At 66.7% G+C, this 94374-nt stretch carries 91 protein-coding genes and 3 tRNA genes (1 of these 94 only partly in view); 58 read left to right on the top strand and 36 right to left on the bottom strand.

Features of this window, described 5'->3' with window-relative positions:
* The first annotated feature begins 85 nt into the window (after positions 1-85).
* A complete protein-coding gene (locus QNO00_RS06290; RefSeq protein WP_284023959.1) occupies positions 86-487 on the top strand; it encodes a VOC family protein in 402 nt (133 codons plus the stop codon).
* Between the two features lie 42 nt (positions 488-529).
* On the opposite strand, the gene fmdA is transcribed toward QNO00_RS06290, so the two are convergent.
* On the bottom strand, positions 530-1786 hold the full coding sequence (fmdA, locus tag QNO00_RS06285; RefSeq protein WP_284023958.1) for a formamidase: 1257 nt from the start codon (positions 1784-1786) through the stop codon (positions 530-532).
* A gap of 34 nt (positions 1787-1820) precedes the next feature.
* Positions 1821-2150, bottom strand: coding sequence for an FmdB family zinc ribbon protein (locus QNO00_RS06280; protein ID WP_284023957.1), 330 nt, complete (start codon positions 2148-2150; stop codon positions 1821-1823).
* A gap of 645 nt (positions 2151-2795) precedes the next feature.
* Here QNO00_RS06280 and QNO00_RS06275 point away from each other — a divergent pair.
* From QNO00_RS06275 to QNO00_RS06265, 3 genes are all read left to right on the top strand, one after another.
* The gene (locus QNO00_RS06275) at positions 2796-4625 is read left to right on the top strand and encodes a BCCT family transporter (protein ID WP_229964764.1); all 1830 of its coding nucleotides are present in this window, start codon (positions 2796-2798) and stop codon (positions 4623-4625) included.
* Positions 4626-4738: 113 nt separating this feature from the next.
* On the top strand, positions 4739-5110 hold the full coding sequence (locus tag QNO00_RS06270) for a DUF4259 domain-containing protein (protein ID WP_284023956.1): 372 nt from the start codon (positions 4739-4741) through the stop codon (positions 5108-5110).
* A 67-nt stretch (positions 5111-5177) separates the two neighbouring features.
* Positions 5178-5921 (top strand): VOC family protein, encoded by a 744-nt coding sequence (locus QNO00_RS06265; protein WP_284023955.1) that lies wholly within the window; start codon positions 5178-5180, stop codon positions 5919-5921.
* 123 nt (positions 5922-6044) lie between these two features.
* Here QNO00_RS06265 and QNO00_RS06260 read toward each other — a convergent pair whose 3' ends face one another.
* Both QNO00_RS06260 and QNO00_RS06255 read right to left on the bottom strand, forming a co-directional pair.
* Positions 6045-7058, bottom strand: coding sequence for an EcsC family protein (locus QNO00_RS06260; RefSeq protein WP_284023954.1), 1014 nt, complete (start codon positions 7056-7058; stop codon positions 6045-6047).
* Positions 7059-7201: 143 nt separating this feature from the next.
* Complete coding sequence (locus tag QNO00_RS06255; protein ID WP_229964768.1) at positions 7202-7726, bottom strand: hypothetical protein; 525 nt, start codon at positions 7724-7726, stop codon at positions 7202-7204.
* Between the two features lie 40 nt (positions 7727-7766).
* On the opposite strand from QNO00_RS06255, the gene QNO00_RS06250 reads away from it, so the two are divergent.
* The 3 genes from QNO00_RS06250 (at position 7767) to QNO00_RS06240 (ending at position 11359) form a co-directional block, all read left to right on the top strand.
* On the top strand, positions 7767-7970 hold the full coding sequence (locus tag QNO00_RS06250; protein WP_229964769.1) for an SDR family oxidoreductase: 204 nt from the start codon (positions 7767-7769) through the stop codon (positions 7968-7970).
* Between the two features lie 93 nt (positions 7971-8063).
* Positions 8064-9494, top strand: coding sequence for a DUF2252 domain-containing protein (locus QNO00_RS06245; protein WP_284023953.1), 1431 nt, complete (start codon positions 8064-8066; stop codon positions 9492-9494).
* Between the two features lie 149 nt (positions 9495-9643).
* On the top strand, positions 9644-11359 hold the full coding sequence (locus QNO00_RS06240) for a thiamine pyrophosphate-dependent enzyme (protein ID WP_284023952.1): 1716 nt from the start codon (positions 9644-9646) through the stop codon (positions 11357-11359).
* Between the two features lie 64 nt (positions 11360-11423).
* Here QNO00_RS06240 and QNO00_RS06235 read toward each other — a convergent pair whose 3' ends face one another.
* The gene (locus tag QNO00_RS06235; RefSeq protein ID WP_284023951.1) at positions 11424-12182 is read right to left on the bottom strand and encodes an SDR family oxidoreductase; all 759 of its coding nucleotides are present in this window, start codon (positions 12180-12182) and stop codon (positions 11424-11426) included.
* 214 nt (positions 12183-12396) lie between these two features.
* Between QNO00_RS06235 and menD the strand changes: the two genes are divergently transcribed.
* Together menD and QNO00_RS06225 are read left to right on the top strand one after the other, a co-directional pair.
* On the top strand, positions 12397-14136 hold the full coding sequence (gene menD / locus QNO00_RS06230) for a 2-succinyl-5-enolpyruvyl-6-hydroxy-3-cyclohexene-1-carboxylic-acid synthase (RefSeq protein WP_284023950.1): 1740 nt from the start codon (positions 12397-12399) through the stop codon (positions 14134-14136).
* Between the two features lie 139 nt (positions 14137-14275).
* Positions 14276-15904, top strand: a complete 1629-nt coding sequence (locus tag QNO00_RS06225) for an HNH endonuclease signature motif containing protein (protein ID WP_284023949.1) — start codon at positions 14276-14278, stop codon at positions 15902-15904.
* A gap of 101 nt (positions 15905-16005) precedes the next feature.
* On the opposite strand, the gene QNO00_RS06220 is transcribed toward QNO00_RS06225, so the two are convergent.
* The 5 genes from QNO00_RS06220 to QNO00_RS06200 all read right to left on the bottom strand — a co-directional run bounded on the left by QNO00_RS06220 (position 16006) and on the right by QNO00_RS06200 (position 20862).
* Positions 16006-16779, bottom strand: a complete 774-nt coding sequence (locus QNO00_RS06220; protein ID WP_284023948.1) for an amino acid ABC transporter ATP-binding protein — start codon at positions 16777-16779, stop codon at positions 16006-16008.
* 5 nt (positions 16780-16784) lie between these two features.
* Positions 16785-17570 (bottom strand): amino acid ABC transporter permease, encoded by a 786-nt coding sequence (locus QNO00_RS06215; protein ID WP_284023947.1) that lies wholly within the window; start codon positions 17568-17570, stop codon positions 16785-16787.
* An 88-nt stretch (positions 17571-17658) separates the two neighbouring features.
* Positions 17659-18447 (bottom strand): transporter substrate-binding domain-containing protein, encoded by a 789-nt coding sequence (locus QNO00_RS06210; RefSeq protein ID WP_284023946.1) that lies wholly within the window; start codon positions 18445-18447, stop codon positions 17659-17661.
* A gap of 153 nt (positions 18448-18600) precedes the next feature.
* The gene (locus tag QNO00_RS06205; RefSeq protein ID WP_229964785.1) at positions 18601-19389 is read right to left on the bottom strand and encodes a basic amino acid ABC transporter substrate-binding protein; all 789 of its coding nucleotides are present in this window, start codon (positions 19387-19389) and stop codon (positions 18601-18603) included.
* Positions 19390-19542: 153 nt separating this feature from the next.
* Positions 19543-20862 carry an isochorismate synthase gene (locus tag QNO00_RS06200; protein ID WP_502863147.1) on the bottom strand — a complete coding sequence of 440 codons (1320 nt, stop codon included), beginning with the start codon at positions 20860-20862 and terminating at the stop codon, positions 19543-19545.
* Between the two features lie 142 nt (positions 20863-21004).
* Here QNO00_RS06200 and QNO00_RS06195 point away from each other — a divergent pair, with 142 nt between their 5' ends.
* From QNO00_RS06195 to QNO00_RS06185, 3 genes are read left to right on the top strand one after another with little or no spacing between them, the layout of a single operon-like run.
* Positions 21005-21712, top strand: coding sequence for a demethylmenaquinone methyltransferase (locus QNO00_RS06195; RefSeq protein ID WP_229964786.1), 708 nt, complete (start codon positions 21005-21007; stop codon positions 21710-21712).
* Complete coding sequence (locus QNO00_RS06190; protein WP_284023945.1) at positions 21713-23059, top strand: geranylgeranyl reductase family protein; 1347 nt, start codon at positions 21713-21715, stop codon at positions 23057-23059.
* Positions 23056-24117 carry a polyprenyl synthetase family protein gene (locus tag QNO00_RS06185; protein ID WP_229964788.1) on the top strand — a complete coding sequence of 354 codons (1062 nt, stop codon included), beginning with the start codon at positions 23056-23058 and terminating at the stop codon, positions 24115-24117. Before QNO00_RS06190 ends, QNO00_RS06185 begins: the two co-directional genes overlap by 4 nt.
* Here the strand turns inward: QNO00_RS06185 and QNO00_RS06180 are convergent.
* The 4 genes from QNO00_RS06180 to QNO00_RS06165 all read right to left on the bottom strand — a co-directional run bounded on the left by QNO00_RS06180 (position 24114) and on the right by QNO00_RS06165 (position 27851).
* Positions 24114-24641 (bottom strand): HIT family protein, encoded by a 528-nt coding sequence (locus QNO00_RS06180; protein WP_284023944.1) that lies wholly within the window; start codon positions 24639-24641, stop codon positions 24114-24116. The genes QNO00_RS06185 and QNO00_RS06180 overlap by 4 nt on opposite strands.
* Before the next feature lie 10 nt (positions 24642-24651).
* Positions 24652-25077 (bottom strand): hypothetical protein, encoded by a 426-nt coding sequence (locus QNO00_RS06175; RefSeq protein WP_229964790.1) that lies wholly within the window; start codon positions 25075-25077, stop codon positions 24652-24654.
* A gap of 58 nt (positions 25078-25135) precedes the next feature.
* A complete protein-coding gene (locus tag QNO00_RS06170) occupies positions 25136-25768 on the bottom strand; it encodes a putative glycolipid-binding domain-containing protein (protein ID WP_284023943.1) in 633 nt (210 codons plus the stop codon).
* A 646-nt stretch (positions 25769-26414) separates the two neighbouring features.
* On the bottom strand, positions 26415-27851 hold the full coding sequence (locus QNO00_RS06165) for a PucR family transcriptional regulator (RefSeq protein WP_284023942.1): 1437 nt from the start codon (positions 27849-27851) through the stop codon (positions 26415-26417).
* Between the two features lie 153 nt (positions 27852-28004).
* On the opposite strand from QNO00_RS06165, the gene QNO00_RS06160 reads away from it, so the two are divergent.
* The 3 genes from QNO00_RS06160 (at position 28005) to QNO00_RS06150 (ending at position 33069) form a co-directional block, all read left to right on the top strand.
* A complete protein-coding gene (locus QNO00_RS06160) occupies positions 28005-29435 on the top strand; it encodes a gamma-aminobutyraldehyde dehydrogenase (protein ID WP_284023941.1) in 1431 nt (476 codons plus the stop codon).
* 95 nt (positions 29436-29530) lie between these two features.
* Positions 29531-30886, top strand: a complete 1356-nt coding sequence (gene gabT / locus QNO00_RS06155; protein ID WP_284023940.1) for a 4-aminobutyrate--2-oxoglutarate transaminase — start codon at positions 29531-29533, stop codon at positions 30884-30886.
* 362 nt (positions 30887-31248) lie between these two features.
* Complete coding sequence (locus QNO00_RS06150; protein ID WP_284023939.1) at positions 31249-33069, top strand: CAP domain-containing protein; 1821 nt, start codon at positions 31249-31251, stop codon at positions 33067-33069.
* A 103-nt stretch (positions 33070-33172) separates the two neighbouring features.
* On the opposite strand, the gene rarD is transcribed toward QNO00_RS06150, so the two are convergent.
* Positions 33173-34222, bottom strand: coding sequence for an EamA family transporter RarD (gene rarD, locus QNO00_RS06145; RefSeq protein WP_284023938.1), 1050 nt, complete (start codon positions 34220-34222; stop codon positions 33173-33175).
* 177 nt (positions 34223-34399) lie between these two features.
* On the opposite strand from rarD, the gene QNO00_RS06140 reads away from it, so the two are divergent.
* Together QNO00_RS06140 and QNO00_RS06135 are read left to right on the top strand one after the other, a co-directional pair.
* Positions 34400-35821, top strand: a complete 1422-nt coding sequence (locus QNO00_RS06140; protein ID WP_229964797.1) for an FAD-dependent oxidoreductase — start codon at positions 34400-34402, stop codon at positions 35819-35821.
* 145 nt (positions 35822-35966) lie between these two features.
* A complete protein-coding gene (locus QNO00_RS06135) occupies positions 35967-37334 on the top strand; it encodes a GAF domain-containing protein (RefSeq protein WP_284023937.1) in 1368 nt (455 codons plus the stop codon).
* 34 nt (positions 37335-37368) lie between these two features.
* Here the strand turns inward: QNO00_RS06135 and QNO00_RS06130 are convergent, their stop codons facing one another.
* Positions 37369-38982 carry a DHA2 family efflux MFS transporter permease subunit gene (locus QNO00_RS06130; RefSeq protein ID WP_284023936.1) on the bottom strand — a complete coding sequence of 538 codons (1614 nt, stop codon included), beginning with the start codon at positions 38980-38982 and terminating at the stop codon, positions 37369-37371.
* 124 nt (positions 38983-39106) lie between these two features.
* On the opposite strand from QNO00_RS06130, the gene exaC reads away from it, so the two are divergent.
* The 7 genes from exaC (at position 39107) to QNO00_RS06095 (ending at position 45488) form a co-directional block, all read left to right on the top strand.
* Positions 39107-40630: an acetaldehyde dehydrogenase ExaC gene (exaC, locus tag QNO00_RS06125; RefSeq protein ID WP_284023935.1), complete on the top strand. Its 1524-nt coding sequence runs from the start codon at positions 39107-39109 to the stop codon at positions 40628-40630.
* 60 nt (positions 40631-40690) lie between these two features.
* On the top strand, positions 40691-41710 hold the full coding sequence (gene adhP, locus QNO00_RS06120) for an alcohol dehydrogenase AdhP (RefSeq protein ID WP_229964801.1): 1020 nt from the start codon (positions 40691-40693) through the stop codon (positions 41708-41710).
* Positions 41710-42111: a DUF779 domain-containing protein gene (locus tag QNO00_RS06115; protein ID WP_442860461.1), complete on the top strand. Its 402-nt coding sequence runs from the start codon at positions 41710-41712 to the stop codon at positions 42109-42111. Before adhP ends, QNO00_RS06115 begins: the two co-directional genes overlap by 1 nt.
* A 177-nt stretch (positions 42112-42288) precedes the next feature.
* A complete protein-coding gene (locus QNO00_RS06110) occupies positions 42289-42666 on the top strand; it encodes a hypothetical protein (protein WP_229964802.1) in 378 nt (125 codons plus the stop codon).
* Between the two features lie 514 nt (positions 42667-43180).
* Positions 43181-43486: a DUF4193 domain-containing protein gene (locus tag QNO00_RS06105; RefSeq protein WP_229964803.1), complete on the top strand. Its 306-nt coding sequence runs from the start codon at positions 43181-43183 to the stop codon at positions 43484-43486.
* A 5-nt stretch (positions 43487-43491) separates the two neighbouring features.
* Positions 43492-44154, top strand: coding sequence for a nucleotidyltransferase family protein (locus QNO00_RS06100; RefSeq protein ID WP_284023933.1), 663 nt, complete (start codon positions 43492-43494; stop codon positions 44152-44154).
* Positions 44155-44303: 149 nt separating this feature from the next.
* Positions 44304-45488, top strand: a complete 1185-nt coding sequence (locus QNO00_RS06095; RefSeq protein ID WP_284023932.1) for a TerC family protein — start codon at positions 44304-44306, stop codon at positions 45486-45488.
* Positions 45489-45624: 136 nt separating this feature from the next.
* Here QNO00_RS06095 and QNO00_RS06090 read toward each other — a convergent pair whose 3' ends face one another.
* Positions 45625-46254: a DUF2238 domain-containing protein gene (locus tag QNO00_RS06090; protein ID WP_284023931.1), complete on the bottom strand. Its 630-nt coding sequence runs from the start codon at positions 46252-46254 to the stop codon at positions 45625-45627.
* Between the two features lie 101 nt (positions 46255-46355).
* On the opposite strand from QNO00_RS06090, the gene QNO00_RS06085 reads away from it, so the two are divergent.
* Entirely contained in the window at positions 46356-47096 is a 741-nt protein-coding gene (locus QNO00_RS06085; RefSeq protein WP_284023930.1) for a glycosyltransferase family A protein, read from the top strand.
* A 7-nt stretch (positions 47097-47103) separates the two neighbouring features.
* Here the strand turns inward: QNO00_RS06085 and idi are convergent, their stop codons facing one another.
* A complete protein-coding gene (idi, locus tag QNO00_RS06080; protein WP_229964808.1) occupies positions 47104-47637 on the bottom strand; it encodes an isopentenyl-diphosphate Delta-isomerase in 534 nt (177 codons plus the stop codon).
* 35 nt (positions 47638-47672) lie between these two features.
* Here idi and QNO00_RS06075 point away from each other — a divergent pair, with 35 nt between their 5' ends.
* From QNO00_RS06075 to QNO00_RS06050, 6 genes are read left to right on the top strand one after another with little or no spacing between them, the layout of a single operon-like run.
* Positions 47673-48740: a polyprenyl synthetase family protein gene (locus QNO00_RS06075; RefSeq protein ID WP_284023929.1), complete on the top strand. Its 1068-nt coding sequence runs from the start codon at positions 47673-47675 to the stop codon at positions 48738-48740.
* 2 nt (positions 48741-48742) lie between these two features.
* The gene (locus QNO00_RS06070) at positions 48743-49654 is read left to right on the top strand and encodes a phytoene/squalene synthase family protein (protein ID WP_284023928.1); all 912 of its coding nucleotides are present in this window, start codon (positions 48743-48745) and stop codon (positions 49652-49654) included.
* Entirely contained in the window at positions 49651-51282 is a 1632-nt protein-coding gene (gene crtI / locus QNO00_RS06065) for a phytoene desaturase family protein (protein WP_284023927.1), read from the top strand. Before QNO00_RS06070 ends, crtI begins: the two co-directional genes overlap by 4 nt.
* Entirely contained in the window at positions 51282-51632 is a 351-nt protein-coding gene (locus tag QNO00_RS06060; RefSeq protein WP_284023926.1) for a lycopene cyclase domain-containing protein, read from the top strand. The genes crtI and QNO00_RS06060 overlap by 1 nt, the downstream gene beginning before the upstream one ends.
* Positions 51629-52009, top strand: a complete 381-nt coding sequence (locus QNO00_RS06055; RefSeq protein ID WP_284023925.1) for a lycopene cyclase domain-containing protein — start codon at positions 51629-51631, stop codon at positions 52007-52009. The genes QNO00_RS06060 and QNO00_RS06055 overlap by 4 nt, the downstream gene beginning before the upstream one ends.
* 35 nt (positions 52010-52044) lie before the next feature.
* The gene (locus QNO00_RS06050) at positions 52045-52893 is read left to right on the top strand and encodes a prenyltransferase (RefSeq protein WP_284023968.1); all 849 of its coding nucleotides are present in this window, start codon (positions 52045-52047) and stop codon (positions 52891-52893) included.
* Between the two features lie 185 nt (positions 52894-53078).
* On the opposite strand, the gene QNO00_RS06045 is transcribed toward QNO00_RS06050, so the two are convergent.
* Both QNO00_RS06045 and QNO00_RS06040 read right to left on the bottom strand, forming a co-directional pair.
* A complete protein-coding gene (locus tag QNO00_RS06045; RefSeq protein WP_284023924.1) occupies positions 53079-54569 on the bottom strand; it encodes a catalase in 1491 nt (496 codons plus the stop codon).
* 35 nt (positions 54570-54604) lie between these two features.
* Positions 54605-55054: a Fur family transcriptional regulator gene (locus tag QNO00_RS06040; protein ID WP_284023923.1), complete on the bottom strand. Its 450-nt coding sequence runs from the start codon at positions 55052-55054 to the stop codon at positions 54605-54607.
* Between the two features lie 91 nt (positions 55055-55145).
* Here QNO00_RS06040 and QNO00_RS06035 point away from each other — a divergent pair, with 91 nt between their 5' ends.
* A complete protein-coding gene (locus tag QNO00_RS06035) occupies positions 55146-55901 on the top strand; it encodes an alpha/beta fold hydrolase (RefSeq protein WP_284023922.1) in 756 nt (251 codons plus the stop codon).
* The gene (locus tag QNO00_RS06030; protein ID WP_284023920.1) at positions 55898-56671 is read left to right on the top strand and encodes an esterase/lipase family protein; all 774 of its coding nucleotides are present in this window, start codon (positions 55898-55900) and stop codon (positions 56669-56671) included. The genes QNO00_RS06035 and QNO00_RS06030 overlap by 4 nt, the downstream gene beginning before the upstream one ends.
* 15 nt (positions 56672-56686) lie before the next feature.
* Here the strand turns inward: QNO00_RS06030 and QNO00_RS06025 are convergent, their stop codons facing one another.
* Entirely contained in the window at positions 56687-57430 is a 744-nt protein-coding gene (locus QNO00_RS06025) for an MBL fold metallo-hydrolase (RefSeq protein WP_284023919.1), read from the bottom strand.
* 122 nt (positions 57431-57552) lie between these two features.
* On the opposite strand from QNO00_RS06025, the gene QNO00_RS06020 reads away from it, so the two are divergent.
* The 3 genes from QNO00_RS06020 (at position 57553) to QNO00_RS06010 (ending at position 60587) form a co-directional block, all read left to right on the top strand.
* On the top strand, positions 57553-58824 hold the full coding sequence (locus tag QNO00_RS06020; protein ID WP_229964819.1) for an MFS transporter: 1272 nt from the start codon (positions 57553-57555) through the stop codon (positions 58822-58824).
* A gap of 167 nt (positions 58825-58991) precedes the next feature.
* Positions 58992-59864, top strand: a complete 873-nt coding sequence (gene htpX / locus QNO00_RS06015) for a zinc metalloprotease HtpX (protein ID WP_229964820.1) — start codon at positions 58992-58994, stop codon at positions 59862-59864.
* Between the two features lie 45 nt (positions 59865-59909).
* On the top strand, positions 59910-60587 hold the full coding sequence (locus tag QNO00_RS06010; protein WP_229964821.1) for a histidine phosphatase family protein: 678 nt from the start codon (positions 59910-59912) through the stop codon (positions 60585-60587).
* Positions 60588-60705: 118 nt separating this feature from the next.
* Here QNO00_RS06010 and QNO00_RS06005 read toward each other — a convergent pair whose 3' ends face one another.
* Together QNO00_RS06005 and QNO00_RS06000 are read right to left on the bottom strand one after the other, a co-directional pair.
* Entirely contained in the window at positions 60706-60861 is a 156-nt protein-coding gene (locus tag QNO00_RS06005; RefSeq protein WP_229964822.1) for a hypothetical protein, read from the bottom strand.
* A gap of 346 nt (positions 60862-61207) precedes the next feature.
* The gene (locus QNO00_RS06000; protein ID WP_229964823.1) at positions 61208-61699 is read right to left on the bottom strand and encodes a YajQ family cyclic di-GMP-binding protein; all 492 of its coding nucleotides are present in this window, start codon (positions 61697-61699) and stop codon (positions 61208-61210) included.
* Positions 61700-61827: 128 nt separating this feature from the next.
* Between QNO00_RS06000 and QNO00_RS05995 the strand changes: the two genes are divergently transcribed.
* The 5 genes from QNO00_RS05995 (at position 61828) to QNO00_RS05975 (ending at position 66377) form a co-directional block, all read left to right on the top strand.
* Positions 61828-62196 carry a hypothetical protein gene (locus QNO00_RS05995; RefSeq protein WP_284023918.1) on the top strand — a complete coding sequence of 123 codons (369 nt, stop codon included), beginning with the start codon at positions 61828-61830 and terminating at the stop codon, positions 62194-62196.
* Positions 62197-62321: 125 nt separating this feature from the next.
* Positions 62322-62403: transfer RNA gene (locus QNO00_RS05990), tRNA-Tyr, on the top strand.
* 182 nt (positions 62404-62585) lie between these two features.
* Positions 62586-62984 carry a thioredoxin gene (gene trxA, locus QNO00_RS05985; protein ID WP_229964825.1) on the top strand — a complete coding sequence of 133 codons (399 nt, stop codon included), beginning with the start codon at positions 62586-62588 and terminating at the stop codon, positions 62982-62984.
* Between the two features lie 273 nt (positions 62985-63257).
* Positions 63258-64475: a formaldehyde dehydrogenase, glutathione-independent gene (fdhA, locus tag QNO00_RS05980; protein ID WP_229964826.1), complete on the top strand. Its 1218-nt coding sequence runs from the start codon at positions 63258-63260 to the stop codon at positions 64473-64475.
* A 303-nt stretch (positions 64476-64778) separates the two neighbouring features.
* On the top strand, positions 64779-66377 hold the full coding sequence (locus tag QNO00_RS05975) for an ammonium transporter (protein ID WP_284023917.1): 1599 nt from the start codon (positions 64779-64781) through the stop codon (positions 66375-66377).
* 17 nt (positions 66378-66394) lie between these two features.
* On the opposite strand, the gene QNO00_RS05970 is transcribed toward QNO00_RS05975, so the two are convergent.
* Positions 66395-67384, bottom strand: a complete 990-nt coding sequence (locus tag QNO00_RS05970) for a DNA-3-methyladenine glycosylase family protein (protein ID WP_284023916.1) — start codon at positions 67382-67384, stop codon at positions 66395-66397.
* A 125-nt stretch (positions 67385-67509) separates the two neighbouring features.
* Between QNO00_RS05970 and QNO00_RS05965 the strand changes: the two genes are divergently transcribed.
* Positions 67510-68889, top strand: a complete 1380-nt coding sequence (locus QNO00_RS05965) for a cystathionine beta-synthase (protein WP_284023915.1) — start codon at positions 67510-67512, stop codon at positions 68887-68889.
* A 13-nt stretch (positions 68890-68902) separates the two neighbouring features.
* Entirely contained in the window at positions 68903-70051 is a 1149-nt protein-coding gene (locus tag QNO00_RS05960) for a cystathionine gamma-synthase (protein ID WP_229964830.1), read from the top strand.
* 27 nt (positions 70052-70078) lie between these two features.
* Here QNO00_RS05960 and QNO00_RS05955 read toward each other — a convergent pair whose 3' ends face one another.
* Both QNO00_RS05955 and QNO00_RS05950 read right to left on the bottom strand, forming a co-directional pair.
* Positions 70079-70522, bottom strand: a complete 444-nt coding sequence (locus QNO00_RS05955; protein WP_284023914.1) for a hypothetical protein — start codon at positions 70520-70522, stop codon at positions 70079-70081.
* Complete coding sequence (locus QNO00_RS05950) at positions 70519-71703, bottom strand: amidohydrolase (RefSeq protein WP_284023913.1); 1185 nt, start codon at positions 71701-71703, stop codon at positions 70519-70521. Before QNO00_RS05950 ends, QNO00_RS05955 begins: the two co-directional genes overlap by 4 nt.
* 128 nt (positions 71704-71831) lie before the next feature.
* On the opposite strand from QNO00_RS05950, the gene QNO00_RS05945 reads away from it, so the two are divergent.
* From QNO00_RS05945 to QNO00_RS05930, 4 genes are all read left to right on the top strand, one after another.
* Positions 71832-73130: a glycosyltransferase 87 family protein gene (locus tag QNO00_RS05945; protein ID WP_284023912.1), complete on the top strand. Its 1299-nt coding sequence runs from the start codon at positions 71832-71834 to the stop codon at positions 73128-73130.
* Positions 73131-73180: 50 nt separating this feature from the next.
* Positions 73181-73678 (top strand): NfeD family protein, encoded by a 498-nt coding sequence (locus QNO00_RS05940; RefSeq protein WP_284023911.1) that lies wholly within the window; start codon positions 73181-73183, stop codon positions 73676-73678.
* Positions 73679-73704: 26 nt separating this feature from the next.
* Positions 73705-74367, top strand: coding sequence for an MOSC domain-containing protein (locus QNO00_RS05935; RefSeq protein ID WP_284023910.1), 663 nt, complete (start codon positions 73705-73707; stop codon positions 74365-74367).
* Positions 74368-74722: 355 nt separating this feature from the next.
* Positions 74723-76636, top strand: coding sequence for a DEAD/DEAH box helicase (locus QNO00_RS05930; RefSeq protein ID WP_229964836.1), 1914 nt, complete (start codon positions 74723-74725; stop codon positions 76634-76636).
* A 160-nt stretch (positions 76637-76796) separates the two neighbouring features.
* Here the strand turns inward: QNO00_RS05930 and QNO00_RS05925 are convergent, their stop codons facing one another.
* Positions 76797-78170 (bottom strand): protein kinase domain-containing protein, encoded by a 1374-nt coding sequence (locus tag QNO00_RS05925; RefSeq protein ID WP_284023909.1) that lies wholly within the window; start codon positions 78168-78170, stop codon positions 76797-76799.
* Positions 78171-78634: 464 nt separating this feature from the next.
* Between QNO00_RS05925 and QNO00_RS05920 the strand changes: the two genes are divergently transcribed.
* From QNO00_RS05920 to QNO00_RS05880, 9 genes are all read left to right on the top strand, one after another.
* A tRNA-Thr gene (locus tag QNO00_RS05920) sits at positions 78635-78706 on the top strand.
* A 79-nt stretch (positions 78707-78785) separates the two neighbouring features.
* Positions 78786-78859: transfer RNA gene (locus tag QNO00_RS05915), tRNA-Met, on the top strand.
* Between the two features lie 224 nt (positions 78860-79083).
* A complete protein-coding gene (locus QNO00_RS05910; protein WP_284023908.1) occupies positions 79084-80538 on the top strand; it encodes a MinD/ParA family ATP-binding protein in 1455 nt (484 codons plus the stop codon).
* A gap of 142 nt (positions 80539-80680) precedes the next feature.
* The gene (locus QNO00_RS05905) at positions 80681-81247 is read left to right on the top strand and encodes a type 1 glutamine amidotransferase domain-containing protein (RefSeq protein ID WP_229964839.1); all 567 of its coding nucleotides are present in this window, start codon (positions 80681-80683) and stop codon (positions 81245-81247) included.
* Between the two features lie 204 nt (positions 81248-81451).
* Positions 81452-82378 (top strand): DUF2797 domain-containing protein, encoded by a 927-nt coding sequence (locus tag QNO00_RS05900; protein ID WP_284023907.1) that lies wholly within the window; start codon positions 81452-81454, stop codon positions 82376-82378.
* 61 nt (positions 82379-82439) lie between these two features.
* Positions 82440-82670, top strand: coding sequence for a hypothetical protein (locus QNO00_RS05895; RefSeq protein ID WP_229964841.1), 231 nt, complete (start codon positions 82440-82442; stop codon positions 82668-82670).
* A complete protein-coding gene (locus QNO00_RS05890) occupies positions 82667-83116 on the top strand; it encodes an FAS1-like dehydratase domain-containing protein (RefSeq protein ID WP_229964842.1) in 450 nt (149 codons plus the stop codon). The genes QNO00_RS05895 and QNO00_RS05890 overlap by 4 nt, the downstream gene beginning before the upstream one ends.
* Positions 83117-83120: 4 nt before the next feature.
* Positions 83121-83552 carry a MaoC family dehydratase gene (locus tag QNO00_RS05885; protein WP_229964843.1) on the top strand — a complete coding sequence of 144 codons (432 nt, stop codon included), beginning with the start codon at positions 83121-83123 and terminating at the stop codon, positions 83550-83552.
* Between the two features lie 5 nt (positions 83553-83557).
* Complete coding sequence (locus QNO00_RS05880; RefSeq protein ID WP_284023967.1) at positions 83558-84634, top strand: UDP-N-acetylmuramate dehydrogenase; 1077 nt, start codon at positions 83558-83560, stop codon at positions 84632-84634.
* Between the two features lie 4 nt (positions 84635-84638).
* Here QNO00_RS05880 and QNO00_RS05875 read toward each other — a convergent pair whose 3' ends face one another.
* On the bottom strand, positions 84639-85103 hold the full coding sequence (locus tag QNO00_RS05875; protein WP_284023906.1) for a hypothetical protein: 465 nt from the start codon (positions 85101-85103) through the stop codon (positions 84639-84641).
* Between the two features lie 103 nt (positions 85104-85206).
* Here QNO00_RS05875 and QNO00_RS05870 point away from each other — a divergent pair, with 103 nt between their 5' ends.
* Entirely contained in the window at positions 85207-85398 is a 192-nt protein-coding gene (locus QNO00_RS05870) for a hypothetical protein (RefSeq protein ID WP_284023905.1), read from the top strand.
* An 18-nt stretch (positions 85399-85416) separates the two neighbouring features.
* Here QNO00_RS05870 and asd read toward each other — a convergent pair whose 3' ends face one another.
* The 8 genes from asd to QNO00_RS05830 all read right to left on the bottom strand — a co-directional run bounded on the left by asd (position 85417) and on the right by QNO00_RS05830 (position 93950).
* Positions 85417-86556: an aspartate-semialdehyde dehydrogenase gene (asd, locus tag QNO00_RS05865; RefSeq protein WP_284023904.1), complete on the bottom strand. Its 1140-nt coding sequence runs from the start codon at positions 86554-86556 to the stop codon at positions 85417-85419.
* Between the two features lie 10 nt (positions 86557-86566).
* A complete protein-coding gene (locus QNO00_RS05860; protein WP_502863134.1) occupies positions 86567-87250 on the bottom strand; it encodes a dihydrofolate reductase in 684 nt (227 codons plus the stop codon).
* A gap of 31 nt (positions 87251-87281) precedes the next feature.
* Entirely contained in the window at positions 87282-88085 is an 804-nt protein-coding gene (locus tag QNO00_RS05855) for a thymidylate synthase (RefSeq protein WP_284015512.1), read from the bottom strand.
* A 64-nt stretch (positions 88086-88149) separates the two neighbouring features.
* Positions 88150-88677 (bottom strand): ferritin, encoded by a 528-nt coding sequence (locus QNO00_RS05850; protein WP_284023903.1) that lies wholly within the window; start codon positions 88675-88677, stop codon positions 88150-88152.
* A gap of 91 nt (positions 88678-88768) precedes the next feature.
* Positions 88769-89818, bottom strand: coding sequence for an NUDIX hydrolase (locus QNO00_RS05845; protein WP_229964848.1), 1050 nt, complete (start codon positions 89816-89818; stop codon positions 88769-88771).
* Positions 89819-89823: 5 nt separating this feature from the next.
* Positions 89824-92049 carry an RNA degradosome polyphosphate kinase gene (locus tag QNO00_RS05840; protein WP_284023902.1) on the bottom strand — a complete coding sequence of 742 codons (2226 nt, stop codon included), beginning with the start codon at positions 92047-92049 and terminating at the stop codon, positions 89824-89826.
* A gap of 95 nt (positions 92050-92144) precedes the next feature.
* Positions 92145-93128 (bottom strand): mycothiol synthase, encoded by a 984-nt coding sequence (mshD, locus tag QNO00_RS05835; protein ID WP_284023901.1) that lies wholly within the window; start codon positions 93126-93128, stop codon positions 92145-92147.
* A 111-nt stretch (positions 93129-93239) separates the two neighbouring features.
* Positions 93240-93950 carry a winged helix-turn-helix transcriptional regulator gene (locus tag QNO00_RS05830; RefSeq protein ID WP_229964851.1) on the bottom strand — a complete coding sequence of 237 codons (711 nt, stop codon included), beginning with the start codon at positions 93948-93950 and terminating at the stop codon, positions 93240-93242.
* 143 nt (positions 93951-94093) lie between these two features.
* Between QNO00_RS05830 and QNO00_RS05825 the strand changes: the two genes are divergently transcribed.
* Positions 94094-94374, top strand: the 5' end (the start) of a protein-coding gene (locus QNO00_RS05825) for a hypothetical protein (protein WP_229964852.1). The gene runs 466 nt beyond the window's last position; only the first 281 of its 747 coding nucleotides appear in the window; it begins with the start codon at positions 94094-94096; its stop codon lies beyond the right edge, outside the window.

The raw sequence follows: 94374 nt of genomic DNA, 5'->3' as shown, positions 1-94374 counted from the left end.
CCGCCCCGTTGGCCGGCCGCGGGGGGCGGGGCCCGCCGCCGTCGGGGGGGCCCCGGGCCCCCCGCGGCACCCTAGGCTGAGCGCCATGACAGCCTTGATCTCCCACACGTCATTCGACAGCCTCGATGCCTTCGCCCAGTCAGAGTTCTGGGCCAACGTGCTCGGTTTCCACGACGACCCTGAGGATCCGAACGCGCCCGACGACGACGAGTGCATGATCTCCTCCCCGGACGGCACCCAGCGGCTGCTGTTTATTAACGTTCCGGACACCAAGCAGATCAAAAACCGTGTGCACCTGGACCTGCAGCCCGCCGAGGGCACCCGGGACCAGGAACTTCAGCGGCTGCTGCGGCTGGGCGCCCGTGAGGTTGACGACAGGCGCCTCCCGGACGGAACGGGCTGGGTGGTGCTCGCCGATCCTGAGGGCAACGAATTCTGCATCCTGCGCAGCGACGCCGAGCGCCGGGCCTCAGCGGCAGAGGGTTAGAACGTTGATCGCCCCCCCCGGATCGTGGCGGCCGGGACCGTTTCACCGGTTGCTGGCCCGCGGCGCCCCGATGCCGGGATCGATCTGGAACGGCCCGGACGCGGAGGGCCGCACGTCGAAATCGAAGATCGCCGTCGGAAGATAGACCGTGGAGCAGGAGTTCGGTATGTCCACCACCCCGGAGAGCCGGCCCTCGATCGGTGCGGCGCCGAGCAGCAGGTAGGCCTGCTCCGGGCTGTAGCCGAACTTCGTGAGGTAGTCGATGGCGTGCAGGCAGGCCCGCTGATAGGACAGGTGCGAGTCAAGGTAGCGCTGCTCGCCGTCGAGCGTCACGGAGGTGCCGGAGAACGCAATCCACTCGCTGAACTGCGGATCCGTGGTTCCGGGCATGAAGACCGCGTTTTCCTGCACCCCGTAGGTGTCCATGCCGCCCTTGATGATGTCCACCCGCAGGTCGATGAAGCCGCCCATCTCGATGGCGCCGCAAAAGGTGATTTCGCCGTCGCCCTGGGAAAAGTGCAGGTCGCCGACGGAGAGGTTCGCGCCGTCCACAAACACCGGATAGAAAATCCGGCTGCCCTTGGAGAGGTTTTTGATGTCCTGGTTGCCGCCGTTTTCCCGCGGGGGAGCGGTGCGGGCGGCTTCGGCGCCGACCCGTCCCCACTCGTCGGGCGGCAGGCCGCCAAGCACTGCGTGTTCCGCCTCGGGCGGCAGCGCCAGCGGGGGCACCCGGTGCGGGTCGGTGGCGATCAGGTCGCCCTCGCGCTTGTTCCACTTCGCGAGCAGAGCGGCCGACGGCGCGGTCCCCATCAGGCCTGGATGGATCAGCCCGGTGAAGGAGACACCCGGTACGTGCCGGGAGGTGGCTCTCTGGCCCGTGAAATCCCAGATGGCCTTGTATGCGTCGGGGAACTGCTCGGTCAGGAAACCGCCGCCGTTCTCGCGCGCAAAGATCCCGGTGTAGCCCCAGCCCTGGCCCGCCAGCGGGCCGGTGTCCTCCTGTGGAATGGGCCCGACGTCGAGGATGTCCACCACCAGCAGGTCGCCGGGCCGGGCGCCCTCCACCGCGAACGGGCCGCTGAGCTTATGCACGGTCAGCAGCGGAGCGTTGAGGATGTCCTCGGCCGAGTCGTCGTTGACGATGGCGCCGTCGAACCATTCCCTGCAGTCCACCCGGAAGGACTCACCGGGCTTGAGCACCGCCACCGGCGGAATCTCCGGATGCCACCGGTTGTGGCCCAGCTGTTCCTGGTCTTCGAACTTCTTCGACGAATCAAGGGGAAAGACGACCTTGGGCATGGCAACTCCTTAGCTGGGGGCGGATTCTGGCGGGTTAGTCGGGGCGGGGCAGCTTCCGGTGGAGCGGGTTGGTGGTGATATTGCCGCGGCGGCCGCCGGGGCGCGGTCCTGCTGGACGGGGCCCGTCGGCGGGGGAACGGACGACGGCGGGCTCTGCCGCCGAGCGCTGCGTGCTCTCGATCAGCCGGTAGGCGCTGGAATAGGCGCGGGAAAGATGAGGTGCCGTGAACCGCCGCGGCGCTGGTGCTCCGCAGACGGGGCAGGGGAGGGAGCCGGGTGCTTCGCCCATGGCCAGGGAGGCCTCGAAGTCTGAACCGGCTGGGTGGTCGGAGCAGTCCGGGCAGCGGTACGCGTAGAGCGGCATGGCGTTCCCTTTCGGCAGCGGCGGGAGAGCGCGAATCGGAATCTGCGGTGCTGCTCCGGCTTGCCGTCAGCCTAGGGAGGGGTTTGTTGCGAGTCAACGGTGGGCTTCAGGATGACAGGAAGGACGATAAGTCACAGTGCCGCGGTCGCCATAAGCCGCTGCAGAAGTTCATCACCTTGCCGGTGCGGTTATTTCGACATCCAGAGGGCATGCCTTTCGGGAAGTCCAAATTGTCGAAGAATGGTGACTGAAAGCACATCAAGAATGCCCTGGGGTAAAGTCAGCTGCATTGTCGAGTGGAATCTCCGTCGTGATATTTGCCGGCCGGCACGCGGGGTTGCAGCGCCGGCGGGATTGGGGGGATCCGGGCTGGAAGCATGGGCTGCTGCGCTGCATGACGGTTCGGTGTGGAGTGCGGCCGGTGCCAAGAAACAGATAAAAGCCACGAATTATATCATGGTAATAGAGGCAGAAAGCAGGGTGCACATCCCATTGTCGTGATAGCAGCCGTTTATGTCTTTTGGGCTAAGGTTGGACGTTATGAATTCTGACCCTTTACGTCCCAGCCAAGCGGCAGGCAGCACCGACGGGGCAACCGTTTCCGGCTCTCCGGAGAGCAGACACCCCGGGCGCCCCGTTGAACGTGTGAAAAAAGCGCTGCGCACTGCTGCTTCCGCCCCAGCGCTCAGCCTCCATCCCGGGCTGGTCCCGGGCATCAGCGTTGAGGACACTGGGGTCAACTATCCGACCCGGCGCGGTGTGTTCATTTTTGCCATGGCCATCTCTCTCGCCGTTCTGGCGTGGGCGATTTTTGCGCCCAGCAACCTCAGTTCCGTGGGCACCGGCATACAGGGCTGGGTGGTTGTGCATTTCGGCTGGCTGTTTAACGCCACCATGGTTGCCGCCGCGATCTTCATGCTGGTGGTAGGCTTCGGGCCGACCGGCAAGATCCGGCTGGGGGCCGACGACAGCACGCCGGAGTACTCCACCACGTCCTGGGTCTCCATGCTGTTCGCAGCTGGTCTGGGCATCGCGCTGATCTTCTACGGGCCGATGGAACCGCTCAGCCATTTCCTTTCCCCGCCGCCCTCGACCGATGCCGAGGCTGGCAGCTCCGCCGCCATCCTGCCGGCTATGTCGACCACCTTCCTGCACCAGGCCAGTCTCGCCTGGATCATCTACGCCCTGGTGGGCGGCGCCCTGGCCTACGCCTCTTTCCGGCGCGGCCGGCTGCCGCTGATTTCGTCGCTGTTCGAACCGGTCTTCCCCGACGGCAACAACCGGGTGCTGGGAAAGATCATTGACGTTTCCGCCGTGCTGGTGACACTTTTCGGCACCGCGACCTCGCTGGGCATCGGCGCGCTCCAGATCCGCACCGGAGTCTCGATCATCACGGGCCAGGAGCTGGGCAACGGCTTCGTCGTCGTCGCCATCAGCCTCCTGACGGTTGTCTTCACGATCTCCGCCGTCGCCGGCATCAAGAAGGGCATCCGGCTGCTCTCCAACCTCAACATGACCCTGGTCATTCTGCTGACGCTCTTTGTCCTTCTGACCGGGCCGACGTTCTTCCTGCTCGATCTGCTGCCGGCCTCGCTCATCGCGTTTGTCGGCAACATGCCGGACATGCTGACCGTCTTCGCCGGCCAGGGTGCCGAGCAGGAGGACTTCCTGACCGGCTGGACCACCCTGTACTGGGCCTGGTGGATCTCCTGGTCGCCGTTTGTGGGAATGTTCATCGCCAAGATCTCCAAGGGCCGCACCCTGCGCCAGTTCGTCACCGTCGTCGTCTTCGTTCCCTCGGCAATCTCCATCGCCTGGTACACGGTCTTCGGCGGCACCGCCATCTGGATGAACCAGAACGGGGTGGACCTGACCGTGAAGGACAACGGCGAGAACGTCATGTTCGATCTGCTGGCCAACCTGCCGCTCAGCTCCCTGACGCCCATCGTGTGCATGCTCGCGATTATGGTCTTCTTCGTCACCGCCGCGGACTCGGCCGCCAACGTCATGGGCTCGATGTCCCAGTCGGGCCGGCCCGTGCCCTCGAAATCGGTGACCATCATCTGGTCGGTGGCACTCGGGCTGATCGCCATGTTCCTGCTGCTGGCGGGGGGCCACAACGCCCTCTCGGGACTCCAGGCCATCATGGTGACCTGTGCCCTGCCGTTCACCATCATCCTCGTCGGCGTGATGGTGTCCTGGGCCAAGGACCTGCGCAACGACCCACTGATGATCCGCCGCCGGTACGCGATGGAGGCCATCAGCGGCGGCGTGCGCCGCGGCATCGACGAGCACGGTGACGACTTCGTGTTCGGTACCTCGCACGTGCCGGAGGCCGAAGGCGCCGGCGCCGACTTTGAGAGCGACGACCCCGCCCTCACCGACTGGTACACGGACAACGTCCAGGACCCGGACGTCGTGGAGGGTCCGGAGGAGGAGCACTCGGACAAGGCGAAGGTCGGCGCCGTCGACTAGCGCTCTTTTCTAACTGAAAGCGGAAGCGGGAACCCTCGGGTTCCCGCTTCCGCTGTTTAAGCAGCCGTGCGCCGGTCAGGGAATAACTCTCCTGCGTCTGAAATACTCGCCGGATGGGTGCATGGGGACACGGAATTTTTGCCAACGATACTGCTGCTGACATTCGCGGGGAATACCGCGAACTTCTTGAGGACCAGGTTCCGGATGCGGAAGCGACCCGTCGTGTCATCGAGTCGTTTGCCTACCTCCGGGAGGACAGTCCGGCGGAGCTGTGGATAGCGCTGGCCGCGGCGCAGTGCCAGGTGGGCCGGCTGGACGACGCGGTGAAGGCTTCAGCGCTTGCTGTGATCGACCAACGAGCCGGGCTCGAGGAGTGGGTGGAGGCGGGACCGGCCGACCTCGCCCTACGCGTCGCGGCGCTCCAGGAACTGCGTGATCAGCTCACCGGTCCGCAACCCGCGCGGAAAACGCTCCGCCGGCCGTGACAGGACGCCCCGGGGTACCCGTCGGTGGCTGCCGCTACTAGCCTGTAGCGGTGGAAGGGAGCCACCGATGCAGAGGACCTATCCCGAGGGCGTGCCGAGTTGGATCGACACCGAGCAGCCCGACGTCGACGCAGCCGCTGACTTCTACGGCGAACTCTTCGGCTGGGAATTCGAGGACGCCATGCCGCCGGATGCGCAGGGCCGTTACCTGATAGCCAAGCTCGATGGCGCGGATGTCGGCGGGCTGGCCGGCAGCGATGAACCTGCCGCCGTGTGGAACACCTATGTTGCCGTCGACGACGCCGATGCCGCAGCGGGGCGGCTGGAGTCCGCGGGCGCCACGGTGACATCCGGGCCGGCCGATGCGGGGGAGGGCGGCCGTGCCGCCGTGCTGGCGGATCCGGAGGGCGCCGAGTTCCGCCTCTGGCAGGCCCGACGCCGGTTGGGGGCCCAAGCGGTGAACGTGCCCGGGGCGTGGAATTTCAGCGATCTGCATACTGCCGACATCGGTGCGGCCAGTGGGTTTTACCGGGAAGCGTTCGACTGGCAGGCCGACGACCTCGGTTACGGGTGGCTGATCCGCCGGCCCGGCTACGGCGACCATCTTGAGGCGACGGTCGATCCCGGCATCCGGGCGCGGCAAGCGGAGATCTTTGTCCCTCCCGGATTTGAGGACGCGATCGCCTGGTACGTGGATGCCGCCCCCAACGACCAGCCGCACTGGCATGTCACCTTCGCCGTAGCGGACCGCGACCAGACGGCTGCTCTCGCGGAGCGGATCGGCGCCAGCGTCCTGAGCCAGACCGGATAACAAAATGTTGGCACCAGGTCTCTTCGTCAGCTGATCGCAGGTCGCGGTTTCGGGCGCATATGTTCGCCGGAGGGCAGGTCGCGTGCAAGTGGAGAAGCTCAGAGGCTGATCGAAAGCCGTTACTTACAAAGCATCAGTTTGGATTTCGTCCTCCGGATCGATCGCCAGCGCCGCCGGCAACGGCAACCCATATTTGTCGCACAGGAATCTGGTCTGGCAATACCGTTGGGCGTCGGAAGCCACGTTGCCGAGGATCGCAGAATTCATACCAGCGCCGATGAGGACGCCGACGAGCGGGACAACTTTGGCGACGTTCTGAACTGGCACTCTGGCACCGGCCGGCCCCAGCTGCTGTATTAATTTCTCGAGGGCGGCCAAAAGACGGTGGTCCTGGCGGAGTTTCTGCGACCATTTGACGCGTCCCTTGACCGCGTCCGCAGCCCGTGCAGCATGACGCAGCGGCTCGGCTTTAGCCGCCTGCGCCATGAAGGATCGGTTTACCAGGCGCTGAATGAAGATCTGCTCAGCAGGGTCCTTCGCGTCGTAGCCGTAGGAGTACGCGATGCGCGATGCGATCGACGAGCTCAGAACCTGGATGACGAGGATGTCCGCCGTCATCGCCACGGGTATCCCGGCGACTGGGACCATAGCGAGCAGGCCCATGATGCCGCCCTCGAACGCGCCAGCGGTTCGCCACCTAAGGGCGTTCAAGGTCAGCAGTCGATCGCAAACCTTGAGGTCTTGCTGTTGCAGTTCGCTGAATATCCCGATGTTGAGGCCCCGCTTGCGAGCGAGCTTCTCGACGCTCTTCGGGTCGTTAAGCTCAAGGGCCCAGTCGTTCACCAGTTCCAGAAGCGCTGTAGCCCCTTCAACCGCCGGTCGCACGGACTTGATGGCGACGGCTTCGCCTGCGCGACGGATAGGGTTCATGACTGCCTCTGGCACGGCGTCCGAAACTCGGTTCGCGGCGTTGCCCGCTATCTCACCGCTGCGGTTGAGAGCGGTGCTCGCCCAGTTTGGCAGGCCGCGGCGGTTGTTGCGACGCTGCCAGTGCTTGTTGAGTGCCTCCCACACCTGTCCCTCGTACGTGCTCATCAGGGTTGGCCCGTCGAGAAGCGGGGCGGTGTAAGTGCTCATTCAAGCTCCGTTTTCACTTTTTGGCTGGTGAACCATGACGCTACCAGCCCGTCTACTGGATAACGCCAAGGCTGTTAGCAGGGTGTTCTAGTGCCGACGCCTACGACGTGGGAAGGACCGTGTTTCCCATTCTGCAAACATGGCTAGGGGGTGGCAGCCGGCAGACTCAGTCCCGTTTGCTCCTCACACCGCATCTTCGCAGTGAGATAGGTCGTCAGGTCCTCCTGGGTTTTGCCTTTGGCGAGGGAAATCTTCGTTGTCAATAATTCAATTTCTGTAACGTTGCGCATTACTGCCGCTTGGAGAGCCTCCTGGGTTATAGGTCCTTCCGCGTCGTAGCTAAGGAATGCCTCTTCGGCAGCGAGGTAAGCGTTCTGGCAGGGTGCGGGCATCGCCTGAACGGTTTCGGTAACTGTGCGCGTCACAATCTCAGGTTCAGGCGTGCCACCGTAGCCGATTGCCGCGCCTGCCACCAACGCAACAAGTGCGACGGCTCCGAATTTAGCGGCAGCTGTCCTTTTACCGGATTTGCGCGGAACCTCCGGCTGAGTCATCGTCAATTCCTGCGGGGGCGCTGGAGGGGAGTTGTCCGTGTAATTCAATGAAGCTTCCTTGCGGTCAAGTCGGAACGGGCTGAGAAGGCTGCTGCCCGTTTGTTGCTTAATCATTATCCGCTGAGAGTTTGCCAACTTAATTCGGTATGTTTCCGTGAGAGGCGCCCTGACCGAGGCATTTCACCGCAGCTTTGCGATCAACCGGATGGGTGAACCGTCCGACATCGCCAAGGCGGTGGTCTTTCAGGCCTCCGATTACGCCGGCTGGATTACCTGCACCGATCTCCTGGTCGACGGCGGGACCCACCTGCGGGGGATGCCGGACTATGCCGGCCATCTCCGCGGCGGGACGGGCTAATTCCGGGCGGGACGTTGACCGCTGGCCGTGGCGAGACCACAATCGCACTGTCCAATCGGACGGGTTCCTGACAATAAGGGGAGATCGCCGATCATGGCCGAGAAGAAAATCGAGCACCCCACCGTGGAGGAACGGGTTGCAAAGGGCAGGGGAAGCCGGGAAAAGACTCCCCGCTCCAGCCACGCCGGTTGGAAGCCCGCCCCCGACCGGCCCGATCCGGTCGCGCTCCTGGAGGAACAGAACCTCACCCGGGATCAGGATCTCGTACCGGTGCGGCACGGCCGGATGCTGGCCTCCCCGTTCACGTTCTACCGGGGCGCGGCCAAGATCATGGCCGCAGACCTGAAGGACACACCCCGGGCCGGCCTGCGCGTCCAGTTGTGCGGAGACGCCCACCTGTCCAACTTCGGACTGTTTGCCTCGCCGGAGCGAAACCTGCTGTTCGGCCTGAACGATTTCGACGAAACCCTTCCGGGGCCGTTCGAGTATGACGTCAAGCGGATGTCGGCAAGCTTCACGATCGCGGCCCGGAACAACGAGTTCACCGAAAAGGAAACGCGGGAGGCGACTCTCACGGCGGTTAGGGCCTACCGCGAAGCGATGACCGAATTCTCGCAGATGCGCACCCTGGACATCTGGTACGCCCGGCTGTCCGAGGAGTTGCTGGAAACTCTGCAGACGGGCATGTCCTCCCAGAAGGGCAAGGACTCGAAGAAATCCCGGAGCATTGAAAAGGCGGTGCGGAAGGCTGCCGCTAAGGCCCGCACCCGGGACAGCCTGCAGGCACTCTCCAAGCTCGCCGAGCGGGTGGACGGGAAATACCGGATCGTCAGCCAGCCGCCTATCGTCATTCCCCTCCGGGATCTGGAAGACGCGTACGGCATGTCCGGTGATGAGGTTCAGCAAGCGCTTCGTGAACAGTTCCGGTCCTACCGGACCACATTGCAGGCTGATCGGCGTGACCTGCTCGAGCGCTTCGAAGTCATCGACGCCGCCCGCAAGGTCGTGGGTGTCGGCAGCGTCGGAACCCGGGCGTTCATCGTGTTGCTCCAGGGCCGCGATCAACAAGATCCCCTGTTCCTCCAGATCAAGGAGGCCAGGAGATCAGTGCTCGAGGATCACTTACCCAAGAGCAGGTACAGGCAGCCAGGCGAGCGCGTTGTGCAGGGGCAGCGGATGATGCAGGCGGCCAGCGACATCTTCCTGGGATGGACCAAGGGCGTGCAGGACAACCGGTTCCTGTACTGGCGTCAGCTGCGGGACATGAAGGGGTCCGCCGTTGTGGAAGCGATGCGTCCGGCCGGCCTGACCTTTTATGCCCAGGCCTGCGGCTGGACCCTGGCGCGGGCGCACGCCCGATCGGGCGACCCGGTTGCGATTGCCGCCTACCTCGGCAAGAGCGACAAGTTCGACCTTTCAATCACCGATTTCTCCGAGCGCTACGCCGATCAGAACGACCGGGACTACCAGGATTTCGCCGCTGCCGTCGGATCGGGCCGCTTGGAAGCAACCGAGGGCGTATAGCGCGCGGACTCGGCCGTCGTAACACTTCCCAAGTGCGGGTATTATGATCCCACCTCAGGACCAAGCAAGCGCTTCGCTGGGGGATTCAGACCAGTCGTTGACAGCATGACGGCTAAAAACCGATGTATCCGAGCAACGAAAGTGAATTGATGACAACGACGTCAGGGCTGCCTCAGGCATCCTCCATTTCCCGCGTGCCAGCTCCCTCCACGGCGGGAGCAACCGATGCCCCGGCAACAAAGTCGGCGGGCCACGTGATTGTCGATTCGCTGGCCGCCCATGGGGTGGAGCGGACCTATGTGGTGCCCGGCGAGAGCTTCTTGGACGTGCTGGACGGCCTGGCCGACTCGCCGATTGAAACCATCGTGTGCCGGCACGAGGGCGGGGCCGCCTACATGGCAGAGGCCGCCGGCAAGATGCAGCAGCTGCCGGGGATCGCCATGGTCACCCGTGGACCGGGCGCCGCCAATGCGCACGTTGGCCTGCACACGGCCTGGCAGGACTCCACACCGATGGTGCTCTTTGTCGGACTGATTCCGTTTGAGCACCGGGACCGCGAGGCGTTCCAGGAGTTCGACATCAAGGCCTGGTTCGATACCGGAGCCAAGCGCGTCATGGTGCTGGACCACCCCGAGCGGGCGTCCGAAATTGTGGCCGAAGCGATCTTCGCCGCGATGAGCGGCCGGCCGGGCCCCGTCGTCGTCGGCCTTCCCGAGGACATCATCCGGCAGGAAATCAGCGCCGTCCTGCATCCGCCGATTCCCGTCGCCCCCGGCGGCATGACCGTGACGGACTGGAAGGCGCTGAAGGCAGCGCTGAAGGACGCGGAGAAGCCGCTGTTCGTGACCGGCGGCAATGACTGGACGCAGGAAGGGGCGGATGCCCTGACCGGGTGGCTGGAGGAACACCACCTGCCCGCCGCCGCGGAGTGGCGCTGCGAGGGCACCGTGTCCTTCGACTCGCCCTCCTACGTGGGGCCGATCGGCTACGGCCGGCCGAAGCCCACCTACGACCTGCTCGAGGAGACCGACCTGCTGATCTTCGTCGGCACCGTGCCCGGCGACGTGCTCACCGACGGTTTTGTGGTCCGGCAGGACTGGGCGAAGAAGAACTTCCTGGTCTCGATCGATCCCTCGCTGCGCGGCCGGTCCGGCCCCGTCTCCTATCAGATCGTCGCCAAGCCGGACGTCTTTATCCGTGACCTGGTGCTGATGGACCTGCCGGTCAAGGAGGAGTGGAAGGCCTGGACCGCCCGCATGCGCGGCGAACAGGAGGCCTTCGCCGCCCTGCCGCCGGCAGCCCCCGGCACCGGGCGGGCGCGGATGGACACGCTGATGGCGCACCTGGTGCCCACCCTGCCCGACGACGCCGTGGTCACCCTGGGTGCGGGCGAGCACACCAACTGGGCCCACCGCTACTTCCCGACCAAGCGGTACGCCTCCATGCTCAGCGCCCGCAACGGGTCCATGGGCTACTCCGTGCCGTCGGCGGTCGCGGCCTCCCTGACCTATCCGGGCCGGCGCGTGGTGACGATTGCCGGCGACGGCGAGTTCCTGATGAACGGCCAGGAGCTGGCGACCGCCGCCCAGTACGGGGCCACCCCGCTGGTGATCGTGATGGACAACCAGGAATACGGCACCATCCGCACCCACCAGGAACGCCACTATCCGGACCGGGTCTCCGGCACCCAGCTGAAAAACCCCGAGTTCGCACTGATGGCCCAGGCCTTTGGCGGCTTCGGCATCAAGGTGGAGCGCGACGCGGACGTGCCCGCCGCTGTTGAAGCTGCGCTCCGGGCCATCGATGAGGACAAGACCTTCGCGCTCATCCACCTTGTTGTGGAGCAGCGGGTTCGGGCCTACTGAGGAAGGGGCGACGACGGCGCCGGCCGCCGTCGTTAGCCCCCGGGCACGGGAGGTGGCGCGTTCTTTACGGCGGCCAGATCTTGATGAAACACCTCGGGCTCACGGTCAAGCGGAAGCGCCGCGGTGTCTGCAGCCCCGTCGAGGGCCGCGGGAGGGTCCGCCGCAAGGGGCGCGAATAGGGCGGCAAGGTCCTCCTGTTCGGCCCCTGGTCGGCAACAAGTTCGCAGGTTTTGCGGACGGCCGCATCAAGTTCGAGGCTGCCGATGAGCACGCGGGCGATTTCGTCCCGGGCGATGACGCCGTCGGCCGGTGTTCCCGACTGCCGCTTGTCGCCCTGGAGCAGAACGATCTTCCGCTGGTCCGGTTCGTTGTAGTCGAACCATCCGGGCCGCACGATGGTGTAGGGATTGCCGCTGGCGTGGACGAGCCGCTCGCTCCGCAGCTTCCATTCGCCGTAGGCGACGCCGGGGCGGGTGACGCCGATGGCAGTCATGAGCGCGATGCGGACCCGCCTGCCGTCGAGCGTCTTGAGGACGTTGGCGACGCCGGCGTAGTCGTTGTCCCGGACATCGCGCTCACTCGTGGTGGATCCGTGGGTGAACACAATCGCGTCGACGCCGGCAACGGCCGGGCCGAGGGAATCGGGCCGGGTGAGGTCCCCGACCACGACGTCCACCTCGCCGGGGAGGATGCGGACGGCCCGGGCGTGGTCGCGCACGAGCGCGCGGACGCTGTGGCCCTGGCGCAAGGCCTCGGCGACGGCGTGGCGGCCGACGCTTCCGGTGGCACCGATGATCAGCACTGTGAAGGAATGGTGGTTCATTGCTGCTCCTTATCAGGGCGCCCCCGAGGGCTTCGTGCACGCTGGGAGGTCAGCAACTTCCGCCCGTCGTCGCTGGGGGTTATCGCTTCCACGCTACGCGAGGCGCTCCGGGGGAGGGAGGATCAGGGGCCTGCTGAGTGCCCGTGAGGCTCGTGCCGACGCCCAAACGAGGCCGGCAGCTTCACCCGTCGCCCTCGAACCCTAGGATGGAGAGGTGACCGGAACCTCGAAATCTCCCAGCCCGTCCGCCTCCGCCGCATCCTCCGAGCCGAAGGCGGGAAGCAACCTCAGTTCGCTGCAGGCCGCCCGCTCCGCGGTGGCCGCACTGACCGCGGCAGGGGTGACCGACGTCGTCATTGCCCCGGGATCGCGCAGCGCCCCGCTGGCCTACGCGCTGGCGGAGGCCGAGGTACAGGGACGGGTGAAGGTGCACGTGCGGATCGACGAACGCGTCGCCGGGTTCACCGCGCTGGGCCTGGCCCGCGGCGGACACCGGCCGGCCGCCGTCGTCACCACCTCCGGCACCGCGGTGGGCGAATTGATGCCCGCGGTAATGGAAGCCCACCACGCCGGTGTGCCGCTGGTGGTGCTCTCCGCCGACCGGCCCGCGGAGCTGCACGGGACCGGCGCCAACCAGACCACCGTCCAGCCCGGGATCTTCGCCGAGTTTCCCGCCTCCACCGCGAACGTGCGCGCCGGAGATGACCCCGCCGGAGCCATCGGTGCAGCCTTCGACGCGGTAAGCGCCGGCAGCCCGGTGGGGCCGATCCACATCAACCTGCAGTTCCGTGACCCGCTGATTCCGCAGGACGGCGACACCGCCGAACTGGCAGTCCCCGACGCCGAAACAACGGACGCGAAACTGCCGGCAGAACCCGTCGCCACCGCCCGGGACGCCGCTGTACTGGCCAACCAGCCCGGAACGCACCGGGCCGTGGTCATCGCCGGCGACGGCGCCGGCGAGATCGCGGCCCTGTTTGCCCGCCGCGCCGGACTGCCGCTGCTGGCCGAACCGTCCTCGAACGCCCGCTTTGGCCCCAATGCGATCGGCGCCTACCGGCTGCTGCTCGAGGAGCTGGGCCCGGAGATCGAGCGGGTGGTGGTCTTTGGCCGGCCCACACTGTCCCGTCCGGTCGCCGCGTTGCTGGCCCGCCGCGACGTGGAGAAGGCGATCTATGTGCCGCGCCCGGTCAACTGGTTCACCGCCGGCCGCCGGCCCGAAACCATCATCACCGACCTGGCCGGACTCTTCGACTTCGCCGGCGAAGGCACCCCCGGCTGGCTGGAACGCTGGCAGGCCGCCTCCGCCGCGGCGTCGGCGGCGCTGTCCTCCCTGCTCGAGGGCCGGAGCGAGCTGAACGGCCTGCACGTCGCCGACCTCGTCTGGGACCACACCGACGGCAACTTGGTACTCGGCTCCTCCAACCCGATCCGCGACCTGGACCTGATGGCCGCCCCGGACTGGCATCCGCTGGACGTCTACGCCAACCGCGGGCTGGCCGGCATTGACGGCACCATCGCCACGGCGTCGGGTATCGCGCTGGCCAACGGCATCCCCACCCGGCTGCTGCTGGGCGACCTGACTTTCCTGCACGACGCCGGGGCCCTCCTGCTCGGCACCGGGGAACCGGAGCCGGACCTGCAGATTGTGGTGCTGAACGACGGCGGCGGCGGCATCTTCGCCACCCTGGAGCACGGCGCGCTGGGGGAGGAGCAGACGGAGTACACCGCCGTCGTCGAGCGCTTCTTCGGCACCCCGCACACCGTGGATGTGTCAGCGCTGGCCGCCGCCTACGGCGTGCCGCACCGGCTGGTTCGCAGCGTCGACGAGCTCGACGCCGCCCTGGACGCCCCGGTCTCCGGCCGCTCCATCCTGGAGGTGCCGGTGCAGCGGGCCTCGCTGCGGGAGCTGCACGCGAAGGTCAAGCGTGCGGTGCAGGAAGTGCTCGCCTAGCCAAATGAGTATGAGGGCAATCCAACCAGGTGATGCCACTCAAAAGACGGGTATTTGGAGGGGTCGAAAAGGGTCCAGTTTGGCCGGTTTTGGGCTTTTTCGAAGCGGAAATGTCAGAGGCGGGTGAAAGCCTGAAGGCATGGATCAGCACAGGAGAAATCCCGGCACGGATGCCGGACCCGAACAGGCTGCGGAACCCCGCAGTCTGGCGGTCTATGAGGCTGAGCTGGTCCCTGGCACTGTCTCCGCCGACGGTTCGTTTCCCTTCGCCGACGGCCCCACGGATGCCGAATCAGCCTCCGCACCGGGATACCGGGACGGGTTCACCGGGTCGCTGGCCCTGCAGGGTGTCGAGGTTCTGGACGATGAAGAAGCCAGCGCCGTCCTCACACGGCTGGATCATGTGATCCGGTGGGCGCAGGCGCAGCAGGCCAAGGTCCTGCACCGCATCGAAACTGTTTACCGGGAGGACATTCGGTCCGCGACCGGAACCATCGACCCCCAGCTGGCCTTCAGCCTCGCCGCCTCGGAAGCGGCGACCATCCTGCAGCTGCCGTACAACACCGGGAAACGGCTCATGGTCCAAGCTGGAACCCTATGCCAGACCCATACCGCTACCCTGACGAAGCTGCAGGACGGCGGCATCAGCTACGGACATGTCCAGACAGTGCTGGAACAATCGGTCGGTGTGCCGCGCCCGGCACTGCCGGACTTCGAGGCGAAGCTGCTGGAACTGGCGGCCGGACAGACTCAGCCCCAGTTTGGTGTCCGGGCCCGGCGGTTGCGGGAAAAGGAGTACCCCGAGACCATCGTGGAGCGGCAACTCACTGCGTTTGAGCAGCGGAAAGTGTGTCTGGAACCGGCTCAGGACGGCATGTCATGGCTCTCAGCGTTGCTGCCTGCGGAGAAGGCGCAAGTAATCTTCACCCAGCTGTGTCAGGCCGCCCGGGGTGAGCAGGCCGCCGGGGACCCACGGACGGTGGATCAGCTGCGCGCGGACATTCTGCAGGATCTGCTGCTCAACCGCGGCGGCCACACCTGCGGCACTGTGAGCGCAGGGAAAGCCGATAAAGCAGCCGGGTCGAACATTGCCAGCGCCAAGGGCTCCCGCGCCACGAAGGATTCCAGCGCCAACGATTCCAGCACCACCTGCACCGGCGGCGGAGCCAAGGCCCGGGCCGAAATCCTGGTGCTGATCACCGCCGAAACCCTCTGCGGTGCCGACGACCAGCCCGCCGAACTGCACGGGTACGGCCCGATCAGTCCGCAGACCGCACGTCGGATGGCCCGCGAGGCCGCGAAATGGACCCCGGTGGAGCGGGATCCGGACACCGAGGAAATCCTGAGGGTGGGTCGAAGACGGAAAGTCCCCTCCGGGTTGAAGCGTTGGCTGCGGGCGCGGGATGGGACCTGCCGGTTTCCGGGGTGCCGATCGAACGCGGTGATTTCCGAGATCGACCACACCAAACCCTGGGCGCAGGGTGGGGCAACGGATCACGACAACCTCGAGCATCTCTGCCGGCGGCACCACATGTTCAAAACCGAGGGCTTCTGGAAGGCCCGACAACCCGAGCCCGGCATCATCGAGTGGACGTCACCAGCCGGCCGGACCTACCGGACCGAACCGCACTTCTCCCTTGCATCCGATGCCTCCGACGCCGAGAAACCTCCCGGACCTCCACATCGGGCCCAGCCGTATTTCCCGATCCCGAACGTGCCGGAGAGCGATGTCCCGGATGACTACGGCGGAAACCCACCGCCGTTCTAGGTGCCTTTCCCTCGTACATCTCCGCCGCCGTCCCGGCCAAAACAAAAGCAGCCCTCCCGCACGCCATGTGCGGGAGGGCTGCTGCGTCCAGGCGTGAAGTCCTAGAGCACCTTGGAGAGGAACTCGCGGGTGCGGGGGTGCTGCGGGTTGTCCAGCACGTCGCTCGGACGCCCCTGCTCGACGACGACGCCGCCGTCCATGAAGACCACGCGGTCACCGACCTCGCGGGCAAAGCCGATCTCGTGGGTCACCACCATCATGGTCATGCCTTCCTCGGCCAGATTGCGCATGACCGCGAGCACGTCGCCCACCAGTTCGGGGTCCAGGGCGGAGGTGGGCTCATCGAAGAGCATCATGTCCGGATCCATGGACAGCGCCCGGGCAATGGCCACGCGCTGCTGCTGGCCGCCGGAAAGCTGGGCGGGGAACGCGTCGCCACGGTCGCCCAGGCCAACCTTGGCCAGGTTCTTCCGGGCAACCTCCTCGGCCTCGGCCTTGCCGCGCTTCTTGGCGCGGCGCTGGGCCAGCGTGAGGTTCTTCAGCACGTTCAGGTGCGGGAAGAGGTTGAACTGCTGGAAAACGATACCGATTCGGGTGCGGACCTTGTCCAAATCCGTCTCGGGATCGGTGATGTCGACGCCCTCCACCAAGATGGTGCCGCTGGTGGGCTCCTCCAAGCGGTTGACGCAGCGCAGCAGGGTGGACTTGCCGGAACCGGACGGGCCGATCACGCAGACCACTTCACCCTGGTCCACGTGGAAGTCGATGCCCTTGAGGACCTCGTTGGAGCCGAAGCTCTTGTGCAGGTCCCGCACCTGGATGGCGGGTACGGCGGTGTTGGCGGCGGCGGGGGAGCTGGATGCTGCAGTGCTCATGGCAGTCACCGGCCTCTCTGGTTGTGACGTTCAAGCTTGGCCACCAGCTGCGTCAGCGGCAGGGTGATGATGAGGTACATCAGGGCAGCCAGCACCAGCGGAGTGGGGTTGGCGTTCTGTGAGACGGCGTCGCGGGCAAACGTGGTGAGTTCGCGGTCCGCCAGCGCCATGCCCGCAATGAACAGCAGCGAGGTGTCCTTGATCAGGATGACCAGCTCGTTGGTCAGCGGCGGGGTGATGATGCGGAAGGCCTGCGGCAGGGTCACGGAAATCATGGTCCAGGCCGGGCCCATGCCCAGGGAACGGGCCGCTTCAATCTGGCCGGCCGGAACCGCCTGGATCCCGGCGCGGATGGTCTCGGCAATGTAGGCGGCGGACACCACGATCAGGGCGATCAGACCGCCGCCGGCGTTCCCACCGGGCCATTGCCAGGAGAAAGCGATCGGAACGGCAAAGGCAAAGGCAAAGATGACCAGCAGGGCCGGCAGACCGCGGAAGGTCTCAATGTAGGCAGTGGCGGCCCAGCGGTAGGGTGCAACCGGGGAGAGCTTCATCAGGGCCAGGATGAGGCCCAGGATCAGGCCGCCGGTGAAGGCGATCGCCGTGTAGATGATGGTGTTCTTCGCGGCCACTGTGATGATGGTCGGGAAAGCTTCCTTCGCCACTTCGACGTCAAAGAAGTTCACCCCGATGGCTTTCCAGTCAGCAAGCAGGACTATGGCCACGACGACCAGAATAAAGATGGCATACAGGCTGCCCCGGAAGAGGCGTCTGCGGGTGGAGGGTTTCAAGGTGGAGCCTTCCGCGGAAGATATGTGTGGCGCCGTCCCGGATTGGATCACAACCCGGGACGGCGGAACGTTCAGTGCTTGTCAGTGCTTATTCAGCAAAGTATTTGTCGTAAATTTCGGTGTACTTGCCATTGTTCCGAAGTTCGGCCAGCTGGGTGTTGACCTCTTCGATCAGGGCGGTGTTGTCCTTCTTGGTGGCGAAGCCGTAGGACTCGTCCGTCTCGTACTCTTCGACAATGTCGAAGTCGCCGTCCTTTGTGTGGGACGTATTTACTGCGATGTCCTGCAGGATGGCGTCGATGCTTCCGCCCTGAATGGCCTGGAACAGCTCGCCGTCACCGGGGTATTCAACAATCTCGGCGTCCTGGGCGTTCTCCTGCGCGTAGGCGGCACCGGTGGTGGACTGCTGCACGCCAACCCGCTTGCCGGCGAGATCCTCAATGCCCTGGATATCCGATCCCTTAGGAACCATCAGGGTCTGCAGGGAGTCGTAGTACGGGTCGCTGAACAGCAGCTTGTCGGCACGCTCGGGCGTGATGGTGACGGCGCTGGCGCTCAGGTCGCACATCCCCGCGGTGACGGCAGTCCCGCCCTGGATGGCTTCAAAGCCCTGCTGCTGGATTTCCATTTCCAGGCCCATCCCGGTGGCGACCTCCCGGATCAGGTCGATATCAAAACCGGTGTATTCCCCGTCCTCCACATACTCGAACGGTACGTAGGGGATCTCGGAGCAAACGGTCAGGGTGCCCTCGGAAACCAGTCCGAGTCCGGAGTTGGCACCGGACTCGCTGGAGGAATCATCTCCACCGCAGGCGGTCAGCGCCAGGGCGCCCAGAGTCACTGCGGCAAGGGCGGTTCTGCGTGCTTTTGTCAGCATGGATCTATAACCTTTTCGTGGACGGAGCCAGTGGCGATTGCCCCTTCAAAAACAGATGAAAGCAATCTAGATTCTACGCAGGTCTGATTTCAGCGGACGCATTGACGGCGGAAATCCGTCCGTCCGTCGGGCAGGCGGTTGGCGCAGATGCGCCTATTCCGTGAAGTACTTGTCGTAAAGCTCGGTGTACTTTCCATTTTCACGCATGGCGGCGAGCTGCTTGTTGACCTCTTCAACCAGCTTCTCACTGCCTTCCTTCTTCATGGCCAGGCCGTACGCCTCACCGGTGGGGTAAGTGGCAACGATCCTGAAGGAATCACCGTCCGTGTGGGCAAGGTTTACGGGCAGATCCTGCAGGACGCCCGCAATGTTGCCTGCCTGCAGCGCCTGGAAGAGTTCGGCGTCAGTCTGGTAGGAGATGATTTCGGTGTCGGAGGGCGCGTTGTCGCGGGCGTAGCTTTCACCGGTGGTGCCCTGCTGGATGCCGATCTTCTTGCCGGCCATGTCCGCCAGGGACTTGGCCGTGGAATCAGCCGGCACCAGCAGCGACTGCAGCGAGTCGTAGTAGGGGTCGGAGAACGCCAGGTTCTTCTCGCGTTCCGGGGTGATGGAGACTGCCGCGGCAATCAGGTCGCACTGGTTGGCGGCGAGGACGGTGCCGCTCTGCAGGCCGTCAAAGCTGGCGTTCTGCACTTCCAGCTCGAGGCCCATGCCGGCGGCGATTTCCCGGGTCAGGTCCATGTCGAAGCCGGTGTATTCGCCGTCGTCGCCCACGTATTCAAAGGGCTGAAACGGAACGTTGGAGCAGACGGTCAGCGCACCCTCGTTGACCAGAGGGATTCCGGACTCCGTTTCCGCCGTATCGCCGCCGCTGCAGGCAGTTGCGGTCAGGGCGCCGAGAGCCAGGACGGCTGCAAGTGCGGTGCGTGCTTTGTTCAGCATGGGAAAACAACCTCAGATCGGAAAAAGACGGGACCAGTTCCGGCGAACCGGAGCACATCAGGCCTGCATAAATATGCAGGCTCCCTCAATTGTACGCACTCCCGGGAGGTCCTTCTACACGTCGTTGGTCACACCGTCAAGGGGCGGATTCCGCTAGGACCCCTGCACCGCACCCACGGCCCGGTCCAGGTCCAGCGCTTCGAGCATGGGCCGAAACTTGCTCCAGGTCTCCGCCAGTTCCGCCGCCGGGTTCGACCCGGCCACAATGCCGCAGCCGGCATACAGGCGCACGGCGCGGGGACCCTCGATGACGGCACCGCGCAGGGCGATGCCCCATTCGCCGTTGCCTTCGGCATCCATCCAGCCGACCGGCCCGGCATACGGCCCGCGGTCCATGTGCTCAAGTTCGCTGATCAGCTCGCCGGCAACGCTGGTCGGAAAACCGCAGACGGCAGCCGTGGGATGCAGTGCCTCCACCAGTGCCAGCGAGGTGGGAATCCCGCCGTCGGCGCCGGGAGCCAGATCCGCGGCGACGTCGGACGCCAGATGCCACACATTGGGCAGTTCCAGCACGAAGGGCTCGGTGTGCGAAGTCATCGACGAGGTGAACGGTTCCAGCTGGCGGGTCAGCGAATCGATGGCGATCTGGTGCTCGTGCCGCTGCTTGTCCGAGCCGGCCAGCATCCGCTGCGCATATTCCGGATCATCCGCCGGCGCGGTGGCCCGGTCCAGGGTTCCGGCCAGGACGCGGGCGCGGGCGACGCCGTTTTCCACCTTGATCAGCATCTCCGGCGTGGAGCCGATCAGCCCGTCCACCGAGTAGGTCCAGCAGCTGCGGTAGCGCAGGGCCAGCTCGCGCAGCACCTGCGCCGCGGAAACCGGGGATCCCAGCGAGGCCACGATGTCGCGGGCCAGGACGATCTTGCTCAGGTCTCCGGCGTTGATGTGCGCCACCGAGCGGGCGACGGCGTTCTTCCACTCGGCCTCGCTGAGGTTGCCGGGCAGAATTTTGTCTTCGGGATCCGGTTCCCGGGCCACCGGCACCTCGTCCAGGTAATGGGCCAGGGCCGCCTGCGCGGTGGCCAGGCTCAGCTCGGCGTCGGGGTCCGCCGTCGTCTGGGTGATCCAGGCGACGCCGTCGCGGCTGCCGACAATGATCTCCGGAACCACCAGCCGGGATTCAAAGGGGGAGCGCTTCGAAAAGCCGAAGGAGCCGAAAGCGGCCAGTCCGCTGCCGGGAACGACCAGCGGATTCTCGACGTCGGCGTCGGAGGCGAGCTTCAGCCACCACTGCTGAGCGTCGGCGAACCGCTCCGGGCCGCTGGCGGTGAACCGTGCGCTTTCACCGAAGCCCACCAGCCCCTCACCGCTGCGGATCCAAGCAAGCTGGTCATTGAGGACCAGGTACTCCAGGAGCCCGATTGTGGCGGACAGCTCACCAATGGGCACGGTCAGGGAACGCAGGGTGGTCATAATGACTCCAGCCTACTCCCCGCACGGATGTGCAATGGATTACCTGCCTCACCGCCGCGGCTGCCCGCCGCCCCGCCGGTGAGGAACCAGACACAGCCGCCCGGCGTTCGGTCCCGTGCACATTCTTTGAGACAATGATCGAGTGAATCGCGCATCGTTGGATAAACGCCCGGATGAAGTCGCTGCCATGTTTGATGACGTGGCGCCGAACTACGACATTGTGAACGACGTGCTGTCCCTGGGACAGACGCGCCGTTGGCGCCGCATCGTGGTGGACGCCGTGGGCGCCGCTCCCGGCCAGCGGGTCCTGGACCTGGCCGCCGGAACGGGCACCTCCAGCGAGCCCTACGCCGACGCCGGCATCAACGTGGTGGCCTGCGACTTCTCCCTCGGCATGCTCAAGGTCGGCAAGCGCCGCCGCCCGGACATCGACTTTGTGGCCGGCGACGCCACCAACCTGCCGTTCGAGGACAACTCCTTTGACGCATCCACCATCTCCTTCGGCCTGCGCAACGTGAACGAACCGAAAAAGGCGCTCGCCGAGATGCTGCGCGTCACCAAGCCCGGCGGCCGTCTGGTCATCGCCGAGTTCTCCTCGCCCACCCAGCCGGCATGGCGGACCATTTACACCGAATACCTGATGCGTGCGCTGCCGCCCATCGCCCGCGTGGTTGCTTCCAACCCCGACGCCTACGTCTACTTGGCCGAATCCATCCGTGCCTGGCCGAACCAGGACCAGCTGGCCGGCTGGATCACCGAATCCGGCTGGGAAAACGTGGCCTACCGAAACCTCACCGGCGGCATCGTGGCTGTGCACCGCGCTGTAAAGCCGGGGAGGACAGCCATCTAAGTGAACGTCCTCATCGTTGGAGCCGGCCCCGCCGGTTCCACTGCCGCTTACTACCTTGCCCGGGCGGGAGTGGAAGTCACCGTCCTGGAAAAGACCTCCTTCCCGCGGGAGAAGGTCTGCGGCGACGGGCTCACCCCGCGTGCCGTCCGGGAGATCCAACTCCTGGACCTGCCGCATGACGAAGCCGACGGCTGGCGGCGGAACAAGGGACTGCGCCTGATCGCGGCGGGCCGCACCGTGGAACTGCCCTGGCCGGTGCTCTCGGACTTCCCGAACTACGGGCTGATCCGCACCCGGCTGGGCTTTGACGAGGCGCTGGCCCGGCACGCGCAGGCGGCGGGCGCCCGCATCCTGGAACGCCACTCGGTCACCTCGGCACTGCGCGACGATGCCGGCCGGGTCACCGGCGTGGCGGCCAACGTGCTCGACGACGACGGCAGGCGCACCGGGGAAACCCGCGAGTTCTTCGCCGACGTCGTGCTGGCCGCCGACGGCAACTCCAGCCGCACCGCGCTGAGCCTGGGCATTGAAAAGCGCGACGACCGGCCGCTCGGCGTGGCCGTGCGCACCTACTTTGAAAGCCCGCGCACCAACGACGACTGGATGGAAGGCTGGCTGGAGCTTCCCGACGCCGCCGGAAAACCCCTGCCCGGCTACGGCTGGATTTTCGGGGTGGGCGACGGCACCTCGAACGTGGGCCTCGGCATCCTGAACACCTCCAAGGAATTCGGCAAGCTGGACTACCGCAAGGTCCTGCGCGACTGGACCGCCGGGATGCCCGCCGAATGGGGTTTCACCGCGGAGAACCAGGTGGGGGAGATCCGCGGTGCGGCCCTGCCGATGGGCTTCAACCGGACCCCGCACTACTCGCCGGGGCTGCTCCTGCTCGGCGACGCCGGCGGCATGGTCTCACCGTTCAACGGCGAGGGCATCTCCTACGCCATGGAGTCCGCCCGGTTCGCCGCAGACTTCATCGTGGCCGCGCAGGCCGAGGCACGCACTCCGGGCCTGCTGTCCGCCTCGGCGGCCTTCGACTCCCGGCTCGCCGGCTATGCCGACCACATCCGGTCCGAATGGGGCAGCCACTTCACGCTTGGCCGGATCTTCGCCGGCCTGATCGGCAAACCAGCCATCATGAAGCTGGCCCTGCGCACCGGCATGCCGATCCCGGTGCTGATGCGGTTTGTGGTCCGGATGCTGGCTAACCTCACTGACCACAGCAGCAAGGGTTTGGAGGATAGAGTTATCGCCGTGCTGGAAGCTCTTGTTCCGGCCGCCTCGAACCAAGATGCAGGCCCCGTCCCGCTGTCCAACCCGCTCCGACGAAAAGTTAGTCTAAAACCGTGACTGAATCCTCGAACACCAGCCCGGATACTGCCGCTGACGATGCCGTGCGCGCGCTGCCGGCCGGATTCGCACTGATCGCCGAAGACCCGCAGCTGGGTCCCTCGATCGCTGCGACCCTGGAGCAGGTCGAAGTCCAGCTTCTGGGCGCGATCTCCCAGTCGGATCCCTTTGCCAACGCCACCTCGCGCCACCTGGCGCAGGCCGGCGGCAAGCGGATCCGTCCGCTGCTGGTACTGCTGGCCTCGCATCTGGGTCCGGAACCGAACAACGCCAAGGTGGTCCAGTCCGCCGTCGTCGTCGAACTGACGCACCTGGCCACCCTCTATCACGACGACGTGATGGACTCCGCGCCGCTGCGCCGCGGCGCCCCCACGGCGCACGAGGTTTGGGGCAACTCGGTGGCGGTGCTGACCGGCGACCTGATTTTTGCCCGCGCCTCGTCCCTGGTGTCCGAACTCGGCGGGGAAGCCCTGGGCATCCAGGCCCGGACCTTTGAGCGGCTCTGCCTGGGCCAGCTGCACGAAACCGTCGGCCCGCACGACGGCCAGGACCCGCTGGAGCACTACCTGTCGGTGATTTCCGGCAAGACCGCGTCGCTGATCGCGGCGTCGGGCCAGATGGGTGCGCTGTTCTCCGGTGCCACCCGGCAGGCAATCGACATCATGGTGGAATACGGCGAGAAGGTCGGCACCGCCTTCCAGCTGGCCGACGACGTCATTGACGTCACCGGCCGCGAGGCCAAGTCCGGCAAGACGCCGGGCACCGACCTGCGCGAAGGAGTGCCCACCCTTCCGGTGCTGCTGCTGCGCCGCAAGGCCGCCGCGGGCGATGCCGAGGCCGCAGCCGTGCTAGAACTGGTGGACGGGGACTTGAGCTCGGACGCGGCGCTGGAGGCCGCCGTCGAGGCGCTGCGGGAAAACCCGGCCACCGCCGAAGCTTGGGCAGTGGCCCGGCAGTGGTCCGATGAGGCGGTGGCGGTGCTCGAGCCGCTGCCCGATTCGGTGGTCAAGCAGGCGCTGGCCAGCTTCGCCCGGGCCGTGGTGGAGCGGGACGTCTAGAGCCCGTACTCCGAGACCGTGAGGACCGCGCGCAGCTCGGCGGCCTTCCGGGCGCGGACGGCCGGATCAACGATCGGGCGCTTGGGCGTGAAGTAGAGTCCGTCGTTGTCCCAGCGGGGCAGCACATGCTGGTGGTAGTGCCAGACGTGCTGGCTGCCGGCCGGCTCGTTGTGCTGGCGCGTGGTGACGCCGTCGGGCCGCCAGGCCGTCTTGATGGCCACCGCAATGTCCCGGGTGACGATCATGAGGCGGGCGGCGACGTCGTCGGGCAGTTCATACAGCAGCTCGAAATGCTCGCGCGGGGTCACCAGGACGTGGCCGGGCTCCGGATCGAAGCCGTGCGAGGCGATGAACGCGAGGACCAGGTCATCGGAATAGACCAGGTCCCCGGGCTCGCACAGGTTGCCCGGAAACCGGTACTCCCCGGAAGCCATGTCGCAGAACGGGCACTGGTAATTCTCCGGTGCGTGGCTGGGCCACACCGCGTTCCGCGGTGCGCCGCCAACGGTGCCGGGCTGCTGCATTCAGGGCTCCTTAGTTCGGGTCTTCCTCGAAGACCCACTCGAACATGTCAAAGACGTATTCGCTGAACGTTCCTTCTTCGCTCTGCCAGTCGCCGCGCGCGTTGTTGCGGCGCCAGACGATCGGATCCGGAACGTCGAGCTGGTCCACGCGGAAGCCCCAGGCAAACTTCTCGTCCTCGTCTTCGAGGAAGAGCAGGTAGCCGTCTTCGATCTCCAGCTCATCCGGATCCCAGAAGAAGTGGAACGCCTCCATGAGGTCTTCGCAGTTGCCCAGTGCCAGGTAGAACTCGCGCAGCACCAGGGGAATGCTGAAGTCATGGGCGTCCAGCATCTGGTTGAGGATGTCGGCGGGTATGCCGTCTTCCTCTTCGCGCCAGTCATCCTCCAGATACTTGGGGACCAGGGCTTTGAATTTGTCCAGGAACATTTCACTCAATAGGGGTCTCCAAAATTGCGGGTGGTGTACTTCAATCCTAGCCGGGTGCGGACCGCGCTCAGCGCACGCGAACGGCCAGCCGGGGATAGTCGATCACGGCGCCGTCGGCATCCACTGCCAGCTCGGCGGTGAAGTCGCGGGTGGCTGAACTGTAGAGCACGACGGCGTATCCGCGGTCCGCGTCGTAGGCCGAAACCTGCGAATAGACCTGGCTGCTGGGCAGTACCCGCAGACTGGGCATTTCCACCCACGCCATGGTGAGTTTCGTGTCGTCGTCGGGGGCCGAGCCGGTCAGCAGGTCCAGGCGGAGGATGGGCATCGTGTTGGTCATGGGGCACAGGGCCAGGTCCACATCCTGGGCGTTGTCCAGGGCGCGCGGGTCGGTGATTCCCGGGGCGGGCAGTCCGGCGTCGCCGGTCACTTCGGTTTCCGCGCTCCATTTCCCGTCCTGGGACCGGCTGAGCTCGAGGGACCGCGACCAGTCCGGCGCCACGACCTGGATGCTGAACCGGCGGGTGACCCAGCCGGTGGAGGTGGAGAGGGTCCATGAAGCGGTGTAGTCCTCGGTCACCGAGGTGCCGCCGGCTGCGAGCTCACGGGCTCGGAAGGATACAGCTGCGGTTTCACGGCGTGCAGGGTTGTCCACGCCCTGCCAGCGGAAGATTCGGGCGGGCTGCACGCTGTTATCCATCCCTACACCCTATGGTTCCCGTGCCGCGGGCGGCAACGGCGGATTTCGGGGGCATCGGTGGGCGTCGAGTGATGTGATCGAGCCCTGCCCGGTCGTCGAGTGTGCAGGTCGTGCCGGTTTCCAGTGCCCTTTGTCGAGCGCCCGTTGTCCGAGCTGACGCCTGTTAAGCGCCCGTTGTCCGAGCTCACGCCGTTTTCAGCGCAGAATTCGTGCGTTTTCTCGCCTCTCGGCGCGGGGGTGCAAGGACTCTTGCGGCCCGGTGGCGGCGCCTCCCCGGGGAAATCTCTCGTGCAGATAATGCGCTCTGCCGGCCCCGACGAGGATCCTTCGTGCAGACAATGCACTCTCAACGGCGGAGTTCGACGGTTAGAGGCCCTGATCTGCACGATAGATTTCCGCTGAGGCCCTTATCTGCACGAAGGATCTTCCCCCTCCGCCGAGTGTGCACTTATGGCGACATCCGGCGGGCACTCTCTCGCCGAGAGCGCAGATCTACCGACCAAGCGGCAGCGCAACCCGCCAGAGCTGCACTCTCGGGGCGGGGAACCCGCCAGAGCTGCACTCTCGCGGCGGGATCACGGCTGCCCCCGCCCCCGGGCACCAACCCCCACCAAACCCCAAGGCCCCACCCCCAGACCCTAAGACCTCAGCCCCGGCCGACCCCGAGCCGGCGCACATTCAGTGCCAGAAACAGGTGGACGCGGTCCGCAGTGATGGCCGGATCGTAGCCGGTCAGCTCGGTGATCTGCCCCAGCCGGTAGCGGACGGTGTTCCGGTGCAGGCCGAGCGCATCGGCCACCGCAGCCACCGAACCGTTCAGGCCCAGATACTGCTCCAGTGTGTCCAGCAGGCTCGCATCATGGGCGGCATCGAAGTCCGTCAGGGGATCCAGCGCCTCGGCGGCAAGATCGGCCAGCGGCACATCGGCGCCGGACATCAGCAGCGAGGTGAGGCTCAGCCGCTCGGGTTCGTTGATGTGCTGGCCGCGCTGCAGGGATTCCTTCGCCTCGAAATAGCTCCAGCGCAGCCCGGCAGGTTCGGCGTACGAGCCGCCGAATCCGATCCTGGCGGTCAGCCCGCTGCCGTACAGATAAGCGCCGAGGATCCGCGCCAGTTCGGGACCGTTGCCCTCGGCCACCACGATGACAAGCCGACCGTCGACGACGGCGGTGCCGGTGCCGTCGAATTCCGCCGGCAGCGGCAGGGTGGGCAGCGCCCGGACCTGCCCGGACGCGACCTCCACCAGGAAGGTCAGCTGCCGCCGGGCAGTGGAAATCCCGGCGCCCAGCAAGCGCAGCGACGCATCGCCGCCGGTCAGGCGTCCGGCCACGACGTCGGTCAGCAGCTGCCCGGTGACGGCGCGGTCGCGGGCACGGCGCCGGGCCTGGTTGCTCAATTCCACGCTGATCAGGCTCTGGGCGTAAGCGACAATGTCCGGACGCCGGTAGGGCTCGGTGATCGCCAGCGTGCAGCGGTCCCGAAGTCCGGTTGCGATGGGAACGCGGTGCCGGGATGCGGCCCCGGAATCCTCCCCGGCCTCGGAGCCCGTGTCGAAAATCCGTGCCCCGTACTGGTGCAGCGCCACATGGTTGCCCAGCAGCCCGGCCAGTTCCTGCAGCAGCCCCGGCAGGCCGTTGCCGCCCAGCAGCGCCCCGGCCAGGGATTGATGGGCGGCCAGCAGGTCCCGCAGCTGGGTGACGTGGTCGGCGGACAGGGCGTCGGCGACCATCTTGCCGAGCGCCACGAACGGCGTGTCATACGGCACCTCGAACACCGGCAGGCCGCGGGCATCCGCGGCTTCGATCAACGCCGCCGGCACCTTTGCGTGGCTCAGGCCGGTGCCGAACCCGATCGCCAGCGCGCCGGCCCGGTGCACGCTCTCCACGAAGCTGCGCTGGACGGCGCCGGTGCGCTGCCGCAGGCCGGTGGTCAGCACCACCTCGCCGCCGCCGAGGAAGGGAAAGGGATCCTCAAGCTCGGTGACCGCCACCCACTGCAGCGGGGCCGGGGCAACCGGGGCGGTGCCGTGCCGGCGCAGGTCGAGCCCGGGAGCGGCGAGGAGATCGGAAAGGTAGATCGGCATGCAGCAACTATAGGGGCTCCGGTTTGGTCGCCTGCACAGTTGGAGCCGTCACCTCTTGTCGGGTTGCCCCTTTGGAACGCGCGGTGCACCGCTTAGGTTTGGAGGAAAGCCCCGGGCGTCGGCGTTCGGGCATCCTCCCGAAAGGACAGTGCGATGGCCCAGACGCTGCAGAACTACATCAACGGAGATTTTGTCCCGGCCCGGGGAACCGAGCAGCTGGAGATCATCAATCCCGCCAACGGCGAAGTGGTCGCGTCGTCTCCGGTGTCCGTCCAGGCGGACGTCGACGCCGCCATGGACGCCGCCGCCGCGGCCTTCAAGACTTGGAAGCGGACCACGCCGTCCGAACGCCAGCTGATGCTGCTCAAGCTCGCCGACGCGCTGGAGGCGAACTCCGAGGAGCTGGTCGAGGCCCAGCACCGCAACACCGGGCAGGTCCGCTCGGTCATTGCCGCCGAGGAAGTGGCGGTCGGCGCCGACCAGCTGCGCTTCTTCGCCGGCGCCGCCCGGCTCCTGGAGGGCAAGGCCGCCGGAGAGTACATGGAAGGGCACACCTCCTTCATCCGCCGCGAGCCGATCGGCGTCGTCGCGCAGGTCGCCCCCTGGAACTATCCGCTGCTGATGGCGATCTGGAAGATCGGCCCCGCCCTCGCAGCCGGCAACACAGTGGTGCTCAAGCCCTCCGACACCACGCCCGAATCCACCCTGGTCCTGGCCCGGCTGGCCGGCGAGATCTTCCCGGCCGGCGTCCTGAACGTCATTCTGGGTACCGGCGCGACCGGCGCCGCCATGGTGGAACACCCCGTGCCGGGCCTGGTCTCCATCACCGGCTCCGTCCGCGCCGGCATCGCCGTGGCCTCCGGCGCCGCGAAGACGCTCAAGCGGGCGCACCTTGAGCTTGGCGGCAAGGCGCCGGCAGTGGTCTTCGCCGACGCCGACCTGCAGAAAACCGCCCAGGCCGTCGCCGAGTTCGCCTTCTTCAACGCCGGGCAGGACTGCACCGCCATCACCCGCGTCCTGGTGGAGGACTCCGCCCAGGACGAGTTCGTGGCCGCACTGGTGGAACACACCAAGACGCTGGAGACCGGACACGAGAACGACGAAGCCAACTACTTCGGTCCGCTAAACAACATCAACCACTTCAATGCCGTCAACGCCGTCATCGACTCCCTGCCAGCGCACTGCAGCATTGCCACCGGCGGCAAGCGCGCCGGCACCAAGGGGTTCTTCTTCGAACCCACCGTGATCACCGGGGCCCGGCAGGACGACGACGTCGTGCAGAAGGAGACATTCGGTCCGGTCATCACCGTGCAGTCCTTCAGCACCGAGGACGAGGCAGTGGAAATGGCCAACGACGTCGAGTACGCGCTGGCCTCCAGCGTCTGGACCTCCAACCACGGCCGGGCCATGCGCCTGGCCCGCGACCTGGACTTCGGCGCCGTCTGGATCAACACGCACATCATGCTGACGGCCGAAATGCCGCACGGCGGCTTCAAGAGCTCCGGCTACGGCAAGGACCTCTCGATGTACGGCGTGGAGGACTACACCCGGATCAAGCACGTCATGACCGCTCTGGACGCCTGACACCAGCGCCGGCCGGAGCGCCGGCCCAGCACCGGCGGAACGCCGGACACCACACCCCACCGCAGAAAACGCAGCACCGTTCGAAAGGCATCACCATGAGCACCCAAGCCCTGCAGCCCTCCTACCGGCTGGAACAAAAGCGCAGCATCACCGGCACCTTCCCCGGTCCGAAGTCCGCCGCGCTCAACACCCGCCGGGCAGCCGTGGTGGCCAAGGGTGTGGCCTCCTCCGTTCCGGTGTACGTGGCCGACGCCGACGGTGGCATCGTCCTCGACGTCGACGGCAACTCCTTCATTGATCTTGGCTCGGGCATTGCCGTGACATCGGTCGGCGCCTCCGACCCCGCCGTTGTCGGCGCCGTGCAGGAGCAGGTCGCGCACTTCACGCATACCTGCTTCATGGTCACCCCCTACGAGGGCTACATTGCGCTGGCCGAAAAGCTGCACGAGGTCACCCCCGGGGACCACGAGAAGCGCACGGTGCTGTTCAACTCCGGCGCCGAGGCCGTGGAAAACGCGATCAAGATTGCCCGCTCCGCCACCGGCCGCGACGCCGTCGTCGCCTTTGACCACGCCTACCACGGCCGCACCAACCTCACGATGGGCCTGACCGCCAAGGCGATGCCGTACAAGACCGGCTTCGGCCCGTTCGCCTCCGAGATCTACCGGATGCCGATGAGCTACCCGTACCGCGAGGAAAACCCGGAGATCACCGGAACCGAAGCGGCGGACCGGGTCATCCTGGCCATCGAAAAGCAGATCGGCGCGGACCAGACCGCCGCCATCCTGATCGAACCGATCCAGGGCGAGGGCGGCTTCATTGTGCCCGCCGAGGGCTTCCTGCCGCGGCTGGCCGAATGGGCCAAGGACAAGGGCGTCGTGTTCATTGCCGATGAGGTCCAGTCCGGCTTCTGCCGCACCGGCGAGTGGTTCGCCGTGCAGCACGAGGGCGTGGTGCCGGACCTCCTGACCATGGCGAAGGGCATCGCCGGCGGCATGCCGCTTTCCGCGGTCACCGGCCGCGCGGAACTGCTCGACGCCGTCCATCCGGGCGGCCTGGGCGGCACCTACGGCGGCAATCCGGTGGCCTGTGCCGCCGCGCTGGCCGCGATCGGCACCATGGAAACCCAGGATCTGGCCGGCCGCGCCCGCCGGATCGAGGATGTGACCGTTCCCCGCCTGCAGCAGCTGGCGGAGGAGACCGGCGTAATCGGCGAGGTCCGCGGCCGCGGTGCCATGCTGGCGCTGGAATTCGTGAAGCCCGGCACCAAGACGCCGGACGCGGACATCACCAAGGCCATTGCTGCCGCCTGCCTGGCCGAGGGCGTCATCATCCTTACCTGCGGCACCTACGGCAACGTGGTGCGTTTGCTGCCGCCGCTGGTCATCAGCGACGAGCTGCTGGCCGATGCCTTGGACGTGCTGGAAGCAGCTGTCAGGGCGCACGCCTAACCCGGCGCAGGCAACCCGCTCAGCTAAACCCGCTCAGCTAACCGCGTTTTTTGCCCGCAGAGCCGTGGGGCGTGAACTGCACGGCTCTGCGGCGGAGCGGTCGGGGGGGGGGCCCCCCCCCCCCCCCCCCACGGCCGCTCTTTGTGTCTGTGCTGCAGATTACTGCGTGTCCAATTTGTTATTCCAGTTACTGGTGATATTGGAGGGGTCATTGTCTATTGGAGTGACCTACGGTAAGTTCACATCGTTGCCCCGTGACGCTTTTGCCGGGCACCGCAGTTCTCTGGGGAGACTGTGCATGTGGCTGCGGTGTTATCACTGCGTCTCGAGGCATAAGGATAGACATGCGGTTAAAGAAACTTGTGAGCGTTTTCTCGACGCTCGCCATCGTACTGATGACGGCGGTGATCTCGATTCCGTCCGCCGCGGCAAGTTCCGCGGACGGGCAGTTCGCCAGCCGCCTGTACGTCCTGATCAACGACTACCGGGCGCAGCACGCGCTGCCGGCGCTGCGCTGGAATGCTCAGATGTCCGCAGACTCGCAGTCCTGGACCCAGCAGTCTGCTGACCAGGCCAATATTCACGGCGCCGGGGTCTTTCAGCACAGCCCCGGATCCTACGCATTTCCGGAGAACATCGTCTGGAACATGAGCGCTGACGAGGCCTTCTCCTGGTGGGTCAACTCGCCTCCGCACCGCGAGAACATGCTCCGGGCAGCCGATACCGACATCGGACTCGGTGCCGTCCAGCTGACCGCAGGACCGAACAGCGGCGCCTACCTGGCCACGGCGAGGTTCGGCCAGTACGCCGTGTCTCCGGACGAGGAAGCCGCAGCCCGGGACGAAGCCGCCCGCGCCGCGGCAGAGAAGGCAGCAGCAGAAGCCGCTGCCCGCGCAGCGGCTGAAGAGGCCGCCGCACAGGCCGCTGCCGAGGAGGCCGCCGCCCGCGCAGCGGCTGAAGAGGCCGCCGCTCAGGCCGCCGCTGAGAAGGCAGCCGCCGACGCTGCAGCCAAGGCCGCCGCTGACGCTGCTGCCAAGGCCGCTGCTGATGCCGCCGCGAAGGCTGCTGAGGAAGCCGCCGCCAAGGCGCCCGTGAAGGAAGCTCCCGCTGTGACGCCGGATGACACTCAGGCCGAGCAGGACAAGGCGGCGCAGGAGGCCGCTGAAGCAGCCGCGCAGAAGGCAGCCGAGGAGGCAGCGGCAGCCAAGGCCGCCGAAGCCGCCAAGGTCGAAGCCGAGAAGAAGGCCGCCGCTGAAAAGGTTGCCGCCGAGATTGAAGCCGAGAAGAAGGCTGCGGCTGAGAAGGCTGCCGCCAAGATTGAAGCCGAGAAGAAGGCTGCGGCTGAAAAGGCTGCCGCCGAGATTGAAGCCGAGAAGAAGGCTGCGGCTGAAAAGGCTGCCGCCGAGATTGAAGCCGAGAAGAAGGCTGCGGCTGAAAAGGCTGCCGCCGAGCAGGCCGCGGCTGAGGACGCCGGAGCTGCCGAGCAGGCAGCTGCAGCAAACATCGCTGCCGAGCAGGCGGCCGCCGCCGAACTGGCCGTGGCCACGGAAGCTGCGAACAAGGCTGCCGAGCAGGCCGCAGCAGAGGAAGCCGCTAAGCGGGAAGCCGCCAAGAAGGCTTCCGCTGAGGAGGCCGCGGAGGCCGCGCAGGCCGCCGCTGACCAGGCCGCCGCACGTCAGTCAGCAGAGCGCAAGGCACAAGCGGCCGCCGCAGCAGCCAAGGAACAGGTGTCGCTCGGAAACGAAACGCTCCTCACCGCCGCCGCACGGGGAACCGTCACCGCTGCTGCCTCGGGAAGCCAGCTGCGCCTCTCCGGCCTGGCCGCGGCCGGCACCTATGAAGTGGTCCTTCCCTCCGCCGGAGTGAACCTGGGCGCCATGGATGCCGACGCCAACGGTTCACTGGCCATTGCCGTTCCCGCCGACCTTGCGGCCGGTGAGCACAAGGTTGCGCTGTTCAAGGACGGAGTCCTCTCCGGCTGGACAACCTTCACCGTGGAGCAGGCAGTCACGGTCCTGGCCGCGCAGCCCGTTCCCGCAGCTGCCGACGGAACCACCGAACTGGCGGCAACCGGCCTGAACGCCGCGCAGCTTTCAATCGGCGGAATCGGTGCCTTGATGGCACTGACCGGAGCCGTCGCCCTGGTCGCCCTGCAGCGCCAGCGCAGCATCTCGGCGCGCTAACCTCCGCGGATAACTTCACCGGGATTCGAAAAAGCCCCGCCCACCGTTACCGGTGAGCGGGGCTTCTTTGCGTCCAGGCCGCTGCTGCCGCGCGGAGAATGTCTTAGGCCGCTGCGGCGCGGAGAATCCGGTTCCGCCGCGGTCCGCCCATCATGTCCACCGTCAGGATCACCAGCGCGAGCCAGACCAGGCCGAACCCGGCCCAGCGCTCCGGCGGCATGACTTCCTTGAACACGGCCAGAGCGATGATGAACTGCAGCGTGGGAGCCAGATACTGCAGCATTCCCACGGTGGACAGCGGCAGGCGACGGGCGGCGGCACCGAAGAAGATCAGCGGAACGGCCGTCAGAACGCCCGAGGCCGCCAGGAGCCAGAAATGCGCGGGACCGTTGGACAGGATGGTTGCCGTGCCGTTGACCGACATCCATACCAGGACGGCGATGGCCACGGGCGTAAGGACGGCGGTTTCAATGGTGAGGCTGGAGATGGCGTCCACCCTGCCGCCCACGCCCTTCTTGACCAGTCCGTACGTGCCGAAGCTGAAGGCAAGGATGAGGGCGATCCACGGGACGGTGCCGTAGGCCAGGCCCAGGACCAGGACGGCGACAAAGCCGACGCCCATGGCAACCCACTGCAGCGGCCGCAGTTTTTCCTTGAGCACGATGACGCCCAGCAGGACGGACACCAGCGGATTGATGAAGTAGCCCAGCGCCGCTTCCACTGCATGTTCATTCAGCACCGCCCAGGCGTACGTGGTCCAGTTGACCGCGATCAGGACGGCCGCACCGCCCAGGGTGCCCACCAGCCGGAGGTTCCGCGCCGCGGCCGCCAGCGTCCTCCAGGAGCGCATCACGGTGAGCAGGGCGACGCAGAACACCAGTGAGAACACGATGCGCGCGGCAACTATCTCGATGGCTCCTGCCGGAACCAGCACCATGAAGTAAAGGGGCAGCAGGCCCCACAGCAGGTAGGCGCCGACGCCGAAGAGAAGCCCGGGGGTATTCTCGCCCCGGGTGCCGGGAGCGGCCTTGCCGCCGGCGGGCGTCGTGCCGGAGGTGCCGGCGGATCCGCCGGCCGCCGCTCGGGCGGGAGAACGGATGGACTCGGGGGAGGTGGCGGAGCGCGAAGCGCCTATTCCGTCGGATGCAGACACGTGATGCTCAACATCAACGGGCGTCCGGGTATTCCCGCGGCCCACGGAAGGGGACCCGCAGCCATCCGCCGTGACTTCCGCACCGAACCGTTTAGACGCCGTCGCGCACCTGCATTTAGAATAGGAAACTGTGCGTTATTCCGCACGAGGTTTCCTCCCCGAGACGAAGGACTATCAGTGTCTAATTCAGCCGCGGACCGGTCGCAGCGCCCCATGCGAGTCGCCATTATCGGCGCTGGCCCCGCCGGTGTGTATGCCGCAGATATCCTTACCAAAGCTGACCGGGACTTCGAGGTCAGCATCGACCTCTTCGACAAGTACCCCGCCCCGTACGGCCTGATCCGGTACGGCGTGGCCCCGGACCACCCGCGGATCAAGGGCATCGTCAACGCCCTGCACAAGGTCATGGACCGCGGTGACATCCGCTTCCTGGGCAACGTGCACTACGGCAAGGACCTGACCCTCACCGACTTCCGGCACTTCTACGACGCCATCATCTTCGCCACCGGCGCCATCAAGGACGCTGACATGAGCATCCCCGGCGTTGAGCTGGAAGGTTCCTTCGGCGGCGCCGACTTCGTGTCCTGGTATGACGGACACCCCGATGTCCCGCGCGAATGGCCGCTGGATGCCAAGGAAGTTGCCGTCATCGGCAACGGCAACGTTGCGCTCGACGTCGCGCGCATCCTCTCCAAGCACGCCGATGACCTGCTGACCACCGAAATTCCGGACAACGTCTACGAGGGCCTGAAGAAGTCGCCCGTCACCGACGTCCACATCTTCGGCCGCCGCGGACCGGCACAGGTGAAGTTCACGCCACTGGAGCTGCGCGAACTTTCGCACTCCCGCGACGTCGACATCGTGCTCTACCCGGAGGACTTCGAATTCGACGAAGGCTCGGACGAGCAGATCCGCAGCAACAACCAGACCAAGACCATGGTCAACACGCTGACCAACTGGCTGGTCGAAGAGCAGGATTCCGGTGCCTCCCGCCGCCTGCACCTGCACTTCCTGCACAGCCCGGTGGAGATCTACGAGGATCCCGCCAATCCCGGCAAGGTTGCGGGCATGAAGTTCGAACGCAATGAACTCGACGGCACCGGCAACGCGCGCGGCACCGGCGAGATTGTCGACTACCCGGTGCAGGCCGTGTACCGGGCCATCGGCTACTTCGGCTCGGAGCTGCCGGAGGTCGGCTTCGACTCACGCCGCGGCGTCATCCCCAACGAGGGCGGCCGCGTCATTGACGAAACCGGCGCCCCGGTGCCCGGGATCTACACCACCGGCTGGATCAAGCGCGGTCCGGTGGGCCTGATCGGCCACACCAAGGGCGATGCGCTGGAAACCATCGGCTTCCTGCTGGAGGACCGGCTGAACCTGCCGGCCGCCGAGGAACCCGAGGAGGACTCCATCATCAAGCTGCTCGAAGACCGCGGCGTCGAGTACGTCACCTGGGAAGGCTGGCTGAAGCTGGACGCCTACGAAAAGAGCCTGGGCGCCTCCTACATCCATCCGGATCCGGCCACCGGCGAACTGGTGCGCGAACGCGTGAAGGTAGTGGACCGCGAGGAAATGATCCGCGTCGCCCGCGGGCAGTAGCGCCCTTTCCCCTCCCGGCTTCACGACGCCCCCGCTTCCCCGTGGAAGCGGGGGCGTCGTATGAGTAGACTGTGTCGCACACCACAGCAGGAACCACAAAACACGGTGTCAGCGGTCTCCTTATCAGCGCGGATAGGTCGGGGCAGTGCACAATCAGGACTTTCTTACTCCGCCGCGGCGTTCCGCTGACGGTCTGCAGCGTGATGCCTCCCGGGCGCACGAAGGGCTGGACTCACACGACGGTTACCTGCGCTGGCTCCGGCCCCCGGTCCGGGAATCCTGGCAGCGGTCGCTGGGCCATCACACCGATCCGGACAAGGCCGTTCCGCAGCTGGTGTTTTCCGGTTCGGACCTCGAGGAGTATCGCCGTGCGCATCCCCTGGCCGCCGTGATGCCTGTCATCCGGCAGCTGCTGGTGCGCCCGGGCCTGGACAGCGGGCTCCTGGTGGCCGTGGGCGACGGGCTGGGACGGTTGCTCTGGGTGGAGGGCGACGACGAACTGCGCCGCACCGCGGAGGGCATGCTCTTCGTGCCCGGCACCGACTGGTCCGAACAATCCATTGGAACCAGCGCGCCCGGAACGGCCCTGGCCTCGGGGCGCAGCATCCAGATTGCCGGCGCCGAGCATTTCAGCAGGCAGGTCCATTCCTGGAGCTGCACCGCGGTGCCGGTCCGGGATCCGGACACCGGAGTGGTCCTGGGCGTCGTGGACATCACCGGCCGGGACGAAGCCGTGGCCGAGCACACCCTGGCACTGGTCGAGGCAACCGTCGCTGCCGCCGAAAGCCACCTGCGGGTGGAGCGGCTGCAGAACGCCGCCGGTGCATCGTCCGGAACAGTCCACCGGACAGCCCACAGGTCTGCCCTGAGGTCTGCCCCGAGATCCGCCGCCAGGCCGGCCCTCCGGCAGGACAGCCTGCAGATTCTTGGCCGGGACCTGGCGGTGGTGAACGTCGGGGGCCGGGCCGCATCCCTGAGCATCCGGCATTCCGAGCTCCTCACACTCCTCGCGCTTCATCCCGAAGGGCTGAGCGCCGACCAGCTCTCCGTCATGGTCTATCCGGAAAGCGCATCAGTGAGCACCGTCCGGGCCGAGATGCTGCGGCTGCGCAACCTGCTGGGAAAACACAGCGACGGCGTCCCGGGGCCCGCACTGGTGCCGCAGTCCCGCCCCTACCGGCTGCCGCACGGGCTGGTCATCGATGCCCGGCAGGTGCTCGGCTATCTGGAGCGCGGAGCGTACCGGCTGGCCCTGGGCCTGTACCGCGGGCCGGTGCTGCCGCGGTCCCAGGCTCCGGCCATCACGGCGCTGCGCAGCGAGGTCAGCACCGTCCTGCGTGAGGCGATGCTCTCCGACGCCGGCCCCGAGACGCTGCTCGGATACCTGTCACTCGAGGAGGCCCGGCACGACGTCGAGGCCTGGTCCCTCGCTCTGCGGCTGATGCCGCTGCGCTCACCCCGCCGGGCGGCCGTGGTGGCACATCTGGAACGGCTGGAACACGAACTGGGCTAACGCGGCGCGGAGGCCGCCGGACCCCAGGCACACATCACTCCGCCGGGGGTTTTTCGGGCTGTTTGACGGGCCGGATCCGAAGGCTCGTCAGGAGACCGATCAGCAGCGCGCCGGCAGCGATCCACCCCGCCAGGGTTACGCCGTCGGTCATTGCGGAACGGGCGGCGTCGGCGATGTACGCGGTTTGCGGATCAGCGCTCAGGGCTCCGATGGTGCCGCCGGAACTGGCGTTCACCGAATCCACCAGCGGCCCCAGCATCGGGTTGGCGGCGACGTCGTCGGAGAGCCGTGATGCGGTGCCCTCCTTCAGCGACGTGAAGAAGGCGGTGCCCAGGACGGCGATGCCCAGTGCGGAACCGGTCTGGCGGGCGGTGCTCTGTGTCGCCGACCCCTGACCGCTGCGGGCCACCGGCACCTCGGCCAGCACCACCGACGTGAGCTGGGCAGTTGCCAGGCCCACGCCCAGGCCGTAGACGAGCAGGATCGGCGAGGTTAGCCAGGCCGTGCTGTCCGGACGGATCAGCAGCGCCAGCGCCCCGATGGCGAGGATCTCCAGGCACAGGCCGACCCGCACCACCAGAATGGGGGAGTACCGGCGGGAGAGGGCTGCCACCGCACCGCTGGCCAGGAAGGACCCGGCGGCCAGCGGCACCAGGGCAAGGCCCGCCTGGAAAGCCGAGTAGCCAAGGACATTCTGGAACCAGAGGGGCAGGGACAGGATCAGGCCGAACTCGCCGAAGCTGACGATCAGCGCGGTTATGTTGCCGTTGGCAAAGGAGGGGATGCGGAACAGCGAAAGATCCAGGATGACGCCCCTGCCGGCCTCGGTCCGCCGGCGTTCCTCCATCACGAAGGCTGTCAGCGCGACGGCGGCAACCGCAAACGCCACCGGCACGGGGGAGAAGCCGCCGAGACGGAAGGGGGCGTCGTCGTCGGCGTACCACCAGCCGTAGCTGCGGCCCTCGATCAAGCCGAACACCAGGGCGCCGAAGCCGAGGATGGACAGCAACGCACCATTGATGTCCAGCCGTTGCCGCGCGCCGGTCAGCGGTTCCGAAGACTCCGCCACGAACAGAAGCAGTCCAACGGCTATCAGTGCGCCGAGGGGAATGTTGATGCCGAAGGCCCACCGCCAGCTGGCGTTCTCAGTGAGCCACCCTCCGAGCAGCGGGCCGACTGCGGCCATGCCGCCGATGGTGGAGCCCCAGACGGCGAAGGCTATGCCGCGCTCGCGTCCCTGGAAGTTGGCGTTAAGCAGGGCCAGGGTGGTGGGCAGGATCATCGACCCGCCCAACCCCTGGAGCGCCCGGCCGGTTATCAGGAAGCCGCCGGACTCCGCCACGGCGCAAAGGAGACTCGCAGCAGCAAAGATTCCGACGCCGATCAGCATGATTCGCCGGCGGCCGGCCCGGTCCGCAATCCGGCCCCACGTCAACAGCAGGGCAGCGAACAGCAGGGTGTAGATTTCCTGGACCCATTGGATTTCGGCGCTGGAGATGCCCAAATCCGCCACGATCGAGGGGATGGAAACGGAAACGATGGTGGCGTCCATGATGATCATTGCCACGCCGAGGCTGATGGCGACCAATCCCCACCAGCGGTAGCGAAGGTATCGGCCGACCGCTGGAGAGCCCGGTTCCTGATGCATATGATTCACTGTGCTCCACGGTGATTCGTTGGGGCAACCATTTCCCCGTGCAACCTTGGTGCAACGTCCGGGTCCGTAGCCTCGGTACGTCAGACACCGACGTCGCCACCTCCAAGGAGCAGACATGACCGTTTATGCGCAGCCCGGCACCGAGGGATCCAAGTTTTCCTTCAAGTCCCGGTATGAGAACTGGATCGGCGGAGAGTGGGTGGCCCCGGTCAAGGGCAACTACTTCGAGAACATCTCCCCGGTCACCGGGAAGGTTTTCTGCGAGATTGCCCGCGGCACCTCCGAAGACATCGACCTCGCCCTGGACGCGGCCCACAAGGCCTCGCCGGCCTGGGGCAAGACCGCCGTGGCGGAGCGGGCCCTGATCCTGAACCGGATCGCCGACCGCATCGAGGAGAACCTCGAACTGCTCGCCGTCGCCGAGGTCTGGGACAACGGCAAGCCCATCCGCGAGGTCCTTGCCGCGGACCTGCCGCTGGCCATCGACCACTTCCGCTACTTCGCCGGAGCCATCCGCGCGCAGGAAGGCACGCTGTCCCAGCTCGATGACAACACCACCGCCTACCACTTCCATGAACCGCTCGGCGTCGTGGGCCAGATCATTCCATGGAACTTCCCCATCCTGATGGCCGTCTGGAAGCTGGCGCCGGCGCTGGCAGCCGGCAACGCCGTCGTCCTGAAGCCCGCCGAGCAGACCCCGGCCTCGATCATGGTGCTGATGGAAATCATCGCCGACCTGCTGCCCGCGGGCGTGCTGAACGTGGTCAACGGATTCGGTGTGGAGGCCGGCAAGCCGCTGGCGTCCTCGCCCCGGATCCGCAAGATCGCGTTCACCGGTGAAACCACCACCGGGCGCCTGATCATGCAGTACGCCTCGCAGAACCTGATTCCGGTCAGCCTGGAACTTGGCGGCAAGAGCCCGAACATCTTCTTCGCCGACGTGGCGCAGGAAAACGACGCGTTCTACGACAAGGCGCTGGAAGGCTTCAACATGTTCGCGCTGAACCAGGGCGAAGTCTGCACCTGCCCCTCGCGCGCCCTGGTCCAGGACTCCTTCTACGACAGCTTCATGTCCGACGCGCTGGCCCGCACCGCGCAGATCATCCAGGGCAACCCGCTGGACACCACCACCATGGTGGGCGCGCAGGCCTCCAACGACCAGCTGGAGAAGATCCTCTCCTACATGGACATCGCCCACCAGGAAGGCGCCAAGGTCCTCACCGGCGGCGAGCGGCTGATGCTCGACGGCGATCTGGCCGGCGGCTTCTACGTGAAGCCCACGGTCTTTGAGGGCACCAACAACATGCGGATCTTCCAGGAGGAGATCTTCGGTCCGGTGGTGTCAGTGGCCCGGTTCTCCGACTACGGCGAAGCCATGAGTCTTGCCAATGACACCCTCTACGGCCTCGGTGCCGGGGTCTGGTCCCGGAACGGGAACATCGCCTACCGGGCGGGCCGGGACATCCAGGCCGGGCGGGTCTGGGTGAACAATTACCACGCCTATCCGGCGCACTCGGCGTTCGGCGGCTACAAGTCCTCGGGCATCGGGCGGGAAAACCACGCCATGATGCTGGACCACTACCAGCAGACCAAGAACCTGCTGGTCAGCTACGCCGAAACAAAGCAGGGCTTCTTCTAAGCCTGCCGGCACCCGCCTACGCTGGATTTAACCCCGCTCGTCCAAGGAATCGAGGACAGAATGGCCAGCATGCAAGCAGCAGTGGTGAATGAACTCGGCAGGGGACTTTCCGTCGAGGAAGTGGCAGTGCTCGAGCCCGGTCCGAATCAGGTGCTCGTCAAACTGGTGGCGACCGGCGTGTGCCACACGGACCTGCACGCGGCAGACGGAGACTGGCCCGTAAAGCCAACTCCGCCGTTTATTCCCGGTCATGAAGGCGTCGGCGAGGTGGTGCAGGTCGGTGAGGGCGTCACCGACCTGCAGCCCGGCGACATGGTGGGAAACGCCTGGCTCGCCTATGCCTGCGGTGCGTGCGAGTACTGCAGGACGGGCTGGGAAACCCTCTGCGAGCTGCAGAAGAACAGCGGCTACTCGGTGGACGGGTCCTTTGGCCAGTACATGCTCGTGGATTCCCGCTTCGCGGCGCGTATACCCGAGGGCGCCGACCCGCATGACATCGCTCCCGTCCTGTGCGCCGGGGTCACCGTTTACAAGGGTCTGAAGGTCAGCGAGGCCCGGCCTGGGCAGTGGGTTGTCATATCCGGAATCGGCGGGCTCGGACACATTGCCGTGCAGTATGCCAAGGCCATGGGGCTGCGCGTCGCGGCTGTGGACATCGCCGATGACAAGCTGGAGCTGGCCAGGAAATACGGGGCCGAGGTGTTGGTCAATGCGAATACCGAAGACCCCGTCGAGGCCATCCAGAACAAGGTCGGCGGCGCCCACGGCATCTTGGTTACCGCGGTGCATCCAAAGGCCTTTGGCCAGGCCATCGGCATGGCCCGGCGCGGAGGAACGATTGTCTTCGTCGGGTTGCCGCCCGGAGACTTCCCGACGCCGATCTTCGACGTGGTCCTCAAGGGCCTGACGATTCGGGGGTCGATCGTGGGCACCCGGCAGGATCTGGCGGAAGCCATCGACTTCTACGACCGTGGACTCATCCATCCCAATATCAGCACCCGCAACTTGGAGGAGATCAACAGCGTGATGGACGAGCTTCGTGAGGGCCGGGTCGACGGCCGAGTGGTCATCGGGTTCTGATGGGTGCCCTGTCGGATTCCGGCCTGGACGCTGCCGTGACGATGCCCGGGGAGAGTTTTTCCCGGGTGTCGCTCACCCCGGAGGCGCAGGAGCTGCTGCAGCAGCTCCGCGAGACACACGGCCCGCTGATGTTCCATCAGTCCGGGGGCTGCTGCGACGGATCCTCGCCCATGTGCTTTCCGGCGGGGGACTTCATCACTTCGGAGGCCGACGTGCTCCTGGGAACCTTCGAACTGGTACCGGGGGAGCCCCTGGAATTCTGGATGTCGCTGGAACAGTTCGAATATTGGAAGCACACCCACCTCACCGTGGATGTCGTCGCGGGTCGGGGCAGTGGTTTTTCCGTCGAAGCACCGGAGGGCAAGCGGTTCCTGATCCGTTCCCGCCTGATGGACGTCTGACGCGAGCCCATCGCCGTCCAGCCGTTCAGTGCCGGCCGGAATCCGTAAAAATACGGAGTGCGGGCACAACACGGCCCGAGCATAGTAAGGTTGCTGTTTATTCTTCCGCTTTCGGCGGTAGTGTGCATGTGAACGATATTCGCGATGCCCCTCACCGGGGCAGGAATGAGGACAACAATGGTTAAGAAGTTCGTATTTCTCGCCGGAGTGGGCGTTGGCTATTTGGTCGGCTCCAAGGGTGGCCGCGAAAAGCTGATGGAGCTCTGGAAGGACCCCAAGGTTCAGGAGACCGTTTCCCACGGTACCGAATGGGCGAAGGAGAAGGCCCCGGGCCTGCAGGAGAAGGTGACCGAGGTCGCTTCGACCGCGAAGGACAAGGTCTCGCACTCCAGCACGTCGGGCAAGCCCGCGTCAGAGTCGGGCACCTCCACCGCTCCGTCCGGTTCCTCAACGGGTGCGAGCAGCACGCCCTCGACGGGGTCCACCTCAAACGGTTCCTTCACCTCCGGCGGACAGCACACCATGAAGCCCGCTGAGCCCGAGCCGAAGCCGTAGCGCCGGCCCAACGCTTCAGCACGACAGCAGTCCCGGAGGGGGCGTTCCACGGAACGCCCCCTCCGGCGTTTCTCCCGTTTCCCTTCGCCGGGCGGGGAGGCACCGGTGAATGCCAGGGGCGGATCACCAGGATCACCAGCGCGGGTTCCCACTCTCTGCGAACGCCGCGTCCTGGCGGGAGCTTCTTGCCTGTCGTGCAGGTTTGTCTTAATATTGTGGGCCTAAAAGATGCAGAGCCCCGATTCTTCACTTTTCACAGCCCGGCGCGCAGCCCGCATCCCGCCCCGCAGACCCCGCCCAGACCGCGCCCGGATCCGGCCCGGACCACGCCCGGATTCGGCCCTGCAACCTGACCGGCAAGTGGACCGCCCGGGCCCTGTGTACACGCGATGTTCGGCCTGCGGCGAATATGTCCCCAATTTTGCCCTGCGAAGCAGAGGGCATGGCGTGCATCCGTTACGATCGAGGCCGGATCCCGAAGTACTAGTTGAAAATGGAGTGTGAGTTAACGCAGATGGCAACAGATTACGACGCACCGCGCAAGACTGAGGACGATGGAGCTTCCACCGCCTCACTGGAGGAACTGCAGGCCCAGCGCAGTGTGACACCGTCCGCCACGGCAGTGGACGTCGACGAAACCGACGCTGCGGAAAACTTTGAGCTTCCCGGCGCCGACCTCTCCGGCGAAGAACTGCTGGTCCGGGTGGTCCCGGCCCAGGACGACGAATTCACCTGTGCCTCCTGCTTCCTGGTCCGCCACCGCTCCCAGGTGGCCCTGGAAAAGAACGGGCAGAAATACTGCTCGGACTGCGAAGGCTGATCACCTTGCCTTCCCCGGTGGCCGCCGTCGTGCTGGCGGCCGGGGCGGGCACCCGCCTGGGGCTGGGAAACAAGGCACTGCTGCCCTTCTGCGGCCGGCCCCTGATCGAAACCATCATTGCCCAACTGCACGACGGCGGCTGCACCCGGCTCACCGTGGTGCTGGGCTTCGAAGCCGAGCAGGTTCTGGCTAAAATCCGGCTCGGTCCGGCCGCCGCCGTCACCAATCCGGACTGGGAGTCCGGCATGGGTTCCTCGTTCCGCTGCGGAGTGCAGGCAGCGGCCGCCGACTGCCCTGAAGTGCCGATCCTGGTGGCCCTGGCAGATCAACCCGGCCTCACCGCGGCCGCCGTTGCAGGGCTGATCGCCCAGCACCGGCCTGGCCGGATCACCGCCGCCGGCTACCGGGTGGCCGGATCCGCTCCTGGCGCGGACTCCCTGCGCAGGGCGCATCCGGTCCTTTTCGACGCGGCGCTGGCCCTGGAAGCCGCCCGCGGCGCCGAGGGCGACGCCGGTGCCCGCGCCTTCCTCTCCGCCAACCCGGGCAGAGTCGACGTCGTGGACTGTTCCGACCTGGGCGACGGCCGGGACGTGGACGCCCCGGCTGACCTGCCGCTGCTGGAAGCCGCACCGGACCCCTTGTGGCAGCTGCGGTTCAGGAACCGATAGACTGGGCCATTCGTAGGGGAGTATCCACTACGCTGTGATCCGTCAACACGTTGGGCACCGACGCTCCAGCCGGAAACAGCGGGCACCCGTTCACAGGGACGCCGGAGAGACCTATGGTTCTTTGACGTACCCTACGAAAGCGGAGTTCCATGACTGTTTCCCCCCTGATCTGGGGAGTGACGCTAGCCGTCATTCTGGGCCTGCTGGCCTTTGACTATTTCTTCCACATTCGGAAGGCGCACACGCCAACCCTCAAGGAAGCCGGCATCTGGTCCAGCATCTATGTTGGCCTGGCCCTGCTGTTCGGCGTACTGGTCTTCGTCTTCGGCGGATCCGCCGCCGGCGCTGAGTACTTCGCCGGCTATGTGACCGAGAAGGCGCTGTCCGTCGACAACCTCTTCGTCTTCCTCATCATCATCGCCAGCTTCCGGGTTCCCCGCGAAGACCAGCAGAAGGTCCTGCTGTTCGGCATTGTCTTCTCACTGATTGCCCGCACCGGCTTCATCTTCCTGGGCGCGGCACTCATCAACTCCTTCTCCTGGGTCTTCTACATCTTCGGCCTGATCCTGCTGCTCACCGCCGGGAACCTGCTGAAGCCCGAAGGCGAGAACGACGAGGCGGACAACTTCATCATCCGCCTGGCCAAGCGGGTGCTTCCCACCACTGACCACTACGACGGCGACAAGCTCTTCACCGTTGAAAACGGCAAGAAGGTCCTCACCCCGATGCTGCTGGTCATGGTGGCCATCGGCGGAACCGACATCCTCTTCGCGCTGGACTCCATTCCGGCGATCTTCGGCCTGACCCAGAGCACCTACATCGTCTTCACGGCCACCGCGTTCTCGCTGATGGGCCTGCGCCAGCTCTACTTCCTGATCGACGGACTGCTGGACCGCCTGATCTACCTCTCCTACGGACTGGCAGCCATCCTCGCCTTCATCGGCGTGAAGCTCGTGCTGCACGCCCTGCACGAGAACACCCTGCCGTTCATCAACGACGGCCAGCACGTTTCGGTCATCGAGATCAGCACCGGGCTGTCGCTGACCGTGATCATCGGCGTCCTCGTGGTCACCGTCATCGCCTCCCTGGTGAGCCCTGCAGGCAAGGCCACCGCGGCCGTGAAGAACGCCCGCCGGCACGCCACCAGCTACCTGGACCTCTCCTACACGGCAGACGAGGCAGAGCGCGAGCGCATCTACACGGCCCTCTGCGAGGAGGAGCAGCAGATCTCCACGATGGACAAGAAGTACCGCGACAAGGTCAAGGACATCGAATCCATCAGGGCCGAGGTGGCCCGGGCGCACGAGGCGCACGCGAAGTACATCAAGTCCTAGCAACGTCCTAGCAATACAGGCAGTACACGCAGTACTGGCAGGACACGCAATACAGCCAGGACACGCAGCACACGCAGCACCCTTGGGGCGCCGCCGGCAAAGCACCAATGCCGGCGGCGCCCTTTTCGCGGGCGGGTCAGCGCCGGAGCCGGTGCTCCAAGGACACGCCGGCACCGGCGCCCGCGGGCCGGACCGGCCGGCCTGCCGCCCGGCCGAGCACGGCTCCCGCGACCAGCGCGCCGAGCCCGCCGGCGGCGAGGTCTCCCATGGTGTCCTGGTAACCGACGTTGATGCTCTCGTCCACGAACGTGTAGCCCCACCACTCGCCCAGTTCCCAGAGCACGCTCACCCCGAGGCCGACGGCGAGAACCAGGGCGGGAACCGCGATCCGCAGCGCGGCGCCGGCATGGGGGCTTGGCGCCGGAACCGCACCCAGACGGGCCAGCAGGAGATAGGCCGTTGCCGCAATGACACCGGTGGCCGCGAAGTGCACCGGCAGATCCCACCAGCCAACGCGTGCGTACAGGTTCAGGACGCTGCTCCATGCCGCTGCCAGCAGGGTCAGCCCGTAGAGGCCGTCGAACGCCCGGGAGATGTCCAGGCACCGGGAGATCAGGGTTCCCATCAGCACCAGCAGGAACACGGACACTTCCACCGGGCCGTACCAAAGAAGAGCCGCCGTGAGGCTGAACAGGCAGAGAAGCCGCACCGCGTCGGCAAAGAACTCTCCGGCACCGGAGGGGCGGCGGAGGAGGGCGTCGATCATGAATTCACGGTAGCGCAGCCCGTTCGGCCGCGGGAGGGCAGCCCCGCCTGGGCCGCCCGCCGGGGAACAGTCAGTGGTCCACCGACCGTTAGACTTCCCCCATGCCTGCCGACCTGCCCTCCGTCAGCGTGGTGATTCCCTGCCTGAACGACGCCGCAGCCCTCGACGCCTGCCTGTCCTCGCTGGCCCGGCAATCGCTGCCGCCCTTCGAAACGGTGGTGGTGGACAACAACAGCACCGATGCGAGTGCCGCTGTTGCCCGCCGGTACGGTGCCCGCGTGGTGCATGAACCGGCACCGGGCATCCCGGCGGCTGCGTCCGCGGGCTACGACGCCGCCCGCGGCCAGATCATTGCACGGTGTGACGCCGACTGTGTCCTGCCCGCGGATTGGGTTCAGCGGATAGCGGAAGCTTTCGCCGCCGAGCCGTCCCTTGGAGCGCTGTCCGGACCGGGCTCCTTCTACGGCTTTCCCCGCCCGGTGGGCGCCGTGCTCAGCGTGCTCTACCTCGGGTCCTATTACCTGGCCATGGGCTTGGCCCTGGGACATCTGCCGCTCTTCGGATCGAACCTGGCCCTGCGGACATCCGTGTGGCAGCAGATCCGCCCCGCGGTGCACCGGGATGATCCGGAGATGCACGACGACGTCTGCCTCAGCCTGCATATGGGCCAGCAATACCGATGCCGCTTTGAGCGGACCCTCGTGGTGGGAATGGCGCCGCGTGCGGTCATCGGCACCGCAAACCTTGCCCGCCGTTTCCGCCGCGCCTTCCATACGCTGTGGGCTCATTGGCCCGCGGAGGCGCCGTGGGTGCGCTGGCCGCGCCGCTACGCCTCCGGGTAAAGCGCCGCTACGCCTCCGGGTAGAGCAGGGGCAGCTGCAGCACCAGCCACGGGCTGAACGCCCAGGGTGCCAGACGCACGGATTCGGCCAGGGCCACCGGATCGGCCCACTTCCAGTCCATGACTTCGTCCGGTGCAGGAACCGGGTCCGCCTCGGTGACCGCTGTGTAGACGGGGCAAATCTCGTGCTCGACGATGCCCGAGGCATCCACCGCGCGGTACCTGAAATCGGGCAGCTTCAGCGTCAGCTGTTCGGGCTGCAGGGCCAGGCCCAGTTCGCGCTCGGCGCGCCGCAGGACGGCGTCGTCGGTTGATTCGCCCGGGCCGGGGTGCCCGCAGAAGGAATTGGTCCACACGCCGGGCCAGGTCAGCTTGCTCAGGGCCCGGCGGGTGACGAGCAGCTGACCGGCAGGGTTGAAGACATGGGTGGAGAACGCCAGGTGCAGAGGGGTGTCGGTGGTGTGCACCGTAGCTTTTTCGTGCGTACCGACGGGCGTGCCGTCCGGATCCACGAGAACGACCAGTTCCGCGTGCTTTACCATTTCTCCTCCGTATGTTCTCCGTGTTTACTTTACCTATGGAGACCAACCCCCTGCTCGACCCAGCAACCGGACACGAGCAGGTGGAGGGCGTCCTGAAGGGATTTTTTGAGCGGGCGAAGCTTCGCGCCGCCAAAGTCAGTCCCAGTTACCTTAGCCTCTGGGAGACGCTGGAGCAGTCGACGGCAGGCGGCAAACGGGTCCGCCCCGGCATTCTCATGACGGCGTACCGCCACCTGGGAGGCACCGACATCGGCGCCGCGGCACGGGTGGGCGCGGCTTTTGAATTGCTGCACACCGCGCTGATCATCCACGACGACGTCATCGACCTGGACTTTGTCCGCCGCGGCCATGACAACGTGTCCGGGGTCTACCGGTCCCTGGCGGAGACGGCGGGACAGACGCGGGAGGCAGCCCGGCACCGCGGCATGTCGACCGGTATCATCGCCGGCGACCTGGCCCTGACCGGCGCCTTTCGGATGCTGGACACCGTGGACACGGATTCGCGGACCCGGCTGCGCCTGGCCGAAATCCTCGACGAGGCGGTGTTCGCGTCAGCGGCCGGGGAACTGATCGACGTCGACTTCTCCTTCTCTCCGGGTGCTCCGCCGGTGCGCGAGATCCTGGACATGGAACGGCTGAAAACCGCCGTCTACTCCTTCGAGGCGCCCCTGCAGGCCGGTGCGGTGCTTGCCGGAGCGGACGACGACGTCGTCGCCATCCTGGGCGACTTCGGCCGGGACACGGGAATCGCCTACCAGCTGGTGGACGACCTGCTGGGAGTCTTCGGCAAGGAGAGCGCCACCGGCAAATCGAACCTCAGCGATCTCCGCGAGGGCAAGCGGACGGTGCTCATCTCGCACGCGTCGCAGGGGCCCTGCTGGGGCGAGCTCTCGCACCTGATCGGCAACCCCGATCTCACGCCCGAAGACGCGGACCGGGCCCGGGCGGTCCTGACCCGGTGCGGTGCCCGCGATTACGCCCAGTCCCTGGCGGAGGAGTTTGCCGCCCGGGCCCGGACCCATCTGGACTCCCCGGCCATCCCCGCCCCGCTGCGCCTGGTGCTGGAACGCATCGTTGCCGGCGCCGTGAACCGGGGACGCTAGGGATGGTCCGCGAAACCGGCCTGGAGCTCTACAACAGGGTGGCGGTGGAAACCGCGTCGGTGATGATCCGCTCCTACTCGACGTCCTTCGGACTCGCCTCACGGCTGCTGCGGACCCGGACCCGGCGGCAGATCGAGGGCATCTACGCGCTGGTGCGGCTGGCCGACGAAATCGTCGACGGCGTGGCTGCCGCCGCGGATCTTCCGCCGGCCGAGGTCGGCCGGATGCTGGACGACCTGGAGGCCGACACCCGGCAGGCCCTGCACACCGGCTACAGCGTCAACCTGGTGGTCCATGCTTTCGCCCTGACCGCCCGCGCCACCGGCATCACCGAGGAACTGACCACTCCGTTCTTCCGGTCCATGCGCGCGGACCTGCTGCGCACCGAGCACACCCCGGAGTCCTTCGACGACTACGTGTACGGGTCCGCCGAGGTGATAGGCCTGATGTGCCTGCTGTGCTTCCTCGAGGGCACCTCCGTCAGCGACGACCGGCTGAAGCAACTGAAGGAAGGCGCCCAGCGGCTGGGGGCGGCGTTCCAAAAGGTCAACTTTCTCCGGGACCTCGCCGACGACTTCGATGCCCTGGGCCGCAGCTACTTCCCCGGCGTGAGCGTGACCTCGTTTTCGGAGCCGGACAAGCACCGGCTGCTCGATGACATCGACGCCGACCTGCTGGTGTCCGGTGCCTCCATCGCCGAGCTTCCTCCCGCGGCCCGGCCCGCCGTCGCCCTGGCCCAGGAACTGTTCACCGAGCTGTCCCGCCGCCTGCGGGCGACTCCGGCGGAGCAGCTGCGCAGCACCCGCATCCGGGTGCCCAATCCGGTCAAGCTGCGCATCGCGGCAGAAACCCTTGTCACCCACCGCCTCCGCCGCTCGGCGCCGCGCGGGCGAACCGCCGGAAGGCTGTCATGACCCGCAGGACCGAATCCGCACCGCCCCGCACCGCCGTCGTCATTGGCGGCGGCATCACCGGGCTGGCGACCGCCGCCCTGCTGGCCCGGGAGGGCCTTGCGGTCACGGTGCTGGAAAAGCAGCCGGTGGTCGGCGGGCGGGCCGGAACCTGGCAGAGCGCCGGCTTCAGCTTTGACACCGGACCGTCCTGGTACCTGATGCCCGAGGTCTTTGACCATTTCTTCCGGCTGCTGGGCACCTCAGCGGCGGAGCAGCTGGACCTGGTCCGGCTGGATCCGGGCTACCGGGTGCTGTTTGAAGGCTCCGCCGAACCGGTGGACATTGCCGCCACCCGGGACGAGAACGTGAAGTTGTTCGAGTCGCTCGAGCCCGGGGCCGGCGCCCGGCTGGAAAAGTACCTGGACTCCGCCATCGAGGTCTATGACATGGCCAAAAAGCGCTTCCTCTACTCCACCTTCGCCTCCTTCCTGCCCCTGCTGCGCGCGGACGTGCTGCGGCGCGGACCGCGGCTGGCCCAGCTGCTGCTCCAGCCGCTGAGTTCCTTTGTGGCCCGGAAATTCACCGACCCCCGGATCCGGCAGATTCTGGGCTATCCGGCGGTGTTCCTGGGCTCCTCGCCCTACACCACGCCGAGCATGTACCACCTGATGAGCCGGCTGGACCTGGCCGACGGCGTGATGTATCCGATGGGCGGCTTCACCCGCCTTATCGACGTCATCGACTCGCTGGCCCGGGCCGAGGGCGTCACGATCCACACCGGCGCCGCAGTGACCCGGATCCGCACCTCGGAGTCCGCTTCCCGGCGCAAGCCCCGCGCCACCGGCGTCGACTACACCGACGGTTCCGGGCAGGCGCTCACCCTGGAAGCCGATCTGGTGGTCTCCGCGGCGGACCTGCACCACACCGAGACCACGCTGTTGCCGCAGCGACTGCAGACCTATCCGGAACGCTACTGGCGCCGCCGCATTCCGGGCCCGGGCGGCCTGCTGCTGCATCTGGGCGTGCGCGGCGAACTGCCGTCCCTGGCGCACCACACGCTGCTCTTCACCTCGGACTGGAAAGAAAATTTCGGCAAGATCTTCGGCAGGGACAAATCGGTGCCCGATCCGGCGTCGCTCTATGTCTGCCGACCCAGTGCCACGGATCCGGCCGCTGCGCCCGAGGGGCACGAGAACCTGTTTGTCCTGGTGCCGGTGCCTTCGGACCCGGCCCTTGGCTCCGGCGGGCTGGACGGCGGCGGGGACGAGCGGATTGAGCGGATGGCCGATGCCGTGATCGCCCAGATTTCCCAGTGGGCGGACATTCCGGATCTGGCCGACCGCATCACCGTCCGGCGAACCGTGGGGCCGCAGGATTTTGCGCAGGACCTGAATTCCTGGCGCGGCACGCTCCTGGGCCCCGCGCATGTGCTCAAGCAGAGCGCCTTTTTCCGCGGCTCCAATGCCAGCCGCAAGGTGGACGGACTGCTCTACGCCGGCGGCTCCACGCTGCCGGGCATCGGCCTGCCGATGTGCCTGATCAGCGCTGAGCTGGTGCTCAAACGGCTCCGCGGGGACACCAGCACCGAAGAGCTGCCGGTGCCTGCCGCAACGCCGGAGCCCGGGCCGAACCAGCGGAGCCGGTCCTGATGGGTGCCGTGTATCTGCTCCTGCTGCTGGTCTCGATCGCCTGCATGGGGCTGCTGGACCACCGGTTCAAGCTGTTCTTCTTCGCCGACGCTCGGCGCGCGGCGCTGGTGACGGTCATCGGCCTGGCGTTTTTCCTGCTCTGGGACCTGGGCGGCATTGGCCTGGACATCTTCTACCGCGGTGAAACGCCGATCATGCTCGGTGTTGTCCTGGCTCCGCACCTGCCCGTTGAAGAGGTCTTCTTCCTGGCCTTCCTCTGCTACCTGACCATGGTGCTGTTCGGCCTGGTCTCGCTGGTCCTCCGCCGGGCCGCCCTCCGCCGCACCCAGCACCAGGAAGCACAGCGATGACGTACTGGGCGCTCAACGCCGTGTTCCTGGTTCCGGCCGCCGCCGTGCTGGTTTTCGCCGTCCTGCGCCGGACGGCTGCTGCCCGCCCCGGGGTTCCCGGCCGGAAAGGCGTGCTGGCCGCGCTGGCGATCACCGCCGCGGTGCTGCTGGTCCTCACCGCGGTGTTCGACAACGTGATGATCGCTGCCGGCCTGTTCGGCTACAACCCGGACCGGATTTCCGGCGCGTTCATCGGCAGCGCTCCGCTGGAGGACTTCGCCTACGCGCTGGCGGCTGTGCTGCTGCTGCCGGCGCTGTGGCTGCTGCTGGGAAAAAAGCCGGGCAGCACGACCCCGCCTGCCGTTGCAGCTGACACCGACACCGAGGAGAAGCAGTGAGCACCTCAACCCGGACCCCGGGATCAACGCTGAGGATGCTGCTGGTCTCGTCCCGGCCATTGTCCTGGGTGAACACCGCCTATCCCTTTGCCGCCGCCTACCTGATCACCACCGGCGGCATCGACCTGACCTGGGTGCTGGGCACGCTGTACTTCCTGATTCCCTACAACCTGGCGATGTACGGCATCAACGATGTCTTCGACTACGAATCGGATCTGCAGAATCCGCGCAAGGGCGGGGTGGAGGGCGCCGTCCTGGACCGCGGCGTCCACCGGATCACGCTGTGGGCCGCCGTCGTCACCAATGTGCCGTTCCTGATCGCGCTTATCCTGCTGGGCAATCCGCTGTCCTGGCTGGTGCTTGCCATCAGCGTGTTTGCCGTCATTGCCTACAGCGCGCCGGGGCTGCGGTTCAAGGAACGGCCGTTCCTGGACTCGGTCACCTCCAGCACGCACTTCGTCTCACCGGCGGTCTACGGGCTGGTGCTTGCCGGCGCGGTCTTTACGCCGGGGCTGTGGGCGGTGCTGGGCGCGTTCTTCCTCTGGGGCATGGCCAGCCAGGCCTTCGGGGCCGTTCAGGACGTGGTGCCGGACCGCGAGGGCGGCATCAGTTCCATTGCCACGGTGCTCGGAGCCAGGGCCGTGGTCCGGATCGCCGCCGCCGCCTACCTCGCCGGCGGGCTGCTGATGCTGCTCACCCCGTGGCCGGCCGCGCTCGGCGGTTTGCTGGCGCTGCCGTACATCCTGAACCTGCTGCCGTTCCGGGGGATTTCCGACGCGGACTCGGAGCAGGCCAACGCCGGGTGGAAGCGGTTCCTGAAGCTGAACTTCCTCACCGGTTTCCTCGTGACAATGCTGATCATCTGGTACTGGCCCTCCCGGTAGCGGGATCTGGCCCCTCCCCGGTAGCGCGAGATGGCAGAAAGTGCGTCTCTGAGCGCTGGGACGTGCACTTTCTGCCATCTCGCGGGAAAGACAAGAGCGGCCGGCCCCCGAAGGGACCGGCCGCTCTTACTGTTCAGGGGCAAAGATGTTCGGGCGCAAAGCCCGAGGTGTGGAACTAACCGAAATTACTCGGCAACGCCCACGAACTCAGCCTTTTCGATCGGCGTGGTGTCGCCGGTCGCCAGGTTCAGGCGCAGCTTCTCGCCCAGGGTCGCGTCAACGTTGGTCCAGTACTGGATCGCGGCTTCGCGGATGTGCGGGCGCTGCACGCCGGAGACGGCACCGGTGATCGTTTCCAGGAAACGCTCCTTGGCGGCGTCGTCGAACACCTCGCGGTACAGGGTACCGGCCTGGCCGAAGTCGCTGTCCTCGGAGTGCAGGGTCGCAGCGGCGCGTACCAATGCGCCGTCGCTCTCCCAGCTGCCGGCGCCGGCCAGCGCTGCGTCGGCCACGGGGCCGCCCAGCGTGTTCGGTGCGTAGACCGGGGTTTCCGGGGTGTTGTAGGAGAAGCGCATGGCGCCGTCCTGAGAGTAGTTGTTGAGCGGAGCCTTCGGCGCGTTGACCGGCAGCTGGTTGTAGTTGGCGCCGATGCGGTAACGCTGGGCATCCGGGTAGGAGAAGATGCGGGCCATCAGCATCTTGTCCGGGCTGGCGTCGATGCCGGGGACCAGGTTCGCGGGGGACAGGGCAACCTGTTCGATCTGCGCGAAGAAGTTCTCCGGGTTGCGGTTCAGGGTGTGGGTACCCACCTTGATCAGCGGGTAGTCAGCGTGCGGCCAGACCTTGGTCAGGTCGAACGGGTTGAACCGGTACGTCTTGGCATCTTCGTACGGCATGACCTGCACGTGCAGGTCCCAGGACGGGAAGTTGCCGGCTTCGATGGCCTCGTACAGGTCGCGGCGGTAGTAGTCGGCGTCGGCGCCGGCAATCTTCTCTGCCTCGGCACCGTCGATTTCATGGTTGCCCTGGTTGGACGTGAAGTGGTACTTCACCCAGAAGCGCGCACCGGCGGCATTGATCCACTGGTAGGTGTGCGAGCCGAAGCCGGGCATTTCGCGCCACGACGTCGGGATGCCGCGGTCACCCATCAGGTACGTGACCTGGTGTGCGGACTCGGGGGAGTTGGTCCAGAAGTCCCACTGCATGTCGGCGTCGCGCAGGCCGGAACCCGGGAGGCGCTTCTGCGAGTGGATGAAGTCCGGGAACTTGATGCCGTCGCGGATGAAGAACACCGGGGTGTTGTTTCCGACGATGTCGTAGTTGCCTTCGGACGTGTAGAAACGCATCGCGAAGCCGCGGACGTCGCGCCAGGTGTCGGGGGAGCCCTGCTCGCCGGCAACCGAGGAGAAGCGCTGGACGGTTTCCGTCACGGCGCCCGGCTGGAAGACAGCGGCACGCGTGTACTTGGAGACATCTTCGGTAACAACGAATTCACCGAATGCGCCGCCACCCTTGGCGTGCACGATGCGCTCCGGGATGCGCTCGCGGTTGAACTGGGCCAGCTTCTCGACCAGGTAACGGTCGTGAAGGGCGATGGCGCCGTTGGCGCCTGCGCTCAGCGACTGGTCGTCGCTGGCAACCGGAGTACCGGTCTGGGTGGTGGTGAAGTTCGACATACTCTCTCTTTCCATAAGGGGGTGAAGCAGGTGAGTCAGGAAGCTTTGGCGGCGCAGTCGGCGCAGATTCCCCGGTAGAGCACATCCGCAATCTGGATGGTCATGCCGTGGGTGTTGTCCGGTGTCAGGCACGGTGCGTGCCCCACTGCGCAGTCCACATCCTCGATCCGCCCGCATTCGGTGCAGATCGCGTGGTGATGGTTGTCGTCCACGCGGGTCTCGTACCGGGCCGGGGAGTGCGGCGGTTCGATCTTCCGCAGCAGGCCGATGTCGGTCAGGTCCGCCAGGACCACGTAGACCGACTGCAGGCTGATGTCGGGAAGTTCGCCGCGCACTGCGGCAGCGACGTCGTCGGCCACCGAATGCGGCAGGCGTTCGACGGCGGTGAGGACCGCCAGCCGCTGCTTGGTGACCCGACGGCCGTGGGCACGCAGCGCTCCGGTCCACGTTTCGGTGGTCTCGGTGGGGGCTGCTGTCGATGTCATGACCCCAGCTAACCACTAATTATGAATAATTCATAATAAGCTCCGTGGTGGCACACTGGATGCAGACGCAAACCACGACGGGGGAGATCCTTTGGCCAGCATCAAAGCGCAGGCACACCATCAGCGCGTGCGGATTCGGGGGTACGACGTCGATATCCGCACCTACGGCGCCGGCGCCCGGAACGTGGTGCTCGTGCACGGCATTGGGGCGTCCGGCCGCTATTTCTCCCGCCTGGTGGACCTTCTCGCACAGACCTGCACCGTGCACACGCTGGAAATGCCGGGGTTCGGTTCCGCGCCGAAGCCGTCCCACAGCCTGGACATGGCCGGCTTTGCCGCCGTCAACTGCGACGCCCTGCGGGCCGCCGGCATCGGCCCCGCCCAATGGGTGGGCCATTCCATGGGCTGCCAGGTGGTGACGGAAATGGCGCTGCTGGCACCGGACCTGGTCACCTCGGTGGTGCTGCTCAGTCCCACCATCAACCGCGGCGAGCGCAACGCAGTGCTGCAGGGGCTGCGGCTGGCGCAGGACTGCCTGCGCGAACCGCCGGCCGTCAACTGGATGCTGCTCACCGACTATCTGCGTGCCGGTCCTCGCTGGTATCTGCGGACCATGCCCAAGATGGTGAGGCATCGGCTCGAGCAGCGCATCGGCGGGGTGGAAGTGCCGGTGACGCTGATCCGCGGGGGCCGCGATCCGATTGTGCCCGCCCGCTGGCTGCAGGAGCTGGCCGCCGCACGGCCCGGGGCCGTTGCCGTGGAGCTGCCCGGACAGCCGCATGTCTGCATGTTCACCGAACCGGCGCGGACCGCTGCGCTGCTGCGGGAAGCGGCCTCCGGGCAGTGAAGCGGCGCACCAACGGCAGGCCCGGCGGCAGCACGAGCGCCGGCACGAGCGCCGGCACCGGACCGTGGTGGCGCCGCCGGCTGATGCAGGCCCGCGCCTGGGCGGCCGACTATGCCTACGTGGCGTACTGGCAGGTGCGCGGTTTTCTGTTCCGCAAGGATCCGGCTGTCTACCTGGCTCCGTCCAAAGAATCCGCCGCGGGCAGCCAGCGCTGCCCGGTCATCCTGATTCCCGGCGTTTATGAAAACTGGCAGTTCCTGCGTCCGCTCGCCGAAGCCCTTTCCGCCCGCGGACATCCCGTGCACACGGTGGCGCCGCTGGGCTACAACCGGGGCCGGATCGACCGGATGGCGGTGCTGGTCCAGGAGTATCTGGTGGAGCATGATCTGAGCGGCGTGGTGGCGGTGGCGCACAGCAAGGGCGGGCTGATCGGCAAACAGCTGATGCTCCTGCCGGAGGGCGGCCGCCGGGTGGACCGGATGGTGGCGGTCAATACGCCCTTCTCCGGATCCGTCTACGCCAACTTCTTTGTGCTGCCGTCCATCCGTGCCTTTGCGCCCCGCAACAAGTTCCTGCGCCGGCTGCAGGAGAGCAGCGACATCAATGCCCGCATCACCTCGGTGTACAGCCGTTTTGATCCGCACATTCCCGGCGGCAGCCACCTGCCCGGTGCCCGCAACATCCGGCTGGAGACGATGGGGCACTTTCGGCCCATCGGCGATCCGCGGCTCCTCGCGGTGCTGGAGCAGGAGTTGGACGGCCAGGCTTAGGCCCCGCCGTGCACCCTAGGAAGCGCCGCGCGCCAGTGCCTGTTGGACGGCGGCCTCGGCTCCGCCGGTCCACGGCTCCCCGTGGCCGGTCAGCAGCAGCGGGGCTTTTGTCTTGGCCAGCAGGCCCAGGGACTCCAGCGCCTCCGGACTGTTGGCAGTGGCGGCGCCGGAGACGATCTGCGGGCCCTTGGCTCCGGTGTAGGGATTGAGCGTGACCAGCGAATCTCCACAGATCAGCGCGTCCCGCTCCGGATAGTGCAGGGCCACGTGCCCGGCAGTGTGCCCGGGCGTGTGCAGGATCCGGGGCCGGCCGGGAAGGGAGCTTCCGCTGTCCCCGCCCAGGCTGTGCACGTCGGTGACGCCCCGGACGTTCAGCGCCCCGGCCGCCGTCATCGCGCCAAGATAGGGAATCGACCGCGGATAGCGAACCGGATACAGGAACCGGTTGTTTTCATGCTCGTACCGGTAGGGATGCGCCGCGATGTACCGGTCGGCGTCGTGCACCAGAATCGGTGTGCGGAACTTTTGCCGGATCCGGGCAGCGGTGCCCACATGGTCAAAGTGTGCGTGGGTCAGCACCAGGGCGGAGACGGATCCCGGCCCGTAACCAAGTTCCTTCACTGCGCGGACGAGCTCCGGCCACAGGCCGGGAAGCCCGGCATCGATGATGGCCAGGCCGTTGTCGTCCTCCACCAGGTAGGTATTGACGTAGGCGTGCTCGATGCGGTGGATTCCTTCCGCAACGTTCCGAGTAAACACATGACCTCCAAGGTAGGTTCCGGCACTTCCCGCTCTATCCTAAGCACGCTGTTTATCCCAGGTCCCGAGCCGGCGGGCAGCGTCGTCCGGAAACCTAAGCCGCCGCTGCTTAGACTGCTCGGATGCCCAGACTCCTCGCCGACCTCTCTCCGCTGCGCGAAAGCCCCGAATACCGGCGGCTGTGGACCGGAACGGCGCTGTCCGCCGTCGGCACCCAGCTGACCCTCGTGGCAGTGAGCCTGGAGGTCTATTCCCTGACGTCCTCCAGCTTCTACGTCGGGCTCCTGGGGCTGGTGGGGCTGATTCCCCTGATTGTGGCCGGCCTGTACGGCGGGTCGATCGTGGACGCCTATGACCGCCGCAAGGTCGCCCTCCTTTCCTCCGTACTGCTGTGGGTATCCACCATCGGCATCGCCGCCCAGGCCTGGGCTGGAGTGGGCAACATCTGGCTGCTCTACGCCCTGGTGGCGGTCAACGCCGGCGCCAGCGGCCTGAACCATCCGGCCCGCAGCGCGATCATTCCGCGGCTGGTCCGGCCGGAACTGCTGCCGGCGGCGAATGCCCTGAGCATGATCACCTTCGGCCTGGCCATGACCGTCGGACCGCTGCTGGCCGGGGTCCTGGTGGCCCGGGTGGGCTACGGGTGGACCTACACGATCGACGTCGTCACCTTCACCGCCGCGATGTGGGCGGTGTACCGGCTGCCGCCCATGCCCCCGGAGGGCGAGGTGCAGAAGGCGGGCCTTAAATCCGTGCTGGACGGGTTCCGTTTCCTGGCGACCCGGCCGAACATCCGGATGACGTTCCTGGTGGATCTGGCAGCGATGGTGATGGCGCAGCCCCGGGCGCTGCTGCCCGCCGTCGGCGCCCTGCTGCTCGGAGGCGGAGCAACGACGGTGGGCGTGCTGCTGGCGGCCACCGCCGTCGGCGCCTTCCTGGCCGGGCTGTTCTCCGGGCCCCTGGGCGCCGTGCGGCGGCAGGGGCTGGCGGTGCTCTGGTCGGTGGCGGCCTGGGGGCTGTCCGTATCCGCCTTCGGCGCGGTGGTGGTCATGGCGGGCCGCAACGAGGGGGATGACCCCAGCGCCTGGCTGATTCCGGCCGCCGTCGCCATGGGCTGCGCGGGCATCGCCGATTCGGTCAGCGGCGTGTTCCGCTCCACCATTCTCCAGTCGGCTACGCCGGATGCCATGCGCGGACGGCTGCAGGGGGTGTTCGTGGTGGTGGTGGCCGGCGGGCCCCGGCTGGGTGACCTCGTGGCCGGCGTCGATGCATCCTTCCTGGGCGAGGGCTGGGCCGCGGTCATCGGAGGACTGGTGTGTGTGGTGCTGGTGGGGGTGCTGGCCCGCAGGCAGCCGCGGTTCGCCCGCTACGACGCGCGCCACCCGGAGCCGTAGCCGGAGCCGGTGCTGTCCCGGAACCCGGTTTCAGCCCCGGGGCCGCGCGGAACATGAGCACCCTATGGAGCGTTGATATCGGTGGATAGACTGGCGTTTCGCGGATCCGGTCATCTCCGGGCACCATGCCGGGGTCCGGTGCAGATCCGCTCAGGAAGGAACTTCACGTGCACCAACACTTCAACGGTTTGAAGACTGCCGCACTGTTCGGAGTGCTCTTCGCCGTGCTGCTGGGCATTGGAGCCCTGCTCTCCAGCGGAACCGGAAGCCCGACCTTTATCTGGGTGTTCCTGTTCATCGGGCTGGCCACCACTGCCTACAGCTACTGGAACAGCGACAAGCTGGCCATCCGCGCGATGCGGGCGGTTCCCGTCACCGAGCAGCAGGCTCCGGAAATGTACCGGATCGTCCGCGAGCTTTCGGCCCGCGCCAACCAGCCGATGCCCAGGCTCTACATTTCGCCGACCATGGCACCGAACGCCTTCGCCACCGGCCGCAACCCGCAGCACGCCGCAGTGTGCTGCACCCAGGGCATCCTGGCCCTGCTCACCGAGCGCGAGCTGCGCGGCGTCCTGGGCCACGAACTCATGCACGTCTATAACCGCGACATCCTCACCTCCTCGGTGGCCGCTGCCATTGCCGGCGTGATCACCTCGCTGGGCCAGTTCCTGCTCTACTTCGGCGGCGGCGACCGCCGCAACGGCAATCCGCTGGCCATGATTGCCATGGCCATCCTGGCTCCGTTCGCGGCCTCACTGATTCAGATGGCGATTGGCCGGACCCGGGAGTACGACGCCGACGAGGACGGCGCGAAGCTCACCGACGATCCGCTGGCGCTCGCCTCCGCCCTGCGCAAGCTGGAAACCGGCACCCAGCGCGCCCCGCTGCCGGACACCGACCAGAAGCTGGCGAACACGGCACATCTGATGATCGCCAACCCGTTCCGGAACGGCGTCCGCGGCCTGCTGGCCACCCATCCGCCCATGCCTGACCGCATCCGGCGGCTGGAGAACATGGCCGGCCGTCCGCTGGGGTCCTGACCGCATGTTCAGGAACGCTTCGGCGATGCCGGTAGGGTCGGTTCCATGCGTTTGATACTGATCCGGCACGGCCAGACTCCGTCCAACGTCCACCATTACCTCGACACGGCGGTCCCCGGGCCGGGACTGACCGAGCTGGGGCTGGCGCAGGCAGCGGCCCTGCCGGAAGCCCTGGCCGGGGAACCGATCGACGCCGTGTACGCCTCCAACCTGGTGCGCACCCAGCTCACCGCCGCCCCGCTGGCGGCAGCCCTGGGCCTGCCGGTGGAAGTGCGCGACGGCCTGCGCGAGGTCTCCGCCGGCAGCCTGGAAATGCGCAATGACCGCGACGCCGTCGTCGCCTACCTCAAGACCGTCTACAGCTGGGTGAAGGGCGACCTGGACGTGCACATGCCCGGCGGGCCGAACGGCCACGAGACCTTCGGTCGGTTCGACGCCGTGATCGCCGAGCTGCAGGCAGCCGGCCTGACGATGCCCGTGGTGGTCAGCCACGGCGCGATGATCCGCGCGTGGTGCACGTTCCGGGCCGACAACGTGGAACCGGACTTCATCGTGGAAGGCGCGCTGAGCAACACCGGCATGGCCGTGATGGAATCCGTTCCCGCCGACGACGGCGCCCCCGACCGGTGGAAGCTGCTCACCTGGATGGGCGAGGCGGTGGGCGGCCGCGAGCTGCGTGATTACGGCGAGGACGGCCCCGCCGGCGAGGACGTGTTGCTCTAGGACTAACCGAAGGGGTCATGCTCTGGCTCTGCCGCCCAATCGTCTTTGTGGCCCCGATGGTCTCGGATCCACACGACGAGGCGTGCAGTGTCATCGGTGTTCGATTAGTCGTTAGCCCTCATCGCGCGGCCAGGTATGCCAGGAGCGCGTCTTCGGCTTCCTGCGCAACGACAGAAGCTGGGCGGAGCATCGGAGAAGAGCGTAGGAATTTCTCGCCGTCTTTGGCAATCTGATATTCGGCCACGAGGTTCAGGAACTTCTCAAAGTCGGTCATGGGCGTGAGTCTAGATGACAAACCGGCCCACGTGGCGCCGCTGAGCTGTTGCCCGGTCGCTGTGCTTTGCGAATGAACGGTGAGCTCTTGGAATAAATTGTGGGCTCAGCTGACCGTCGGAGCCCGGCTGGAATCTCAGAATTGGTTCAAGAGGTGTCGGCCCGGGGGCATACCCAGGCAACAATCAACAATCACACTGAACACTTACAGCCACCTCTGGCCGACTGCTGAGGACAAGACGAGGACCGCAGCCGATGGTCTGATGGCTGCGGTCCTCGATAATCCTGCGGACTCAGTGCGGACTGAGGCCAACTATTCAGGCCTGACTAGGCCATATGTGTGTGTTCTAGCGGAAGTTGATGAACTGCAGGTCCACGTCCACGTCGGCACCCTTGAGCAGGGCCATGGTGGCCTGCAGGTCGTCGCGGGACTTGGAGGTCACGCGCAGCTCGTCGCCCTGGATCCGGGAGTTCACGCCCTTGGGCCCCTCGTCGCGGATGATCTTGTTGATCTTCTTGGCCTGGTCCTGGGCGATGCCTTCCTTCATGGAGGCCTCGATCCGGTACTCCTTGCCGGAGGCGAACGGCTCGCCGGCGTCGAGCGACTTCAGGGAAATGCCGCGCCGGACCAGCTTGGACTGCAGGACGTCAAGGACTGCCAGGACCCGCTCCTCTGAGTTGGCCTTCATGAGGATGTTCTCCCCGCTGAAATCCACCTCGGCGCCGACTCCCTTGAAGTCGTAGCGCTGGGACAGTTCCTTCTGCGCCTGGTTCAGGGCGTTGGCAACTTCCTGTTTGTCGATCTTGCTCACAACATCAAATGATGACTCGCTGGCCATGGGCGCTCCTTGCAGTAGTTTTTTCTCCTGCATCCAGCCTAGTAGCTCCGGGCTTCGGTGGCAGCCCTCACAGGTTCCACTCAGGCTATCCCGGGACTTGTCCCATCTTCTGCCGCGACAGTGTGGGGGTGACTACGACAGGAAAGCACCCGGAAGCCCCCCGCCCCCGACGCACCCATCTGAGCAGGCTCCGCACCGCGGCCGCAGGATCCGTTCTGGCAGCGGTATCGATTACGGGGGTGGGGGCTGCCGCCGCACCGGCCTCCGCCGCGGAGCTGCGGTCCTTCCTGGCACCGCTGGACCGCCCGGGAGAAGCCGCGGGCTCGCCGGGCAGTGACACGCCGGGCAGTGACACGGACCGCAGGACATCCGATGAGGGAAGGCTGCTGGGCATCCGGCAGGACCTGGCGAATGCCGTCGCCTGGGGCTCCGTGACGCAGCAGCAGGCGGATCAGTTTTACACGCAGATGCAGTCCCGGATCGCCCGCGGACTGTAGTGCCGGGTGCGGCGGCGGGCTCCGGAAACAGCCGCTCCCGCCGCCGATTCGTATCTTGGGCAAAAGTTCTGTAAAGTTGTTTAGGCCGCAGTCGCTTGCGGCGAATCTTCATCACGAAGATGTTCGGCAGATTACCCGAGCGGCCAAAGGGGGCTGACTGTAAATCAGCTGGCAACGCCTTCACTGGTTCGAATCCAGTATCTGCCACCGAACGGAAAGAGCCCGCTCCACCAGGAAACTGGCCGGAGCGGGTTTTTTCTTGCCCGGAAACGGCCGTGCCCGGCGGGCCGCGACAGCCCGGACGCTCCATGATTCAGGCCTCAGCCGCACCCTTCACCGCTGAGCGAACACGTAGAGACATCTCCACACCTGCCGGATAGCGTTGGAGGATGGCAACTATTGACATCACCGAGGCAACGTTCCCCGAGACCATTGAGGAAAACGACATCGTGTTCGTGGACTTCTGGGCAGACTGGTGCGGCCCGTGCAAGCAGTTCGCACCGGTGTACGACGCCGTTTCCCAGAAGCACGACGACATCACGTTCGCGAAGGTGGACACGGAGGCCGAGCAGGGCCTGGCAGCCGCTGCCGGCATCACCTCCATCCCCACCCTGATGGCGTTCCGCGAGAAGGTCCTGGTCTTCTCCCAGCCCGGTGCCCTCAACGCTTCCCAGTTCAGCGAACTGGTGGACGCGGTCAAGGGACTGGACATGAAGGCCGTCCACGAACAGATCGCAGCGCAGGAGAACGGGCAGGCAGCGGCCGGCTCGGACGGGCAGGTCAGCTAACACCCGCTCAGCAGCACAGACTGAAAGACCGCGGAGGTTCCCCGAAGGGGAGCCTCCGCGGTCTTTTTTAACCGTCCCGGCACCCTGTTCCGGGCACCCCGGCGGCGGTAGGATCGGACGCACCTTGAGCGGAACCGGGCCCAGCCGAGAGTTTCTCAGCCGAAAGTTTCTCAGCCGAAATTTTCCCAGCAGCATTTTCGAGACAACGCTCCCGGAAATCCCGACCGCCCGCGAGGCTCACAGTCAACGACGATAAGAGCGAGGCGAAGACCTATGAATGGAAACCGCGGAGTTGCCTACATGGAACCCGGTGTCGTGGAAGTCCAGGACATCGACTATCCAACGTTCGAGCTGAAGGACGGTCCGGGGGTCAACCCGGCCAATATCGGCCGCAAATTGCCTCACGGTGCCATCTTGAAAGTGGTGACCACCAATATCTGCGGTTCGGACCAGCACATGGTCCGCGGCCGCACCACCGCACCGCCGAACCTGATCCTGGGGCACGAGATCACCGGCGAAATCGTGGAAACCGGCCCCGACGTGGAGTTCCATTCCGTGGGAGACCTGGTCTCGGTTCCCTTCAACATTTCCTGCGGACGCTGCAAGAACTGCAAGGAACGCAAAACCGGCATCTGCCTGAACGTGAATCCGGCCCGGCCGGGCGCCGCCTACGGATATGTGGACATGGGCGGCTGGGTAGGGGGCCAGGCCGAGTACGTGATGGTGCCGTACGCGGACTGGAACCTGCTGCGGTTCCCGGACAAGGACCAGGCGATGGAGAAAATCCTGGACCTGACCATGCTCTCGGACATTTTCCCCACCGGGTACCACGGGGCCATCACGGCGGGCACGCGCGTGGGCTCCACCGTGTACATCGCCGGCGCCGGTCCCGTGGGGCTGGCAGCCGCTGCCAGCGCGCAGCTGCTGGGCGCCGCCGTCGTCATCGTCGGCGACCTGAACGAGGAACGCCTGGCCCAGGCCCGCAGCTTCGGCTGTGAAACCGTTGACGTGTCCAAGGGCGACCCCAAGGACCAGATCGAGCAGCTGCTCGGTGTGCCGGAAGTGGACTGCGCGGTGGACGCCGTCGGCTTTGAAGCCCGCGGACACGGACACGGCTCGGGGACGGAGGCACCGGCCACGGTGCTGAATTCCCTCATGGACATCACTGCCGCCGGCGGAGCGCTCGGTATTCCGGGTCTCTATGTCACCGGCGATCCCGGCGGCGTGGACGAAGCGGCCAAGGTGGGCTCGCTGTCCCTGTCGCTGGGGACCGGCTGGGCGAAGTCGCTGTCCTTCACCACCGGGCAGTGTCCGGTGATGAAATACCACCGGGACCTGATGATGGCGATCCTGCACGACAAGGTGCAGATCGCCAAGGCCGTGAACGCGACGACCATCAGCTTGGACCAGGCGCCGGAGTCGTATCAGGAGTTCGACTCCGGGGTGGCGCGCAAATACGTCATCGATCCCAACGGGATGGTGCCTGCCTAGCGGATCACCGCGCACCGCCGCGCCTCAGGGCCGGCACACCACCACATCACAACGCCACAGCGCAGCCCAGGGGCCGGAACCGCACGGTTTCGGCCTCTGGGCTGCGCTGGGTGAAGGTGTGTCTTCCGCTGCTTCCGGACCGGGACGTACAGTCGTTGAACCGGAATTCCAGCCGTATCTGCGGCTCGGGGGCCCTCCAAATACTCACCAATGCAGCGTTGGAAACGGGGATGCCATGTCCGCTCGGGAGCCTGCCGATCACCCCAGTTGTCCCGTTCCGCCCGCAGCCGGGGGAGTCCGGCCATGAACGGGGACACCGCCTGGGTTCTCATCTGTGCAGGCCTTGTCCTGTTCATGACTCCGGGCCTGGCGCTCTTCTACGGGGGCATGGTCCCGGTCCGGAACGTTCTGACCATGATGATGCAGAACATCATTCCGCTGGGCATCATTACCGTCACCTGGGTGCTGGTGGGGTACACGCTGGCCTTCAGCAACAGGGGCAACTCGCTGGTCGGGGAGTTCGACGCGTTTGCCCTCATTACCGTGGATACCCCGCAGTTCCATACCGTGGCGGCGGGGGTGACCATTCCGACGCTCGCCTTTGTGGCGTATCAGATGATGTTTGCCATCATCACCCCGGCGCTGTTGACGGGAGCAACTGCGGGGCGGCTGAAATTCGCCGGCTGGACCGTGTTCCTTGCGGCCTGGTCCATCCTCGTGTATCCGCAGGTGGCTCGCTGGCTGTGGCATCCGAAGGGATGGCTCGTGCAACTGGGCGCGCAGGACTGGGCCGGCGGAATAGTGGTGCATGCCTCCGCGGGAGCCGCGGCCGTTGCTGTCCTTCTGGTGGCGGGACGGCGCCACGGCTGGCCGAACCTTAAAACCTCCCCCAACAACCTGCCCATGATGCTGGTCGGCGCCGGGATCCTGTGGTTCGGCTGGTTCGGGTTCAACGCCGGAGACGGCCTGCAGGCAAATGACATTGCCGCCCAGGCGCTGGTCAACACCCACGTGGCCGGCGGTGCGGCGATGCTGACCTGGCTTTTGGTGGAACGGCTCAGCAGCGGCAACTCCACCTTGGTGGGCGCGGCGTCCGGTGCCATCGCGGGCCTGGCGACCATTACCCCCTGCGCCGGGTATGTGAGCACCGGGGCAGCCCTGCTCATTGGGCTGATCGCCGGCTGCGTGTGCTGCTTCGCGGTGCGGCTGAAGCACGTCCTGCATTACGACGACGCCCTGGACGTTATTGCCGTCCATTTCGTGGGCGGGGTGCTGGGGTCGCTGCTCCTGGGGTTCTTCGCGGACAGCTCCGTCAACGCGGTCAGCGAGGACGGGGTCTTCACCGGCGGCGGGGGACTGCTTCTCTGGCACCAGGTGGTTGCCGTTGTCTGCGTGGTGCTGTTCTCCTTCGTCCTGAGCTGGATTCTGGCCGCTGTCATCAGCCGCACCATAGGTCTCCGCGAACGCGGCCCCGAGCAGGAGGACCTGGACCGCGTGCAGCAGGGGGCGTCCGGCTACGCGCTGAGCGGGATCATTTCACGGCCGACGACAAGCGGCCGGAGCGCCGAGGACGGCCTGTTCGCCGGCAGGAACACGGACAGCCGCCTCGGCCCGCCGGCGTACCTGCTCAGCGCCGTGCTGGACACGGGCCGGATCGACGGCCTGCGGGACGCGCTGCTGATGGCCGGAGCCCGGTCACTGGAACTGGCGGATGCCGCGGTGTACTCCGGGACGGTCCGCACGGAGAACTTCCGCGGACAGAAACGGAAACTGGACTTCGATGACCGGCTGCGCGTCTACGCGGCCGTCGACAGCGACCACGAGGAGGCAGTCGTGTCGGTGCTCAAGCGCTTCGGAGCCGATCCGTCATCGATCTACCGGGTGGCGATTGAGCCGCACTAACCCCGTCCGGGGCGCCGTCAGCGGCGCCGGTGGTCTTCCGGTGACAGCCGCGGGCCGAACGCCTGCTTGCGGAAACCGCTCAGCACCAGCAGGCGCACCACCCGCTGCCGGTGGCCCAGCCAGGGCCGGAGCAGGGTGAGCATCCCGGCGTCGTCGGTCCGCCGTCCGGTCAGTGCCTCGCCCACGAACGCCGCCAGATGATAGTCGCCCACCGACACGGAGTCGGGGGCTCCGTGGGTGCGCTGCGTGATTTCAGCGGCGCTCCAGGGGCCGATCCCGGGAACCGAACACAGGCGTTCCGTCAGGTCCGGGCCGAGCGGAACGGCGGCCAGCCGCTCCAGGCCGGAGGTGACGGCGCAGGAGCGCAGGATGGTGCCCGAGCGGTGCGAATCCACGCCCGCCCGGTGCCAGTCCCAGCTGGGGACCCGGCGCCACTGGGCCGCCGTCGGCGGAACCTTCAGCCCCGCCGGCACCGGACCGGGCGCGTCGACGCCGTACCTGGTCACCAGGTACCGCCAGGAGTAGTACGCCTCCATCGCCGTCACCTTCTGCTCCAGGACCACCGGCACAATGCTGTCAAGCATCCTTCCGGTGCTGGGCAGACGCAGGCCGGGATGGCGGCGGCGGGTCTCGGCCACAGCCGGGGGCAGGGTGGCGGTGAAGCCGGGCTCGTCGAAGGCCGTCCAGTCATCGGCGTCTCCGAGCAGCGCGGGAATGCCGGCCAGCGCAGACTCGGCGCCCGGACCCCAGGCACGGGCGAGGACCCTGGCGCCCGGCGCAGGAGCGGGCTGCTCGCGAAGCGCCAGGGTGGCGTTGCCCTCCGGTGTGGCGAAGGCAAGCCAGGCGACGCCCGGGCCGAGCCGCACCGAGGGGTCCTTCCGGCCGTGGGCCAGGATGCCCAGTGACAGGGCCAGGGAAAACGGGCGGCCGGACTCCCACAGCAGGGACAGGGCTCCGGCTCCCGCGGCAGCGGACACCGGGAGGGACACCGGGATGGACACGGACATATCTCCATCGTCGCACGCACCGCTGACGCTGCCGGGCCCCGGTAAGGAACGGCCCGTGTGGCTTTTGCTACGCCGGGTTCCGCGGAAAGCTGGACCGGTCCTGCCGAACAAGTAACGTGTTGCACATGAAGTATGCAGATACAGTCCTGGACCTGATCGGCAATACCCCGCTGGTGAAGCTGCACAACGTGACCGATGGCCTTGCGGCCACGGTGCTGGTGAAGCTGGAATACCTGAACCCGGGCGGCTCCATCAAGGACCGCATCGCGGTCCGCATGATCGAGGCGGCCGAACGCGAGGGCAAACTGAAGCCCGGCGGCACCATCATCGAACCCACCAGCGGCAACACCGGCGTCGGGCTCGCCCTGGTGGCGCAGCAAAAGGGCTACCGGTGCATCTTCGTCACACCGGACAAGGTGGGCGTGGAGAAACGCGACGTGCTGCGGGCCTACGGCGCCGAAGTGGTGGTGACACCCACCGCGGTCGCCCCGGAAAGCCCCGATTCCTACTACGGGGTCTCCGACCGCCTGGTGCGGGAGATCCCGGGCGCGTACAAGCCGGACCAGTTCTCCAACCCCGCCGCCCCGGCCAGCCACTACGAGAGCACGGGTCCCGAAGTCTGGCGGGACACCGACGGCACGGTGACCCATTTTGTGGCCTGCGCCGGAACCGGCGGCACAATCACCGGCACCGGCCGGTACCTGAAGGAAGTCTCGGCGGACCGCTCGTCGGGCGCGGTCCGCATCATCGCCGCCGATCCGGAGGGATCGGTCTACTCCGGCGGCACCGGACGCCCCTACTTCGTGGAGGGAGTGGGCGAGGACATGTGGCCGGACAACTACGATCCGTCGGTTCCGGACGAGGTGATTGCCGTCAACGACGCGGAATCCTTCGCCATGACCCGCCGCCTGGCCCGCGAAGAGGGACTGCTGGTGGGCGGGTCCTCCGGCATGGCGGTGGTGGCTGCCCTGCGCGCGGCCCGGGACCTGGGGCCCGACGACGTCGTCGTGGTCCTGCTGCCGGACAGCGGACGCGGATACATGGGCAAGATTTTCAATGACGAGTGGATGCGCTCCTACGGGTTCCTGCAGGGAGCCGAGCAGGAAGCCTCGGTGCGCGACGTGCTGGCCACGAAGGACGGTTCGCTGCCGGATCTGGTGCACACCCATCCGAACGAGACGGTCCTGGACGTCATCAACATCCTCAACAAATACGGCGTTTCCTGCATCCCGGTGCTGTCCCAGGAACCACCGGTGCGGATCGGCGAGGTCCTGGGATCCGCCGATGAGCGCTCGCTGACGGAAAAGCTGTTCCGCGGCGAGGCCAAGCCCACTGACAGCATCCGCGACCATATGGGACCGCAGTTGGCGATGGTCGGCGCCGGCGACTCGGTGGCCGCGGCGAAGGAAAAGCTGCAGGAGAACGACGCCGTCATGGTCACCTCCGAGGGCGCGCCGGTGGGAATACTCACCCGGCACGACCTGCTGTCCTACATGAGCATCTAGCAAGGAGCGAACCATGAGTGAAGGCTTCAACACCCGCGCGATCCATGCGGGCCAGACCCCCGACCCCACCACCGGAGCGGTCATTCCGCCGCTGTACCAGAGCACCACGTTCGCCCAGGACGGCATCGGCAACCTGCGCAACGGCTATGAATACGGCCGCGGCACCAATCCCACCCGCGACGCCCTGCAGGATCAGCTTGCCGCGCTGGAAGGCGGCGCCCATGCCTATTCCTTCAGTTCGGGGCTGGCCGCCGAGGACTCTCTGATCCGCGCCCTGCTGGCGCCGGGCGACCACATCGTGCTGGGCAACGACGCCTACGGCGGCACCTACCGGCTGATTAACAAGGTCCTCGCCGGCTGGGGCATCACCAATGCCGCGGTGGACATGTCCGACGTCGGGGCGCTCACTGCTGCGATCGCCGCCGGCAACACCAAGATGGTGTGGCTGGAGACGCCGTCGAACCCGATGATGAAGATTTCCGACATCGCCGCCGTCGCGCAGGCCGCGCACGACGCCGGAGCCTGGCTGGTGGTGGACAACACCTTTGCCTCCCCGTACCTGCAGCAGCCGCTGGCCCTGGGCGCGGACATCGTGGTGCATTCCACCACCAAATACATCGGCGGGCACTCCGACGCGGTGGGCGGCGCGGTCATCCTGAACGACGACGCCGCCGCCGAGAAGATCGGCTTCATCCAGTTCGCCGTCGGCGCGGTGTCCGCGCCGATGGAAGCCTGGCTGACCACCCGCGGGCTGAAGACCCTGGGGGTGCGGATGGACCGCCACTCCTCCAACGCCATGGCGGTGGCCAAGTGGCTGCGGGAGCAGCCGGCCGTGGAAAGCGTGCTCTATCCGGGGCTGGAGGACCATCCCGGCCACGACCTCGCCAAGGCGCAGATGAAGGACTTCGGCGGGATGGTCTCGGTGTCCTTCAAGGGCGGCGAGGCCGCGGCGCGCACCGTGGCCGAAGCCACCCGCGTGTTCACGCTGGCCGAGTCCCTGGGCGGCGTGGAGTCACTGATGAACTACCCGTCCGAGATGACGCACGCCTCGGTGAAAGGAACCGAGCTGGCGGTGCCGGAGAACCTGCTGCGGCTCTCCGTGGGAATCGAAGACCTCGAGGACCTGATCGCGGACCTGGAGCAGGCGCTGGCGACGCTGTAGGAGGCCTTCGGCCGCCGGCAGATGCTGCTAGCGGCCGAAGAGCCGGCGGCGGGCCTTGGGCTCGCGCTCCTGGAAGAACCTGCTGCTCTGCGGAAGCCAGAGCAGCAGCACGCACAGCAGCAGCACCGAGCCGACGGCGATCAGCGCCGGGCCGCGGAAGAGCAGCGGAATCCCCACGATCACTCCCACGGTGGTGAGGGTCTCCCGGGCGCTGCGCCTGCCGGCGCGGAGGCGGAAGACGCAGAAGCCGATAACCAGCGATACGGCCAGGACCACCAGCCCCAGCACTGTCAGCCCGGCGCCGTCGCGGTGCTGGGTGCCGGCGGAAACGATGAACGAAACACCGGCCACGGCCACCAGGGCGGCGGCGGCGAACCAGGCTGCCGAGGCGGCCCGGATGATGCCGGGCAGCGGGGTGCGGGGAACGTTCCGGGCGCTGCCCGCAGGCCGGCGTCGTGCAGCTCCCGTCACGGGCGGTCAGCCACCACGGGGGTGCGGGTTTCGGTGTCGTAGCGGTAAACCTCCCGGCCGCCGATCCACACCGTCAGGGCCCGCTGCATGACATCGAGCGGATCCCCGCTCCAGAGCACGACGTCGGCATCCTTGCCCGCCTCCAGGGACCCGATGCGGTCCGCCAATCCCAGGACTTTGGCCGGGTTAATGGTGACGGAACGCAGCGCGGTTTCCCGGTTCAGTCCTTCCTTCATGGCCAGGGCCGCCTGATAGATCAGGAAGTTGATCGGAACCACGGGGTGGTCGGTGATGATGGAGATTTCCACGCCGGCCTCGGCCAGCTTCGCGGGGTTTTCCATGCTGCGCCGGCGCAGCTCCACCTTGGAGCGGGTGGTGAAAAGCGGTCCGATCAGGACCGGCACGCCGCGCTCGGCCAGCACATCGGCCAGGAGGTGGGCTTCGGTGCCGTGGTCCAGGACCAGGTCGTAGCCGAACTCGTCAGCCAGCCGCAGGGCGGTGCCGATGTCGTCGGCACGGTGGGCGTGCTGGCGCCACGGGATTTCCCGGCGCAGCACCATGGCGAGGGCATCCATATGGGGGTCGCGGGCGTCGTCGTCGTCGTTCTTGCCCAGGTAATTCTGCGCGTCCATGAACGCCTTGCGGATGACCAGCGCCGTGCCCAGACGGGTGGAAGGGGTCTGCTTCTTGTCGCTGTAAATCCGTTTGGGGTTCTCGCCGAGGGCCGACTTCAGGCCGCTGGGGGAGCGGAGGACCATTTCCTCCACATAGCGGCCGTGCGTGTGCAGGGCCACGGCCAGCCCGCCGATGGGATTGCCGGAGCCGGGATTGATGTTCACCGCCGTGACTCCGCCGGCCAGGGCGTCATCGAAACCCAGATCGTCCGGGTTCACCGCGTCGATGGCACGCACCCCGGCCATCACCGGATCGGTCATTTCGTTGGTGTCGTTTCCGGCCCAGCCTTCACCCTCCTCGTGCACGCCCAGATGGGTGTGGGCGTCCACCAGGCCGGGCAGCAGCCACTTGCCCTCGGCATCAAGCACCTGCGCGCCCTCCGGGACCCGGACGTCGGGGCCGAGGTCCAGGATCTTGCCGTCCGCGACCAGGAGCGTGCCGGTGAACGGCGGCGCGGTGACGGGAACAACATGGGCGTTGACGATGGCCATAACCGGTGCGGGCATGAGCAACCTTCCGTTCTCTGATCGAGTCCGCCCAGCCTATCCTGCGCCCTGACAGTCCGCAGATGGACGCCCCCGCCGGTAGACTTGCGAACGTTAATATCTAGGCTGGCTGTAGTGCAGGGAGAATCATGGGCCTGAAGACCCGATCCGGGATGGTCCGGCTGGCAGCAACTCTGGCAGCGCTCCTCGCGGCGGCAGCGATGATCACCGCCGCGTTCGTTATTTCACCCCGGCACGGCCTGGATTTCAGCGTTTACCTCTCCGGCGGACAGAGCGTGCTCGACGCCGGCGGAGAGCTTTACACAAAGCAGCTGCAGTACCGCGAGGGCAGCAGCCTGCTGTTCACCTATCCGCCGTTTTCGGCCCTCATGTTCGCCGTGCTGGCGCCCTTCGGGCAAAGCCTCGGGTTGAACATCTTCACCGGCATTTCGCTGCTGATTGCCGCCGCCGCCTCAGTGCTGGGCGTGCGCTACGCTTTCCGGCAGCCCAGCGTGCGCGCGGTGCTGAAGCATCCCTGGCTGCGCCCGCTGGCGCTGGCGGGCTTCGGCTTTGTGGTGCTGCTGGGCCCCTGGCGCGAGACCATGGCGTTTGGCCAGATCAACATCCTGCTCTTTGGCCTGATCATGGCGGACTTCCTGATCCGGCGCGACAGCTGGCCACGGGGCCTGCTCACCGGCGTTGCCGCCGGCCTGAAGCTCACGCCGCTGGTCTTCGGCCTGTACTTCCTGGCCCGCGGGGACTGGCGCGGCCTGCGCAACATGGCCTTCGGCTTCCTGGCGACCTTCGGACTGGGTTTCCTGATCCTGCCGCGGGAATCACGCACCTTCTGGGTTGATCTGCTGCCTGACACCTCCCGCATCGGCGGCGCCGGCTACGTGGACAACCTGGGCCTCAAGGGCGCCATCCTGCACTTCGCCGGCCCCGACTTTCCCGTGGACCTGCCCTGGCTGCTGCTGTCCCTGCTGGCCGTGGCCGCCGCAGCGCTGATCATCATGCTGGCCGGCAACCGCGGCGACCGGTTCACCGCCGTCGCCGCCACAGCACTCCTCATGCTGCTCATCTCCCCGGTGTCCTGGTCCCACCACTGGGTCTGGGTGGCCCTCTTCATTCCCGTACTGGGACGCAACATCGCCGACCTCACGGCGAAGGGCTCCGGGCAGCGCACCGCCGGCATCATTCTGCTGGCCTCGGCCTTCCCGATTTTCCTGCTCTCACCCAAGTCCATCGGTGGGCTGATGGGTGCTCAGAACCTGGATTCCCAGGTGGTGGCACCGTGGCTCATGGCCTCCAGCATCGGCGTCTTCTGGGGGATTGCAGTGATGGCCTGGTGGGCCGCGGTCCTGTGGCGGAACCGTCCGCCGCGCTGGTGGAAGCAGCCGGTCCAGCTGCGTGTCGAGCCGCCGCGGGTGAAGAACGTCCAGCCCTAAGCGACGTAGAATCCGGTCAGCGAAAAGACGACCGGAAAAGGTGGACCGCAATGATCTACGTTTGGGGCGGGGCCTGGGCCCTCGGCATTTGGGCCCTGCTCAATAATTTCCGGCGTGGACGCGCAGATGTTCCGCCCTTATTGTGGTGGGCCGGACTGCCGTTCTGCCTCGTGGGCGGGATGATGCATGCGGTTTCGGGTTCACCGTACGCCGGTTTGGCAGCGGGCCTGCTCGCCGCCCTCCTGGTGCATTTGCCGGCCGCTGCGCGGAACAACAAAAAGATAGTCCGCAAGAAAGATGCTCCCTCTTACATCGGCCGGCAGGGAGTTGTCACGAGGCCGCTTTACAGCCTCGACAAGGGCAGGATCAACCTGGAGGGACGGGTCCGGATCGATTCTGACCGGAACGTCTATGCCATCACCGTGGGAACAACTGAGAAGGTGGAGATCCCCAAGGGCTGCCGGGTGCGGATTGTCGGCCACGACGGCGGTGACCGCCTCGTGGTCGAGCCGTTGGAAAACTTCGCCGCCGGTTATCTGCTGCATTGACCGGCCCGGATCGTAGGATGATCCGCATGAGCTCCGGAACCCTGCTGGCGGTCTGCCGCGTCCACGAACTTCTGCCCACCTCCGACTCCACGGGCGTCACTGCCATCGACAAGCGCCCGGCCGCCGGACCGGTTAAGGTGCACGGCCTCGGTTTGAGCGGGGATCTGCAGGCCAGCCGCAAACATCACGGCGGGGAGTCCAAGGCCGTCTACGCCTATTCGCAGGACGACGCCGACTATTGGGCGGCAGAGCTGGGCACGGAGATCATGCCCGGGCTGTTCGGGGAAAACCTGCGCATCGCGGGCATCCCGGTATCCGAAGCCGTGATCGGAGAGCGCTGGCAAATCGGGGCAACAACCCTGCTGGAGGTAACGTGCCCGCGGACGCCCTGCCGGAACTTCGCCGTCCGGATGCAGCAGCCCCGCTGGGTGGCCCGGTTTGCCGAGGCCGGCAGGGTGGGCACCTACCTGCGCGTCGTTCGGAACGGCACCATCAGTGCCGGGGACACCGTGTCCGTCATCCACCGCCCCAACCACGGGGTGACCTCAGGGGATGTTTTTCGCGGGGTGTCGGGCGAACAGGCCCGGCTGCTGGCCCGGGCAGAGGCCAACGGGGGGCTCAGGCTCTCGCCGGAACTGCAGAAAATACTGCGGAAACTGCACCGCCGCCAGGCCGCCGCAAATGCGTAAATCCGGCCCTCAAACGGCCAATTCACCACCCCTGTGCCCAAGCTCACCGTCCAGTATGGACGGGCGGGTCCCCGCATGCCGTACACTTGAAACATCCCCCACTCCGGTATTCCCTTATTGTCCTGCGGTTTCCGACCGCAAGTTACGTTGTGTTGGGGCTCGCGTTTTCGAATGCGGGCAGATTCATCTTTTGGGAGCGCCGGCAAAGAAATCGTCACACCGGCCCACGTCACAATCCAGTGAAATTGGCCTACAGCTGTGACGGAAAGTCCTGCCATGGGATTGCAATAGCGCCGGACTTACGTCCTGCGGCCGTCTCTGGCCGCGCGGTCCCAATGAATGAGGATTATTTCTTTTGCTTGACTCTGTAGAAAACACCGAAACCGCAGCAACCGCCGCTCCCGAAGCCGAAGAGAACCAGGTTCTCTTCACCGACTTCGGTCTGGACCCGCGCGTTCTGCAGGCACTGGTAGACGTAGGCTACGAAAAGCCTTCTCCCATCCAGGCAGCCACCATCCCCCTCCTGCTTGAAGGCCGCGACGTCGTCGGCCTGGCGCAGACCGGAACCGGCAAGACCGCCGCATTCGCGGTTCCCGCCCTGTCCCTGATGGCCGGCCTGCCCGCCACCAAGGACACCCAGATCCTCGTGCTGGCCCCGACCCGCGAACTGGCCCTTCAGTCCGCTGAAGCCTTCGCTTCCTACGCCAAGCACATCGACAACTTCACCGTCCTGCCGGTCTACGGCGGATCCGCCTACGGCCCCCAGCTGGCCGGCCTGCGCCGCGGCGCCCAGGTTGTTGTCGGTACCCCGGGTCGCGTCATCGACCACATCTCCAAGGGTTCCCTGGACCTGTCCAACCTTCAGTACCTGGTACTGGACGAGGCCGACGAAATGCTCCGTATGGGCTTCGCCGAAGATGTTGAGCAGATCCTCTCGACCACACCCGCCGACAAACAGGTGGCACTGTTCTCCGCCACGATGCCCGGCGCGATCCGCAAGATCGCCAAGAAGTACCTGAACAACCCGGCCGAGGTCACGGTCAAGTCCAAGACGACCACCGGTGCGAACACCCGCCAGCGCTACGTGCAGGTCATGGGCCCGCACAAGCTGGACGCGATGACCCGCATCCTGGAAAGCGAAGACTACGACGGCGTCATCGCCTTCGTCCGCACCAAGATGGCAACCGAGGACCTGGCTGACAAGCTCAAGGCCCGCGGCTACCTGGCCGCAGCAATCAACGGTGACATCCCGCAGCAGCAGCGCGAGCGCACCGTCGAGGCCCTGCGCAGCGGCAAGATCGACATCCTGGTTGCCACCGACGTCGCCGCCCGCGGTCTTGACGTTGAGCGCATCAGCCACGTCATCAACTACGACATCCCGCATGACACGGAGTCCTACGTCCACCGCATCGGCCGCACCGGCCGCGCAGGACGCACCGGCGACGCGATCCTCTTCATGACCCCGCGTGAGAAGTACCTGCTGCGGGCCATCGAGAAGGCTACCCGCCAGCCGGTTGAGCACATGCAGCTTCCGAGCATCGACATCGTGAACAACAAGCGCCTCGCGAAGTTCTCCGAGCAGATCACCGAAACCCTGGCATCCGAGGATGTCTCGGTCTTCCGCGACCTGGTCACGACCTACCTGGCCGACCACGACGTCACTCCCGAGGAAGTTGCCGCTGCACTGGCCGTCATGGCCCAGGGCGGCCGCCCGCTGCTGATGGAAGAAATTCCGCAGGCTCCGGCCCGCCAGCGCGAGCGTTCCGAAGGCCGCGGCGACGCGACCGGCTCCCGCGGCCCGACACGCCCGCTGACCGAAGGCAATGCAACGTACCGCATCGCCGTCGGCCGCCGCCAGCGCGTTATGCCCGGCTCCATCGTTGGCGCCATTGCCAACGAAGGCGGACTCTCCTCCGCACAGATCGGCGGCATCGACATCCGCGCCGACCACACGCTCGTTGAACTCCCGGCTGACCTCAGCCAGGATCAGCTGCGCGCCCTGTCCCGCACCCGGATCGGCGGCGAGCTGATCCACCTCGAGCTGGACAACGGCCGCAAGCCGTCCCGCGAACGCGAAAGCGGCGGCTTCAACGACCGCGGCGACCGCGGCGGCTTCAAGAAGGATTTCAAGAAGCGCGACGGCGAGCGTTCCTTCGGTGACCGCAGTGCCAGCGACCGCGGCAGCGACCGTGGCGGCTTCAAGAAGCGCGAAGGCGACCGCGGCGGCTTCAAGCCTGCCGGTACCCGCCAGCCGCGTTTCCGCGACTAAGCAGCACGCTCGGCAGCGGAGCGCCTGCACACTGCAGGCGCAGCCGCTCTGACGTAAGGCAAAAGGAAGGGCGCCTCCGGATTTTTCCGGAGGCGCCCTTCCTTTTGTGCTGGTGCCGGCCCTTTGTTTCGGTGCGGGCTTGTTGCGCTGGCGCGGGCGGTCAGCCGACGAGGGCGCGCTGGCTTTCGAGCCGCAGCTCCAGGTCATTCATCACGATGGCGGCCAGGTCCTCGAGGGTCAGGACGTCGTCGTCGGTGAAGTCCCGCGGCGTACGGTCCAGGATGCACAGCGTTCCCAGGTTGTAACCGTCGCGGGTGGAGAGCGGGACCCCGGCGTAGAACTGGAGGCCGAACTCGCCGGCGACCAGGGGATTGGCCAGTGTCCGTGGATCTGCCCGGGCGTCGGAGACCACCCAGGCTTCATCCTGCAGAATGGCGGAGGCGCAGAGTCCCGGATCCCTGCCGATCTGCTGGGCGTCGGTGCCGTGGTGGGACTTGAACCAGATCCGGTCGGTGTCCACCACGCTCACGATGGCCACCGGCACGGAGAACAGCCGCGAGGCCAGAGCCGTGATCCGGTCGAAGGCGCCGTCCGGCGGGGTATCCAGCAGGTTGTAGCGGCGGACCGCTTCCAGCCGTTCCGCTTCGTTTTCGGGGATCAGCGGCGGGCTCTGCCGGTGCCGGGCGCGCGGAGCCACGGCCAGTTCAAACAGTGCCAGCGAAGCATCATGGGCGGAAGGCCGCTCCTGCGGCTCCAGTGCCGTCATTTCACGCAGCAGCACCCGGAACCCCTCTTCGAGGGTGTCGGGGATGGCAGGGGGCCTCAGGAGGCGCGCCACGGCACTCTCCAGGGCCGGCCCGGGGTAGGCGGGCACGCCGGTGAGGCACTGCAGCAGGACCAGGCCGAGCGAATAGATGTCGGACGCCGTGCCCACAGCTTCGCCGCGGGCCTGCTCCGGGCTCATGTACGCCGCTGATCCGGTGAACGTGCCGCTCTGCGGCTGCGGACCGCGGGCGACCAGTGCCACGCCGAAATCCGTGAGCTTGGCCCGCAGCCGGGTGTCGTCCCCCCGGTAGTCGAACAGCATGATGTTGGCAGGCTTCACATCGCGGTGCACGACGTCGGCGTCGTGCATGTAATCAAGACCCACTGCCAGGTCGTAGCCCAACTGGGCCACCTGGCGTGCGGCCAACGGGCCGCCCTGGAGCCGCTCGCGCAGGTCGGGTCCCGCCACCAGTTCCATGACCAGGTACACCTGCTGGACGCCGGTGTCGCTGAGGTGGGTGCCTGCATCCAACAGGGTGACCAGGCTGTGGTGGTTCAGGCGGGCCAGGATCTTGGCTTCGGCGTCGGTCTCACGCTGCTCGTCCGGAGTGGCGGCAACGGAGCGGGCCAGCTTGACCGCGACCTCGCGGTCAAGGAATTCGTCCCGGGCCCGGTACACGGTTCCCATCGCTCCGGCGCCGATCTTCTCGACCAGCCGGTAGCGCGCACCCAGCAGCGCACCCGCGGGGTGCTTTGGGGAATCAGTCACTGTACCTACTTTCTTGTTCCCTAAGCATACTGAGGATTCCGCGGGGTTTTTACCCGCCACGGGCGGCTCGGACGGCTCTGGGAAAGGCCCCCCTGAAGGGATGGCGGAGGCCTGGAAGCGGGCGGCAACCGATGCCGGGCGGCGGCCCGAGCGGAGGCGCCGGTGCGAGTGGAAGCCCTCCGGTTTGGCGTAAATCGACCGGTTTGTTAAATCCCTGCCACTGCGGACCGGCAGGGATTTACCAAAGTGGCAGGGAATCGCCAAAGTGGCAGTGATTTACCAAAGTGGCAGCAGGTGCAGCGGGTGCGCTGGAGGGGTGGCGGGCGGCCCGGAAAGCGGGTGTCCGGACGGCCTTGCGGGGGGCAGATTCCCAGCCTCCACCGAAGTGGCCTGGATCACTTTGCTGGCGCGGTTTTTGCCCGATTTCACGTTCTCCAAAAGTGCTGGTAAAGTATTTACTCGTTGCCCCGATAGCTCAGTGGTAGAGCGCCATCTTGGTAAGATGGAGGTCCCGGGATCGATTCCCGGTCGGGGCTCTCAATGGGAGGGCCCGTGTTGCTAAGGCTGTTTGTTTTGCAGAGGCCAATTTAGGGACGCGGGCTTCACTCATTTTTTGGCGGTGTAGCTCAGTTGGTTAGAGCGCACGACTCATAATCGTGAGGTCGGGAGATCGAGCCTCCCCACCGCTACAGCCGGACCCCCGGAATCCTTGTGATTCCGGGGGTTTTTCTGTGCCCGGATGCGCAGCGGGTTCGCCCGTGTGCTGTCCGGCGCGGCAGCGCGGAAGGCGAATCCGGCGGGGGCCGAAGATCGGTGAACGATCACTACGCGGGTGCCGGAACCAAGCGGCGAAGTACCATGCGAAAACTTATCGTCCAGATCAAGCCCCCTCCGGAACGAAAGACGCAGACCCATGACTGAGTACACATCCGACGCCGATTCCGATTCCGATTACCCGGAGAACTGGCCCACTCGGCGAAGGCTGCGTGCGCACACCGAACACCAGAATGCGGGGCACGGCGGGTCGGCGGCTGAAACCTCCACATTCGCCGACCGGATTTTCAGCGGGGCGGACGAGAGGGCCGACGACGGCGGCAACTTTACGGGAGCCCTTCCCTCCGACGGCGGCCTTGCCGACGGTGACCTTGCCGCGTACCGCTTGGAGGCCGGGCTCGAGCTGGATCGACCGTCGATGCCTCCGCCGCTGCCCCCGGAACCGGTGTTCCAGTCGGTCGCTGCCGGTTCCGCTGCCGCCGCAACGCCCATCCGGGAAGCCCCGGAACCGCAGGACCATCCCGTTCAGTCTGCTGGTCTGGCCGAACCCGCCGCCCCGCCCACGCCCGAGCTGCCCGCCGCCCGTCCCGCTCCCGAACCCGCCTCCGCTGGAACGCCGGCAACCCGCGCCGAAGTGCGCGACCGTGCACCGGCCCGCCGCCGGGCCTCGTTCCTGGACACGCAGACCGCCCGGATTCCCGCCACCCGAGGCTTCCGCGGCGTTATAGCCAGCCTCGGCGTGCGGATATCACCCTCTGAGTCCGAGCTGGCGGAGCGCCGCGACATCCGGGCGGTCAGCCAGCACTGGCCCGGCCCGCGCACCATCTCCGTGGTCAACGGCAAGGGCGGTGCCAACAAAACGCCCACCACGGTGATGCTTGCGGCCGTGTTTGCCCGCAACGGCGGCGGTCCCGTGCTCGCCTGGGACAACAACGAAACCCGGGGAACCCTGGGCTGGCGCACCGAGCAGGGTCCGCACGACGCAACCGTCATGGACCTGCTGCCGAACACCGGCAACCTGCTGTCGCCGGCGGCCCAGTCGGCGCTGCTGGCCCGCTTCGTGCACCACCAAACCGAGGACAAGTTTGACGTCCTGCGGTCGAAGCCCGACGTCCTGGCCTCCGAGCAGAAGATCACGATGGCGGACTTTGATGCCCTGCACGAGGTTGCCTCGAAGTACTTCCGGCTGAACATCATGGACTCCGGCAACGATGAAAGCGCCGAGCGCTGGCTGCGGATGATCCACCACACGGATCAGCTGGTGATCGCCACCACCACGGTGGATGAACATGCCGAGGCCGGCGCCCTGCTCCTCGAAGCCCTGCAGGAACGCGGCGGTGCGTTTGCGCAGCTGGCGGCCAACGCCGTCGTCATCGTCAGCCAGTCCAACCGCAACGGCACTGATGCCCAGATCCGCTCGGTGGCGCAGGGCTTTGAGCCGCTGGCCCGGGCCACCGTCACCATTCCCTACGACGCTGCGCTGCGGAAGGGGCAAATCCGGTACGGTTCGCTTCGCTCGGCGACGCAGCGGGCCTGGCTCACCGCCGCTGCGGCAGTGGCCGCCGGCCTGTCGGAAACAGGGCCCGTTAGCTGAACCGCCCGCGAAGATAGTCAGCTTGCTTATTGTCGGTGGTGTTTTCTAGGGTAGGGGCAGCGGAACCGCCAGGTTCGGCGAGGCGGTTCATTGTACGTTTCAGGCAACCGCCGGCCAAGCATCGAGGAAAAACGGAGGCAACATGGCTGAGCATGATATTTCCGGCAAGAAGGTCGCTTTTCTCCTAACCGACGGGGTGGAACAGGTGGAGCTCACCAGCCCGTGGGAAGCCGTGAAGGCTGCCGGCGGAGAGCCCACACTGGTCTCCCTGTCCAGCGGCACCATCCAGGGTTTCGACGGCATCGACAAGGGGGAGACCTTCACCGTCGACCTGACCGTCGCGGACGCGGACGCCGCGGACTATGACGCGCTGGTGCTGCCCGGGGGAGTGGTCAATGCCGATTACCTGCGGGTGGACAAAGACGCCCAGGATTTTGCCCGCGCGTTCTTCGAGGCGCACAAGCCGGTGGCGTCAATCTGCCATGCCCCCTGGCTGCTGATCGAGGCCGGCGTGGTCCGGGGGCGCGACATGACGTCCTATCCGTCCCTGGCGACGGACCTGAAGAACGCCGGCGCCAACTGGAGCGACGAGGAAGTGGTGGTGGACCAGGGCCTGGTGACCAGCCGCAACCCCGGCGACCTGCCCGCCTTCAACGACAAACTGGTCGAGGAAATCGCCGAAGGCGAGCACGAAGGCCAGCACGCCTGACCCGTCGCAGTCTCCGGCCGGAGATCGCGGCGACAGGCCGGGGCGGGTCCGCCGCGGCGGGATGAGATAGCGGGACAATGGGCGGGGAAGCTATTCCCCGCCCATTGTCCTGCTGCCCATTGTCCTGCTGCCCATTGTCCTGCTGCCAATTGTCCTGCTGCCAAATGTCCTGCCCGCCCGCTGAATACCTGGAGATCCGCTTCGATGACTGCTGCCGGCCGGTACCTGTGCACCGGAGTTTCCTGGGACGACGACGGCCCGTACCTGGCGCTGAGCACTCCCGAGGGAGCACGGGAGCGCCGGCGGCTCGACGCCGGCACCGCCCTGGCCTACCGGGTGCTGCCCGGGGACGGCGGAGCCCTGAAATACTGCCTCGGCTCCGTGAAGGTGCAGGACAGGCACACCCGGCTCCACGAGCCCTGTCCGGGACACGCTCCGGCGGACCGCGGCTATCAGTGCGGGCCCTGCTTCGCCCGTGACGACTGGCGGCTGGTGCACAACAGCCACCGGTCAGGCATCGCGTCCCCGGGGCTGAAGCTGTACCTGGCCCAGCCGCACTGGCTCTATGTGGCGACCTTTGCCGACGGCACCACCAAGGTGGGCACGGCCGCTGACGGGCACAAGCGCCTGCGCCTGACCGAGCAGGGCGCGGTGGCGGCGCGTTACGTTGCCCGCGCCGGGGACGGACGCGTGGTCCGCATCCTCGAAGATTTGGTCACGGCCGAAGCGGGGCTGGTCCAGGCGGTCCGTGCCGGCGCGAAGACCGCGGCACTGGCCCGGCCGTTGGCGCCGGACCTTCTGGACGGAATCAATTCCCGCCACGCGGCGTCCGCGCGTCATCTGCTGCGCGGCTCCGGCATCGAAGGGTTCGCCGTCGCTGACGAGACCTGGCAGCGCCCGGAGCAGGCGCAAACCGTGCTCGGCGCGGCCGGGGCTGCCCCTTACCCGCTGGATCCGGGCAGCGGTGAACACGGTCTGTCCATCGAGGCCATGCTGGGAGCCGCGGCGCTGGTGCGGGTGGAGGGCTCCGACACGCCCTTCGTTGCGAATCTGGCCCGGCTCAAGGGCCGGCGCCTGCAGACCGGCCCCTACCGGACCCTTTTGCCCGCCCTGCAGACCGCGCTCTTCTGAGCAAGCCGGCGGCCCGGGCCCCGTTTCGCGGCGGAAGGTGCCGCGCCTGTATTCTGGGACCATGCTAAACACTCCCTGGGAGACCGGTTCCGCCCTGTACCGCAAACTGGTCGTCTCCGCGCTGGTGGTCTCGGGAGCCGGTGTGCTGATGGTCGTCGTCGGCGCCGTTAGCGAGTCTCAGCTGCTGATGTACATTGCCGCCCCGGTGATCGTGGTGGGCATGTGCCTGCACCTCACCGGCATGGTGGTTCGAGCCCGGGACGCCCGGCGCCGGATGAAGGGAACCAAATGAGCATTAATCCCGAGCTGCAGGGCCGCAGCTACCCTGCCAGCGAGCCGTATCAGGTGGGCCGCGAGAAGATCCGCGAATTCGCCCGCGCCGTTCAGGCCAGCCATGCCGCCCACTTTGACGTGGCCGAAGCCGAGCGCCTGGGTTATGCCGATCTGGTGGCCCCTCCCACGTTTGCCGTGATCGTGGCCCAGCGCGCCGACGCGCAGCTCATCTCAGACCCCGACGCCGGCATCGACTTCACCCGCGTAGTGCACGCCGACCAGCGCTTCACCCACCACCGGCCAATCGTCGCCGGCGACGAACTCATCGCTGAGCTTTCCGTGGATGCCGTCCGGGCCATGGGCGACGGCGCCCTGCTCACCACCCGATCGGAGATCTCCACCACGGAGGGCGAAAAAGTCGCCACCGCCGTGTCATCAATCCTCGTCCGAGGAGAAGGGCAGTAACGCCGTGTCGATTGCATTGAGCGAACTCGCTCCCGGGCAGGAAATCGGTTCCGCCACGCTGGAGATTTCCCGCGCCGACCTGGTCCGCTACGCGGGAGCGTCCGGAGATTTCAACCCCATCCACTGGAACGAGCGCTTCGCCCGCAGCGTGGACCTGCCCGGCGTCATCGCCCACGGCATGTTCACCATGGGCGCCGCAGTGCAGCTGGTGACCGACTGGATCGGCGACCCCGGCGCCGTCATCGACTACCAGACCCGCTTCACCCGCCCGGTCCCCGTCGAGGACATTGAAGGGGAACCCGGCGCCGTCGTCGAGGTCACCGGCGTCATTGGCGCGCTCGACGCCGACAATTCCACCGCACGCGTGGACCTCACCGTCACCTACGACGGCAAGAAGGTCCTGGTCAAGGCACAGGCGGTTGTACGGATCTGGTGAGCGCACTGACCTCGGTACCCCTGGCCTCCCTGACCACCTCCCGCGTAGGCGGCCCGGCGCGCCGCTACATCAACGCGGAAACCGAAGACGAGCTGATCGGCGCGGTCCGCGCCGCCGACGAAGCGAAGGAACCGCTGCTGATCGTGGGCGGCGGCTCCAATCTGCTGATTTCCGACGCCGGTTTTGACGGTGCGGTGGTCCACGTCGCCACCCTCGGCCTGGACCTGAACACCAACACCGATGGAACCGTGACGGTCCGGGCCCAGGCCGGACACCCCTGGGACGAGGTGGTGGCGCAAACGCTGCGCGAGGGCTGCTCCGGACTGGAGGCCCTCTCCGGCATTCCGGGACTGGCCGGCGCGACGCCGGTGCAGAACGTGGGCGCCTACGGCGCCGACGTCTCGCACAGCATCACCGGAGTCCGTGCCTGGGACCGGCAGGACCGAGCCATCGTTTCCTTCGGCAACGAGGACCTGCAGTTCGGCTACCGGGACTCGGTGCTCAAGCGCAGCACCGTGAACGGCTCGCCGCGCTATGTGGTCCTCACCGTCGACTTCGGGCTGACCCGCGGCATGGAGAGCGCCCCGGTGCGCTACGCCGAGCTGGCCCGCGCCCTGAACGTGCAGGTGGGCGAGCGGGCTCCCGCCGACGACGTGCGCCGCGAGGTCCTGCGCCTGCGTGCCGGCAAGGGCATGGTGCTTGACGCGTCGGATCCCGACACGTACAGCACCGGATCGTTCTTCACGAACCCGGTGGTGTCCGAGGAAGCGGCCGCTCATTTGCCGCCGGAGGCGCCGCGCTATCCGGTGTCCCAGCCCGGCATGGTCAAGCTCAGCGCCGCCTGGCTGATTGACCGGTCCGGTTTTCCCAAGGGGTTCGGCCTGCCCTCCACCGGCCAGGGCACTGAACTGGCCGGCGGCCGCGCCTCGCTGTCCACCAAACACACGCTGGCCGTGACGAACCGCGGCAACGCCACCGCCGAAGACCTGCTGGCCGTGGCACGGGCCGTGGCCGACGGCGTGGAGGACGCGTTCGGCATCCGGCTGCACCCCGAGCCGCTGCTGATCAACTGCAGCCTCTGACCGCCTAACGCGGCCCTCCGCGGGCCGGCCCGCGCCGCGCCCAGGCCGCCGCCGCCCGGGTGCTGTGGATGGCGGCGCGGTCCCGGCGGGGATCCAGCAGACGGCAGTTGCACAGCCACTGGATCAGCCGCGGCGTCAGGCTGATCTGGGTCCGGCGGTCCTGGAGATCCGGCAGCAGCCACTCCGGTTCCAGGAAGCCGCTGAGCAGGTAGGCGAGCACTTCCGCTCCGAACAGCCGGGCAAAGGCATCATCCGGATCCAGGGACCGCTCAAGGTCCAGCAGCTCGGCGTCTTCGGCGCAGAGAATCCGCTCGCCTTCCGTTTCGAGGTAATCCCGCAGATGCGCCCCCACCCGCAGATACCGCACGCCGGTGGGTATCCGTTTGCCGATGCAGCTGGACGCGAAAAAACTGTCGAGGATGGAATCAATGGATTCCAGGGGTTGCTGGCCTGCCGGTTTCTGCTCCATGGGAACACCGTCCCACCTGCCACTGACACTGGGCGGAAGGGGTAGCCTCAAGCTCAACCGCCGGCGCAGTCCGCCGCCCCGGCACCGGCAGGAAGGACAGCAGATGGCGCGACGGAGATGGCCGCTGGCCGTCTATCCGGCGGGTTTCCTGGTGACCCTGATCGCCCTGCGGATGGCTTTCCGGATGCTGGACGGCGGAGCCCCCTGGCCACTCGCCGCCCTGGTAGTGGCTGCGGGCGTGGCCCTGGTTCTCCTGCTGGTCCGCTTCGCGGGCCGGCGGAACCCTGAGCCCTAAACCGAAAAACCCGGTGTTTTAGAGGTTGCCGGTGGCGATCTTGAGCATGCGCCGCAGCGGCTCGGCAGCGCCCCAGAGCAGCTGGTCACCGATGGTGAAGGCGCTGATGTACTCCGGGCCCATTTCCAGCTTGCGGATCCGGCCCACCGGAATGTCCAGGGTTCCGCTGACCGCCACCGGTGTCAGCTCCGCCATGGACGCTTCCTTGGTGTTGGGCACCACCTTGGCCCATTCGTTGTCGGCGTCGATGATGCGTTCAATCTCGGCGACGGACAGGTCCTCGGTGAGCTTGAGCGTCAGCGCCTGGGAGTGCGAGCGCATCGCGCCGATCCGGACGCACAGACCGTCGAACGGAATCCGCCCGTCGGTTTCCCGGCCCAGAATCTTGTTGGTCTCCGCGCCGGCCTTCCATTCTTCCTTGGACTGCCCGTTGCCCAGGTCCGCATCGATCCAGGGGATCACCGAACCCGCCAGCGGCACGCCGAACTGCGAGGCGTCCAGGTTCGGGTTCCGCTGCTGGGCCAGGACGGCCCGGTCGATGTCCAGGATGGCGGAGCCGGGATCGGCCAGATTGTCCGCCACGACGGAGTTCAGCGATCCGAACTGGTTGAGCAGTTCGCGCATGTGCCGGGCGCCTCCGCCCGAAGCCGCCTGGTAGGTCATGGAGGTGCCCCACTCCACCAGGCCGTTGCGGAACAGTCCGCCCAGTCCCATCAGCATGCAGGAGACAGTGCAGTTGCCGCCCACGAAGTTCTTCACGCCGCGCGCCAGGCCGGCGTCGATGACGTTCCGGTTCACCGGGTCCAGGACGATGATCGATTCCTGCTCCATCCGCAGCGTGGACGCAGCGTCAATCCAGAGCCCGTCCCAGCCGGCGTCGCGCAGTTTGGGGTAGACCTCGGAGGTGTAGCCCCCGCCCTGGGCGGTAACGATAATCGGCAGCTTGGCCAGCGTCTCGACGTCGTACGCGTCCTGAAGCTTTCCCGCACCGTCGGCGAAGGCCGGCGCGGCGCCTCCCGCGTTGGAGGTGGAGAAGAACACGGGGTTGATCAGGTCAAAGTCGCCCTCGTCCTGCATGCGCTGCATGAGGACGGAACCGACCATGCCCCGCCAGCCGATGAAGCCCGCGGTGGGAACGGAGGTAGCTGCGAAAGTCATGCTTCCCAGTTTAGGGCAGTTCGGCTTGCCCGTCCTGATCGGTGACGGTGTCGGACGTCCGGGCGCGGACCCACAAGGCAATCCTGTACGCGGTGCCGTTGGCAGCGGCAAACCATCCCCGGGCCGGGCTCACGGCGGTGAACGTCCAGTCCGGTCCCAGCCCCGGCGCATAAGTGTCGCCCTCGATGCTGGCATCGATGACGGTTACCACCGCGGCGTCGGCGAGCGGCACAGCCGATTCCCAGAGCCGGGCGCCGCCGATGATCCAGATTTCCCCGCTGCCCGGACTGCGGCGAGCGGTGTCCAGCGCCTGCTCCAGCGAGGGAACGACGACGGCGCCGGACGGCGCGATCTCCGCAGCCAGCGTGTCGCTGGAGCTGACCACGATGTTGGTGCGGCCGGGCAGCGGGCGGAAGGCGGGCGGGAAGGATTCCCAGGTCCGCCGCCCCATGATGACCGGATGTCCCGCAGTGGTGGCCTTGAAGTGCGCCAGGTCTTCGGGAAGGTGCCACGGCATGCCGCCGTCGCGGCCAATCACCCCGTCGATCGTCTGGGCCCAGATCAGGCCGATCAGCGGATCCCGGGTATTCGCGGGCACATGCTCCGCCAGTGCCGAGCTCAGGTCCTGCCCCTCGGGGGAAGCCTCTGCGCCGCCGGCGGGAAAGTAGCGGATGCCGCCGGTGGAATTACTCAAGCTGCTCAAGTTACTCAAGGGAGCGCGCCTCTCAGACTGCAATCGGAGCTTTGATGCCGGGATGGTGCCGGTAGTCCAGGACCTCGAAGTCCTCCAGGGCGTAGCCGAAAATCGAGTCCGGCTTCCGCGCCAGGCGCAGCTGCGGATAGGGGAAGGGCTCGCGGCTGAGCTGTTCCCGGACCTGGTCCACGTGATTGTCATAGATGTGGACATCCCCGCCGGTCCAGACGAACTCTCCCGGCTCCAGGCCGGTCTGCTGCGCGACCATGAGGGTCAGCAGCGCGTAAGAGGCAATGTTGAACGGCACCCCGAGGAACAGGTCGGCGGAGCGCTGGTACAGCTGGCAGGAGAGCTTCCCGTCGGCCACGTAGAACTGGAACAGGGCGTGGCACGGCGGCAGGGCCATGTTGTCCACCTCGGCCGGGTTCCAGGCGGTGACGATGTGGCGGCGGGAATCGGGATTGGTCCGGATGCTCTCGACCACCTTGGCGATCTGGTCGATGGAGCCCCCGTCCGGCGTCGGCCACGAGCGCCACTGGACGCCGTAGACCGGGCCCAGCTCGCCGTCGTCGTCCGCCCATTCGTTCCAGATCTTCACGCCGCGCTCCTGCAGCCAGCGGACATTGGAGTCCCCGCGCAGGAACCACAGCAGCTCAAGGGCCACCGACTTGAAGTGCACCCGCTTGGTGGTGATCAGCGGAAAGGAATCCTGCAGGTCAAAGCGCATCTGGCGGCCGAAAACGCTGCGGGTGCCGGTGCCGGTGCGGTCGGATTTCTGCGTCCCGTGGTCCATGACGTCGCGGAGCAGGTCTTCATACGGGGTAGGAATAGTCACTGCATCAGTCTAGTTCGTCTGTGCACTTGGCTGTTTGCCGCCCGTCCTCGCTGGCTTCTGAGGGTTAGAGCGCGCCGCCGGCGGCTGCGGGTGCCGCGGCGTCGTGCCGGCCGCTGTCGCCGATCTGCTCGCGGGCCATGAAGTTCTCCAAGTCGAAGAGGTTCTCTGCCCGCTTGGCAACCGTCAGCAGCGTCGACATGGAGGCAACTTCCTCCACCTGTTCCTTGAGGAACCACAGCATGAACTGCTCGCCGAGGGCATCACCTTCGGCGCGCGCCGCGGCAAAGAGCGCCTCGATCTGCCGGGTCACCTGCTTTTCCTGTTCCAGGGCCAGGCTTATGGGTTCCACCACGGTGGAAAAGTCGTTGCGCACCGCTGCGATGCCGGGAATGCGAACGGGAAGGTCCCGGTCCACCATGTACTGCACCAGCATCATGGCGTGGTTGCGTTCCTCCACCGACTGGGCGTAGAAGTGCCGGGCCAGCTGCGGGAGGTCTTCACCGTCAAAGAACACTGCCATCGCAATGTACTGCTGGGAGGCGTTGAATTCGTGGCCGATCTGGGCTTCGAGGAGTTCCGTGAATGTGCTCATGGCCCCACCCTAGGCCGCCGGGTGCACCGAAAAAAGCACGGATAGGCTTGGCTCGCCTGGGCGGGCCAAGCCTATCCGGATCGGGCCCCAGCTAGTCGTCGAAGGCCCGGAAGCGTTCCAGGGAGACGATTCTTCCCTCGTCGGTTGCGCTGACCTGGCAGATCACGGCTTCACCCGGCGCCAGGAACGGGTCCTTGGACGGCAGCCCAATGGACAGGCCGGTGGGCATGTGCCGGGACAGGACCTCGAAGGTCAGGGGAAGCACCGGCCGGTGGGTGCACAGCACCACCGGCTTGCCCTTGTCGAACAGCGCCTCCACCGCGTTCCGTGCCTTCCCCGGCTTGCGCTTGGCGCTGCGCTCGGTGATGGCATCCACGGTCTTGAACTTCACTGACCTTGCCTTCACATACGGACGCACCGTCTGCACGCAGCGGACCCAGGGACTGGACACCACGCGGTCCGGGAGCCACGCGGCCAGCAGCCGCGACACGGCCTGTGCCTGGCGCAGCCCGGTTGCCGCCAGCGGCCGGTCGCCTTCGGCCCGGGTCCAGGAGGAGCGCGGCTTCGCCTTGGCGTGCCGGACGACAATCAGCGGCCAGGTCCGGAGCCTGCCCTCGGCATGGGCCTCTTCCAGGGCATGCAGCGGCAGCCTGTCGGAGGGATTGGTCAGCTCGGCGTGCGCTTCCTCCGGACTGCACCAGCGGACGCCGTCCACTTCCTTGCCGTCCGGAACCGGTTTGCCGTCCTGGATCCGAGCGGCCCAGTAATGGACAATCTTCATGCCCGACGCCACCGGATACACAGGGGCCGGCAGGGGAATGCCCAGCCGGATCCGGATCCCGGCTTCCTCCCGGACCTCCCGCACCGCACATTCGGGAGTGGTTTCCCCGTCGTCCAGCTTTCCCTTGGGCCAGGACCAGTCCTTGTACCGGGGGCGGTGAATCATGAGGACCTCGAGCCGGCCGTCCCGGGTGCGCCAGCACAGCGCGCCGGCGGCCACCACTCGAATGGCCTCCGCCGCGGTGCCGCCCTCGCCCGGCGTTTTCTCGCCGTCGGGCCAGCCGCCGGCACCCGAAGGCCGGGTCCGTTCGCCCTGGGGCTGAATCAGCTCGTCCGCCGAGGTTCCGGGTTCAGTGGACATGACCATCAACGGCGGGCGGCGGCGCGCTGGCGGGACCGGGAAGCCAGCAGCCAGGACTGCACGTCCTGGAGCGGTTCCCCCTCCTCGTTCTTATGGTGCCGGGTCCAGATGCCGTCCTTCTCGAGGTGCCAGCTCGCCGTCCCGGGGTCCATGTAGCGGTCCATGAGGGAGATGAGGTCAGCGACGTCCTCCCGTGAGGCCAGCTGCACCAGGGCTTCTACCCGGCGGTCCAGGTTGCGGTGCATCATGTCGGCCGAACCGATGAACACCACCGGATCCCCGGCATTGGCGAACGCGAAGACCCGGGAGTGCTCGAGGAAGCGGCCCAGCACGGAACGGACGGTGATGTTCTCGCTCAGTCCCGGAACACCCGGCCGCACCGAGCAGATGCCGCGCACGATCACGTCCACCCGGACGCCGGCCTGCGAAGCCCGGTACAGGGAGTCGATGATCGCCTCATCCACCATCGAATTGACCTTGATGATCACGCGTGCGGCCAGCCCGGCCTTTTTGTTGGCAATTTCCCGCTCAATGCGGTCGATCAGGCCTGACCGGACCGACCGGGGAGCCACCAGCAGGCGCTTGAACGTTGACTTCGGGGCGTAGCCGGAGAGCTGGTTGAAGAGCTTCGTCAGGTCCTCGCCCACCTGCTCGTTGGACGTCAGCAGCCCGAGGTCCTCGTAGTACCGGGCGGTGCGCGGATGGTAGTTGCCTGTGCCGATGTGGCAGTAGCGCCGCAGCCCGTCCACTTCCTGGCGGACCACCAGGGAAAGCTTGCAGTGGGTTTTCAGGCCCACGATTCCGTACACCACATGGACGCCGGCCTGCTCCAGCTTGCGCGCCCAGGAAATGTTCGCCTGCTCGTCGAAGCGCGCCTTGATCTCCACCAGGGCCAGGACCTGCTTGCCTGATTCGGCGGCGTCAATCAGCGCGTCAACGATGGGGGAGTCCCCGGACGTGCGGTACAGGGTCTGCTTTATGGCCTGGACGCGCGGATCCGCGGCGGCCTGCTCCAGGAAGGCCTGAACCGAGGTGGAGAAGGAATCGTACGGGTGGTGCAGCAGGATGTCGCGGCGGCGCATGGCGGCGAACACATCGGCCGGCTTGGAGGTTTCGGATTCCTTCAGGTGCAGGCTGGTGTGCGGGACCTGCTTGGGATAGTGCAGGTCGGCGCGGTCAATCCGGCTGATGCCGGCCAGGCCGCGCAGATCCAGCGGAGCCGGCAGGGCATAAACTTCGTCCTCTTCGACGCCGAGTTCGCGCACCAGCAGTTCACGGATGCTGGGATTGATGTCGGTGGTGACCTCAAGCCGGACGGGCGGGCCGAACCGGCGGCGCAGCAGTTCCTTTTCGAGCGCCTGCAGGAGGTTCTCGGCGTCGTCCTCTTCCACCTCCAGGTCCTCGTTGCGGGTCACCCGGAAGGCGTGGTGTTCCATCACGTCCATGCCGGGGAAGAGCTGGTCCAGATGCTCGGCGATCACGTCTTCGAGCGGAATGAAGCGGGCCACCCGGCCGGCCACGTTGCCGGCCCGGGGGCCGTCCACGGAGATCAGGCGCGGCAGCTGGTCAGGCACCTTCACGCGGGCGAAGAATTCCTTGCCGCTGACGGGATTGCGGACGACGACGGCCAGGTTCAGCGACAGCCCGGAAATGTAGGGGAAGGGATGCGCCGGATCCACGGCCAGCGGCGTGAGGATCGGAAAGACCTTGGAGGCGAACTGGCGGTGCAGGTACGCCTTGGACGTGTCGTCGAGCTCGTCCCAGCCCACCAGGAAGATCTGTTCCTCGGCCAGGGCGGGCCGGATCTGCCGCGCAAAGACCTCGGCGTGGCGCTGCTGCAGCCGGTAGCCGGCTTCGACAATGTGTTCCAGCTGTTCAATGGGACTCAGCCCGGCCGCCGAGGGGACGGCCAGGCCGGTGGCAATCCGGCGCTTCAGGCCGGCAACGCGGACCATGAAGAACTCGTCGAGGTTGGACGCGAAGATGGACAGGAAGCTGACCCGTTCCAGCAGGTACAGGTCCGGATCCTCGGCCAGCTCCAGGACCCGGGCGTTGAAGTGCAGCCAGCTGATCTCGCGGTCCAGGAAGCGTTCCGGACTGATGTCCCCCTCGGGCACCAGCGCCGGGCCGAAGTCGGGAATGTCTATCCGGTCCTCGGTGGCCCGGGGCGCAGACATGGACTCAGCCGACCCGAAAGTGTAATGCGGTTCGGCGGCGGTATCGGATCCCATGGTCTCTCCCTGCAGTACTGGCGGCGGTTCGGACCGTGCTCCCGGGGTTCCCCGGCGGACACAGCCGTCGAATCAACATTACAAGCTGTTCCGGCTCATCCGGCCGCGTACATCACGTCGGTGTCCCAGCGGACGAACCCCAGCCTCTTGTAGAGCGCCATGGCGGCTTCGTTGTCGGCATCCACGTAGAGCATGATTGCCTGCAGCCCGGCGTCCTGAAGATGCCGGATGCCCGCGACGGTCAGGGTCTTGCCCAGTCCCATGCCCTGGGCGGCGGGAACGACGCCGACCACGTACACCTCGCCGATCGGCGGATGGCCGCCCGCGCCGGGATGGACCTTGGTCCAGTGGAAGCCGAGGATCGCGCCGTCGTCGTCGCGGACCGCCAGGAGGAAGCCTTCCGGATCGAACCAGTCTTCCGCCATCCGCGCCTGCAGGTCGGCGCGCGTCATGCCGCCCTGCTCGGGGTGGTGCGCAAATGCCGCAGCGTTCGCGGCGAGCCAGGCGTCTTCGTCGGTGCCCGGCCGGAAGGACCGCAGCGACACGCCGTCTGGCAGGTCGGCCGGGGGCAGGGCGGCAGCCTCGCCGCCGTGGGTCAGGCGCAGGCGCAGGAGCTCGCGCACGGGGCGGTAGCCGAAGCGCTGCGCGAGTTCGACGGCGGCTTCATGGTTGCCGTGCGACCACGCCTGGGGCGCGGGGAACGAGCCTTCGCCCACCTGTTCCTGCACCGCGGATGCCAGGGCGGCGCCCACTCCCTTGCTCCGGTATGCGGGATGAACCACCAGCTCCAGGACGCCGGGTTCTCCGTCCCGTCCGCGGATCAGCACGGCGACGCCGGCCAGGGCCTTCGCGGCCGAGGCCGCCGGGGACTCGTCCTCGGCGAAGGTGGCAAAAACCAACAGCGAGCCGGGATCCGTTTCGGCGGAACGAAGATCAACGAGTGTCTGCTCCGAGAGCGGTGGATTGCCGTCGGCGTCGTTGGCGGCGGAGGCGAGCTCACGGATCTGGGCCAGGAGTTCCGGATCGGGCGTTCCCTTGGTGAGGGTGACGGTCCAGGGCAATACTCGTTCGTCTCTCATTGAAGAAGCCTAACGCCCGGAGGCCGGCGGGCAACCCGGACGGCTCAAAGCGGCCGCGGCCCGTCCGGACCTCGGGTGTCGCGGGGGACGGGCATCGCGGGGACGGAGGGGTCAGGCGTCCTGGCTCGCTGCGGGTGCCGGATCCTCGGCCAGGCGGGAGCGGGTGAACCGGTATCCGACGTTGCGGACGGTGCCGATGAGGTTCTCGTGGTCCGTGCCCAGCTTGGCGCGCAGCCGCCGCACGTGAACGTCCACGGTCCGGGTGCCGCCGTAATAGTCGTAGCCCCAGACCTCGTGCAGCAGCTGGTCACGGGTGAAAACCCTGCCGGGATGCTGCGCCAGGTATTTCAGGAGCTCGAATTCCTTGTAGGTCAGGTTGAGCGCCGTGCCATTCACCCGTGCGGTGTAGCTGGCCTCGTCGATCACGACGCCGGAGGCGCGGATTTCGGTGCTGGCAGCCTCGGACGTGGAGTGGACCCGGGCCGCCATCAGCCGGAGCCGGGCTTCCAGTTCGGCGGGCCCGGCCGTGTCGAGGATGACGTCGTCGGCGAGCCAGTTCGCCGCCACGGCGGCCATTCCGCCCTCGGTCAGAATAAGGATCAGGGGAGTGTCGAGGCCGGTGGCCTTCAGCAGCTGGGTCAGGGACCGGGCACCGACCAGGTCCTTGCGGGCGTCAACCAGGACCACGTCGCTGGGATCGGTTTCCAGCAGCGCCGTGGGCTCGGCGGGAACAACCTGGACCTTGTGGTTCAACAGCCCGAGGGCAGGCAGGACATCCACTGAGGGGCCCGGACTGTTGGTCAGGAGCAGAATGTGCGACATGGATCCTCCGAAAGTTGGGCGCACATCGTTGGGCACAAGCTTGACCGCATCCGCAGGAGGCGAAGGTGTTGAAAGTATAACCATGCGGGAACGCCCGGCCTGTAGCTTTCTTCTGCGCGGCGTAATAAGGCAGGATGGCTTAAGTGAAACTTTGGAGCGTAGCGGTGCTTGCGGGAGCAGCCCTCATTGGCATCGTAGGTGCTTCGTACTGGTCGGTGGCGGCCGTTGCGGTGATGACCGGCCTTCTGGCAGTTGTCATGGGCATCGGCTGGCCGCACCTGCTGGATGTGCCGGCGAAAAAAACCCAGGGCGCCGTGCTGGCGCTGGCCGGCGCAGGGGCCTGCGCTGCGGCGTTTGTTGCCCCGGCTGCTGCCCTGCTGACCTGGCTGCCCGGAATCGCCGCCGTGGGCGTGGGCGCGATCTT

This window comes from Arthrobacter sp. zg-Y1219, assembly GCF_030125545.1.
Classification (GTDB): Bacteria; Actinomycetota; Actinomycetes; order Actinomycetales; family Micrococcaceae; genus Arthrobacter_B.
Note: the sequence above shows the minus strand (reverse complement) of the source record. Positions and strands in the feature narration are given on the sequence as shown.

Excerpts from the sequence above, each read along its gene's own strand:
- QNO00_RS05840 (WP_284023902.1), bottom strand. The coding sequence starts at position 92,049 with ATGGGATCCGATACCGCCGCCGAACCGCATTACACTTTCGGGTCGGCT.
- QNO00_RS06005 (WP_229964822.1), bottom strand. The coding sequence starts at position 60,861 with ATGACCGACTTTGAGAAGTTCCTGAACCTCGTGGCCGAATATCAGATT.
- QNO00_RS06165 (WP_284023942.1), bottom strand. The coding sequence starts at position 27,851 with ATGCCGATCTACCTTTCCGATCTCCTCGCCGCTCCCGGGCTCGACCTG.
- QNO00_RS06220 (WP_284023948.1), bottom strand. The coding sequence starts at position 16,779 with ATGAGCACTGCAGCATCCAGCTCCCCCGCCGCCGCCAACACCGCCGTA.
- QNO00_RS06160 (WP_284023941.1), top strand. The coding sequence starts at position 28,005 with ATGGCCCAGACGCTGCAGAACTACATCAACGGAGATTTTGTCCCGGCC.
- QNO00_RS05945 (WP_284023912.1), top strand. The coding sequence starts at position 71,832 with ATGGGCCTGAAGACCCGATCCGGGATGGTCCGGCTGGCAGCAACTCTG.
- crtI (WP_284023927.1), top strand. The coding sequence starts at position 49,651 with ATGACCCGCAGGACCGAATCCGCACCGCCCCGCACCGCCGTCGTCATT.
- QNO00_RS05905 (WP_229964839.1), top strand. The coding sequence starts at position 80,681 with ATGGCTGAGCATGATATTTCCGGCAAGAAGGTCGCTTTTCTCCTAACC.
- QNO00_RS05965 (WP_284023915.1), top strand. The coding sequence starts at position 67,510 with ATGAAGTATGCAGATACAGTCCTGGACCTGATCGGCAATACCCCGCTG.
- QNO00_RS06270 (WP_284023956.1), top strand. The coding sequence starts at position 4,739 with ATGGGTGCATGGGGACACGGAATTTTTGCCAACGATACTGCTGCTGAC.
- QNO00_RS06170 (WP_284023943.1), bottom strand. The coding sequence starts at position 25,768 with ATGGATAACAGCGTGCAGCCCGCCCGAATCTTCCGCTGGCAGGGCGTG.
- asd (WP_284023904.1), bottom strand. The coding sequence starts at position 86,556 with ATGACTTTCGCAGCTACCTCCGTTCCCACCGCGGGCTTCATCGGCTGG.
- QNO00_RS06210 (WP_284023946.1), bottom strand. The coding sequence starts at position 18,447 with ATGCTGACAAAAGCACGCAGAACCGCCCTTGCCGCAGTGACTCTGGGC.
- QNO00_RS06110 (WP_229964802.1), top strand. The coding sequence starts at position 42,289 with ATGGTTAAGAAGTTCGTATTTCTCGCCGGAGTGGGCGTTGGCTATTTG.
- fdhA (WP_229964826.1), top strand. The coding sequence starts at position 63,258 with ATGAATGGAAACCGCGGAGTTGCCTACATGGAACCCGGTGTCGTGGAA.
- QNO00_RS05970 (WP_284023916.1), bottom strand. The coding sequence starts at position 67,384 with ATGTCCGTGTCCATCCCGGTGTCCCTCCCGGTGTCCGCTGCCGCGGGA.
- QNO00_RS06055 (WP_284023925.1), top strand. The coding sequence starts at position 51,629 with ATGACGTACTGGGCGCTCAACGCCGTGTTCCTGGTTCCGGCCGCCGCC.
- QNO00_RS06235 (WP_284023951.1), bottom strand. The coding sequence starts at position 12,182 with ATGAACCACCATTCCTTCACAGTGCTGATCATCGGTGCCACCGGAAGC.
- QNO00_RS06090 (WP_284023931.1), bottom strand. The coding sequence starts at position 46,254 with ATGATCGACGCCCTCCTCCGCCGCCCCTCCGGTGCCGGAGAGTTCTTT.
- QNO00_RS05875 (WP_284023906.1), bottom strand. The coding sequence starts at position 85,103 with ATGGAGCAGAAACCGGCAGGCCAGCAACCCCTGGAATCCATTGATTCC.
- QNO00_RS06050 (WP_284023968.1), top strand. The coding sequence starts at position 52,045 with ATGCTGCTGGTCTCGTCCCGGCCATTGTCCTGGGTGAACACCGCCTAT.
- QNO00_RS06040 (WP_284023923.1), bottom strand. The coding sequence starts at position 55,054 with ATGACATCGACAGCAGCCCCCACCGAGACCACCGAAACGTGGACCGGA.
- QNO00_RS05830 (WP_229964851.1), bottom strand. The coding sequence starts at position 93,950 with ATGTCGCACATTCTGCTCCTGACCAACAGTCCGGGCCCCTCAGTGGAT.
- QNO00_RS05950 (WP_284023913.1), bottom strand. The coding sequence starts at position 71,703 with ATGCCCGCACCGGTTATGGCCATCGTCAACGCCCATGTTGTTCCCGTC.
- QNO00_RS06095 (WP_284023932.1), top strand. The coding sequence starts at position 44,304 with ATGACTGTTTCCCCCCTGATCTGGGGAGTGACGCTAGCCGTCATTCTG.
- QNO00_RS05975 (WP_284023917.1), top strand. The coding sequence starts at position 64,779 with ATGAACGGGGACACCGCCTGGGTTCTCATCTGTGCAGGCCTTGTCCTG.
- idi (WP_229964808.1), bottom strand. The coding sequence starts at position 47,637 with ATGGTAAAGCACGCGGAACTGGTCGTTCTCGTGGATCCGGACGGCACG.
- QNO00_RS06115 (WP_442860461.1), top strand. The coding sequence starts at position 41,710 with ATGGGTGCCCTGTCGGATTCCGGCCTGGACGCTGCCGTGACGATGCCC.
- QNO00_RS06010 (WP_229964821.1), top strand. The coding sequence starts at position 59,910 with ATGCGTTTGATACTGATCCGGCACGGCCAGACTCCGTCCAACGTCCAC.
- QNO00_RS05900 (WP_284023907.1), top strand. The coding sequence starts at position 81,452 with ATGACTGCTGCCGGCCGGTACCTGTGCACCGGAGTTTCCTGGGACGAC.
- exaC (WP_284023935.1), top strand. The coding sequence starts at position 39,107 with ATGACCGTTTATGCGCAGCCCGGCACCGAGGGATCCAAGTTTTCCTTC.
- QNO00_RS05845 (WP_229964848.1), bottom strand. The coding sequence starts at position 89,818 with ATGTCCACTGAACCCGGAACCTCGGCGGACGAGCTGATTCAGCCCCAG.
- QNO00_RS06020 (WP_229964819.1), top strand. The coding sequence starts at position 57,553 with ATGCCCAGACTCCTCGCCGACCTCTCTCCGCTGCGCGAAAGCCCCGAA.
- adhP (WP_229964801.1), top strand. The coding sequence starts at position 40,691 with ATGGCCAGCATGCAAGCAGCAGTGGTGAATGAACTCGGCAGGGGACTT.
- QNO00_RS06180 (WP_284023944.1), bottom strand. The coding sequence starts at position 24,641 with ATGCAGCAGCCCGGCACCGTTGGCGGCGCACCGCGGAACGCGGTGTGG.
- mshD (WP_284023901.1), bottom strand. The coding sequence starts at position 93,128 with ATGAGAGACGAACGAGTATTGCCCTGGACCGTCACCCTCACCAAGGGA.
- QNO00_RS06105 (WP_229964803.1), top strand. The coding sequence starts at position 43,181 with ATGGCAACAGATTACGACGCACCGCGCAAGACTGAGGACGATGGAGCT.
- QNO00_RS06280 (WP_284023957.1), bottom strand. The coding sequence starts at position 2,150 with ATGCCGCTCTACGCGTACCGCTGCCCGGACTGCTCCGACCACCCAGCC.
- QNO00_RS05940 (WP_284023911.1), top strand. The coding sequence starts at position 73,181 with ATGATCTACGTTTGGGGCGGGGCCTGGGCCCTCGGCATTTGGGCCCTG.
- QNO00_RS06070 (WP_284023928.1), top strand. The coding sequence starts at position 48,743 with ATGGTCCGCGAAACCGGCCTGGAGCTCTACAACAGGGTGGCGGTGGAA.
- QNO00_RS06205 (WP_229964785.1), bottom strand. The coding sequence starts at position 19,389 with ATGCTGAACAAAGCACGCACCGCACTTGCAGCCGTCCTGGCTCTCGGC.
- QNO00_RS06085 (WP_284023930.1), top strand. The coding sequence starts at position 46,356 with ATGCCTGCCGACCTGCCCTCCGTCAGCGTGGTGATTCCCTGCCTGAAC.
- trxA (WP_229964825.1), top strand. The coding sequence starts at position 62,586 with ATGGCAACTATTGACATCACCGAGGCAACGTTCCCCGAGACCATTGAG.
- QNO00_RS05850 (WP_284023903.1), bottom strand. The coding sequence starts at position 88,677 with ATGAGCACATTCACGGAACTCCTCGAAGCCCAGATCGGCCACGAATTC.
- QNO00_RS06260 (WP_284023954.1), bottom strand. The coding sequence starts at position 7,058 with ATGAGCACTTACACCGCCCCGCTTCTCGACGGGCCAACCCTGATGAGC.
- QNO00_RS06245 (WP_284023953.1), top strand. The coding sequence starts at position 8,064 with ATGGCCGAGAAGAAAATCGAGCACCCCACCGTGGAGGAACGGGTTGCA.
- QNO00_RS05910 (WP_284023908.1), top strand. The coding sequence starts at position 79,084 with ATGACTGAGTACACATCCGACGCCGATTCCGATTCCGATTACCCGGAG.
- QNO00_RS06265 (WP_284023955.1), top strand. The coding sequence starts at position 5,178 with ATGCAGAGGACCTATCCCGAGGGCGTGCCGAGTTGGATCGACACCGAG.
- QNO00_RS05960 (WP_229964830.1), top strand. The coding sequence starts at position 68,903 with ATGAGTGAAGGCTTCAACACCCGCGCGATCCATGCGGGCCAGACCCCC.
- QNO00_RS06075 (WP_284023929.1), top strand. The coding sequence starts at position 47,673 with ATGGAGACCAACCCCCTGCTCGACCCAGCAACCGGACACGAGCAGGTG.
- QNO00_RS05870 (WP_284023905.1), top strand. The coding sequence starts at position 85,207 with ATGGCGCGACGGAGATGGCCGCTGGCCGTCTATCCGGCGGGTTTCCTG.
- QNO00_RS05895 (WP_229964841.1), top strand. The coding sequence starts at position 82,440 with ATGCTAAACACTCCCTGGGAGACCGGTTCCGCCCTGTACCGCAAACTG.
- QNO00_RS06000 (WP_229964823.1), bottom strand. The coding sequence starts at position 61,699 with ATGGCCAGCGAGTCATCATTTGATGTTGTGAGCAAGATCGACAAACAG.
- fmdA (WP_284023958.1), bottom strand. The coding sequence starts at position 1,786 with ATGCCCAAGGTCGTCTTTCCCCTTGATTCGTCGAAGAAGTTCGAAGAC.
- QNO00_RS06045 (WP_284023924.1), bottom strand. The coding sequence starts at position 54,569 with ATGTCGAACTTCACCACCACCCAGACCGGTACTCCGGTTGCCAGCGAC.
- QNO00_RS06060 (WP_284023926.1), top strand. The coding sequence starts at position 51,282 with ATGGGTGCCGTGTATCTGCTCCTGCTGCTGGTCTCGATCGCCTGCATG.
- QNO00_RS06200 (WP_502863147.1), bottom strand. The coding sequence starts at position 20,862 with ATGACCACCCTGCGTTCCCTGACCGTGCCCATTGGTGAGCTGTCCGCC.
- QNO00_RS06225 (WP_284023949.1), top strand. The coding sequence starts at position 14,276 with ATGGATCAGCACAGGAGAAATCCCGGCACGGATGCCGGACCCGAACAG.
- QNO00_RS06255 (WP_229964768.1), bottom strand. The coding sequence starts at position 7,726 with ATGATTAAGCAACAAACGGGCAGCAGCCTTCTCAGCCCGTTCCGACTT.
- QNO00_RS05935 (WP_284023910.1), top strand. The coding sequence starts at position 73,705 with ATGAGCTCCGGAACCCTGCTGGCGGTCTGCCGCGTCCACGAACTTCTG.
- gabT (WP_284023940.1), top strand. The coding sequence starts at position 29,531 with ATGAGCACCCAAGCCCTGCAGCCCTCCTACCGGCTGGAACAAAAGCGC.
- QNO00_RS06130 (WP_284023936.1), bottom strand. The coding sequence starts at position 38,982 with ATGCATCAGGAACCGGGCTCTCCAGCGGTCGGCCGATACCTTCGCTAC.
- QNO00_RS06240 (WP_284023952.1), top strand. The coding sequence starts at position 9,644 with ATGACAACGACGTCAGGGCTGCCTCAGGCATCCTCCATTTCCCGCGTG.
- QNO00_RS06290 (WP_284023959.1), top strand. The coding sequence starts at position 86 with ATGACAGCCTTGATCTCCCACACGTCATTCGACAGCCTCGATGCCTTC.
- QNO00_RS05890 (WP_229964842.1), top strand. The coding sequence starts at position 82,667 with ATGAGCATTAATCCCGAGCTGCAGGGCCGCAGCTACCCTGCCAGCGAG.